Source organism: Amycolatopsis minnesotensis (assembly GCF_039529815.1).
GTDB lineage: Bacteria > Actinomycetota > Actinomycetes > Mycobacteriales > Pseudonocardiaceae > Amycolatopsis > Amycolatopsis minnesotensis.
In genome coordinates this window covers 1-115,343 of record NZ_BAAANN010000010.1, presented here as the reverse complement: position 1 = coordinate 115,343, position 115,343 = coordinate 1, and the positions used below count along the sequence as shown (strand labels likewise).

104 protein-coding genes and 1 pseudogene (1 of these 105 running past the window's edge) are annotated in these 115,343 nt (G+C 69.9%); 68 read left to right on the top strand and 37 right to left on the bottom strand.

What is annotated here, in order from left to right:
• Window positions 1-565, bottom strand: the 5' portion of a protein-coding gene (locus ABD256_RS14575) for an ABC transporter substrate-binding protein (protein WP_344417884.1). Its footprint begins 965 nt before the window's first position; only the first 565 of its 1,530 coding nucleotides appear in the window; the start codon lies at window positions 563-565; its stop codon lies beyond the left edge, outside the window.
• A gap of 313 nt (window positions 566-878) precedes the next feature.
• On the opposite strand from ABD256_RS14575, the gene ABD256_RS14570 reads away from it, so the two are divergent.
• The 4 genes from ABD256_RS14570 to ABD256_RS14555 all read left to right on the top strand — a co-directional run bounded on the left by ABD256_RS14570 (window position 879) and on the right by ABD256_RS14555 (window position 5,749).
• Entirely contained in the window at window positions 879-1,856 is a 978-nt protein-coding gene (locus ABD256_RS14570; RefSeq protein ID WP_344417882.1) for an ornithine cyclodeaminase, read from the top strand.
• Window positions 1,847-3,190, top strand: coding sequence for an alanine racemase (locus tag ABD256_RS14565; RefSeq protein ID WP_344417880.1), 1,344 nt, complete (start codon window positions 1,847-1,849; stop codon window positions 3,188-3,190). Before ABD256_RS14570 ends, ABD256_RS14565 begins: the two co-directional genes overlap by 10 nt.
• 76 nt (window positions 3,191-3,266) lie before the next feature.
• Complete coding sequence (locus tag ABD256_RS14560; RefSeq protein WP_344417878.1) at window positions 3,267-4,355, top strand: PLP-dependent cysteine synthase family protein; 1,089 nt, start codon at window positions 3,267-3,269, stop codon at window positions 4,353-4,355.
• Window positions 4,352-5,749 (top strand): MATE family efflux transporter, encoded by a 1,398-nt coding sequence (locus ABD256_RS14555; protein WP_344417876.1) that lies wholly within the window; start codon window positions 4,352-4,354, stop codon window positions 5,747-5,749. Before ABD256_RS14560 ends, ABD256_RS14555 begins: the two co-directional genes overlap by 4 nt.
• 7 nt (window positions 5,750-5,756) lie before the next feature.
• Here the strand turns inward: ABD256_RS14555 and ABD256_RS14550 are convergent, their stop codons facing one another.
• The 3 genes from ABD256_RS14550 to ABD256_RS14540 form a co-directional block, all read right to left on the bottom strand.
• Window positions 5,757-5,942: an ANTAR domain-containing protein gene (locus tag ABD256_RS14550; RefSeq protein WP_344417874.1), complete on the bottom strand. Its 186-nt coding sequence runs from the start codon at window positions 5,940-5,942 to the stop codon at window positions 5,757-5,759.
• Between the two features lie 156 nt (window positions 5,943-6,098).
• On the bottom strand, window positions 6,099-6,275 hold the full coding sequence (locus ABD256_RS14545) for a CsbD family protein (protein ID WP_344417872.1): 177 nt from the start codon (window positions 6,273-6,275) through the stop codon (window positions 6,099-6,101).
• A 41-nt stretch (window positions 6,276-6,316) separates the two neighbouring features.
• Entirely contained in the window at window positions 6,317-6,472 is a 156-nt protein-coding gene (locus ABD256_RS14540) for a hypothetical protein (protein WP_344417870.1), read from the bottom strand.
• Between the two features lie 222 nt (window positions 6,473-6,694).
• Here ABD256_RS14540 and ABD256_RS14535 point away from each other — a divergent pair, with 222 nt between their 5' ends.
• From ABD256_RS14535 to ABD256_RS14510, 6 genes are all read left to right on the top strand, one after another.
• Window positions 6,695-7,813 carry an AI-2E family transporter gene (locus ABD256_RS14535; protein ID WP_344417868.1) on the top strand — a complete coding sequence of 373 codons (1,119 nt, stop codon included), beginning with the start codon at window positions 6,695-6,697 and terminating at the stop codon, window positions 7,811-7,813.
• Between the two features lie 112 nt (window positions 7,814-7,925).
• Window positions 7,926-8,453, top strand: coding sequence for a MarR family winged helix-turn-helix transcriptional regulator (locus ABD256_RS14530; protein ID WP_344417866.1), 528 nt, complete (start codon window positions 7,926-7,928; stop codon window positions 8,451-8,453).
• Window positions 8,454-8,553: 100 nt separating this feature from the next.
• On the top strand, window positions 8,554-10,017 hold the full coding sequence (locus ABD256_RS14525; RefSeq protein ID WP_344417864.1) for an MFS transporter: 1,464 nt from the start codon (window positions 8,554-8,556) through the stop codon (window positions 10,015-10,017).
• Window positions 10,018-10,028: 11 nt separating this feature from the next.
• A complete protein-coding gene (locus ABD256_RS14520) occupies window positions 10,029-11,267 on the top strand; it encodes an FAD-dependent monooxygenase (RefSeq protein ID WP_344417862.1) in 1,239 nt (412 codons plus the stop codon).
• Between the two features lie 292 nt (window positions 11,268-11,559).
• Window positions 11,560-11,742: a hypothetical protein gene (locus tag ABD256_RS14515; protein ID WP_344417860.1), complete on the top strand. Its 183-nt coding sequence runs from the start codon at window positions 11,560-11,562 to the stop codon at window positions 11,740-11,742.
• Window positions 11,739-12,248 (top strand): hypothetical protein, encoded by a 510-nt coding sequence (locus tag ABD256_RS14510; RefSeq protein WP_344417858.1) that lies wholly within the window; start codon window positions 11,739-11,741, stop codon window positions 12,246-12,248. The genes ABD256_RS14515 and ABD256_RS14510 overlap by 4 nt, the downstream gene beginning before the upstream one ends.
• Before the next feature lie 24 nt (window positions 12,249-12,272).
• Here ABD256_RS14510 and ABD256_RS14505 read toward each other — a convergent pair whose 3' ends face one another.
• Both ABD256_RS14505 and ABD256_RS14500 read right to left on the bottom strand, forming a co-directional pair.
• Window positions 12,273-13,022 (bottom strand): GAF domain-containing protein, encoded by a 750-nt coding sequence (locus ABD256_RS14505; protein WP_344417856.1) that lies wholly within the window; start codon window positions 13,020-13,022, stop codon window positions 12,273-12,275.
• Between the two features lie 59 nt (window positions 13,023-13,081).
• Window positions 13,082-13,819 (bottom strand): GAF domain-containing protein, encoded by a 738-nt coding sequence (locus ABD256_RS14500; RefSeq protein WP_344417854.1) that lies wholly within the window; start codon window positions 13,817-13,819, stop codon window positions 13,082-13,084.
• 346 nt (window positions 13,820-14,165) lie between these two features.
• Here ABD256_RS14500 and ABD256_RS14495 point away from each other — a divergent pair, with 346 nt between their 5' ends.
• From ABD256_RS14495 to ABD256_RS14475, 5 genes are all read left to right on the top strand, one after another.
• On the top strand, window positions 14,166-14,810 hold the full coding sequence (locus tag ABD256_RS14495) for a sigma-70 family RNA polymerase sigma factor (RefSeq protein WP_344417852.1): 645 nt from the start codon (window positions 14,166-14,168) through the stop codon (window positions 14,808-14,810).
• Between the two features lie 13 nt (window positions 14,811-14,823).
• Window positions 14,824-15,978 (top strand): N(5)-(carboxyethyl)ornithine synthase, encoded by a 1,155-nt coding sequence (locus tag ABD256_RS14490; protein WP_344417850.1) that lies wholly within the window; start codon window positions 14,824-14,826, stop codon window positions 15,976-15,978.
• A 216-nt stretch (window positions 15,979-16,194) separates the two neighbouring features.
• Window positions 16,195-17,163, top strand: a complete 969-nt coding sequence (locus ABD256_RS14485; RefSeq protein ID WP_344417848.1) for a TIGR03557 family F420-dependent LLM class oxidoreductase — start codon at window positions 16,195-16,197, stop codon at window positions 17,161-17,163.
• A 284-nt stretch (window positions 17,164-17,447) separates the two neighbouring features.
• Window positions 17,448-17,858 carry an STAS domain-containing protein gene (locus tag ABD256_RS14480; RefSeq protein ID WP_344417846.1) on the top strand — a complete coding sequence of 137 codons (411 nt, stop codon included), beginning with the start codon at window positions 17,448-17,450 and terminating at the stop codon, window positions 17,856-17,858.
• A 250-nt stretch (window positions 17,859-18,108) separates the two neighbouring features.
• Complete coding sequence (locus ABD256_RS14475) at window positions 18,109-18,933, top strand: ANTAR domain-containing protein (RefSeq protein ID WP_344417844.1); 825 nt, start codon at window positions 18,109-18,111, stop codon at window positions 18,931-18,933.
• Between the two features lie 234 nt (window positions 18,934-19,167).
• Here ABD256_RS14475 and ABD256_RS14470 read toward each other — a convergent pair whose 3' ends face one another.
• Entirely contained in the window at window positions 19,168-20,022 is an 855-nt protein-coding gene (locus ABD256_RS14470; RefSeq protein ID WP_344417842.1) for an alpha/beta fold hydrolase, read from the bottom strand.
• 302 nt (window positions 20,023-20,324) lie between these two features.
• Here ABD256_RS14470 and ABD256_RS14465 point away from each other — a divergent pair, with 302 nt between their 5' ends.
• The 8 genes from ABD256_RS14465 (at window position 20,325) to ABD256_RS14430 (ending at window position 29,305) form a co-directional block, all read left to right on the top strand.
• Window positions 20,325-20,909, top strand: a complete 585-nt coding sequence (locus ABD256_RS14465; RefSeq protein ID WP_344417840.1) for a TetR/AcrR family transcriptional regulator — start codon at window positions 20,325-20,327, stop codon at window positions 20,907-20,909.
• Window positions 20,910-21,143: 234 nt separating this feature from the next.
• Entirely contained in the window at window positions 21,144-22,589 is a 1,446-nt protein-coding gene (locus tag ABD256_RS14460; protein ID WP_344417838.1) for an NAD-dependent succinate-semialdehyde dehydrogenase, read from the top strand.
• Between the two features lie 29 nt (window positions 22,590-22,618).
• Window positions 22,619-23,917 carry an aminotransferase family protein gene (locus tag ABD256_RS14455; protein ID WP_344417836.1) on the top strand — a complete coding sequence of 433 codons (1,299 nt, stop codon included), beginning with the start codon at window positions 22,619-22,621 and terminating at the stop codon, window positions 23,915-23,917.
• Window positions 23,918-23,929: 12 nt separating this feature from the next.
• Window positions 23,930-24,970 (top strand): extracellular solute-binding protein, encoded by a 1,041-nt coding sequence (locus ABD256_RS14450; RefSeq protein ID WP_344417834.1) that lies wholly within the window; start codon window positions 23,930-23,932, stop codon window positions 24,968-24,970.
• The gene (locus ABD256_RS14445; protein WP_344417832.1) at window positions 24,967-25,833 is read left to right on the top strand and encodes an ABC transporter permease; all 867 of its coding nucleotides are present in this window, start codon (window positions 24,967-24,969) and stop codon (window positions 25,831-25,833) included. The genes ABD256_RS14450 and ABD256_RS14445 overlap by 4 nt, the downstream gene beginning before the upstream one ends.
• A complete protein-coding gene (locus tag ABD256_RS14440) occupies window positions 25,826-26,644 on the top strand; it encodes an ABC transporter permease (protein ID WP_344417831.1) in 819 nt (272 codons plus the stop codon). Before ABD256_RS14445 ends, ABD256_RS14440 begins: the two co-directional genes overlap by 8 nt.
• Window positions 26,634-27,674 (top strand): ABC transporter ATP-binding protein, encoded by a 1,041-nt coding sequence (locus ABD256_RS14435; RefSeq protein WP_344417829.1) that lies wholly within the window; start codon window positions 26,634-26,636, stop codon window positions 27,672-27,674. Before ABD256_RS14440 ends, ABD256_RS14435 begins: the two co-directional genes overlap by 11 nt.
• On the top strand, window positions 27,671-29,305 hold the full coding sequence (locus tag ABD256_RS14430; RefSeq protein WP_344417827.1) for an amidohydrolase: 1,635 nt from the start codon (window positions 27,671-27,673) through the stop codon (window positions 29,303-29,305). The genes ABD256_RS14435 and ABD256_RS14430 overlap by 4 nt, the downstream gene beginning before the upstream one ends.
• Before the next feature lie 66 nt (window positions 29,306-29,371).
• Here ABD256_RS14430 and ABD256_RS14425 read toward each other — a convergent pair whose 3' ends face one another.
• On the bottom strand, window positions 29,372-30,730 hold the full coding sequence (locus tag ABD256_RS14425; RefSeq protein WP_344417825.1) for an MFS transporter: 1,359 nt from the start codon (window positions 30,728-30,730) through the stop codon (window positions 29,372-29,374).
• A gap of 123 nt (window positions 30,731-30,853) precedes the next feature.
• Here ABD256_RS14425 and ABD256_RS14420 point away from each other — a divergent pair, with 123 nt between their 5' ends.
• The 9 genes from ABD256_RS14420 (at window position 30,854) to ABD256_RS14380 (ending at window position 38,841) form a co-directional block, all read left to right on the top strand.
• The gene (locus ABD256_RS14420) at window positions 30,854-31,306 is read left to right on the top strand and encodes a MarR family winged helix-turn-helix transcriptional regulator (protein ID WP_344417823.1); all 453 of its coding nucleotides are present in this window, start codon (window positions 30,854-30,856) and stop codon (window positions 31,304-31,306) included.
• Between the two features lie 62 nt (window positions 31,307-31,368).
• Entirely contained in the window at window positions 31,369-32,295 is a 927-nt protein-coding gene (locus ABD256_RS14415) for a hydroxymethylglutaryl-CoA lyase (protein WP_344417821.1), read from the top strand.
• Entirely contained in the window at window positions 32,288-33,019 is a 732-nt protein-coding gene (locus tag ABD256_RS14410) for an enoyl-CoA hydratase/isomerase family protein (protein ID WP_344417819.1), read from the top strand. The genes ABD256_RS14415 and ABD256_RS14410 overlap by 8 nt, the downstream gene beginning before the upstream one ends.
• Entirely contained in the window at window positions 33,016-34,203 is a 1,188-nt protein-coding gene (locus ABD256_RS14405; RefSeq protein WP_344417817.1) for a CaiB/BaiF CoA transferase family protein, read from the top strand. Before ABD256_RS14410 ends, ABD256_RS14405 begins: the two co-directional genes overlap by 4 nt.
• Window position 34,204: 1 nt before the next feature.
• Window positions 34,205-34,954, top strand: a complete 750-nt coding sequence (locus ABD256_RS14400; protein WP_344417815.1) for an enoyl-CoA hydratase/isomerase family protein — start codon at window positions 34,205-34,207, stop codon at window positions 34,952-34,954.
• 5 nt (window positions 34,955-34,959) lie between these two features.
• Window positions 34,960-36,585 (top strand): AMP-binding protein, encoded by a 1,626-nt coding sequence (locus ABD256_RS14395; protein ID WP_344417813.1) that lies wholly within the window; start codon window positions 34,960-34,962, stop codon window positions 36,583-36,585.
• Window positions 36,582-37,571 carry an NAD(P)H-dependent flavin oxidoreductase gene (locus tag ABD256_RS14390; protein WP_344417811.1) on the top strand — a complete coding sequence of 330 codons (990 nt, stop codon included), beginning with the start codon at window positions 36,582-36,584 and terminating at the stop codon, window positions 37,569-37,571. The genes ABD256_RS14395 and ABD256_RS14390 overlap by 4 nt, the downstream gene beginning before the upstream one ends.
• Window positions 37,572-37,627: 56 nt before the next feature.
• On the top strand, window positions 37,628-38,254 hold the full coding sequence (locus ABD256_RS14385) for a ClpP family protease (protein WP_344417809.1): 627 nt from the start codon (window positions 37,628-37,630) through the stop codon (window positions 38,252-38,254).
• On the top strand, window positions 38,251-38,841 hold the full coding sequence (locus tag ABD256_RS14380) for a ClpP family protease (RefSeq protein ID WP_344417807.1): 591 nt from the start codon (window positions 38,251-38,253) through the stop codon (window positions 38,839-38,841). Before ABD256_RS14385 ends, ABD256_RS14380 begins: the two co-directional genes overlap by 4 nt.
• Window positions 38,842-38,845: 4 nt before the next feature.
• Here the strand turns inward: ABD256_RS14380 and ABD256_RS14375 are convergent, their stop codons facing one another.
• Window positions 38,846-39,211, bottom strand: coding sequence for a helix-turn-helix domain-containing protein (locus ABD256_RS14375; protein ID WP_344417805.1), 366 nt, complete (start codon window positions 39,209-39,211; stop codon window positions 38,846-38,848).
• A 144-nt stretch (window positions 39,212-39,355) separates the two neighbouring features.
• Here ABD256_RS14375 and ligA point away from each other — a divergent pair, with 144 nt between their 5' ends.
• A complete protein-coding gene (ligA, locus tag ABD256_RS14370) occupies window positions 39,356-41,347 on the top strand; it encodes an NAD-dependent DNA ligase LigA (RefSeq protein WP_344417803.1) in 1,992 nt (663 codons plus the stop codon).
• Window positions 41,348-41,469: 122 nt separating this feature from the next.
• Here ligA and ABD256_RS14365 read toward each other — a convergent pair whose 3' ends face one another.
• The 5 genes from ABD256_RS14365 to ABD256_RS14345 all read right to left on the bottom strand — a co-directional run bounded on the left by ABD256_RS14365 (window position 41,470) and on the right by ABD256_RS14345 (window position 46,498).
• Window positions 41,470-42,813, bottom strand: coding sequence for an MFS transporter (locus tag ABD256_RS14365; protein WP_344417801.1), 1,344 nt, complete (start codon window positions 42,811-42,813; stop codon window positions 41,470-41,472).
• Between the two features lie 64 nt (window positions 42,814-42,877).
• A complete protein-coding gene (locus tag ABD256_RS14360) occupies window positions 42,878-44,275 on the bottom strand; it encodes an aspartate ammonia-lyase (RefSeq protein WP_344417799.1) in 1,398 nt (465 codons plus the stop codon).
• Window positions 44,272-45,402: a M20 family metallopeptidase gene (locus ABD256_RS14355; protein ID WP_344417797.1), complete on the bottom strand. Its 1,131-nt coding sequence runs from the start codon at window positions 45,400-45,402 to the stop codon at window positions 44,272-44,274. Before ABD256_RS14355 ends, ABD256_RS14360 begins: the two co-directional genes overlap by 4 nt.
• On the bottom strand, window positions 45,399-46,079 hold the full coding sequence (locus ABD256_RS14350; RefSeq protein WP_344417795.1) for a DUF1028 domain-containing protein: 681 nt from the start codon (window positions 46,077-46,079) through the stop codon (window positions 45,399-45,401). The genes ABD256_RS14355 and ABD256_RS14350 overlap by 4 nt, the downstream gene beginning before the upstream one ends.
• Complete coding sequence (locus ABD256_RS14345; RefSeq protein ID WP_344417793.1) at window positions 46,076-46,498, bottom strand: RidA family protein; 423 nt, start codon at window positions 46,496-46,498, stop codon at window positions 46,076-46,078. Before ABD256_RS14345 ends, ABD256_RS14350 begins: the two co-directional genes overlap by 4 nt.
• Window positions 46,499-46,765: 267 nt before the next feature.
• Between ABD256_RS14345 and ABD256_RS14340 the strand changes: the two genes are divergently transcribed.
• Window positions 46,766-48,004 (top strand): flavin-containing monooxygenase, encoded by a 1,239-nt coding sequence (locus ABD256_RS14340; protein WP_344417791.1) that lies wholly within the window; start codon window positions 46,766-46,768, stop codon window positions 48,002-48,004.
• Between the two features lie 148 nt (window positions 48,005-48,152).
• Here the strand turns inward: ABD256_RS14340 and ABD256_RS14335 are convergent, their stop codons facing one another.
• Both ABD256_RS14335 and ABD256_RS14330 read right to left on the bottom strand, forming a co-directional pair.
• Window positions 48,153-49,064, bottom strand: a complete 912-nt coding sequence (locus ABD256_RS14335) for a LysR substrate-binding domain-containing protein (protein ID WP_344417789.1) — start codon at window positions 49,062-49,064, stop codon at window positions 48,153-48,155.
• 84 nt (window positions 49,065-49,148) lie between these two features.
• Window positions 49,149-50,111 carry a GlxA family transcriptional regulator gene (locus tag ABD256_RS14330; protein WP_344417787.1) on the bottom strand — a complete coding sequence of 321 codons (963 nt, stop codon included), beginning with the start codon at window positions 50,109-50,111 and terminating at the stop codon, window positions 49,149-49,151.
• A gap of 85 nt (window positions 50,112-50,196) precedes the next feature.
• On the opposite strand from ABD256_RS14330, the gene ABD256_RS14325 reads away from it, so the two are divergent.
• Window positions 50,197-50,976, top strand: a complete 780-nt coding sequence (locus ABD256_RS14325) for an MBL fold metallo-hydrolase (RefSeq protein WP_344417785.1) — start codon at window positions 50,197-50,199, stop codon at window positions 50,974-50,976.
• 220 nt (window positions 50,977-51,196) lie between these two features.
• Here the strand turns inward: ABD256_RS14325 and ABD256_RS14320 are convergent, their stop codons facing one another.
• Both ABD256_RS14320 and ABD256_RS14315 read right to left on the bottom strand, forming a co-directional pair.
• Window positions 51,197-51,562, bottom strand: coding sequence for a VOC family protein (locus tag ABD256_RS14320; protein WP_344417783.1), 366 nt, complete (start codon window positions 51,560-51,562; stop codon window positions 51,197-51,199).
• A 131-nt stretch (window positions 51,563-51,693) separates the two neighbouring features.
• A complete protein-coding gene (locus tag ABD256_RS14315; protein WP_344417781.1) occupies window positions 51,694-52,311 on the bottom strand; it encodes a stage II sporulation protein M in 618 nt (205 codons plus the stop codon).
• A 134-nt stretch (window positions 52,312-52,445) separates the two neighbouring features.
• Here ABD256_RS14315 and ABD256_RS14310 point away from each other — a divergent pair, with 134 nt between their 5' ends.
• Complete coding sequence (locus tag ABD256_RS14310; protein ID WP_344417779.1) at window positions 52,446-53,051, top strand: TetR/AcrR family transcriptional regulator; 606 nt, start codon at window positions 52,446-52,448, stop codon at window positions 53,049-53,051.
• A gap of 37 nt (window positions 53,052-53,088) precedes the next feature.
• Here the strand turns inward: ABD256_RS14310 and ABD256_RS14305 are convergent, their stop codons facing one another.
• The 3 genes from ABD256_RS14305 to ABD256_RS14295 all read right to left on the bottom strand — a co-directional run bounded on the left by ABD256_RS14305 (window position 53,089) and on the right by ABD256_RS14295 (window position 56,272).
• A complete protein-coding gene (locus ABD256_RS14305) occupies window positions 53,089-54,477 on the bottom strand; it encodes an amino acid permease (protein WP_425546455.1) in 1,389 nt (462 codons plus the stop codon).
• 64 nt (window positions 54,478-54,541) lie between these two features.
• Entirely contained in the window at window positions 54,542-55,684 is a 1,143-nt protein-coding gene (locus ABD256_RS14300; RefSeq protein WP_344417775.1) for an aminotransferase class V-fold PLP-dependent enzyme, read from the bottom strand.
• A 15-nt stretch (window positions 55,685-55,699) separates the two neighbouring features.
• Window positions 55,700-56,272: a cupin domain-containing protein gene (locus ABD256_RS14295; RefSeq protein ID WP_344417773.1), complete on the bottom strand. Its 573-nt coding sequence runs from the start codon at window positions 56,270-56,272 to the stop codon at window positions 55,700-55,702.
• 114 nt (window positions 56,273-56,386) lie between these two features.
• On the opposite strand from ABD256_RS14295, the gene ABD256_RS14290 reads away from it, so the two are divergent.
• Entirely contained in the window at window positions 56,387-57,190 is an 804-nt protein-coding gene (locus ABD256_RS14290) for a cyclase family protein (protein ID WP_344417771.1), read from the top strand.
• Window positions 57,187-58,821: a thiamine pyrophosphate-binding protein gene (locus ABD256_RS14285; RefSeq protein WP_344417769.1), complete on the top strand. Its 1,635-nt coding sequence runs from the start codon at window positions 57,187-57,189 to the stop codon at window positions 58,819-58,821. Before ABD256_RS14290 ends, ABD256_RS14285 begins: the two co-directional genes overlap by 4 nt.
• A 3-nt stretch (window positions 58,822-58,824) precedes the next feature.
• Here ABD256_RS14285 and ABD256_RS14280 read toward each other — a convergent pair whose 3' ends face one another.
• Complete coding sequence (locus ABD256_RS14280) at window positions 58,825-60,441, bottom strand: AMP-binding protein (RefSeq protein WP_344417767.1); 1,617 nt, start codon at window positions 60,439-60,441, stop codon at window positions 58,825-58,827.
• A gap of 100 nt (window positions 60,442-60,541) precedes the next feature.
• Between ABD256_RS14280 and ABD256_RS14275 the strand changes: the two genes are divergently transcribed.
• The 3 genes from ABD256_RS14275 to ABD256_RS14265 all read left to right on the top strand — a co-directional run bounded on the left by ABD256_RS14275 (window position 60,542) and on the right by ABD256_RS14265 (window position 63,350).
• A complete protein-coding gene (locus tag ABD256_RS14275) occupies window positions 60,542-61,402 on the top strand; it encodes a PaaX family transcriptional regulator (protein ID WP_344417765.1) in 861 nt (286 codons plus the stop codon).
• 621 nt (window positions 61,403-62,023) lie between these two features.
• Window positions 62,024-62,638: a TetR/AcrR family transcriptional regulator gene (locus ABD256_RS14270; protein WP_344417763.1), complete on the top strand. Its 615-nt coding sequence runs from the start codon at window positions 62,024-62,026 to the stop codon at window positions 62,636-62,638.
• Between the two features lie 250 nt (window positions 62,639-62,888).
• Window positions 62,889-63,350, top strand: a complete 462-nt coding sequence (locus tag ABD256_RS14265; RefSeq protein WP_344417761.1) for a nitroreductase/quinone reductase family protein — start codon at window positions 62,889-62,891, stop codon at window positions 63,348-63,350.
• A gap of 517 nt (window positions 63,351-63,867) precedes the next feature.
• Here the strand turns inward: ABD256_RS14265 and ABD256_RS14260 are convergent.
• From ABD256_RS14260 to ABD256_RS14235, 6 genes are all read right to left on the bottom strand, one after another.
• Complete coding sequence (locus tag ABD256_RS14260) at window positions 63,868-64,896, bottom strand: SDR family oxidoreductase (protein WP_344417759.1); 1,029 nt, start codon at window positions 64,894-64,896, stop codon at window positions 63,868-63,870.
• A 3-nt stretch (window positions 64,897-64,899) separates the two neighbouring features.
• Entirely contained in the window at window positions 64,900-66,237 is a 1,338-nt protein-coding gene (locus ABD256_RS14255) for a polyketide synthase dehydratase domain-containing protein (RefSeq protein WP_344417757.1), read from the bottom strand.
• Window positions 66,234-70,958 carry a type I polyketide synthase gene (locus ABD256_RS14250; RefSeq protein ID WP_344417755.1) on the bottom strand — a complete coding sequence of 1,575 codons (4,725 nt, stop codon included), beginning with the start codon at window positions 70,956-70,958 and terminating at the stop codon, window positions 66,234-66,236. The genes ABD256_RS14255 and ABD256_RS14250 overlap by 4 nt, the downstream gene beginning before the upstream one ends.
• Window positions 70,959-70,984: 26 nt before the next feature.
• Window positions 70,985-72,487: a PfaD family polyunsaturated fatty acid/polyketide biosynthesis protein gene (locus ABD256_RS14245; protein ID WP_344417753.1), complete on the bottom strand. Its 1,503-nt coding sequence runs from the start codon at window positions 72,485-72,487 to the stop codon at window positions 70,985-70,987.
• Between the two features lie 47 nt (window positions 72,488-72,534).
• The gene (locus tag ABD256_RS14240; protein WP_344417751.1) at window positions 72,535-73,167 is read right to left on the bottom strand and encodes an EF-hand domain-containing protein; all 633 of its coding nucleotides are present in this window, start codon (window positions 73,165-73,167) and stop codon (window positions 72,535-72,537) included.
• 375 nt (window positions 73,168-73,542) lie between these two features.
• On the bottom strand, window positions 73,543-74,667 hold the full coding sequence (locus ABD256_RS14235; protein WP_344417749.1) for a carboxylate-amine ligase: 1,125 nt from the start codon (window positions 74,665-74,667) through the stop codon (window positions 73,543-73,545).
• Between the two features lie 577 nt (window positions 74,668-75,244).
• Here ABD256_RS14235 and ABD256_RS14230 point away from each other — a divergent pair.
• From ABD256_RS14230 to ABD256_RS44390, 8 genes are all read left to right on the top strand, one after another.
• Complete coding sequence (locus tag ABD256_RS14230) at window positions 75,245-76,858, top strand: SMI1/KNR4 family protein (RefSeq protein ID WP_344418158.1); 1,614 nt, start codon at window positions 75,245-75,247, stop codon at window positions 76,856-76,858.
• Window positions 76,859-77,009: 151 nt separating this feature from the next.
• Window positions 77,010-77,231 carry a hypothetical protein gene (locus ABD256_RS14225; RefSeq protein ID WP_344417747.1) on the top strand — a complete coding sequence of 74 codons (222 nt, stop codon included), beginning with the start codon at window positions 77,010-77,012 and terminating at the stop codon, window positions 77,229-77,231.
• A 577-nt stretch (window positions 77,232-77,808) separates the two neighbouring features.
• A complete protein-coding gene (locus ABD256_RS14220) occupies window positions 77,809-78,525 on the top strand; it encodes a class I SAM-dependent methyltransferase (protein ID WP_344417745.1) in 717 nt (238 codons plus the stop codon).
• A 91-nt stretch (window positions 78,526-78,616) separates the two neighbouring features.
• Window positions 78,617-78,751, top strand: a complete 135-nt coding sequence (locus ABD256_RS14215; RefSeq protein ID WP_344417743.1) for a hypothetical protein — start codon at window positions 78,617-78,619, stop codon at window positions 78,749-78,751.
• 80 nt (window positions 78,752-78,831) lie between these two features.
• Window positions 78,832-80,016 carry a YcaO-like family protein gene (locus ABD256_RS14210; protein ID WP_344417741.1) on the top strand — a complete coding sequence of 395 codons (1,185 nt, stop codon included), beginning with the start codon at window positions 78,832-78,834 and terminating at the stop codon, window positions 80,014-80,016.
• Between the two features lie 42 nt (window positions 80,017-80,058).
• Window positions 80,059-81,453, top strand: a complete 1,395-nt coding sequence (locus ABD256_RS14205) for a TfuA-like protein (RefSeq protein WP_344417739.1) — start codon at window positions 80,059-80,061, stop codon at window positions 81,451-81,453.
• Window positions 81,454-81,697: 244 nt separating this feature from the next.
• The gene (locus tag ABD256_RS14200) at window positions 81,698-82,027 is read left to right on the top strand and encodes a hypothetical protein (RefSeq protein ID WP_344417737.1); all 330 of its coding nucleotides are present in this window, start codon (window positions 81,698-81,700) and stop codon (window positions 82,025-82,027) included.
• Window positions 81,936-82,295 carry an RHS repeat-associated core domain-containing protein gene (locus tag ABD256_RS44390; RefSeq protein WP_425546450.1) on the top strand — a complete coding sequence of 120 codons (360 nt, stop codon included), beginning with the start codon at window positions 81,936-81,938 and terminating at the stop codon, window positions 82,293-82,295. Before ABD256_RS14200 ends, ABD256_RS44390 begins: the two co-directional genes overlap by 92 nt.
• A gap of 72 nt (window positions 82,296-82,367) precedes the next feature.
• Here ABD256_RS44390 and ABD256_RS14195 read toward each other — a convergent pair.
• Window positions 82,368-83,054: pseudogene (locus ABD256_RS14195) on the bottom strand (transposase family protein).
• A gap of 539 nt (window positions 83,055-83,593) precedes the next feature.
• Here ABD256_RS14195 and ABD256_RS14190 point away from each other — a divergent pair.
• The 11 genes from ABD256_RS14190 to ABD256_RS14140 all read left to right on the top strand — a co-directional run bounded on the left by ABD256_RS14190 (window position 83,594) and on the right by ABD256_RS14140 (window position 96,765).
• Window positions 83,594-84,598, top strand: a complete 1,005-nt coding sequence (locus ABD256_RS14190) for a ParB N-terminal domain-containing protein (protein WP_344417735.1) — start codon at window positions 83,594-83,596, stop codon at window positions 84,596-84,598.
• Between the two features lie 22 nt (window positions 84,599-84,620).
• Window positions 84,621-85,217 carry an ATP-binding cassette domain-containing protein gene (locus ABD256_RS14185; protein WP_344417733.1) on the top strand — a complete coding sequence of 199 codons (597 nt, stop codon included), beginning with the start codon at window positions 84,621-84,623 and terminating at the stop codon, window positions 85,215-85,217.
• Window positions 85,196-85,573 carry a hypothetical protein gene (locus tag ABD256_RS14180; protein WP_344417731.1) on the top strand — a complete coding sequence of 126 codons (378 nt, stop codon included), beginning with the start codon at window positions 85,196-85,198 and terminating at the stop codon, window positions 85,571-85,573. The genes ABD256_RS14185 and ABD256_RS14180 overlap by 22 nt, the downstream gene beginning before the upstream one ends.
• Entirely contained in the window at window positions 85,570-86,238 is a 669-nt protein-coding gene (locus tag ABD256_RS14175) for a hypothetical protein (RefSeq protein WP_344417729.1), read from the top strand. Before ABD256_RS14180 ends, ABD256_RS14175 begins: the two co-directional genes overlap by 4 nt.
• On the top strand, window positions 86,235-87,071 hold the full coding sequence (locus ABD256_RS14170) for a hypothetical protein (protein WP_344417727.1): 837 nt from the start codon (window positions 86,235-86,237) through the stop codon (window positions 87,069-87,071). Before ABD256_RS14175 ends, ABD256_RS14170 begins: the two co-directional genes overlap by 4 nt.
• A 218-nt stretch (window positions 87,072-87,289) precedes the next feature.
• Window positions 87,290-87,454: a plantaricin C family lantibiotic gene (locus ABD256_RS14165; RefSeq protein ID WP_344417725.1), complete on the top strand. Its 165-nt coding sequence runs from the start codon at window positions 87,290-87,292 to the stop codon at window positions 87,452-87,454.
• A 32-nt stretch (window positions 87,455-87,486) separates the two neighbouring features.
• Window positions 87,487-87,651, top strand: a complete 165-nt coding sequence (locus ABD256_RS14160; RefSeq protein WP_344417723.1) for a class II lanthipeptide, LchA2/BrtA2 family — start codon at window positions 87,487-87,489, stop codon at window positions 87,649-87,651.
• A 108-nt stretch (window positions 87,652-87,759) separates the two neighbouring features.
• The gene (lanM, locus tag ABD256_RS14155; protein ID WP_344417721.1) at window positions 87,760-90,774 is read left to right on the top strand and encodes a type 2 lanthipeptide synthetase LanM; all 3,015 of its coding nucleotides are present in this window, start codon (window positions 87,760-87,762) and stop codon (window positions 90,772-90,774) included.
• The gene (locus ABD256_RS14150) at window positions 90,771-92,939 is read left to right on the top strand and encodes a peptidase domain-containing ABC transporter (protein ID WP_344417719.1); all 2,169 of its coding nucleotides are present in this window, start codon (window positions 90,771-90,773) and stop codon (window positions 92,937-92,939) included. Before lanM (ABD256_RS14155) ends, ABD256_RS14150 begins: the two co-directional genes overlap by 4 nt.
• 2 nt (window positions 92,940-92,941) lie before the next feature.
• A complete protein-coding gene (lanM, locus tag ABD256_RS14145) occupies window positions 92,942-95,758 on the top strand; it encodes a type 2 lanthipeptide synthetase LanM (RefSeq protein ID WP_344417717.1) in 2,817 nt (938 codons plus the stop codon).
• 20 nt (window positions 95,759-95,778) lie between these two features.
• Window positions 95,779-96,765, top strand: coding sequence for an LLM class flavin-dependent oxidoreductase (locus ABD256_RS14140; protein WP_344417715.1), 987 nt, complete (start codon window positions 95,779-95,781; stop codon window positions 96,763-96,765).
• 231 nt (window positions 96,766-96,996) lie between these two features.
• Here ABD256_RS14140 and ABD256_RS14135 read toward each other — a convergent pair whose 3' ends face one another.
• Window positions 96,997-98,226, bottom strand: coding sequence for an IS4 family transposase (locus ABD256_RS14135; protein ID WP_344417713.1), 1,230 nt, complete (start codon window positions 98,224-98,226; stop codon window positions 96,997-96,999).
• 358 nt (window positions 98,227-98,584) lie between these two features.
• Between ABD256_RS14135 and ABD256_RS14130 the strand changes: the two genes are divergently transcribed.
• The 6 genes from ABD256_RS14130 to ABD256_RS14105 all read left to right on the top strand — a co-directional run bounded on the left by ABD256_RS14130 (window position 98,585) and on the right by ABD256_RS14105 (window position 104,464).
• Window positions 98,585-100,141: a recombinase XerD gene (locus ABD256_RS14130; protein WP_344417711.1), complete on the top strand. Its 1,557-nt coding sequence runs from the start codon at window positions 98,585-98,587 to the stop codon at window positions 100,139-100,141.
• Between the two features lie 119 nt (window positions 100,142-100,260).
• Window positions 100,261-101,655 (top strand): hypothetical protein, encoded by a 1,395-nt coding sequence (locus ABD256_RS14125; RefSeq protein WP_344417709.1) that lies wholly within the window; start codon window positions 100,261-100,263, stop codon window positions 101,653-101,655.
• Between the two features lie 36 nt (window positions 101,656-101,691).
• Window positions 101,692-101,973, top strand: a complete 282-nt coding sequence (locus ABD256_RS14120; RefSeq protein WP_344417707.1) for a hypothetical protein — start codon at window positions 101,692-101,694, stop codon at window positions 101,971-101,973.
• Window positions 101,970-102,170: a hypothetical protein gene (locus tag ABD256_RS14115; RefSeq protein WP_344417705.1), complete on the top strand. Its 201-nt coding sequence runs from the start codon at window positions 101,970-101,972 to the stop codon at window positions 102,168-102,170. Before ABD256_RS14120 ends, ABD256_RS14115 begins: the two co-directional genes overlap by 4 nt.
• A gap of 102 nt (window positions 102,171-102,272) precedes the next feature.
• Window positions 102,273-104,054, top strand: a complete 1,782-nt coding sequence (locus ABD256_RS14110; protein WP_344417703.1) for a hypothetical protein — start codon at window positions 102,273-102,275, stop codon at window positions 104,052-104,054.
• Window positions 104,051-104,464: a hypothetical protein gene (locus tag ABD256_RS14105; RefSeq protein ID WP_344417701.1), complete on the top strand. Its 414-nt coding sequence runs from the start codon at window positions 104,051-104,053 to the stop codon at window positions 104,462-104,464. Before ABD256_RS14110 ends, ABD256_RS14105 begins: the two co-directional genes overlap by 4 nt.
• A 202-nt stretch (window positions 104,465-104,666) precedes the next feature.
• Here ABD256_RS14105 and ABD256_RS14100 read toward each other — a convergent pair whose 3' ends face one another.
• The 5 genes from ABD256_RS14100 to ABD256_RS14080 all read right to left on the bottom strand — a co-directional run bounded on the left by ABD256_RS14100 (window position 104,667) and on the right by ABD256_RS14080 (window position 109,938).
• On the bottom strand, window positions 104,667-106,049 hold the full coding sequence (locus ABD256_RS14100; RefSeq protein ID WP_344417699.1) for an FAD-binding oxidoreductase: 1,383 nt from the start codon (window positions 106,047-106,049) through the stop codon (window positions 104,667-104,669).
• Complete coding sequence (locus tag ABD256_RS14095; protein WP_344417697.1) at window positions 106,046-108,112, bottom strand: prolyl oligopeptidase family serine peptidase; 2,067 nt, start codon at window positions 108,110-108,112, stop codon at window positions 106,046-106,048. The genes ABD256_RS14100 and ABD256_RS14095 overlap by 4 nt, the downstream gene beginning before the upstream one ends.
• Before the next feature lie 130 nt (window positions 108,113-108,242).
• Entirely contained in the window at window positions 108,243-109,106 is an 864-nt protein-coding gene (locus ABD256_RS14090; RefSeq protein ID WP_344417695.1) for an alpha/beta fold hydrolase, read from the bottom strand.
• Window positions 109,103-109,330: a hypothetical protein gene (locus ABD256_RS14085; protein WP_344417693.1), complete on the bottom strand. Its 228-nt coding sequence runs from the start codon at window positions 109,328-109,330 to the stop codon at window positions 109,103-109,105. Before ABD256_RS14085 ends, ABD256_RS14090 begins: the two co-directional genes overlap by 4 nt.
• On the bottom strand, window positions 109,327-109,938 hold the full coding sequence (locus ABD256_RS14080; RefSeq protein ID WP_344417691.1) for a TetR/AcrR family transcriptional regulator: 612 nt from the start codon (window positions 109,936-109,938) through the stop codon (window positions 109,327-109,329). Before ABD256_RS14080 ends, ABD256_RS14085 begins: the two co-directional genes overlap by 4 nt.
• 147 nt (window positions 109,939-110,085) lie before the next feature.
• On the opposite strand from ABD256_RS14080, the gene ABD256_RS14075 reads away from it, so the two are divergent.
• A complete protein-coding gene (locus ABD256_RS14075) occupies window positions 110,086-111,315 on the top strand; it encodes a PucR family transcriptional regulator (RefSeq protein WP_344417689.1) in 1,230 nt (409 codons plus the stop codon).
• On the opposite strand, the gene ABD256_RS14070 is transcribed toward ABD256_RS14075, so the two are convergent.
• Complete coding sequence (locus ABD256_RS14070) at window positions 111,305-112,612, bottom strand: NAD(P)/FAD-dependent oxidoreductase (protein WP_344417687.1); 1,308 nt, start codon at window positions 112,610-112,612, stop codon at window positions 111,305-111,307. The genes ABD256_RS14075 and ABD256_RS14070 overlap by 11 nt on opposite strands.
• 96 nt (window positions 112,613-112,708) lie before the next feature.
• Here ABD256_RS14070 and ABD256_RS14065 point away from each other — a divergent pair, with 96 nt between their 5' ends.
• Window positions 112,709-114,049 (top strand): metal-dependent hydrolase family protein, encoded by a 1,341-nt coding sequence (locus ABD256_RS14065; protein ID WP_344417685.1) that lies wholly within the window; start codon window positions 112,709-112,711, stop codon window positions 114,047-114,049.
• 470 nt (window positions 114,050-114,519) lie between these two features.
• On the opposite strand, the gene ABD256_RS14060 is transcribed toward ABD256_RS14065, so the two are convergent.
• Entirely contained in the window at window positions 114,520-115,107 is a 588-nt protein-coding gene (locus tag ABD256_RS14060; protein ID WP_344417683.1) for a hypothetical protein, read from the bottom strand.
• Between the last annotated feature and the right edge of the window lie 236 nt (window positions 115,108-115,343).

The window sequence follows — 115,343 nt, the reverse complement described above, 5'->3', positions numbered from 1 at the left end:
CGCCCGCGGGATCCGTGGTGCCCTTCTTCTGCACGAACGTGGTCAGCCGGAGCAGCAACGGGATCCGGCTGTTCGGATACCGCGATTCGATCACGAGCGTGCGGGGGCCCTCGGCCCTGATCCCGGACACGTCGATGCCAGGAAGCCGCGAAGTTCCCGCCTCGGACTGCCGAAGCCGCCGCACCGACCAGGCCACGTCCTCGGCGGTGCACGGGCTGCCGTCGTGGAAGGCGACGTTTTCCGCGAGGGTGAACCGCCAGGTGCGCAGATCTTCGCCTGCTTCCCATCGGGTGGCGAGCCGGGGTGCCACGAGCGGGGATTTCGCGGGAATCGTGACGGTGTCATAAAGCAGGCTCAGAATGAGGTAGTCGCTGTCGTTGGGCTGGACGCCGAACGGATCGCGGACAATGGCGGCCGCTTTGCCGATGGCGCCCACCCGCAAGGTGCCGCCGTTGCGCGGCGGGCCGGTGGGGGCCGACGCCGGTGTGCCCTCCGGTGTGCAGCCACCGGCCGCCCACGCGGTGACGGCGGCCGCTCCGGCCTGCAGCATCCTGCGTCTGGTCAATGACGCCAACGGTCCTCCTTCGCGAGTTAGCCTGTCCTAACCTAGTCGGACGCCCCGGGGCAAGTGCTCAGTGGGGGTGATCACCGCGTCGCGGAGGGTGAACTCCGGGCACGGCTCCGTTTTCGCACGTGGGCGTCCATTTCTATGCGGTAATGCGCATATCGGGTTTTGCTACTACTGGAATTCGGTCTTGCCCGTAGTGCTCACCCGCGTTAGCGTATCGCCTGCCGGTTCAAATGAAATGCGTCCCGCCGCATTTCCGTCCCGCAATAACGATGTCCCGTCATCCTGGCCGAATTGTGAGAACTGAACGATGATCACACCGGAACTGCACATCCTGACCAGGACCGATCTGGCCGCGCTGGAGATCGGTCCAGGGGAAGTGATCGACGCGGTGCGCGACGCGTATGTGGCCTACGCCGAAGGCGCCTCGCGAAATCCGACGAAGATGATGATGACGGTGCCGACCGGCCGGGACGCGGTGTCCTACTCGATGCTCGGCTTCGACGGCGCGTTGCAGCAGGTGGGTTTCAAGACGTCCTACCGGCAGGGCACCGGCAATCCCGACAAGTACTACACGACCATCAGCCTCTACGACGACAAGACCGGCCTGCCCTTCGCGTTCATGGACTGCCACCGGGTCGGCGGGTCGCGCACCCCGGCGACCACCGCGCTGATCGCCGAGGCGTGCGCCAGTGAGGGCGCCAGGTCGGCGCTGATGATCGGCACCGGAAGGCAGGGGCTGAACACGCTGCCCTATCTGGCGACCCGCCTGCCCCACCTGGAAAAGCTGCGCTTCTTCGGCACGCACCCGGACGGGGTCAGGGCCACCGTGGAGACGTTCCACGAGTACTTCCCCGGCCGCGAGCTGGAACGGGTCCACGACGTGCCCGCCGCGGTGTCCGATTCGGACATCGTGGTCGCCGCCTCCGGCAGGGCGGCCCACCCGCCGGTGAAGACGAGCTGGCTCAAACCGGGCGGGGTGTTGATTTCGGTGTCCAGCAAGGGCGTCGACTCCAGCTCGCTCGCCGACGCCGACTACGCGATCGCGACCAACGAAGGCCAGCTCGGCGTCACCGGGTCGCGGTTCGACACCGCGGACGGCGCGGCCGGGATCGACGCCGAGTTCCCCGATGTCCTGATCGGCCGCAAACCGGCGAGGCGCGGGCAGGCCGACCGGGTCTTCGCGTTCTCCAGCGGCATGGTCATCACCGACATCCCGGTCGCGCACGCGTTGGCGCACAAGGCCATCGAGGCGGGGCTGGGGCAGAAGGTGCGGCTGTGGACCTGATCACCACCGACGCCTCGCCCGTCCTTCCCGCCCTCGAGGCGCCGTGGGCGGACGAGGTGCGCGCCCATCCCACGATGCTGGCCGATATCGCGCACGCCGTCGGCGGCCCGTTCCACGTCCTGTACCCGGAGCAGTTCGGGGACAACGTGCTCGCGCTGCGGGCCGCGTTGCGCGACGCCGGGGTCGGCGGCGGGGTCTACTTCGGGAAGAAGGCCAACAAGTCCGGGTGCTGGTTGCCCGAGTGCGCCCGGACCGGCGCCGGGGTCGACGTGGCGAGTGAACCGGAGCTGGTGCACGCGCTCGCCGGTGGCGTGCGCGGCGCCGACCTGGTCGTGACCGGGGCGGCGAAGAAGGATTCCCTGCTGTGGCTGGCCATCCGGCACCAGTGCCTGATCGCGGTGGACGCGCTCGACGAACTCGACCGCGTCATCGAGGCAGCCAAGCGGACCGGGGTGGCGCGGATCCAGCTCCGGGTGCTGCCGCCACCGGACCCCGCCAGCCGGTTCGGGCTGGACCCGGCGGAACTGGACGAGGCACTGCACCGCTGCGTGCGAGCGTCCGGGCACGTCGAGATGGAAGGGTTCTCGTTCCACCTCAACGGATACCGGGTGCCGCCGCGGGCAAGGCTCGCCGCGGAGCTGGTGGACCGGTGCGTCCGGGCTCGCGCGCTCGGTCTCGCCGCCGGCTCGGTCGACATCGGCGGCGGCTTCGCGGTGTCGTATGTGGACGAAGAGCACTGGCGCGCCTATGCGGACGGGCACCAAGACGGCTGGTTCCACGCGGGGAAGCGGTTCAGCCACTTCTACCCGTACCACCAGGCGCCGACGGGCGCCGCCATGCTGGCCGCGATCCTTCGGTCCGAAGTGGACGGCGGGGGCACGGTGGCCGAGAAGTTCGCCGCGACCGGCACCAGGATGCTGATGGAGCCGGGCAGGGCGCTGCTCGACCGCACCGGGTTCAGCGCCTTCCCGGTGCAGGGCTTGAAGAGACGCGGCGGCTACGCGATCGCCACGGTGGGCGGGCTGAGCATGAGCGTGTCGGAGCAGTGGAAGAACAGCGAGTTCCTACCCGATCCCGTGCTGTGGCCGAACACCGGACGGCACGAGCCGGTCGGCGTGTGCGTCGGCGGCGCGAGCTGCATGGAGTACGACATGCTGACCTGGCGGAAGGTGCCGATGCCGCGGCAGCCGGAACCCGGTGACCTGCTGGTCTACCCCAACACCTCGGGTTACCAGATGGACAAGAACGAGACGGAGTTCCACCAGCTGCCGCTGCCGAGCCGGGTCGTCGTGGACCGGGCCGACGGCACGCTCCGCTGGCGGCTCGACCGTTAGACCGCGCTGTTCCTGACTGGACAGCAGCACCACCACGGACCCTTTACACACAGCGCGGGAGAAGAGTGAGGTATCGATGATCGGCCGTGGGGAGAACATCGTGGCGAAGGTGTCCGATCTGGTGGGCAGGACACCGCTGCTCGAACTGTGCACCGCGGAGTCGGCGAGCAGGCTGCTGGTCAAGCTCGAGCAGTTCAACCCGACAGGATCGGCCAAGGCGAGGATGGCCGAGGAAATGGTGAACGCGGCCGAACGGTCCGGTGCGCTGCTGCCCGGCGGGCGCATCGTGGAACCGACCTCGGGCAACACCGGCCTCGGGCTGGCGTTGATCGCGGTGGAGCGGGGGTACCGCTTCACCGCCGTCGTGGATCACCACGCCTGCAAGGACAAACTGGGCGCGATTGCCGCGCTGGGCGCCGAGCTCGTCTACGTCGGCGATCCCGGCACGACCGGGCCGAGCACCGTGCGCCGCCGCGCCAAAGCGGCCGAACTCGTCGCGCAGGATCCGACCGCGTACTGGCCGGATCAGCACAACAACCCGGCCAACCGGGCCGGCTATCGCGGGCTGGCAAGGGAACTGCTCGCCGACATGTTCGGTGACGTCGACTACCTGGTCAGCGCGATCGGCACCGGCGGTTCGCTGTGCGGCACCGCGACCGAGTTGCGCCACCTCGGCTCGCGGGTGCGCACGATCGGCGTCGAACCGCGGGGATCGATCATCTTCGGGGCCGAGCCGGGGAAGTACTGGCAGACCGGCAGCGGCAGCCCCGCGGGTTTCCCGGTGGGCGGCAACGTCGATTACGCTCAGGTCGACGAAGGCGTGCAGGTCGACGACGTGCACGCGTTCGCGACCGCGCGGGTGCTGGCGCGCAGGACCGGATTGATGATGGGAGGATCGGCGGGGGCCGCCCTGTACGTCGCGCTGAAGCGGCTCGGCGCGCTTCCGGCAGGCAGCACGATGGTGACGCTGGTGTGCGACGCGGGGGAGAAGTACCTCGACAGCGTCTTCGACGACGAATGGCTGCGCGGCAAGGGATTGCTCGACACCGCGGTGCACGAGGAGGTCGAGCGGCTGCTCGCTTCCCACACCGGGCCGGTGCCCGAGCCGAGACACGAGGAGATCGCCCCGCTGGCTCCGCTCGACGATCTGGTGGCGCACCCGTGAACCTCGCCGGACTGACCAAGGGATATCGCCCGCTGGTCGCGGTGGCGGCACCGATCGCGGGCATCCAGCTCGCGCAGGTCGCGCTGACCACGACCGATCTCGCGATGATGGGCCTGCTCGGCGTGCGCGCCATCGCGGCGGGCGGGCTCGCGGTGACCCTGTACAACCAGCTGCGCACCATGTGCGTCGGCATGGTCACCTCGGTGGGCAACCAGGTCGCGGCCGCGGTGGGGCGCGGCGAGGCCCGCACCGGCGGCGAACTGGACGAGACCGGCCGTGAGGAGATCCGCCGGGTCGTGCGCGCCTCGTTCCTGGTGGCCACCGGTGTCGGCATCGCCGGTGCACTGGTCCTCATTGGACTGAGCTTCGCCTTGACGCTGTTCGGGCAGAAGCCCGAGGTGCTGGCCATGGCGCGGCCGATGATGATGGCGCTCGCGCCGGGGCTGATCCCCATGCTGTGGCTGAACGTGCTGCGCCAGTTCGCCGTCGGCATGCACCGGCCCGGTTCGCTGCTGGGCATCACGCTGGCGTCGATCGGCGTGAACGCGGGCTTGAACGCGGTGTTCATCTACGGCCTGCTCGGCGTTCCCGAGCTGGGGCTGACCGGGGTCGGGCTGGCGACGACCTCGGTGCAGGTGCTGACCTTCCTGGCCTTCCTCGCGCTGGTGCGGCGCGATCGCCAGCTCGCGCCGCTGCTGTCGGTGCGGGCGTGGCGAGCCGATCCGGGCACCGTGAAATCCGTGCTCGAGCTCGGTTTCCCGATCAGCCTCACCTACGGCTCGGAAGCGGGCATCACCTCGGTGGCCACCTTGATGATGGGCGCGTTCGGCCCAGCCGCACTGGCCGCGCACAACGTGGTCAACCAGTGCGCCTACATCGTCTACCAGCTCAACATCGGGCTCTCGCAAGGATCTTCGATCGCGGTCAGCAAGGCGGTCGGCAAGGGCGACCGCGCCGGGGCAGGCGAGATCGCGCGGCGGGCGCTGACGCTGAGCGCGGCCATCATGACCGTGCTCGGGCTCGTCTACCTGATCGTGCCGTCCTGGGTGCTGTCCCTGTTCCTCGATCCCGGCGCGGACCGCGCGGTCACGGCCTCGGCGAGCACCCTGCTGCTGTTCGCCATCCTGCAGCAGTACTGCAAGGGGACGCAGAACATCTGCGTCGGCCTGCTGCGCGGCCTCGGCAACACCAAGATCGGGTTCCGCATGACCCTGATCGGCTACTGGTGCGTCGGCACTCCGCTGATGGTGCTGTGCGGTTACCTGCTCGACCTGCGGGGCCCCGGTGTCTGGCTCGGTCTGTGCGCGGGCTTCGGGGCGACGGCCGTGCTGCTACTGCGCCGGTTCCGTAAGGACCTGCACGCCGTGGCCGAGGTGGCGGTGCGCCCCGGCTGAGCGCCGGCTAACGGGGTCCGCCGACGGCGAGGCCGGCCACTTCGGCCAACGGCAGGCCCGCGGCGGCCGACAAGCGCACCAGGTGCGTCCTGGCCTGCTCCGCTTCACACGACCAGCGTTCCATCAGAACGCCCACGGCTTGCTCGAGGACGATCTTGTCCTGTGCGGCACGATAGCGCCGGACAACCGCCAAGCACTCAGGGTCGCCATCAGCGACACCGAAGGGGCTGGTACCACCCACGGGTCCGGGGTACCACAACGAAGCTCAGCGCGAAACAGGATTCCTCGCGAGAACGGGCCTGCGCCGCGGCCGATCTTCCCGCCGCGGCGCAGGCCCGATGAGGCGGGGTCAGTCCTTGACGTTCTTGAAGGCGTCCTTGACCTTTTCGCCTGCCTGCTTCATCGCTCCCTTTGCCTGCTCGGCCTTGCCCTCGGCCTGCCATTGCTCGTTTCCGGTCGCTTTCCCGGTGGCTTCCTTGGCTTTTCCTTTGAGCTCTTCTGCCTTGTTGTCGAACTTCTCGGTCATTTCGCCGCCTGTCCTTGGTTTTCGAATGGTGCGGTGCCTGGTCAGAACCAGTGCGCTCGTCCGCCGACCTTGCGGCCCGCGGTGCCCAGGATCGCCAGCACTGCCCCGATGACGACGAGGGCGATGCCGATCGACCACAGCACGGCGATCTTGGCGAGGAAGCCGACTATCAGGAGTATCACTCCGAGCACGATCACGGGAACTCCTCGTTCGGCCCAGCCCGCCGAGCGTGGCGGCCGGACCCGATTGCCAGTGGGGACACCAGGGAGTACCCGGCTCGCCCCGTTCCAAACCGGATTGGCCACCGGCCGGATCCGGGGTTTCCTCCAGCACGGCGTCGCGGCGGTCGCGGGTGCATGCTGGAGTTCTGCTCGTATCGCGAAACCCCCGGACCACGGGGCCGGAAAGGCTGGTCTTTCATGGACAACGACGAACCGTCGGCTCGGCGGGGCCGGACCGCGGAGGACGTGCTCGCCGCGGTGCCCTACGGGCTGCGGGTCGGGGCCGCCGTCTTCGGGCGGCTGCTGGTGGTCGCCGGGGGACTGGCGGTGCTCGGGTTCGTCGCGGTCCAGCTGGCGACGGTGCTGGTTCCGGTGGCGGTGGCGCTGCTGCTGGCCGGGCTGCTGGCACCGTCGGTGTCGTGGCTGGTGCGCAAGAAGGTTCCCCGGGGGCTGGCCACCGCGGTGGTGCTCGTCGGCGGGCTCGCCGTGGTGGGCGGAGTGGTCACCTTCGTGGTGTTCACGGTGACCGCGGGCATGCCCGCGCTGGTCGAGCAGATCCTGCACAGCGTGGACGACTTGCGCGCGTGGCTGCGGACCGGGCCGTTCCACCTGAGCCAGGGGCAGCTCGACCAGTTGCTCGACCAGCTGACCGCCGCGCTGGACAACAACCGGGCTTCGATCGCGTCGGGCGCCCTCTCGACCGCGGTCACGGTGGGCGAGTTCTTCACCGAGTTCCTGCTGATGGTGTTCTGCCTGATCTTCTTTCTGGCACAGGGCAACCAGATCTGGACGTTCCTGCTGCGCGCCGCACCGGTCCGGTTCCGGCGCAGGGTGGATTTCGCCGGGCGCGCCGGGTTCACCACGCTGGCCCACTACATCCGCGGTACCGCCGCGGTCGCGGTCGTCGACGCGGTGGCGATCGGGGTGGGCCTGCTCATCGTCGGGGTGCCGCTGGCGGCGCCGCTGGCCACCTTGGTCTTCCTCGGCGCGTTCATCCCCGTGATCGGCTCGGTGGTCACCGGTGCGGTCGCGGTGCTCGTGGCGCTGGTGACCGGGGGCCTGGTCCCGGCGATCATCGTGCTCGCCATCGTCATCGGCGTGATGCAGGTGGAAAGCCATGTCCTGCAACCGTTCCTGCTCGGCCGGGTGGTGCGCCTGCATCCGCTGGCCGTCGTGCTCGCACTGGCCACCGGGCTGGTCGCGGCCGGGATCACCGGGGCGTTGCTCGCCGTGCCGCTGCTCGCGGTGCTCAGCTCGGCCCTGCGCGAACTCGCCACACCCCCGCCGGGGCCCGGCACCACTCCCGGCACGACCTGACCGCGCGGGCGGGAATTGTCCATTGTGGACGGCAGGGGAAAGGCCGGAGTGGTGTCGATCGCCACACTAATTCACTAACCTAGTTAGCGAGTTCTTTAGTAGTATCTCCGGCATGACTCCTCCGGCCCGTGCTCCCCGTCCCGCCGGCGCGTCGCCCGCTGCCCGGCGGGACGGCCGGTGGCAGGTCGATTCCCCCGGCGTGGGCAACGCGGTGATGGAGCGCCTGCAAGAGGTGGGGACGCTGACGCGGGTGATCGAGAAACGGCTGAGCGGGGCGCTGGGGATCAACCCCACGGACCTGTCGGCGATGGAACACCTCACCAGCGACGGCCCGTTGACCGCGAAGGAGCTCGCGGACCGGCTGCGGGTCTCGACCGCCGCGAGCACGCATATCGTGGACCGGCTCGAAAAGGCCGGGCACATCACCCGCAGACCGCACACCACCGATCGCCGCAAAGTGCTGGTGGAACCGGCGGGGGAGTCGATGACCCGGATCTTCGACCACCTCCACCCGCTGCTCAGCGGCGTGGAGGGCCTCGTCGGGGCGCTGAGCCCCGGCGACCGGGACGTCGTCGAGAGCTTCCTGACCGGAGTCGTGCGGATCTACACCGGCACCGCGGATTCCTTGCCCCGGAGCTGACCTCGTCCACACCCACCGGGACGCATCCGCCGCGGGCGCCGTCCCGCGATCCCGCGCGCCCTTCAGCGGCGCGCGCCACCGGAGTTTTGGAGCGAATGCCTTGTCCGTAACCGAAAAGAAGACGCCGCGGGCCGTGTGGTGGCTCCTGGCCACCGTTCTCGTGGTCGAGCTGATGGACCTGCTCGACTCGACGATCGTCAACGTCGCGGGCCCGTCGCTGGAACGGTCCTTGGGGACGAGCCAGGTCGGGCTGCAATGGGTGATCGGTGGCTACGCACTGACCCTCGGCGCCGGACTCGTGCTCGGCGGGCGCCTCGGCGACCGGTACGGCCGCAGGCCGATGTTCCTGGCCGGGCTCGTGGCCTTCACCGCCGCGTCCCTGTTGTGCGCCCTCGCGCCGAGCGCCGGCCTGCTGATCGCCTTCCGGCTGGTCCAGGGCGTTGCCGGGGCGATGATGCTGCCGCAGGGGCTGGGCATCCTGCGCGACAACCTCGCCCCGCGCGAGCTGACCAAGGCGCTCGCCGTCTTCGGCCCCGTACTCGGCCTCGGTGGTGTGGTGGGCCCGGTGCTGGGCGGCGCGCTGGTCGACTGGGACCTGTTCGGCCTGGGCTGGCGGCTGGTGTTCCTGGTCAACGTGCCGGTCGGCCTCGCCGCGCTCGCACTGGCCTGGCGTCTCGTGCCCCGCGGCGGCCGAACCCGGGCCCTGCGCGTCGACCTCGTCGGAGCGGTGTTCGTCGCGGGCGCTTCCGCGTTGCTGGTGCTCCCGCTCAACGAAGGGCAGTCCTCGGGATGGCCGCTCTGGACCTGGTTTTCCCTGTCCGCCGCCGCGATCGGTTACGTGGCGTTCGCGCTGTGGCAGCGCGGCGCCGTGCGCGGAGGCCGCACCCCGCTGGTCACGCCGAGCCTGTTCGGCAAGTCCGCGTTCACCGTCGGGCTGGCCGCGGTCGCGCTGTTCTTCGGTGGCCTGATCGGCACCGAGCTCGTGCTCACGTTCTTCCTGCAGATCGGAGCGGGCTTCACGGCAGGGGAGGCGGGGCTGGGCAATCTCCCGGTGGCGCTGGGCACCGCCGTCGGCGGCGGGATCAGCGGGGGGCTGCTCGCGGCCAGGCTCGGCCGGGCCGTCCTGCAGGCCGGAGCCGTCGTCCAGTTCGCCGGGGTGGCCTGGTTGTGGCTCGCGCTGGCCGACACCACCGGCTTCACGATCTGGCGGATCGTGCCCGGCGGTGTCGTCACCGGGATCGGGGCGGGGATCGTGATCGCCGCGGTGTTCAACACCGTGCTCGGTGCCGTCGCCGACGACGAAGTCGGCTCCGCCTCGGGGGTGCTCTCCGCGGTCCAGTCCCTCGGCGGCTCGGTCGGCGTGGCGGTGTTCAGCACCGTGTTCTTCGCCGGTGCCGTCACCGGTGAGGCCACCGAGAGCTTCCGCGGCGCCCTCGTGGTCCAGGCCGTGGTCATCGGGTTGTTCCTGCTCATCTCGCCGTTGTTCCCGCGCCGCGCCCGTCCCGACGAAACCGGTCCCGCCACCGCCGCGACACCCGCGGACGCACCGCACCTCGTCCACTGAGGAGGATCAGCATGTCCCGTACCGTCCTGGTTTCCGGTGCCAGCATCGCGGGCCCCGCCCTGGCCTACTGGCTTCGCCGGCACGGCATGACCCCGACCGTGGTCGAACGCGCACCGGAGCCGCGCCCCGGCGGGCAGACGGTGGACCTGCGCGGCGCCGGTCGCACCGTCATCGAGCGCATGGGCCTGGAACCGGCCGCCCGCGACCGCGTCACCCACGAGGAGGGACTGCGCTTCGTCGACGCCCGCGGCCGCGTCCGCGCGTCGTTCGCCGCCGACGCCCTCGGCGGCGACGGGTTCGTCACCGAACTGGAACTCCTGCGCGGCGAACTCGCCGATCTGCTCTACCAGCACACCCGCCACGACGCCGAGTACGTGTTCGGCGACGAGATCACCGCGCTGACCGACACCGGCGAAGGCGTGGATGTCCGCTTCCGCAACGGATCCAGCCGGAACTTCGATCTCGTCGTCCTCGCCGACGGCCTGCGATCGCGGACGAGGGACCTGGTCTTCGCCGACATCGCCCGCACCCGGTCGTTCGGCCTCTGCACCGCCTACTTCACCATTCCCCGCAGCACTTCCGACGGGCGGTGGGCCCGCTGGTACAACGCACCCGGCCGCCGAGTCGTGCTCCTGCGCCCCGACAACCAGGGCACCACCCGCGCCACGCTGTCGTTCCTCACCCCGCGACCCGGTCTCGAACGGCTCAACCGCCCGGCACAGCAGGAATTCCTGTGCCGCCACTATTCCGGCGCGGGCTGGGAAACACCGCGCGTGCTCGACGAAATGGTCCGCGCACCGGACTTCTACTTCGAATCCGTCGGGCAGATGCGCCTGGAGCGGTGGTCGCGCGGCCGGATCGCGGTCGTCGGCGACGCCGCCTACTGCGCCTCACCGCTCAGCGGCATGGGCACCAGCCTCGCCCTCGTCGGCGCCTACGTTCTCGCCGGCGAACTCGGCCGCCAGCACGACCACGACGACGCTTTCCACGCATACGAAACCCTCATGCGGCCCTACGTCGAACAGGCCCAGAAGGTCTCTTGGCTCGCGCCCCGCCTGGCCGCGCCGAAGACCCGTGCCGGTATCCGGCTCCTCACCGCCGCGGCCCGCGTCGCCACCCGTCCCGGTGCCGGCCGGATAGCCGCCCGGTTCACCAATCCGCCCTCGGACGCCATCGACCTGCCTGCCTACCCACCCGCCGGGCAGGGCGGTGCCCGCGGGGCGTGCGGTGGATCCAGCACGCCAGGGTGACCGCGCCGGACGATCATCCGCCTTCGACGGGACCACCTCGACGAAAATCGAACGCCGCGACCGCCCCGGTTTCGCGTGCGGGCCCGACAACGGCGCGCGAGCGGGCAGCGATCCGAGGCGTTTCCCGGACACCGGGGAATGAGCGATCGCACCGGGCCGGGCGACGACCGCGGGCCGCTTTCCTGCGGGCGGGCCGAGGACGGTTTAAACTGTGCCGACCGGGGCGCTCTTCGCTCCGGCGCACCCCGGACCCCGGTGGCCACGCACAGCGTCGTCAACCACCGGAGCGGACATGGGCACTGCCGGGCAGATGCGGGAACCAGGACCAGGGGGCGAGTTGTCCCGGCTGGTCGCGACCGCGTGGATCCGGGCGGCGGACGCCGGGATCATCGACGCCGACGAACTCGCTCGGCTGCTGACGCGCCGGTCACCCGGCGAATGGGGTCCGGCGCCCGGCGGGGACGCGGCTTCGTGACCGTCCGGCTGCGATCCCGGTCGCGGCGGCGGGTGCGCGTGCCCGGCGTGCCGTCGTGGGTGCGCGAAGGCCCCGATGTTCCCGAGCGGATGATGACGCTGGTCTACCGGGTAGGGGCCGGCCTCGGCCGGTCACCGCGCGGGTGCGCCCGGCTGTGCCTCCGCGTCCTCGTCCGTGCGGCGGTGGCGGGCGCGGAGTCGCCGATCCGGGACGAGCGGGGATGGGTCGATCCCGGCAGGCGCCTGCGCGCCCGCGTCGTCGCGGCGCTGCGGGTGGACCTGGGGCCGCGGATCGACCGGGCGCGCTTCGAGGCCGTGCTGCGCGACGCGATCCTCCTCGACGAGCTGGCCTTGCTGCCCCCGCGCCAGCGGCTGGTGCTGTGGACCACGGTGCTGGGACGCGGCACCCTCTCGGATCTCGTCGCCGAGACCGGGTGGACGCCGCACCAGACGGCCCGCCTGCTGCGGGCCGCGCTCCAGAGCGTCACCGCGCACAGTCCCGGATAGCCGTCCTGGCTGCTCCGGTGCTGGTCACCGCGATGGGCGCGTCGCCGTGGTGAACGCCAGCGCGACGGCGGGATCGAGTTCGCGTTCGACCAGCGCGCGGGCGACTTCGCTCAGCCGCAGCCGGTTGCCGCGCGAGTACCCGCGGAGCACCTGGAAGGCGTCGTCCATGCCGATGTCGCCCTGTGCCGAGAGGACGCCCTTGGCCTGTTCGATGATCACCCGGCTGTTCAACGCGGTCTGCAACTGCTCGGACAGCGTTTCCGCACGGCGGATCGCGCGCTCCTGCAGGATCCCGACCGTGGCGGTGTCGGCCAGCGCCTGACCGACGTCGAGATCGTCGCCCGACAGTTCGCCCGCGGTGTGGCCGAACAGGTTCAGCGCGCCGATGGTCTGCTTCCGCAGCCGCAACGGCAGCGCGTGCACCGAGGCGAAACCGTCACGCGCCGCCTCCTCGGCGAACCGCGGCCACCGGTGCGCTTCGGCGGCGATATCGGCCACGAGCACCGGGACCCCGGTGGTGACGCAGTCCACGCACGGTCCCTCGTCGGTGTCGAGCTGGAACAGTTCGAGGAGCCTCGCCTGTTCGGTCGACGAGGCCAGCACGAGCAGGTTGCCGCGCTCGTCGGACAGGGTCAGCCCCGCGGCGGCGACGTCGAGCAGGTCGACGCACTGCTCCACCATGGTGTGCAGCAGGTCCGCGACGTCGTAGTCGTCGACCAGTGTGTCGGCAAGGCCGACGAAAGCCTTGATCAGCCGTCGTTCACGCTCAACCATGCCTGTCAGCTCCTGCCGCCTCGCCCGTCACAGTGCACGCTGCAACCGTCATCTGGTCCTCAACTCCGGTCATGGTCGTCGTCCAGTCGCAGGCGGCGAGCCACGATGTCCGCGGCGACCTCGAGCAGGGGGCGGCCGTGGCTGAACGCATAAGCCCGCATGCGCGCCAGCGCGGCGGCAGCGGGCAGGTCCAGCTGCACGACCAGCATCCCGGTGGCCTGGTGCACCTCGCGGTACCGCATCGCCGATCCACCCAGTGTCCACCCGGCGCCGTCCAGCCAGGAACGCTCCCCGGTCAGCAGGCCGGACAACGCCAGCGCGGCGACGTCGGCCACCTGCAGCGCGATCGCCAGCTCACCCGCGCTGAGCTGGCCGGGAGACGTGCGGTAGGTGTCCAGCGTCGCCACCCTGACCGCGCCGATGCGCACCGGGAAGGTGAACAGCGCCGCCACTTCGTGCTCCGTGGCCTGTGCGGCGAACACCGGCCACCGCGGCCTCGGCGAGCCGGCGAGGAACGGCACGAGAATCGGCCCGCCGGTCTCGTCGGCTTCGAAACAGGGCCCCTCGCCGAGGGAGAACTGCAGTTCCGCCAGTGCGGCACTGATCGCGTCGCTGGCGTAGACGACTTCGCGCTGCCCGGCCCGTGCGATGACCGAAACCGCCGCGCCGCCCACCGGAAGCAGCCGTGCGCACGCCCGGCACACCTTGCCCACGATGTCGATGCCACTGCTCGCCGTGGGTTCCGCCTCGGCGAGAGCGGCCAGGATGTCGGCCCGCAGGTCGTCTATTTCAGCCACGGCGGGCCGATCGCGCCAGGGGCTCGGTGTGCGACCGCATCGGACCCCTTTTCGTCGCGCCTCTCCGGATACCGGCGTACCGGCCCGATCGAGCCGGTAGCTCGCCAGTTCCGTCAACGCGAGACTTCTTTCAAGACCTTACCCGTCATCACCGCCGGGGCACGCCCGACCGGAGCGGCTCCGCGCGTCGTCGCGGAACCGGGCGCCCGCCGGCGCGGTGGACAACCGGCTGGTCGTGGTGCACGCTGGGTGGGCGCGATCGTTGATCCCCGGACCCCGGACGGCCAAACGCGATCTTCTGCCGGAGCTTCCCGGCACCGATGATCGAAGCTGGGAGCCACCGGAAATGTTCGGAACCGCGCCACCGTCAACGCCGCTCGTTGTCGCCGAGGTGGGGCGGCCCACCACGGGCGAAACCTTCGCCGGGGTGGGCGCGGGTCTCGTCACCGATGCCGTCGGCGGCGATCCGGCCGCCACCGGCGAACTGGTGGGCTTGCTGCGGCCGGTGGTGTTCCGGTACTGCCTGCGGCGGCTCGGCGGGGACCAGCGGACGACCAGCGCCGAAGACTGCACGCAGGACGTACTCGTCGCGGTACTGGCGGCGCTACCGCGATATCGCTACCCGGCCGACCGGTTCCTCGCCTTCGTGTTCGGCATCGCCGGGCACAAGGTCATCGACGTGTACCGCGTCCGCGCGGGGGATCGCACCGAGCCGGTCCCCGGTTTCGACGACGGCTACGACGACCGTGGCCCACCGGGCACCGGTCACGACGAGGTCGACCTGGCCGACCAGCGGCTGGCGATGTCCTGCCTGCTGGAGCGGCTTTCCCCGCGCCACCGCGACGTGCTGGTCCGGCGCGTGCTGTTCGGCCAGTCCGCCGCGGAGACCGCCGTGGCGCTCGGCATGCCGAGCGCCGGTGCTGTCCGCGTGACGCAGCATCGCGCCTTGACGACCTTGCGGAAGGCGTTGGCCGCGCTACCGAATGCCTAGCAGAAGGACACCCGTGCACCAGCTCAGTCTCGGCGTTATTTCCCGGTCGCACAAGGAAAACGAGCGCCGGCTGCCGATCCACCCCCGGCACCTCGAGCGGATCGACGCCGATCTCCGCCGGCGCGTCTACCTCGAACGGGGTTACGCCGAGCACTTCGGCATCCCCGACGAGCAACTGGCGGGTTCGGTGGCCGGGATCCGCTCCCGCGAGCAGCTCATCGCCGAGTGCGACGTCATCCTGCTGGCGAAGCCGCTCGCGCAGGACCTCACGGAGCTTCGGCAGGGCCAGATCCTGTGGGGCTGGCCGCACTGCGTGCAGGACGACAAGCTCACCCAGGTCGCCATCGACCGCAAGCTGACCGTGATCGCCTTCGAGGCGATGCACCACTGGGGCCGCGACGGCGCGTTCAACCTGCACGTGTTCCACAAGAACAACGAGCTGGCCGGCTACTCCTCGGTGTTGCACGCGCTGGAGCTGATCGGCTCGACCGGTGATTACGGCAGGCGGCTGCGCGCAATCGTGATGGGGTTCGGCGCCACCGCGAGGGGCTCGGTGACGGCGCTGAACGCGCACGGGGTGCACGACGTGCACATCCTCACCCAGCGCGGCGTCACCGCGATCAGCTCGCCGATCCATTCCGCGACCATGGTCCACTACGACCACGACGTGAACAGTCCGGGCGATCCGCGGCGCAGCCACGCCATCACCGCCAAGGGCAGGGTGCCGCTGGCCGGATACCTCGCCGAGCACGACATCGTCGTCAACTGCGTCCTGCAGGACACGGCCGCCCCGCTGACGTTCCTGATCGAAGAGGACCTCGCCGCGTTCGAACCGGGCAGTCTCATCATCGACGTCTCGTGCGACGAAGCGATGGGCTTCAGCTGGGCGCGGCCGACGACGTTCACGCAGCCGAGTTTCGTGGTGGGGCCGAACGTCACCTACTACGCGGTGGACCACAGCCCGTCCCACCTGTGGAACTCGGCCACCTGGGAGATCAGCGAAGCGCTGCTGCCGCACCTGCGCCGGGTCCTCGACGGCCGCGGCGCGTGGGACGGTGACAAGACCATCCAGCGCGCCGTCGAGATCCGTGACGGGATCGTCCAGAACCCGGCGATCCTGTCGTTCCAGCACCGCGCACCGGACTACCCGCACCCGCAAGCGGTCTAGGAAGTGTTGTGGACGTGGTTCGCGTGGCGGTGCGGGTAGCCGAACCTGACGCGTCCCGCCCGCGGGCACGACCACCACCCCCGCGGAAGCGCTGACGGCCCACTGCAAACGGCTCCGCCACTGAAAAGACAGAACCTGACCGGGGCCGCTGGATTGGCCGCGCGGCGAGGTGGGTATCCCGCGGACGATCATCGGCGTCGACGTCCTGGAGGCAGGGTGCAGGTCGGGTACAAGCTGTTCGCGGAGGACCTTTCGCCAGCGGAGCTGGTGCGCCAGGCGGTGCGCGCCGAGCGGGCCGGATTCGATTTCGTCGAGATCAGCGACCATTTCCACCCGTGGCTGGAGAATCACCGGCATTCCTCGTTCGTGTGGACGGTGCTGGGCGCGATCGCGGCGAGTACCGAACGGATCGGCCTCGCCACCGGGGTCACCTGCCCGTTCCTGCGCTACCACCCCGCGATCGTGGCGCAGGCGGCCGCCACCACGGCGCTGCTGTCCGGCGGCCGGTTCACGCTCGGCGTCGGCGCGGGGGAGCGGCTCAACGAGCACGTCGTCGGCAAGGGCTGGCCGCCGGTGTCGGTGCGGCACGAGATGCTCGCCGAGGCGCTGGAGATCATCAGGCTGCTGTGGTCCGGCGGCTACCACAGCTACCGGGGACGGCATCTGACGCTCGAAGACGCCAGGGTGTTCGACCTGCCGCCCGAGCCGCCGCCGATCGCGGTCGCCGCCGGGGGACCGGCCGCGGCCGGGATCGCGGCGGAGCTGGGGGATGCGCTCTTTTCCACCGAGCCGGACCCCGGCCTGCTGACCGCGTACCGCGAGGCGGGCGGGACGGGTCCCGGCTACGCGGAAGTGCCGCTGGCGTGGGCGGCGGACGAGACGGCCGCGGCCGAATCCGCGCACCGGTTGTTCCGGTTCGGGCTGATGGGGTGGAAGGTGCAGGCGGAGCTGCCGAACCCGGTGAACTTCGAGGCCGCGACGGCGTTCACCACCCCGTCGGACCTGCGCGAGGCCTTCGGGTGCGGGCCGGATCCGAAGGCGCACTTGAAGGTGGTGGAGCAGTTCGCCGAAGCCGGGTTCGACCGCCTCGCGCTGATCAACGCGGGGCCCGACCCCGACGGGTTCTTCGCCTTCTTCGAAGACGAACTCGCCGGGCCGGTGCGCGAGCTGGCGCGGGGCCGCTGATGCCCGCGCGCGCAATCCGCGCCGGAGAAGGAAAAACCGCTGCTGCGGAAGGTGGTGCGATTCTATCCAATGAGGACAGTGCTGGTGCCGCGCCGCCCTTGCCCGGTTCCCCGCGCGCATGGACAGGCTTCTTCGGCTCTGGTACTAAGGAAAACATCGCGGTTGAGCCCACAGCCCCTGACGTTCGGCGGGCCGGGCGAGGTCAGTTCCCCCGCTGCCCCGGGTTCCAGCGTTCCCGGCACTCGGCCCCCAGGCGTCTCTCTGCCGCATGCCCGGAGGTTTTCGTGACCGAAGTTCCCGTACCCCGCACCCCCGACCAGCTCTCGCTCGCCGCCGCGACACCGGCCCCGCAGGCGGTGGTGCCGCCCGGCCGGTTCGGCGTCCGGGTCGTACGGCCCGCGCCGACGGCGACGGTCATCGAGGTGACCGGGGAGCTCGACGCCGCCACAGTGCGGCACTTCCTCGACGTCGTCGAGCCGAGGCTCGCCTCGGTGGTGCGGACGCTCGTGGTCGACCTGTCCGCGGTCACCTCGCTCGACTCCGCCGGGCTTCGGGCTCTCCGCCGGTGCGTGCGGCGTGCGGCGGCCACCGGACAGGGCTTCGTGCTGATCACCGGTCCGCGGCGTCTTTTCCGCGCGCTGGAGACCGGTGAGTTCGCGTACTGCCTCGCGCGCACCGCCGAAACCGTCGCCTGATCCGGCCCGCCCGCATCCGGAGTCCCCGTCGCTGCGCCGTTTTCCCGATCCGGGTCCGCCCTTCGGCCGTCGACGGCGCACCCGGTCCCAGTCCTCGATCCTCCGGCGTCCGCGCCGCGGATTGGTCGTGTGCCGGAGGGCCGCCGTGTGCAAAGCTTGTCGGCACGGTGCCATCGAATCCAGCCGCCCTGATGGCCCGCTCCGCGTCGGCGGGACGGCGCGGACAGCTTGAGGGAAGGGACGGGACGGGATGCACCCCGCCGGGGTCGTGGAGACGCCGTTGACCGTCCTGCTGGAGGGAGTTCTCTCCGGCGTGCGCCGCGATGTCGGGGGCGAAGTGGGGACCGCGATCAGCGTCGCGCATCCGACGCGGCGCCGTGGCGGCGGCCAGTTGCAGGTGCTGGCGGCGACCGGCGTCGGCCGCGTGCTGACCCCGATCACCACCGGGCACCTGTGGGGGCCGTCCCTGCTGGTGGCCGCGGGCGAGGAGCCGATCGTCACCGCCGATCTGTGGCACGACCGGCGCTGGCCGCACCTGACCGCGGCCGCCGTGCGCGAGCAGGTGCCGGAAGAACACCGCGGCGCGGTGTCGAACGTGCGGGGCGTCGCGGCGGTGCCCGGGGTGTGGGACGGCGACGGCGTGGTGGTCCTGTCGATCTACCTGGCTGGCCCCGCCGATCACGGCACGCTCGCGGTGCTGATCCGGCACGAGCGGCTGGTCGCCAGCGCGATCACGATCGCGAGCATCGCCACGCGCAGCGCGGACGAGGCCGAGCAGACCCTGGACGCGCTGGCCTCCCGCGCCATGATCGAGCAGGCGAAGGGCGCGATCATGGCGCGGCGGCGCGTGGACGCCGACGAAGCGTGGGCGATGCTGCGCCGGGCCAGCCAGGAGTTCAACGTCAAACTGCGCGAACTGGCGCTGGCACTGGTCGAGTACGTCGGGCAGGCGCCGGTCGAACAGGAAGGCGACACCCGCCACCACGTCCGCGCCGGTGAAGGCGCCCGGAACGCGGCCGCGCTGGTGTGGCAGGCGCTCTGCGTGCCGGAGGCGACCTTGTCGGAATCCCGTTAGCCCCTCGCGGAGAACCGGGCGGTTCAGCCGGGAACCGGTTCGCTTCCGGGCGCCGTTTCGACGAACGCCCCGGTGACTTGGGGGCCTCTCGAAACCACCGATTTCGCGATCGACACCGTCGCGAACGAAAGCGGGTCCGGCACGGCCGCCGGGCTTCGGGCCGCCTTCGCGAAGCACCTCCACATCTCGCCACGGGACTACCGCGCCACCCGGGCCGCCTGGCTCGCTTGCCGTTCACTGCCTCGGCGGGCAAGGAGAGCCGAGCCATTCCGCGAGCACCGCGGCGACCTCGGCGGGAGCGTCTTCGGTCAGGAAGTGCCCGGCGCCGGGGATGATGGTGCGCCGCGCGCCGGGGATCGCGCCGGCCAGTTCGGTGGCGGTGCGCCGCGGCAGCCATTGGTCGTGCTCGCCCCAGATCACGTGGGTGGGGACGGCGATTTCACCGAGGGCGCCGACCACGTCGGCGGTGTCGTCCTCGCTGAAATGCGCGACGTGGTCGAGCCAGCGCTGCTGGCCGTCGCGTCCCGCGAACCGGTCGAGGTAGGCGGCTCGGACGGGCTCGGGCAGTTCGAGGTGGGTCGCCGTGCGCACGTGCCCGGCGATGATTTCGCCGAAGACGTGCGACGGCATGCTCCGGTAGACCTCGAGGTGCCGCTGCATGTGCTGGACCACCGGTGTCACCCACGGGGACAGCACCGCGGCGTCGAGCACCGCGATCGAGCTCGCCGGAACCTTTTCGATCAGGTGCGCGCGCAGGACCGCGCCGCCGCCGATGTCGTGGCCCACCAGTGCCGGCGCGTCCAGCTCCCAGTAGGCGACCAGTTCGGCCAGAGTGCGCGCGTGCAGCGCGATCGACGCGCTCGCGCCGTCGGCGAGGCTGGAGTCGCCGTACCCGGGCAGATCCCACAGGTACACCGTGTGCGCTTCCGCGAGCGGCGCGGCGATCTCGCGCCACAGGTACGACCAGGACGGGGTGCCGTGCACGAGCACCACCGGTGGCCCGGCGCCGAACACGTCCGCGGCGATCTCGCCGGTACTGGTGCGGACTCGGTCCCGCAGACCCCACGGGCGCGTCACGTCGACGGTCATCGTCGTTACTCTCCTCGATATTAAGTAAGGCTCTAACGAAGCTTGCACCAGTTACCGTAGAGAAATTTGGTAAGGCTCGCAACTCTATTTAAGTCATTACAGAACGTTCGGGGACCGCGCTCTGCCCGGTGAACGACCCCGGAAGTGGCACGGGCTTCTCCGTATCCCGGTCGTGAGTGGATAGTCATGGGAGCCGTTGGTGCTCTTCGCCGCCGTCGCCGGCGCGAGGGTGTTGACGACCGGTCATTACATTTGTAATGTACGAGCGTCGAGAGCCTGGATGAAGCGTGTCGGGAGGTCGCGTGGCGAGTGGCAGGACGCAGCGGGCGCCCGCCGAGATGAAGCGCGCGTTGCAGCGCGCCACCGTCGAGGTCGTCGCGCGGGACGGGATCCGCGGGCTGACCTACCGGGCGGTCGCGCACGCGGCCGGTGTCACCACGGGCGCGGTCCAGCACCACTTCTCGTCGATCGACGACCTGTTGCGCTCCTCTTTGGACTGGGTGCTCGAGGAGAGCGCCGAGAACGGTCTGCTCGGTGCGCGGGCGGGGATCTTCGCGGAGGGCCCCGATGTGCGGAAGCGCTTCGCCGAAAGCGCCGACATCCAGATCTTCCAGTACCGGCTCGTGGTCGAGTCGGCGGGGCGGGAAGAGCTGCGGCCGGGGGTGCAACGGCTGTACGAGAGCTACTTCGGCGCGGTGGCGAAGGATCTTGCCGCCATCGGGGCGCCGCGGAGCGCGGGGCTCACCTCGCTCGTCTACTACGCGCTCGACGGGATGTTCCTGCACCAGGTCGCCGACCAGGAAGCCGATCCCGATGCCGCGCTGGAAGCCCTGCGGGCGCTGCTGAAGGCGGCCGAGCACGGGAAAGCGGTGAGCGACGAAGGCTGATTTTCGGCCGGTACCGGGCAATGACCCGCGCGTCTGATCCACTGTAGACACGCGGTCATTGCCCTTTTGCGTTCGTGGCAACGAAAACCCTGTGGGCATTCCTGAATTCTTGGTGTTGACTAAATCAACACAGGGGGTCAGACTCGGCGCATCGCGGTGCCACGCCGGAAGCGGCGGCACCCGATCGTGCTCCTCGGCCACCGGGCCGGAATCTGTGATGTGAAAGGCGTTTCGATGTCAGACACCACCGCCGCGACCTTGCTGATCGACGGGCGCTGGGCCGCCGCGCCCTCGTCGTTCGACGTCGTCGACCCCGCCAGCCTCGAAGTGATCGGCCGGGCGTCGGACGCCGCGGCCGACCACGCCCGTGCCGCTCTCGACTCGGCTTCGGCCGCCTTCCGCGGCTGGGCCGAAACGGATCCGGAGACCCGCGGTGCCTACCTGCGAGCGGGTGCGGCGGCCATCCGCGCCCGTCGTGACGACCTCGCCGGGCTGCTCAGCCGGGAGAACGGGAAGCCGCTGGGCGAAGCGGCGGGCGAGCTGACCGGTGCCGCGCGCATGCTGGAGTGGGCCGCGGAGGAGGGGCGCCGCGCCAACGGCAGGGTGACCCCGGCGAACGCGGCGGGCCCCGGCTTGGTGCTGCGGAGCCCGGTGGGGCCGGTGCTCGCGATCACGCCGTGGAACTTCCCGGCCAGCATGCTGATCCGCAAGGTGGGGCTCGCCCTGGCGGCGGGCTGCGCGGTGATCGCGAAACCCGCCGAGCAGACGCCGCTCATCGCCACGGCGCTGCTCGGGATCCTGCAGGACACCGGGCTTCCCGCTGGCGTGCTCCAGTCGCTGACCACGTCGCGGCCCGCGGAACTGGTGGACGCCCTGCTGGCCGACGGCCGGTTGCGCAAGGTGAGCTTCACCGGTTCCACCGAGGTCGGCCTCGGCCTGCTGCGCCGCACCGGTTCCGTGCTGCGCCGGACGTCGCTGGAGATGGGTGGCCATTCCCCGGCGATCGTGTTCGAAGACGCCGATATCGAGGCCGCCGCGTCCGGTGTGGTGATGGCGAAGTTCTTCAACGCCGGGCAGAGCTGCACCGCGGTGAACCGGCTCTACGTGCACGAGAGCGTCCGCGACGACCTGCTGGCGTTGATCGAGAAGAAGACGGCCGCGCTGCGGGTCGGGCGCGGGGACGCGGACGGGGTCGCGGTGGGGCCGTTGATCGACGAGGCCGGCCTGGCGAAGGTCGAGCGGCAGGTCGCCGACGCGGTCGGGAAGGGGGCGCGGGTGCTCGTCGGCGGAAGCCGCTGGGAGCCATCCGACCCGGGCCTGCGCGGGCACTTCTTCCAGCCGACCGTGCTCGTGGACGTGACCCCCGACATGCTGATCGCCCGTGAGGAGACGTTCGGCCCCGCGCTGGCCGTGTCGACGTTCGCCGACGACGATGAAGCCGTCGAACTCGCCAACGCGACGGAGTACGGGCTCGCCGCGTACGTGTTCGGTTCGGATCTCCGCCGCATCTGGCGCCTGCTCGAACGGCTCGACTTCGGCGTGATCGGCGTGAACGACCCCGCGCCGGTCCGCCCGGAACTCCCGTTCGGCGGGCAGAAGAACTCCGGCCAGGAACGCGAAGGCGGCAGCGAGGGGATCGAAGCCTACACCGAGACCAAGGCCGTCGCGCTGCGCTTCTGACCCGCCCCCACTGTCCGAAAGGGACCTCGATGACCAGCACCACCGAACAACTGTCCACAGCGGAGCTGTCCGAAGTGGACCGGCGCAGCCTGGTGCACCCGCACACCGTGCTCGGGTCGCCTGCCGAACCACTCGTCCTCGACCGCGGCGAGGGGGCGCTGCTCTGGGACACCGACGGCCGCCGCTACATCGACGGCACCTGCGGCCTGTGGCAGTGCCCGGTCGGCCACGGGCGCGCCGAGCTCGCGGCCGTGGCCGCCGAGCAGATCGGCAGGCTGGAGTTCTACTCGTCGTTCGGGGACTACTCCAACGCCCCGTCGATCCTGCTCGCCGACCGGCTGCTGTCGCTGGCACCCGCGGGGCTCGACCGCGTCTTCCTCACCAACGGCGGTTCCGAAGGCAACGAGACCGCGATCAAGCTCGCCCGCCTCGCGCACCACCACGCGGGATCGCCGGAGCGCACGGTGATCCTCGCCCGCACCGGCGGCTACCACGGCATGGGCGGCGGTTCGCTCGCGGCGACGGGCATCGAGGGCCTGCGCACGGGGTTCGGCCCGCTGCTGCCGGACGTCGAATGGCTCGGCAAGCCGCACGGCATCGAGCACGGCCCGGACGCCACCGACATCCTCGTCGCCGAGCTGGAGCGGCGCATCGACGAGATCGGCCCGCACCGCATCGCCGCGTTCATCGGGGAACCCGTCCTCGGTGTCGGCGGTATGGTGCCGCCGCCGGAGGGGTACTGGCCGCGCGTGCAGGAAGTGCTGCGGCGGCACGGGATCCTGCTCATCGTGGACGAGATCGTGACCGCGTTCGGCCGGACCGGGCACTGGTTCGGCAGCGAGCACTTCGGCATCGAGCCCGACATGATCGTGCTCGCCAAGGGCATCACGAGCGGCTACATCCCGATGGGCGCGGTGCTGATCGGCAGCAGGGTGCTGGCACTGGCCGACGGCGCCACGTTCCTGCACGGGTTCACCTACAACGGCCACCCGGTCGGTTCGGCCGTCGCGCTGGCCAACATCGACATCATCGAGCGGGAGAACCTGCTCGACCGCGCCCGCGTCCTCGGTGCGCGCCTCCGCGAGCGGCTCGACCCGCTCACGAAGCTCCCGCACGTGCGAGAGGTGCGCGGGGTCGGCCTGATGCTCGGCATCGAGTTCGACGGCGTGCCCACCGCGTCCGTGCAGTCCGGCTGCCGCGCGGACGGGGTCGTGGTGCGCGCGTCGGGCTCCAGCGTCGTGCTCTCACCACCGCTGGTGATCACCGAGGAGCAGATCGACACCCTCGCCGACGTCCTGTGCCGCCACGTCGCGGCCGCCGCGGGCTGAGGGGAGGAAATCGTGCCACGCCGGATACCAGCGCTGTTGTCCGCGGCGACGATCCTCCTGGCCGCCGGATGCGCCGTCTCCGAAGGCGGCGAGAACTCACTCGTGTTCGTGTCCTACGGCCAAGGCGCCTACCAGGCGGGCCAGCGATCGGCCGTGCTCAACCCGTACACGGAGAAGACCGGGACCACGGTCACGATCGACGGCCCGTCCAGCATGGCCAAGCTCAAGGCGATGGTCGAAGCGGGCAAGGTCGCGTGGGACGTCGTCGACACCGAGGCGTCGTCGGCGGCCCAGGCGTGCGGCACCCTGGTCGAGCCGGTCGACATGGGGCCGCTGGCGTCGGCGTTCCCGGACGGGACGCTGACGCCGTGCGGGGTCCCGGACGCGTTCTTCGGCCTGACGCTGATGTACAACGCGAACGTCTACGGTGACCACCCGCCTGCCACGCTGGCCGATTTCTTCGACCGCGGCCGGTTCCCCGGGCGGCGGATCGTCTACGGCAACGACCCGAGCGTCGGCACGCTGGAGGCGGCGCTGCTCGCCGACGGCGTGCCGAAGGACCGGCTCTACCCGCTCGACGTGCGGCGCGCGTTGTCGGTGTACGACCGGATCCGGCCCGAGCTGACGATCAGCGACACCTACGGCGACCAGCAGCAGCGCATGGCGGGCGCGCAGGCGGACCTGGCGCTCATCGTCAGTGCTCGCGCCTACTCGCTGCTGAAGGCCGGAGCCACCAACTGGAAGGTGGTTCCCGGCGTGCCGATCCCGGTCACCTGGGACGTTCTGGTGGTGCCAAAGGGTTCCCGCCGGTCCGAGCAGGCGAAGGACCTGATCCGGTTCGCCTCCGAACCGGCGCAGTCGGCGGCGTTCGCCGAGCGGGCCGGGGTGGGGCCCGCGAACTCCGCGGCGAAGCCCCGCTACCCGGAGATCGGCCGTGCGCTCGACATCTGGGGTGACGACAAGGAGGACCTGCGCGTGCTCAGCGATGTGAAGTGGTGGGCCGCCAACCGGGTCCGGGTCGTGAAGACCTGGTCGGACTGGAAGACCGGATGACCGCCGCGGTACCGGTCCGCCGCGCCGTCCTGCGGTCCCGAGCCTCCTGGCTGCTGTTCCCCGCGGCGGCGGTCCTGCTCGTGTTCTTCTGCTACCCGCTCGCCGTGATCCTCCTGCGCAGCTTCTCCGAGCCCGCCTTCGGGCTTTCCAACTACGTGTCCGTGCTCGGCGACGAGGTGCAGATCCGCGTCGTGCTCCGCACCCTCCGGACGGCGCTGATCATCACGGTCGCGACGCTGGTCGTCGCCTATCCCTACGCCTACGCGATGAGCCGCGTCGGCAGGCGCGCCCGCGGCCTGCTCACCCTGCTGGTGCTGATGCCGTTCTGGACCAGCGTGATGGCCCGCAACTTCGCCTGGTACGTCCTGGAACAACGCGGTGGCGTGCTCGAGAAGCTCTTCGACGCCATCGGGATCCACGGCGTGAGCCTGCTGGGCTCGGTCACGGGCGTGACCGTCGCGATGGTGCAGGTGATGCTGCCGTTCATGGTGCTGCCGCTGCAGAACACGATGCGGGGCATCGACCGGAGCCTGCTGCACGCCGCGGGCAGTCTCGGCGCCCGCGGGCCCGTCGCGTTCGTGCGGGTGTACCTGCCGCTGTCGATGCCGGGCGTCCTCGCGGGCGTCTCGGTGGTGTTCATCATGTCGCTTGGCTTCTACATCACCCCGGCCCTGCTCGGCACGCCGCAGCAGGCACTGGCCGCGCAGGTGATCGGCACCAGGGTCAACGACCTGCTCGACTTCGCCGGCGCGGGCGCGCTGGGCGCGGTCCTGCTCGTGCTCACCCTGATCGTGCTCGCGGTGCTCAGCAGGCTCGCCGCACCGCTCGGCACCAGTACGGCAGGAGGTGCGGACCGTGGCTGACTCCGTAACGCGGGTAGCCCGCAAGGAACGCACCCTCGGACCGGTGCTCCGGATCTGGGTCGTGCTCGTCGGGTTCGTACTGGTCGCGCCGACGCTGGTGGTCATCCCGATGAGCTTCGGCGCGGGATCGACCTTCCAGTTCCCGCCTGGGGGCTGGTCGCTGCGCTGGTACGGCGAGTTCTTCGGCAGCAAGCAGTGGCTGGCGTCGCTGGCCAACTCCGTCCAAGTGGGACTGCTGGCCGCCGCGCTGGCCACCGTGCTCGGGGTCGCCGCGGCGTTCGGGCTCGACCGCGCCCGGTTCCGCGGCCGCGGTGCCGTCCGGCAGCTCCTGATGGCGCCGATGATCCTGCCCGGCATCGTCGTCGCGGTCGCCGTCTACGGGGTTTTCCTGCGGTGGCAGCTCAACGGCACCATGCTCGGCTTCGTGCTGGCGCACACGGTGCTCGGCGTGCCGTTCGTGATCACCTCCGTGCAGACCAGCCTCGCCGGTTACGACCCCGCGATGGAGCGGGCCGCCGCCAGCCTCGGCGCGAGCCGGTTGACCACGCTGCGCAAGGTGGTCCTGCCGCTCATCGCGCCGGGGGTGACCTCCGGTTTCGTGTTCGCCTTCGCCACTTCGTTCGACGAGGTGGTCATCGCCCTGTTCCTGCAGACCCCTGATCTCAAGACGCTGCCGGTGAAGATGTACGAGTCGATCGTCCTCGAGATCGACCCGACCATCGCCGCGGCGTCCAGCCTGATCGTCGTGTGCACGACGATCCTGCTGCTCGTGCCCCAGATCCTTCGCCGGAGGAGCGATCATGACCGATGACCACCGCAGCGGTATCACCACCGCGCACGTGACCAAGGAGTACCCCGGAATCGGCCGCCCGGCGGTGGACGACGTGTCGCTGGACATCGCCGACGGCGAGTTCATGACCTTCCTGGGGCCGTCGGGTTCCGGGAAGACCACGATGCTGTCCATGATCGCCGGGTTCACCCCGCTCACCGCCGGCTCGATCACCGTCGACGGCCAGGAGATCTCGGGCCTCAAACCCCACCGGCGCGATCTCGGCGTGGTGTTCCAGCAGTACGCGCTGTTCCCGCACATGACCGTGGCGCGCAACGTCGCGTTCGGGCTCGCCCGGCGCGGACGGCCGCGCGCGGAGATCGAGCGGCGGGTCGCGGACGCGCTGGAAATGGTCGGCCTCGCCGCGCTCGGCGACCGCTTCCCCCGCCAGCTCTCCGGCGGGCAGCAGCAGCGGGTGGCGCTCGCCCGCGCCGTGGTCTACGAGCCGAGGGCGCTGCTCATGGACGAACCGCTCGGCGCGCTGGACAAGAAGCTCCGCGACCAGCTCCAGCGCGAGATCGCGCGGATGCACCGGCAGCTCGGCATGACCTTCCTGTTCGTCACCCACGACCAGCAGGAGGCGCTCACGCTGTCCGACCGGATCACGGTCTTCAACGACGGCCGCGTCGAACAGGTCGGCACCCCGGAGGATCTCTACGAGCGCCCGCGAACCCTCTTCGTCGCGCAGTTCGTCGGCGAGTCCAACGCGCTGCGCCTCAACCCCGGCGAGGTGACGATCGTGCGTCCCGAACGCGTGACCCTGCATTCGGGCACCGGGGCCCCCGCCGGTCATCAACGAGCGAGCGCGGTGGTCACCGACGTCGTCTACGTCGGCGACCACAGCCGGGTGTGGCTCCGCTACGGCGACGGCACCCGTGGCTGCGCGGTGCTGCCCGCGGGCGCGGTCCACGAACACCGGCCCGGCGCCGACGTCGTGGTGGCCTGGCACCCCGAGCACCAGGCCGTGGTCCCGGACTCGGAGCCGGACGTCGCCGAAAGGGTCGCGTCATGAGCGATCTGCTGCTGCGGGGCGGACTCGTCCGCACCTTCGACGGAGACCGCACCGCGTCCGCGGTGCTGATCCGCGACGGTCTCGTGCACGCCGTCGGCGACGATGCCACCGTGTCCTCGGCGGCGGAGGCGGGTGCCAGAGTGGTTGAGCTGCACGGGAAAACGGTCCTGCCCGGCCTCAACGACGCGCACCTGCACCTGGCCTGGCACGCGCTGAGCGGCCCGGAGTTCTGCGTGGACCTCGCGGGCGCGGGTGATCTGGCCGCCGTCCGCGCGGCGCTGGCCGGGGCACCGGACGGGGAGTGGATCGTCGGGCGCGGCTGGCGGGAGACCACCATCGCGGAGTTCGCGGCGGGCGGCGCGGTGCCGTCCCGCGCGTGGCTGGACGAGGTCACCGGTGACCGGCCCGCCGTGCTCCACCACGCCTCGTCGCATTCGGTGTGGGCCAACAGCGCCGCGTTGCGCCGGGCCGGGATCACCGCCGCCACACCGGATCCGCCCGCCGGGGAGATCGTGCGCGACGACGGCGGCGAGCCGACCGGGATGCTCGTGGAAAGCGCGCAGGACCTCGTGGCGCGGCTGATCCCGCGGCCGGGCAGGGAGGAGCGGCTCGACACCATCGTGCGGGGGATGCGGCGCCTCAACCGCCTCGGCGTCACCAGCGTGACGGATCCGATCGTGCCCCCCGACCTGTGGCGGGACTACCAGGACCTGCACGCGGCGGGCCGGATGACGGTGCGGGTCAACGCGCTCCTGCACTGGGACTGGCCCAATCCCACCACCTCGGCCGCGAGCCTGCGCCGCCATTTGGCCAGCGCGGCGTTCGGCGGTGACGCCATGCTGCGCGCGGGCGGGATCAAGCTGTTCGCCGACGGGGTGCCGACGCACTGCACGGCGTGGATGCACCGGCCGTACCCCGGCGGCGGCCACGGCGATCTCGTCACCATGGGGGAGAGCGCCGAGTCCAGAGTGGACGAACTGCGCCAGCTCATCCTTGCGGCGCAGGCGAAACGGGTCCAGGCTCAGGTGCACGTGACCGGCGACCGCGCGGCCGACGCCGTGGTGGACGCCATCGAGGCCGCGGCGTCCGCTGACCCGTGGCAGGCGGCGCGGCACGTGCTGATCCACGGGACGTTCCTGTCGCCCGCGGTCCACGAGCGGCTGGCGCGGCACGGGATCGGCGTGATCACCAGCTCGTTGATGCGGACCTTCAGCGGGCCGTCCATGGTGCGCACGGTCGGCGAAACCCAATGGGCACAAGCCTTTCCCGCGCGCGCACTGCTGGATCACGGCGTGGCCACCGCGGACAGCTCGGACGCGCCGGTCACCACCCCCGACTGGCGGCGCGGCGTCGCCACCTTCACCGGCGCACCCGGCCCGAACCCCTACGCGGCACCGGCACCCGCCGATCGGCTGAGCCGGGAGGAGGCGTTGCGGTTGTGGACCATCGGGCCCGCCTGGATGGAGAACGCCGAAGGGGTCAAGGGCGCGCTGGCCCCGGGGCGGCTCGCGGATCTGGCCGTGCTCGACGGCGACCCGGTCACCGCCCCCGGCCCGGAACTGCTGGGGCTGCGGTCCGTGCTGACCGTCGTCGGCGGGCGGGTGGTACACGAGTCCGAAGTGGACGGATGAGGTCGACGTCGATCGAGTCCCGCATGCCCTGAAGGCGCCCTCCGGGGCAGGCGCGGGCCGCGCCGCTCAGCCGGGCACCTGCGATCGGGCGACGTCGGCACCCGTGCTTTCCCGCAGCGCGCGGGCGGGAATGCCGACCAGCAGGATGATCCCGCCCAGCACGACGACCCCGGCGCTGATCCGCAGGCCGAGGTCGAGCGACCCGGTGGTCGTCTTGATCCAGCCGAGCAGCGCCGGGCTGGTGGCCGCGGCGAGGGAGCCCATCGTGGTCACCATCGCGATGCCGCTCGCCGCGGCGGGGCCGGACAGGTAGATCGACGGGATGGAGTAGAACACGGTGAGGCCGGAGTAGTGCGCCGCGGTCATCAGCGCCAGCAGCACGATCACGAGGTACGGGTTGCCGCTGGCGAAGGACAGGCCGACCAGGCAGGCGGCGGCGAAGAACTCGGCTCCGGCCGCGTGCCACCGCCGTTCCAGGGTGCGGTCGGAATGGCGGCCGGCGAGCAGCATCACACCCATGCCGAGCACCGGCGGGATCGCCGCGAGCAGCCCGATGTCCAGGACGTTGCCGACACCGGAGCTGTTGATCACGAGCGGGGTCCAGAACGAGACCGCGTTGGCGAGGGTGTAGCAGCCGCACGAGACGAGGCCGAGCACGTAGACCCGGGGATCTTTCAGCGCCCGCAGCATCCCGCCGTGCTTCGCCCCGGCCTGCTTGCGGTCCTGGTCGGCGGCGAGATCGGCGGCGATCGCCTGCCGCTCGGCCTCGTCGAGCCAGCGCGCTTCGGCGGGCTTGTCCTGGAAGAACCGCAGCACCAGCAGGCCGAGCAGGATGGGCGGCAGTGCCTCCAGCACGAACAGCCACTGCCAGTCCTTGAGCCCGAAGGCGCCGCCGAGGGTGTGCATGATCCAGCCCGACAGCGGCGGCCCGACGATTCCGGACAGCGGGACCCCGAGGAAGAACATCGCCGTCATCCTGGTCCGCCGCGCCGAGGGGAACCACTGCGCGAGGTAGAACAACGCGCCGGGGAAGAAGCCCGCCTCGGCGACGCCGAGCAGGAACCGGGCCACGTAGAACAGCGTGGACGTGGTCGCGAGCGCGGTCAGGAGCGTGATCACGCCCCACGACAGCATGATCCGCACGAGGGTCTTCCTGGCGCCGATCCGGGCGAGCAGCATGTTGCTCGGCACCTCGAAGAGGATGAAGCCGACGAAGAACAGCCCGACGGCGAGCCCGTAGACGCCCTCGCTGAACCCGAGGTCGGCCTTCAGCCGGACCTGGGCCACCCCGACGTTGGTCCGGTCGATGAAGCTGACCACGTAGCAGCCCAGCAGCAGCGGCATGATCCGCCAGGCGACCTTGCGGTAGAGCGGGTCGCGGGGAACGGCGGACCCGTCGGGGCCGCCGGGTGAAGTCGACGTCACTGTCTCACTCCGTGCTCGGTGGGATGGCACGTCCGGTGCCGGACCCGAGTCTCAGTCCGTCTGTTGTTAATGTCAACACCGGTGCTGGGATCGCCGGTGCGGCCGGTGGCCTAGAATCACGGGATGAGCACGCTGCTTCCCATCTCAGAGCTGCTGTCGTACCGGATGCACCGGGTCGCCAACGCGATCTCGCGCAGCGCGTCGACCCGGTACCGCCGCGACTTCGACGTCAGCCTCGGCGAGTGGCGGACGCTGGCACTGCTGGGCGAGGATCCGGCGCTCACGCTGAACAAGCTCGCCGCGCGCGCTGGCCTCGACAAGGCGCAGATGAGCAGGGTGGTGACCAAACTGGACGAACGCGGGCTGCTGGTCCGCGAGTCCGGTGCCGGACGCAGCACCCGGCTGTCGCTGAGCCGCAAGGGGAAATCGGTCTACCAGGGGCTGATCGAGGCGGCGAACGAGCGCAACGACGCGTTCCTGGTCTGTCTGACCCCCGCCGAGCGCGAAGCGCTGGACTCGGCGCTGGACAAGCTGGGCAAGCTCGCGAAGGCGTTGGAGAGTCAGCAGTCTCTCTAAGTGTTGACTTTATCAACACTATTCCGGTAGTCCTGGGGTGACTGATCCCCAGGAGGTGATCGATGGCAGACCGCGTGACGATCTGCGAGTGCTTCGCCCGCGACGGGTTGCAGCACGAGACCGGGTTCGTGCCGACGGAGACCAAGCTCGGGCTGCTCGCCGCGTTCACCGCGGCGGGGTTCCGCCGCGTCGAGGCCACGAGCTACAGCCACCCGCGCCACGTTCCCGCGTTCGCCGACGCCTCCGACGTGCTCGCCGGGCTTCCCCGTGCCGAAGGCGTCGCGTACAAGGCGACCTGCCCCAACCCGAGGGCCGTGCACCGCGCGATCGCCGACCTCGACGCCGGTCGCGGGGCCGAGGAACTGAGCTTCCTGGTCTCGGCGACCGAAGCGCACACCGAGCGCAACCTGCGCACCACCCGTGCCGCCCAGTGGGAGAACGTCGCGGAGATGGCCCGGCTGGCGCGAGGGAGGTTCACCCTGGTCGGCGTCGTGTCGGTCGCGTTCGGCTGCCCTTTCGAGGGCGCGGTCGACCCCGGCTCGGTCGTCGCCGACATCGTCCGGTTCGCCGAGCTCGGCGCGGGCCTGATCACCCTCGGCGACACCGTCGGCGCCGCCACCCCCAGGACCGTCGCCGACCTCTACCGGCGGATCGGCCTGGCCGGGGTCGAGATCCCGGTGGTGGCGCACATGCACAACACCCGGGGGACCGCGCTCGCCAACTGCGTGGCCGCGCTGGACGCGGGCTGCCGCCACTTCGACACGGCCTTCGGCGGCGTCGGCGGGCATCCCGCCCGGATCGCCTACGGGCAGGGGCTCACCGGGAACGCCTGCACCGAGGACCTGGTCGCGCTCTTCGAGGCGATGGGCGTCGAAACCGGGCTGGACGCCGATCGCGTCGCGGCGGCGTCCGAACTCTGCGAGCGGGCACTGGGCCGCGAGCTCTACAGCATGGTGGCCAAGGGCCGGAAGGAGAAACTCGATGCCTGAGGTCCTGCTCAGCGAGGACGACGGGGCGGTGCGCGTGCTGCGGCTCAACCGCCCCGAAAAGCTCAACGCGCTGAACACGGCGCTCACTCGCGCGCTGCACGACGCACTGCTCGAAGCCGACCGCGACCCGGGGGTCCACGCGCTGGTGCTGGCGGGCAGCGGACGCGGTTTCTGCGCGGGTGCCGATCTTTCCGAGTTCGGGCACCTGACGCCGGACAACCCGGCCGCCGTGCTGGAGCGGGCCGAGCTGACCAGCCGCACCCAGTCGTTGCTGCGCGAGCTGTCCACCCCGGTGGTTTCCGTGGTGCGGGGCGCGGCGGTCGGCGGGGGCGCCGGCCTGGCGATCGGCGCCGACATGACCGTGGTCGCGACCGACGTCAGGTTCGGGTACCCCGAGCTGAAGCATTCGATCGTGCCCGCGGTCGTGATGACCGGCCTGCAGCGGCAGCTCGGCCCCAAGCTGGCCTTCGAGCTGATCAGCCTCGGCCGGATGCTGACCGCGCGGGAGATGCTCGAGCTGGGACTGGCCAACCGCGTCGCCGGACCGGGGGACCTGCTGGACGAGGGCCTGCGGATCGCCCGCCGGTGGGCCGAGTCCAGCCCGCTGGCGATGGCCGCGACGAAGACCCTGTTCCACCGGGTCGCCGAGCTGCCCTACGCCGAGGCGATGCGGGCGGGCCGCGACGTCAACGTGATCATGCGCGGGTTCCGGGAGCGCCGATGAAACCGCTGTCCGGTATCACCGTCCTCGACTTCTCCCGCGTGCTGGCCGCCCCGCTGGCCACCCAGTGCCTCGCCGAACTCGGCGCCACCGTGCTCAAAGTGGAGCGTCCCGGCCGCGGTGACGAGTCCCGCGGCTGGGAGCCCCGCCTTCCCGAGGGCGAGAGCGCGTACTTCTTCGCGTTCAACCGCGGGAAGCGCTCGATCACGCTCGACCTGAAGTCCGGGCGCGGCAGGGGGATCGCCCGCGATCTCGCGGCCAAGGCCGACGTGGTGGTCGAGAACTTCCTCCCCGGCACGCTGGACAAGATGGGGCTCGGCTACCACGAACTGTCCACTGTGAACCCCGGGCTGGTCTACGTCTCCAACACCGGCTTCGGGCAGGATGGCCCCTACCGCGACCGCAAGGGCTACGACACGATCTTCCAGGCCCTGTCCGGGATCATGCACCTGACCGGGCACCCGGACACCCCGCCCGCGAAGGCGGGCATCCCGGTCTCCGATCTCGCGTCCGGGCTGTGGACGATGATCGCCGTCCTCACCGGGCTCGTCGGGCGCGGCGCCTCCGGCCGCGGCTCCCATGTGGACGTGGCGATGATGGACGTCCAGGTGAGCCTGCTGGCGCTCGCCGCGGCCAGGTTCTTCGCCTACGACGAGGACCCCGTCCGGCAGGGCACGCAGCACCCCGGCCGGGTGCCCTCGGCGGCGTTCCAGTGCCGGGACGGCCACTGGCTCCACCTGAGCGCGAGCGACCAGCACTGGGCGCCGCTGTGCGAGGTGCTCGGCCTCACCGAGCTCGCGGCCGATCCGGACCTGGCCGCCAACACCGGACGGCTCGCGCAGCGCGAGCGGGTCCTCGGCGCACTCCGGGCGGCCTTCGCGCAGCGGCCGCGGGCGGAGCTGGCTGGTGCACTGCGCGAGCGCGAGGTCCCGGTCGGCGAGGTCAACTCCGTCCGCGAGGCGCTGGCCGACCCGAACACCGTCGCGCGCGGCATGGTCGGGCACTTCGACCACCCCGCCGAGGGCCGCTTCCCGGCGTTGCGCACCCCGTTGCGCCTTGACGGCTACGAAGACCCGGAACCCGCCGTGCCGCCACGGCTCGGTGCCGACACCGGCGCGGTGCTGGCCGGCTACCTCGGGCTGTCCGAACGGGAAATCGAAGCGCTGCGCGAGGAAGAGGTGATCTGAAGTGGACCCGGTGCTGGTGCGCGCGGACGCCGGGGTCGCCGAGGTGACCCTGAACCGCCCCGAGGCGCGCAACGCGCTGAACCTCCCGATGTGCACGGCGTTGCGCGAGATCTTCGCCGACCTCGACGCCGACGGCGACGTGCGCGCCGTCGTGCTCAAGGCCGGCGGCCCGGTCTTCTGCGCGGGCGCGGACCTCAAGGAGCGCAAGGGAAAGGACGAGACCTGGGTGCGCCGCCGCAGGCTCGCCTCGTTCGCCGCCTACGAGACGATCGAACGCTGCGGGAAGCCGGTGCTCGCCGTGGTGGACGGCCCGGTGGTCGGCTCCGGCGGCGAGATCGCCATGAGCTGTGACTTCGTGCTCGCCTCCGGGGCCGCGACCTTCCGCTTCCCCGAACCGCACTGGGGCACGATCGGCGCGACCCAGCGGTTGCAGCGGGTCATCGGCAAGCGGCGGGCGAAGGAACTGCTGTTCACCGGCCGTGTCCTCGGCGCGGAGGAAGCCGCGCGCCTCGGACTGGTGACCCGGCTTGCGGCGGACGGTGAGCTGGGCACACTGGTGGCGGAGACGGTCGAGGCGATCGTGGCCGCCCCGCCGCTCGCGCTGAGCCTGACCAAGCAGTCGGTCGACCTCGGCGAGGAGATGGCGCTGAGCACCGGGATCCGCATCGAAATGGCCGCGATCGAGCGGAACCTCGCCGACGGCGGGTGGCGGCGGGGCGTCGCCGAGTTCGCGGACCGGATCGGGGAGTGAGCGGAATGGACCTGAGCGACGTGGACCTCGACCTCACCGGTGTCTGTCCACTCACGACCGACGCCGCGCTGCGCCGCGCCGCGATCGTGGTGCCCGACCTCGAAGCGGTCGTCAACGCGCACGAGCGCGTGACCTACGCCGAACTGGCCGGACAGGTGGCGACGCTGCGTTCCGCGCTGCGCTGCGCGGGTGTCGAGCGCGGTGACCACATCGGACTCTGCCTGGGCAACGGGCCACGCTGGGTCGCGCTGTTCCTCGCCATCACCTCGCTCGGCGCGGTGACCGTGCCGGTGAACACCCGCTTCAAGGCACCCGAGTTCGAGTACGCGCTGCGCCAGTCGGACGTCAAGCTGCTGTTCCTGGCGGAGAAGGTGCTCAGCTCCGAGTTCGTCGCGATGCTCCGGGAGATCTGCCCCGCGGTCGACGCGGAGCTGCCCGACCCGAACCTGCCCCGGCTGGCGCGGGTCGTGGTGATCGGCGCGGACGTACCCGCGGGAGCACTCGGCTGGGAGGAGTTCACCGCGGGCGCGGGCGAGCCCGTCGAGGCGTGCGGCGACCCCGATGACGTGGCGCTCGTCCAGTACACCTCGGGCACCACCTCGTTCCCCAAGGGCGTGCTGCTCACGCACCGGAGCATGTGCGCCGACGCGTTCTTCTCCGGCACCAGGCTCGGCCTGCACGCGGGCGACCGGTTCTACAGTGGACGGCCGTTCTTCCACGTGGCGGGGACGACGCTGTCGATACTGGCCTGCGTCCAGCAACTGTCCACTTTGGTCACCGCGGAGCGGTTCGTGCCGGAAACCGCGTTGCGGCTGCTCGCCGACGAGCGGTGCACGCACTTCGCGGGCAACGACACCATCGCGCTGATGCTGCTCAACCACCCCGGCCGCGACCGGTACCGCCTGCACCTGCGCGGTGCCTGGCTCGCCGCGTCGCCGACGGTGGTGCGGCGCGTGATCGACGAACTGGGCGCCACCGAGGCCGTGGTCGGCTACGGGTTGTCGGAGGCCGCGCCGAACGTCGCCCAGTCGGCGTGGTGGGAGGACGAGGACCAGCGGGTGGACGGCAGCATGCCGCCGGAGCCCGGTGTTTCCGTGCGCCTGCGGGATCCCGTCACCGGGAACGACGCCGCGCCGGGAGAGCAGGGTGAGATCCTGGTCCGCGGGTGGAACGTGATGCGCGGCTACTACGCGATGCCGGAGCAGACCGCGGCCGTCCTCGACGGCGACGGCTGGCTGGCCACCGGCGACCTCGGCGTCCTGCGCGCCGACGGGCGGCTGCTGTTCACCGGCAGGGCGAAGGACCTGATCAGGGTCGGCGGGGAGAACGTCGCCCCCACCGAGGTCGAGGCGGTGCTGCACCGCCATCCGGCGATCCGCCAGGCCGCGGTGGTCGGCGTGCCGGACGAACGGCTCGTGGAGGTCCCGTTCGCCTTCGTGGTCCTCAACGACAGCGCGGACCTTTCACCGGGCGAGCTGCTCGAATGGTGCCGTGGCGAGATGGCCGGGTTCAAGGTGCCGCGCCACCTGCGGATCGTCGACGGGTTCGAGGGGATCGGGATGACCGCGAGCGCGAAGGTCCAGAAGAAGCAGCTCGCCGAACACGCCGTGCGGCTCCTGGACGCCCGATGACCGCGATCGCCACGAACCTCACGCGGCTGCTCGGCATCGACCTGCCGATCGTGCAGGCCGGGATGTCCTGGGCCTCGTCCTCGCCGGAGCTGCCGCTGGCGGTGTCCCGCGCGGGCGGCCTCGGCGTGCTCGCCGCCGGGCCGATGCGGCTCGACGCCCTACGCGACGCGGTCAGGGCACTGCGCGCGGGCACCGACCGCCCGTTCGCGGTCAACCTCCCGCTCTACCGCAAGGGCGCCGACGAGGCGATGGACCTGTTACTGGCCGAGCGGATCCCGGTCCTGATCGCCTCGCAGGGAGGGCCTCGGCGCTACCTCGACCGGTTCCGGGCCGCGGGCACCGTCTGCCTGCACGTCGTGGCGAGCACCGAACACGCGCGCAAGGCAGCGGGTACCGGCGTCGACGGCCTGGTCGTGGTCGGCGCCGAGGCCGGCGGGCACCCGCCCCCTGACCTGGTCTCCACGCTGGTGATCGTCAGGGCGGTCGCCCGCGCGGTACCGGACCTGCCGCTCATCGCGTCGGGCGGCTTCGCCGACGGGGCAGGGCTGGCCGCCGCGCTCGCGCTCGGCGCCGGGGCCGCGCAGTTCGGCACCCGGTTCCTGCTGAGCGCCGAGGCGAACGTCCATCCCGCCTACCAGCGGGCGGTCCTGTCGGCGTCGGTGACCGACGCCCAGCCGGTCGGCCGCGACCTGGGCGTCATCCGCGCGCTGCCCAACGCCTTCACGCGCGACATGGCGAAGCTCGAACGCGACGGCGCGAGCGTGGAGGACCGCAGGGCCCGCTTCGCGCAGTCCACCCTGAAGATGGCCGCCTTCGACGGGGACGTCGACAACGGCAAGATCGAAGCGGGCCAAAGCGCGGGCCTGGTGGACGAAGTGCTTCCCGCCGGCGAGATCGTCCGCGCGCTCGCCGCCGAATACCTGGCCACCGTCCGGTCGCTGCCGGCCGGAAGTCCACAGTGGAGAGATCAGGCTGCTGAGAGCTGATCCGCTCACAGCAGAGAAAGCGGCGAACGGCCCCGTGCGGGCGGCATGGTCGGGGCATGACGAACGACGAGAAGCAGCCACTGTTCGACCGCCTGCTCCGGGAACGGTTCTACAGCCAGCGGGTGCTGGTGCTCGACGGTGCGCTCGACGACGACAACGGGACCGTGCTCGCCACCCAGCTCCTCGCCCTCGCGAGCGATGACCCCCGTAAGGACATCGCGCTGTGGATCCACTCGCCGGGCGGCTCGGTCCCGGCGATGCTGGCCATCCGCGACGTGATGCGGCTCGTGCCGTGCGACGTGGTCACGCTGACGCTGGGGCTGGCGTGCAGCGCGGGGCAGTTCCTGCTTTCCGCCGGCACGCCGGGGAAGCGCTTCGCACTCCCGCACGCCCGCGTCCTGATGCACCAGGGCTCGGCGGGGATCGGCGGCTCGGCGGTCGAGGTGGAGGTGCAGGCCGACGATCTGCGGCACACCAGGGATACCGTGCTGGGGCTCATCGCGGACGACACCGGCCAGCCGGTCGACCGGATCTACGCCGACTCGCTGCACGACCGCTGGTTCACCGCCGAACAGGCACGCGAGTACGGCTTCATCGACCACATCGTCGACGCACTGGACCAGGTGGTGCCGGTGCGCACGAACCGGCTGGGCCTCGGCACCAGGACGGCGGCCACGGCATGAGCACGTACACCATTCCCAACGTCATCACCCGCGACGCGCGCGGCGAGCGGGTCATGGACGTCTACTCGCACCTGCTGTCGTCGCGGATCGTCTACCTGGGCACCGCGATCGACTCCGGGGTGGCCAACGCCCTGATCGCCCAGCTCCTGCACCTGGAGTCAGACGACCCCGACCAGCAGATCAACCTGTACATCAACTCCGAGGGCGGTGACCCGTCGGCGATGCTCGCGCTGTACGACACCATGCGCTTCATCAAGGCGCCGGTGGCGACGACGTGCATCGGCCAGGCCGTCGCGGCCAGCGCGGTGCTGCTGGCGGCGGGGGAGCCGGGGCACCGCTGCGTGCTGCCGCACACCAGGGTGGTGCTGCACCAGCCCGCGGCGCAGGGCCGCGGCACCATCCCTGATCTCATCCTGCAGGCCGACGAGGTGGTGCGGGTCCGCACCCAGCTGGAGGAGATCCTTTCGGCGCACACCGGCCGGGCGATCGCCGACCTGCGGCACGACACCGACCGCGACCGCGTGTTCGACGCGGCCGCGGCGGTCGGCTACGGGCTGGCGGACACCATCATCGACCAGCGGCCGTGACGGATCAGGCCGCCATGAGCAGCGGCCCCGCCGGGCGACGCGCGGGACGCGGGTGACGGTGCCGCCCGACCTCGCCCGCGATCCCGGTGAGCAGGTCCGGCAGGCCGATCCCGAGCGCACCGGTGACCGCGGCGATCATCTCGCTCGACGGCTCCTTGCGACCGCGTTCGATCTCGGACAGGTACTGGGGCGAGATACCGGCCCGCTCCGCGATGTCGATGAGGCGCCCGCCTTGTTCTTCCCTGATCCCGCGCAGGCTCCGGCCGAGCGCCTCGCGCCACAGGGGTTCCGGGCCCTGTTCCGGCACTGGCTCCTGATCGCGATCCGCCGCCGGGGCGTGGTTCCGCTGGAACTGGAGAATGTCCGCCATACCGTCATCCTGACACCGGCCCGCCCGCCGCGGCCGCACTTACGCTCACGGCGGAACTCCCGGCGCGTGGCCGCGGTGCGCGCGGAGCGTCGTGCCGGTGTTGTGTCGGTGTTGTGTCGGTGGGCAGGGGTAGCGTGCTGTGCCGTGGACGCTGGAGAACGCATTCAGGAACTCGCCGATCAGGTCGTGGCGTTGCGCGACGCCTATTACCGGGGGTCGCCGAAGGTGGCCGACGCCGAGTACGACGGGGTCGAGGACGAGTTGCGCGGGCTGATCGAGGCGAACCCGGAGCTGGCGCCGGATCCGAACCCGCTGGAGCAGGTGGGCTCGCCGGTGGTGCTGCACGCGCCGGTCCGGCACTCGCGCCCGATGCTGTCGCTGGAGAAGGCGACGAAGTCCGAGCAGGTCGTGGCGTTCTTCGACCGCTTTCCCGGCCAGTCGGTGGTGGTCATGCCGAAGCTGGACGGGTTGTCGCTGGCCGTGGTCTACGAGGACGGGCGGCTGGCGCGCGCGGTCACTCGCGGCGATGGGACGACCGGTGACGACGTGACCCCGTTGGTGCGGGCGCTGACCGGCGGGATCCCCGAGCGCCTCGACGCGCCGGGCCGGGTGGAGGTGCGGGGCGAGGTGGTCATGCTGCGCTCCACCTTCGCCGCCTACAACGCCGCGCACCCGGACAAGCCGCTGATCAACCCGCGCAACGCCGCCGCGGGCACCCTGCGGGCCAAGGACCCGGCCACCGTCGCCGAGCGGCGCCTCCAGTTCCTCGCCTTCGACCTGCACACCGATCCCGACAGTGCGGAGTCCGATCTGGACGGTGCACTGCGGACGCTCGGGTTCACCGCCGCCGACATGCGCCACTGCGACGGTGCGGAGGCGGCGCAGGAGGTGATCTCCGAGATCGAGCGGCGGCGCAACGACCTGGACTACGACCTGGACGGCGCGGTGCTGCGGCTGGCCGACCGCGACGCGTACGCCGCCGCGGGAACGCGGTCGAGCTCGCCCCGTGGCGCACTGGCCTTCAAGTTCGCGGCCGAGGAGAAGACCACGGTGCTGTCCGATGTGGTCTGGGATGTCGGCAAGACGGGCAAGATCGCCCCGGTGGCGTGGCTGGAGCCGGTGTTCGTCGGCGGGACCACGGTCACCCGCGCGACGCTGGCCAACCAGGAGGTGATCCGCGCCCGCGGGATCCGCATCGGCGACACGGTGCTGGTCCGCCGCGCGGGCGACGTGATCCCGTTCGTCGCCGGGGTGCTCGACGCGGCGAAGCGCACGGGCGCGGAAACCGAGATCGTGCCGCCCGCCACCTGCCCGTCGTGCGCGCAGCCGCTGACCGAGCAGGGCAACAGCCGCGAGCTGTTCTGCACCAACGTTTCCTGCCCCGCCCAGACCGTGCGGCGGCTGATCCACTGGGCGTCGAGGGCGGCGGCGGACATCGACGCCGTCGGCGGGGTGTGGATCGAACGGCTGGCCGAGGCCGGGATCCTGGAACACCCCTCGGACTTCTACCGGCTGGACAGGGAGCGGTTGCTGGAGTTCGACCGCATCGGCGAGGTCTCGGCCACGCGCATGATCGACTCGATCGACGCCAGCCGCGGGGTCGGCCTGCGCCGGGCGCTGATCGGGCTCGCGATCCCGATGGCCTCCGACGGCACCGCGGCGCGGTTGTGCCGGGCGGGATTCGGTTCGCTGGAGGAGGTCGCCGACGCGGGGGAGGAGGCGCTGGTGGCGGTGGAGGACATCGGGCCGAAGGTCGCCGCTTCGCTGATCGAGCACCTCACCCGGTTGCGGCCCGAACTGGAACGGCTGCGCGAGCGCGGGGTTTCCCTGGACGTGCGCGAGGAGGACCTGCCGCCGGTGGTCGCCGCCGGTGCGCCGCTGGCCGGGAAGACGGTCGTGGTCACCGGCGCGATCAGCGACCCGCGCTCCGGGGAGAAGGTGCCCCGCCCGACTTTCCAGCGCCTGTGCGAGAAAGCGGGCGCGACCATCGCTTCGTCGGTCTCGGCGAGCACCGACCTGCTCGTCACCGGCGCCGACGTCGGCGCGAGCAAACTCACCAAGGCCGAAAAGCACGGCGTCGAAGTCGTCGACCAGGGCGAGATCTGGCAGCAGCTCATCGACGCCAACGTCGTCTGAGGGACCCGGGTCACCTGGCCGGGTCCGGCGGCCGTCCGGAACTGGCCGTCGTGCCGGTCCACCGTCAGCTCACCCCGGTCGGCCGCGCCGCGCTGCCCGACGGCGACGCCGGGTGGCCCCGGTCAGCGCTCGGTGTCACCGGTGGCCAGGTCTTCCTCGTGCAACAAGGGGTTTCCCGCGGTCTCGCGCAGCGAGAAGGCCGCGATCAGCCCGATCACCGCGGACACCATGAGGTAGGGGCCTGGCACCAGGGTGCTTCCGGTGGCGGAGATCAGGACGGTCATCAGGTAGGGCACGGTGCCCGCGAACAGGGCGGCGGTGAGGTTGTACGCGATCGACAGGCCGCCCTGGCGGGTGCGGGTCGGGAAGATCTCCGCGGACCACACCGCGTAGGTGCCCAGGATCGCGGCGAGCACGACGCCGAGCACGAGCCCGCCGATCCACGTTCCCGCCAGGCCCGTGCCCATCAGCAGGTACGCCGGGGTGGCGAGGACGAACAGCGCGATGCCCGCGCCGATCAGGACCGGGCGCCTGCCGACGCGGTCGGACAGGCGCCCGAAGGCGGGCACGAGCACCAGCCCGACGAGCGAGATCACCGTGGACAGCAGCGCGGCGCTGCCGGCGGAGTGGCCGAGGTAGTCGGTCTCGTAGGTGACCAGGTAGGTGAGCACCGCGTAGAACGGCACGTGCATCATGGTCATCAGACCGGCCGCCTGGAGAAGCTGCTTCTTGTTGTTGCGGAACAGTTCCCGCACCGGGCTGCGGGGCACGTTGTCGGTCGCCTCGAGCGCGCGGTACTCGGGGGTGTCCTCGATCTTGCTGCGGATGACGAACCCGATGATGCCCAGCGGGGCGGCGATCAGGAACGGGACGCGCCAGCCCCATGACGCGAGCTGCTCCTCCGACAGGCCGACCGAGAGCAGCAGGAACACGAACGACCCGGCGAGGAATCCCAGCAGGGAACCGACTTCGAGCCAGCTCACGCCGAAGCCGCGGCGGCGTCGTGGCGCGTACTCGGCGAGGAAGCTCGCCGCGCTGCCGAATTCGCCACCCGCCGCGAAGCCCTGCAGCAGCCGCAGGAAGACCAGCAGGAGCGGGGCCGCGATCCCGAGGGTGGAGTGGCCGGGAAGCAGGCCGATGACGAGCGTGGCGCCGGACATCACGAAGATGACGATGGACAGCGTGCGCTTGCGGCCGATCCGGTCGCCGAGCGGCCCGAACACGAGCGCGCCGATCGGCCGGATCCCGAACGAGACCGCGAAGACCCCGAACACGGCGAGCAGGCCCGCGGTGTCGTCGCCCGCGGGGAAGAAGACCGAGGCGATGGTGCTCGCGAGGTAGGCGTAGGCGGCCCAGTCGAACCAGTGCACGAACACCCCGACGGCACCGGCCGCGACGCTTCGGCGCAGAGTCGCCGGGTCGGCGACGGCGGTCAGTTCGTCGGGCGGTGTGTCCTGCGCGGTCATGGTGCCTCCTCGAACCAGATCTCGCGATCATGCTGTGCGGGACTGCGCTGTCCCGTGTGGACGGTCAGGTGGGCGGGGCGCCGGTGAGCGCCCTCGGGGTGGTGAGCGCGCCGAGCTGCTGATCGGTGAGCAGCCCGCGCTCGCGCACCAGATCGAGCGCGGGGCGGCCGGTGTGGTGCGCCTCGAGCGCGATCGCGCACGCCGTCTCGTACCCGAGTGCCGGGCTCAGCGCGGTCACCAGGCCGGTCGACGTCGCGACGATTCCCGCGAGGCGCTCGCGGTGGGCGGTGATCCCGCGGACGCAGTGCTCGGTGAGCACGCCGATCCCGGCGGTGAGGTGGTCGAGCCCCGCGGTCAGCGCGCGGGCGATGATCGGCTCGAAGGCGTTGAGCTGCAACTGCCCGCCTTCGGCGGCGAGCGTGACGGTGACGTCGTTGCCGATGACCTCGAAGGCGATCTGGTTGACCGCCTCGGGGATCACCGGGTTCACCTTGCCGGGCATGATCGAGGACCCCGCCTGCCGGGCGGGCAGGGTGATCTCGCCGAGGCCCGCTTGCGGGCCGGAGGAGAGCAGCCGGAGGTCGTTGCAGATCTTGGACAGCTTGACCGCGACCCGTTTCAGCACACCGGAGAGCTGGACGAACACGCCGACGTCCTGGGTCGCCTCGATGAGGTCGGGTGCGGAGACGAGCGTGCGGATCCCGGTCAGCTCGCGCAGGTGCGCCACGGCGCGCTCGCGGTAGCCGGGGCGGGCGTTGAGCCCGGTGCCGATCGCGGTGCCGCCGAGGTTGAGCTCGTGCAGCAGGAGCCGGGCCTCGGCGAGGCGCTGTTCGTCCTCGGCGAGCGTGGCGGCGAAGGCGCCGAACTCCTGGCCGAGGGTCATCGGGACGGCGTCCTGCAGCTGGGTGCGGCCCATCTTCAGCACGTCGGTGAACTCGAAAGCCTTGGCGGAGAACGCCTCCCGCAGCCCGGCGAGTGCGGCGAGCAGTTCTGCGAGGTGGCTGTCGAGCGCGAGCTTGACCGCGGTGGGGTAGACGTCGTTCGTGCTCTGCCCCAGGTTGACGTGATCGAGCGGGTGCAGTGCGGAGTAGCCACCGCGGTGGTGGCCGAGCAGTTCCAGCGCGCGGTTGGCGATGACCTCGTTGGCGTTCATGTTGGTCGAGGTCCCGGCGCCGCCCTGGATCAGGTCGACGACGAACTGGTCGTGCAGCCCGCCCGCCCTGATCTCGGCGCAGGCCGTCCCGATGGCGTCGGCCCTGCCGCGGTCGAGCGCGCCGATCTCGGCGTTGGCGGCGGCCGCGGCCTGTTTGATCGTCGCCAGCGCCACGACCAGGTGCGGCCGGTCGGCGAGGGTCTCGCGCGTGATCGGGAAGTTGACGAGCGCGCGTGCGGTGTGGGCGCCGTAGTAGGCCTCCGACGGCACGCTGATCTCGCCGAGCATGTCGTGCTCGGTGCGGTTCACGGCGTCGCCGCCCGGTCCACCCCGGTCCACGCCAGCGCGACCGCGCTGTCGAGCAGGGCCCGCTGTGCGGTGCCGCCGACGCAGTGCGCGGCGAACTCGCGCTGGTGGTTGATCGCGGGCAGGGAGCCGATCCCGACGTACGGGTGAATGGCGGGCACGACCTGCGAGACGTTGCCCATGTCGGTGGAAGCCCGGTTCATGCGCGACGCGGTGCCGCCGGTGGCGAACTCGCGGCCGAGTTCGAGCGCGTTGGCGCGGTAGGCGGCCAGTGCCGTCTCGTCGGCGCGGAATTCGGCGTACGGCTTGCTTTCCGGTTCCACCGCCAGCTCGCACCCGGTGGCCAGCGCGCCTGCTTCGAAGGCGCGCAGGACGCGGGGCTCCAGCTCCGCCAGCTCGGCGAGCGTCTCGGCGCGCACGTACCAGCGGCCGGTGGCGCGCTCCGGGATCGCGTTCGGCGCGTCGCCCGCGTGCGTCACCACGCCGTGCACCCGTGCCGACGCCGGGAGCTGCTGGCGCAGCAGCCCGATGGCGACCTGCGCGACGGTGAACGCGTCGGCCGCGTTGATCCCGGCCTCGGGGTAGGCGGCGGCGTGCGCGGACTTGCCGGTGTAGGAGATCTTCGAGTGGCTGACGGCGAACGGCCGCGCCTCGGCGACGTCCACCGGTGCCGGGTGCGCCAGCATCGCCAGGTCGGCACCGGCGAACGCGCCGCGGTCGAGCAGCTCGATCTTCCCGCCGCCGCCCTCCTCGGCCGGGGTGCCGTAGACCTCGACGGTGATCCCGGCTTCGTCGGCCACTTCGGACAGTCCGAGTGCCGCGCCGATCGAACCGGCGGCGATGAGGTTGTGCCCGCACGCGTGGCCGAGGCCGGGCAGCGCGTCGTATTCCGCGCACAGCGCGATCCGCACGGGACCGCTGCCGTAGCTCGCGTGGAACGCGGTGTCCAGGCCGAGGTAGCGGGCGGTGACGGCGAACCCGGCCCGGTCGAGCAGCTCCGGGACCGCGGCGGCGGCGCGGTGTTCCTCCCAGGCGGTCTCGGGGTCGGCGTGCAGCCGTTCCGACAGGAGGACCAGCGCGTCGGCATGCCGGTCGACCCTGGCGCGCGCCGCGTCCTTCAGCGCGGTCATCGGTCGTCTCCCGGCACGCCGTACGACGGTGCCGACGCGGGGTCGAGCCCGCGGGTGACGTAGTCGTCGCGCTGGGGGAGCCACACGTCGAGGAGTTCGGCCAGGCGGTCGACCGGGTCGTCGGCCCAGTCCACCCGGAGATCGGTGATCCGCCAGTCCACATCGGACACCACGGCCACACCGGCCGACCGGACCGGGCCCTCCTCGCCGCCCGCGGCGAGACCGGCCCCCAACGCGGTGACGAGCCGCTGCTCCAGCTCCCCGGTGGCGGCGCCGAACGCGTCCACAATGGCCTGCGGGATGTGGTCGCCCGCCAGCATGTTGCCCGCCGCCACGACACCGTCCGCGGTGGCGGAGCCGTGCCTGCCCAGCGTCCGCGACCCGCTGTAGGCGAACCCGGGGCCGTCCTGGCCGAGCACGGTGAGCTGCCGGTACTCGATGTCTTTCGCGGCGGCGGTCACCTCGGACAGGGCCCGCTCGGGGTCGCCGTGCTCGGCGAGCCGGTCGAGCAGGCGGCCACCGAGCCGCGGGTCGGTGATGTTCTGCGAGGCCGCCGCGCCGGCACCGGGGCGCAGGTGCGCGACGCGGGCGGCGACGGCGGGGCTGGACGAACTGGCCGCGATCCCGAAGCGCACGGTGCCGTTGACGACCGCGCGGGCCACGATCGAGAAGGTCACTTTTCCTCCTGCGGGATGACGGCGATGGCGTCGATCTCGCACAGCCACTCCGGCCTGGCGAGCGCGGAGACCACCAGGCCGGTCGAGATCGGGTGCACGCCCTTGGTCCAGCGGCCGACCACGCGGTAGACGTCCTCGCGGTAGCGCGGGTCGATCAGGTAGATGGTGAGCTTGACCAGGTGCTCCATCCTGCTGCCCGCCTCGTCGAGCAGCAGGGCGATATTGGCCATCGCCTGCTCGGCCTGCGCGGCGGCGTCGCCGATCCCGACGGATTCGCTGGTGTCGAGGTCCTGGCCGATCTGACCGCGGACGTAGACCGTGCCCCCCGCGACGACGGCCTGGCAGAGGTCGTTGTCGAGGTTCTGCTCGGGGTAGGTGTCGCGCGTGTTGAACGGGCGGATGCGACGGTGGACGGTCACTTCACTCCCCTTCCCTGCGGAGGTTGCCGGACGGATCGGCGGCGTTGTCGCCCCAGCCTGAACGCAGCCCCTGAGTTCTGTCCAGTAGATGTTTTTGGACCAGTGAATCGGAAATACTGATGCAGTCTGTATCGCCAAAACAGATCTTGTGGTCCAAAAACATCTGTTGGACACGGGAAGTGCCTGCCACGAGGATCCGGTGAGACGCACAGAGGCGTGGAGACGAACCGGGTCGGTTCGCCCGCCGGTCCGGAGTGGAGGTTGGGGATGTCGAGCCAAGAGGTTGAAGCCCTCGTCGTGGGCGGGGGGCAGGCCGGGCTGGCGATGAGCGAGCACCTGAGTGCCTGCGGTGTGCCGCACCTGGTCGTGGAACGGAACCGGATCGCCGAGCGCTGGCGCTCGGAGCGGTGGGACTCGCTGGTCGCGAACGGGCCAGCCTGGCACGATCGCTTCCCCGGTCTGGAGTTCGCCGGCCTGGCGCCCGGCGCGTTCGCTTCGAAGGACCAGATCGCGGCGTACTTCGAGGCGTACGCGGAGAAGATCGCCGCGCCGATCCGCACCGGTATCGAGGTGAAATCGGTCCGGAGGAACGAGGGACGCCCCGGCTTCCACGCGGAGACCTCGGACGGGACCATCGAGGCCCGCTACGTCATCGCGGCGACCGGGCCGTTCCAGCGGCCCGTGATTCCGCCGATCGTGCCCGGTGACGCCGGGCCCGCGCAGCTCCACTCCAGCGCTTACCGGAATCCGGCGCAGTTGCCCGAGGGTGCGGTGCTGGTGGTCGGGGCCGGGTCCTCGGGGGTGCAGATCGCCGAGGAGCTCCGCCGGTCGGGGCGGCGCGTGTACCTCTCCGTCGGTCCGCACGACCGCCCTCCCCGCCAGTACCGCGGGCGCGACTTCTGCTGGTGGCTCGGCGTCCTCGGCAAGTGGGACGCCGAGACGCCGCCATCGGGCGCGGAGCACGTCACCATCGCGGTCAGCGGCGCGCGCGGCGGGTCCACAGTGGACTTCCGCGCGCTCGCCGGGCTCGGCATCGAACTCGTCGGCCTGACCGCTTCGTTCGACAGCGGCACCCTCCGCTTCGCCCCCGACCTCGGGGCCAACATCGCCGGAGGCGACGCGAACTACCTGGCGCTGCTCGACGAAGCCGACGCTTACGTCGAACGCAACGGCCTCGACCTCCCGGAGGAGCCGGGCGCCCGCGTGCTGGGCCCGGATCCGGCCGGTGTGACCGACCCCGTCCTCGAACTCGACCTCGCGGGTGTCGGCTCGATCGTCTGGGCGACCGGCTTCGCCGTCGACTACGGCTGGCTGCAGGTCGACGCGTTCGACGAGAGCGGCAAGCCGAAGCACCGGCGCGGTGTGTCCGCCGAGCCCGGCGTCTACTTCCTCGGCCTGCCGTGGCTGGCGCGGCGCGGATCGAGCTTCATCTGGGGGGTGTGGCACGACGCCAAGTTCGTCGCCGACCACATCGCGACCCAGCGCGGTTACCTGCGGCAAGCCTGACTCACCCCGGATGACCGGGAGGGGCGGCCGCCCGGTTCGAGGAGAAGCAGCGGTCCGCGATCATCCTGAACATCGCGATGACCAACCTCTTCAACCGGGTCAACCACGCGGTCCGGGAGCAGGCGGGAAGACGTGGTGAACCGGGGCGTCACTTCGAGTACCGGGCGCGGCAGAGCTCCCGGAACTCCTGTGCCCGGCGGGTGAGCCGGGCTCCGCGCATCGAGGCGACGACGATCTTCAGCGACGGGACGTCGTCGGTCAAGGTGAGCGGTACGGCCCGGGCGCCCGAATAAGTGGTTTCGGCGGGCGGGCGCTGGTTGAGCAGCGCGAAACCGTGGCCGTAGGCGACGAGGGCGCGGACGGTCTCGTACCCGCTGCTGCGATGGCGGACACGGGGTTCCACGCCCGCGTCGCTCAGGATCGACTGCAGGTACTCGCGGCTGTGCGGCAGGTCGAGCAGCACCATGGGCTCGTCGGCAAGGTCCCGCAGTGACACCTTGCGGCTCTTCCGGCGCGCGAGCCGGTGGTCCTCGGCGACGAGGGCGTACGGGGCCGCGGTGCCCACGACCTCGCGGTCGATGTCGTCGTCGAGGTCGTAGCCGTACAGCAGGGCGAGTTCGGTTTCACCCGAGCGCAGGGCCGTTTTGAGCGCGTGGTGCTCGCCTTCGCGCAGGGACACGTGGACGCGCGGGTGCCGGGTTTCGAACTCGGCCAGCAGGAGGGGGAGCCGGAACGGCGCGAGCGTGGCGAAGCAGCCGACCGTCAGCGTCCCGACGAGCTCGGTGCCGGACTGCCGCGCGGTCTCGACCAGTTCGGCACCGTGGGCGAGGAAGTCCAGCACCCGCTTGTAGAACGCCTCGCCCGCCGTGGTCAGGCTGAGCCCGCGGGCGTGGTGGCGCAACAGGAACTGCACGCCCATTTCCTTCTCCAGCTGCGCGATCGCGGTCGACACGGCCGACTGGGAGACCACGAGCTCCTTCGCGGCGGCGGTCATGCTGAGGTGCCGGGCCGCCGCCTCGAAGTAGCGCAGCTGCACGAGGGTGAAGGAAGGCTCGCTCATGCGGACATCCTGCCTCGTGCGCGGGCCGTCGGGGAGCAGCGCGGTGATGCGCGCGGCTTCGTCCTCGACTGGCGGCTCCCTTGCCTAGCGGGAATCGGTGAGGTGGAAGTCGTGCCGGTACCGGCTCGGCGAGACGCCGACGTGCCGGGTGAAGTGCTGGCGGAAGGTGACCGACGAGCCGAAACCGCACCGGCCCGCGACGGCGTCGACGGTCAGGTCGGTCCGTTCCAGCAGCTGCTGGGCGCGGGCGATGCGCTGTTCGAGCAGCCAGCGCAGGGGGCTGGTGCCGGTCTCGGCGGTGAAGCGGCGGGCGAAGGTGCGGGCCGACATGCCGCCCCAGCCTGCCAGTTCCGCGACCGTCAGCGGCCGGTGCAGCTCCCGCAGGGCCCGCTCGCGGACCGCGCCGAGGGCGTCGCCGGTCCGGTCGCGGGTCGTGGTGGGCGCGGTGATGAACTGCGCCTGCCCGCCGGTGCGGAAGGGCGCGGTCACCATGGCCCTGGCGATGGTGGCGGCCACTTCGGCACCGTGGGCGGTGCGCACCAGGTGCAGGCACAGATCGATGCCCGCCGCGACCCCGGCCGAGGACCACACGCCGTCCGCGCCGGTGAACAGCGCCTTGGGGTCGACCGCGGCGCGCGGGTGGCGCTGGGCGAGCCGGTCCGCGTACGCCCAGTGCGTCACGGCAGGGCGCCCGTCCAGCAGTCCGGCGGCGCCGAGCACGAACGCGCCGAGGCACAGGCTGGCGACGGTGGTGCCTGCCCGGTGCGCGGATCGCAGCGCCGCCGGGAGCTCCGGCGCGATCGCGGCGTCCGGATCGGCCATGCCCGGCACGACGATCAGGTCCGCGGTGCGCAGCCAGGCCAGGGTGCGTTCCGGTGCCGCGGTCGCCCCGCCGGTCAGTTCCACCGGCCTCCTGGTCACCGCGCAGCGACGCAGTTCGAAGCCAGGCAGCCCCACCGAGCGCTGGTCGGGCTGCCAGACCTCGGTGACCACCGCGGTGTCGAACAGGCGGGCACCGTCGAAGAGCACGAGAGCGATCTTGCGCATGGCAGCACCCTACTGGCGGCATCCCATCGGTGTACGACATTGCTGCCACTCACGGTCACCGTCCCCGCGCGGGCAGGATGACGGTATGACGAACACGATCCGTTATCTGGGCGGCCCGACGGCGGTGCTCGAACTCGGCGGGATCCGGCTGCTGACCGACCCGACCTTCGACCAGCCGGGGGAGTACCCGATCGGCGACCGCAGCCTGGTCAAGACCGCCGGCCCCGCGGTGGCACCCGCCGGGCTGGGCCAGTTCGACGTCACGCTGCTTTCCCACGACCAGCACCCGGACAACCTCGACCAGCTCGGCCGCGAGAGCCTCGCCGCGGTTCCGCTGGTGCTGACCACCGAGGAGGCCGCGGAGCGCCTCGGCGGTGCCGCGCGGGCGCTGCCGAACTGGACCGGAGTGGAGCTGCCCCGCCCAGGAGGGGGCACGCTGCGGATCACCGGGCTGCCCGCGCTGCACGGCCCGCCGGGATCCGAGCCGATGGTCGGCACGGTCACCGGGTTCCTGCTTTCCGGCGACGGCCTGCCGACGGTGTACGTCAGTGGTGACAACGCTTCGCTCGGCGTGGTCCGCTCGATCGCCGAACGCGGTGGCCGGGTCGACGTCGCGGTGCTGTTCGCGGGTGCCGCGAAGACGCCCCTGACCGGGGACGACCCGCTCACGCTCACCAGCGAGTCCGCGGTCGAGGCCGCCCGCGTTCTCGGTGCACGCCAGGTCGTCCCGTTGCACTTCGAGCACTGGGCGCACTTCACCCAGGGCCCCGGGACCCTGCGGGAGGCGTTCGAGGCGGCGGGGATGGCCGACCGGCTGTGGCTGCCGCGGCCCGGTGAGACCGTCGCACTCGTGGACGCGGCCTGAGCACGGTTCCGGCGCGGGTCAGAACCCCCGGTTTTCGGCCCCAGCAAGGGATCCGTCAACGCGGCGAAGGCGTGGCCCATGCGATCGCGCTTCGTCCGGAGGTAGCTCAGGTTCTGCGGGGTCTCGACCGCGCGGAGCGCGACCCGCTCCACCACCTCGAGTCCGCGGTACTCCGCCGGGTTGTTGCCGAAATCGCGCTGAAGGGTCCGGCGTCGTGGTGCTACCGCGGCCCGTAGACGACGATGGTGTTGCCCCATGGGTCGCGCGCCACGGCCCTGACCTCGTGCGGGCCGCGTTCCGGTTGCCGGACAACGGATCCGCCGCCTGCCACCAGCGCGGCCAGCGCGGCGGCCACGTCGGGCACCTTGAACGACGCCGCGGGCACGCCGCCGGTGACGTCCTCCGCCGGGCCGGCGAGGGCCAGCGTGGTCCCGCCCGCGTCGAGGGCCGCGTAGCGGTCGCCGTCAACGAATTTCGCGGTCAGCCCGAGGGCGGTGGCGTAGAACCGCACGGCCGACTCGACATCGGAAACCGGGTGCAGCACGTTCCCGATCTTGACCGGGCCGGGCTTCGCGGAGTCGTTCACCGGGCGAGCGTAGCCGGTTTCCTTTCCCCAGGCCGCGTCTGGTGGACAGCCGCCCGGCGCCGAGCGCCAGCCGGGAGACGAAGGCCCGGTGGCATCATCGGCGGGAATCGATCCGGTGTGGACGGAAGTCGTCAGGAGCCGAGCACCAGCGGCACCAGGAAGTAGATCTCGATGGCCTCGTACACCGCGCCGACGAAGAAGAGCGCGAGTGCCGGGAGCCAGAGCCAGCCCGCACGGCTCAGCCCGCGCAGGTATCCCTGCCGGCGGGTGGGGGCGCCGGCCGTCGCGGGCCGGAGCCAGGACCTGCCCAGCAGGTACGCGCCGAACAGCACGAGCGCGTAGGCCTGGAACTCGATGAGGAGCGTGAGGGAGTGCGGGATGAGGGTCCGTGCCGAGGTCCCGGTGACGGGGGCCAGCACGATACCCAGGTCGATCGTCTTGAGCGCGAACACCGCGAGTCCGGCGAAGGGGACCACGAGCGACGGGAGGGTGATGAGCAGCAACGCGGTCGGGAACACGTTGACGAGGAAGATGACCGCGCCGAACACCCACCCGTTGCCGACCACCGCGTTGACGAGCGCCCCCTGGCCGCCTTCCGCGAACGATGCGGTCCGGGCGGCGTACAGGCCGGGGAAGAGCGCCCCCAGCGCCATGCCGAGGAGCAGCGCTCCGATGACGAACGCGTTGATGAGGAGGTACGCACGGAGGTCGGCGCGGATGAGCTGGAACGGCTTGCTCAGGCGGTTCATGGGTTTCACGTCCGTTTCGTTCGCCGGGCACCCGGTGACGGCCGATTCGGCCCGGCTCCTAATACACTGTGTTAGTGCGGTCGGGACGCGACAGTAGCACAGTGTGCTAGTACGGTGTGTTAACGGAGGTGGCGATGGTGGAGCAGGAGACGGGTGCCGGTAGCCGGGACAGGGTCCTTCGGGCGGCCATGGCGATGTTCGGGGAGGACCCTGGCGCGCGGCTGAGCGTGCGTGCGGTCGCGGCACGGGCCGGGGTGAGCACCGGCTCGCTCAGGTACCACTTCCCGACGCAGCGCGCGCTGCAGGACGCCGTGCTCGCCGGCGTCTACGACGTGGTCGCCCCCGGCGACCGGATCCACGACAAGTCGGCACCGGCGCGGGACCGGCTGATCGATTGCCTCCGGCAGGTGCTCGCCCCCGCCGGTGTCGGCGAACAGGCGCGAGCGGGCTGGAGCGAGATCTTCAAGACCTACATCGAGCCCGAGCCGACCGACGAGAACCGCGCGGCGTATCTCGCCATCGAGCGGGAAGCGCAACGCCGTGTCGAGTACTGGCTGACCGTCCTGGGCGACGAAGGCGCGCTCGCCGATGGCGACAACGCCCGGCGTGCCCGATTCCTCGTGACCGTCCTCAACGGACTTTCGATCGCGAGGGCACTGCCCGCCGGTGACTCGATTCTGGCCACCGAAACCGAGACGCTGCACGCGGCCGTCGACCACGTCCTCGGTTCACGGGCCTGACGGCCGGGCCTGCCCGGCGACGAGTTCCGCGTCGTGCTCAGGCGGATTCTCCGCCCTGTCCGCGGCCCGCGGTGAGCGTGGAGTCCTCGAGATCCGCCTCCCGCGCCTGCCTGGTCCGCCCGGTCCTGCGCAGCACCTGGTAGACCACCACCAGCAGGACGAAGAACGGGATGCCGAACTGCCACGCCGGGCCGAGCCCTTCGACCCAGAACGTGGAGACCAGCACCGTGGCGAGGAACGCGATGACGACCGCGTTGACCACCGGCGCGCCCCACAGCCGGACCGGGGACGGGGGCAGGCCGGCCCGGCGCCGCCGGATCCGGAACGCCAGGTGCGTGACCAGGATGATCATCCACACCACCAGCGCGGCGAAGATCGAGATCCCGAACAGCACGAGGTAGGCGCCGGAATCGGAGTTCTTCGACAGGACCGTCGCGATGACCAGCCCGGCGGTGGAGAGCACGAGCGCGTTGCGCGGCACCCCGGCACCGGTCAGCCTGCCGGCCCAGGCCGGGGCGAACCGGTGCTCGGCGAGGGAGTGCAGCATCCGCGTGGTGAGGTAGAGGTTCGTGTTCGCGCTGGAGAGCGCGGCCGTGAGGACCACGAAGTTCATCACGGTCGCCGCGGCGGGCACCCCGGCCGCGGCGAACACGCGCACGAACGGGCTCGCGGTGATCGAACCGCCCTCGCTGGTCACCGTCCACGGCACCACGAGGACGACCACGAGCATCGCCGCGACGTAGAACAGGCCCAGCCGCAGCACCATCGCCCTGGCCGCGCGCGGGATGTCGCGGGCGGGGTTCTCCGATTCGGCCGCGGTGACCGAGACGACCTCCGTGCCGATGTAGCTGAACAGCACGAAGACCATCGCCAGCAGCAGGCCGGACACGCCGTTCGGCAGGAAGCCGCCGTCCGCGGTCAGGTTCGCCGCGCCGGTCGCGGGGGCCTGCGGCAGCCCGAAGAACACCAGCACCAGCCCGAGCACGACGAACACCAGGATCGCGCACACCTTGATCATCGAGAACCAGTACTCGAACTCGCCGAAGATGTGCACCGCCGCGGCGTTGACCACGATCACCAGCAGCGAGAACACCGCGACCGGGAGCCAGAGGGGAATCCGCGGCCACCAGTACTGGACGTAGACGCCCGCCGCGATCGTCTCACCGCCGATCGCGATCACCTGCATCGCCCAGTAGGCCCAGCGCACCACGAATCCGCTGCCGACGCCGAGGTACTTCTGGGCGATGCTGCCGAACGCGCCCGCCGCCGGGTGCACCACCACCATCTCGGCGAGCGCCCACGCGATCACCAGCGCCACAAGTCCACAAAGGACATAGGCGAGCACGACGGCCGGCCCGGCGTGCGAGATCGCCAGGCTCGAACCGAGGAACAGGCCGGTGCCGATGGCCCCGCCGATTCCGATCATCGTCAGCTGTCTGCTCCGCAGCCTTCGCTGCAGCCGGTGCGGCGTCTGCGCCACGTCGGGCTCCCTACTGGCTCGCGCGGTACTCGGCGATCGCCTGTACGACGGCGTCGAGATCGGACTCGTCGTTGTGGTAGTGGAAGGACATCCGCAGCACGTCGCCGCGGGCACTGCACACGATCCGCCGCGCGGCGAGGAACGCCGCCAGCGCATCGGGATCGGAGTCGGCCATGGCGACGAGCGGGCCGCGCCGCTCCTCGGCCAGCGGTGACCGGAGCCGTTCTCCGGCGTCGAGCAACCGCTGCTGCAGTTTCCCCGTGAGCGCGCGGAGGTGATCGCGCACGTGGTGCGCGTCCAGCCGGTGCACCAGCGACAACCCGGCGGCCGCACCGTATGCCGACGGAATCGACGGCGTCCCGGTCTCGAACCGGCGGGCGTGCTCGGGGTAGTCGAGGTGGCGCGGGTCGAACTCGAACGGATTCGTCCGGCCGAACCAGCCCGTCAGCGGTGGGGAAACGGCGTCGCGCAGCCCGGGCCGGACGTAGAGGAACGCGATCCCGGAAATGCCGAGCAGGTACTTCAGGCTGCCGCTCACCAGGTAGTCGCACCCGAGTTCGGCGGCGTCGACCGGCTCGACGCCGAGCCCCTGGTAGGCATCGACGAACGTCCGCGCGCCGTGTTCGCGCGCCAGCGCCACGACGTCGGACACCGGGAACCGCAACCCGTTGGCGTAGCTGATCAACGGGACCGACACCAGCCGGGTATCGCCGGTGATCAGCGCGGCGTAGTCCTCGGCGTCGACGAGCCCGTCGTGGTGCGGGACGAACCGGACGTCGGCGCCCCTGCCCTGTTGCGCGAGCCAGACATGGGCCAGCGACGGGAATTCCAGGTCGGTCGTGACCAGTCCGGGCCGCTGGGCCCACGACTGCGTGGAAGCGACCTGGTAGGCACCCTCGGAGGCCGAGGGCACCACCGCGATGTCGTCCGGGGCCGCGCCGATCAGCCGGGCGAACGACGCCCTCGCCTCGGCGACCTTGGTCATCCACCTGTCCCACGGCGCCCCGTGTTCGCGGATCGTGTGCTGGAACTCGAAGAGCTCGGCCGTCAGCGCGTCCGAAAGGGCGCCCTGGCTGCAGCTGGCGAGGTGCACCGTGTCGGCGAGGGCGGGGAAGTGCGCCCGGAATGCGGCCGGGCTCGGGTGGGCGGTCAAGACGCTCCGTTCGGGTCAGTAGCTGGGCGGGGTGATCGCCACGAAGAACGTGACGGGGACGGCATCGTCGTTGCGGTAGCGGTGCGGCAGCCGCGAGTCGAAGTAGCACGAATCGCCGGTGGACAGCCGGTGTTCGGCACCGTCGACCTCGACCACGAGCGTCCCCCGCGTGACGACCACGCACTCCTGCGAAGGATGCGTCCACGGCTCGCCGGACGACACGCCACCCGGTTTCAGCGTCCCTTCGAGCATTTCGAGCCGCCCGGAACCGGGGGACACGCGTTCGTAGGAGATCTCGCCGTGCGGTGACTGCTGCCGGAGCCTGCGGTCCTTGCGCACCACGGCGACCTCGGACCGGTCCGGCTCGGCGAACAGGTCGAACAGCGGCGTCCGCAGTGCTTTCGCCAGCGCGCGAGCGGTCTGCAGGCTGGGATCGGTGATCCCGCGTTCAACCTGACTGATCAACCCCGTCGACACCTCGGCTCGCTCGGCCAGCTCGCGGATCGACAGCGATTTCGCAGTGCGGATGCGCCGAATGCGTTCGCCAAGCCCCTCCGAGCCGTCCGGTTCGGTCTCCGCCATGGCCATGTTCGCACCGCTCCAGTTGACTGTTCCATCAGTACGACTGAACACGGTACCGTAGGGCTGGCCTACCGTCCTGTCAACGACCGTCGTGGACCCGCGAGATGAGAGGACGCACCCATGAAGACCTCCGCCGAGACCGCGGCCGAGAAGTTCCTGACCCACCTGGCCGACGGCGGGCTGCGGGTCGTCGACCTCACCGCGAAGCTCAGCGCGGACACGCCTACGCTCCGGCTGCCCGCGCCGTACGCGAACCTCGTCGACTTCAGCCTCGAAGGCGTCAGCGAGTTCGACGACGCCGGTCCGCTGTGGCGGCACAACAACATCCACACCGGTGAGCACATCGGCACCCACCTCGACGCGCCGCGGCACTGGATCTCCAACCGCGACGGCGCCGACGTGTCCGAGGTGCCGGTCGCCAGGCTGATCGGGCCCGCGCACGTCCTCGACATTTCCGCGCGCGTGGCCGAGGACCCGGACTTCCTGCTGGAGATCGACGACATCCGCGCGTGGGAAGCCGGGCACGGGCCGTTGCGCGACGGCGGCTGGCTGCTGGTCCGGTCCGGCTGGGACCGCTACGGCGAGGACCGGGAGGCGTTCCTGAACACCACGGACGGGGTCAGCCACACTCCCGGCATCTCGGCCGCCGCGGCCCGCTGGCTCGCCGAAGAGACGCCGATCGCGGGCTACGGCGTGGAAACCGTCGGGATCGACGCGGGCAACGGGTTCGCGCTGGACCCGCCGATGCCCGCGCACCACCACCTCCTCGGCGCCGACAAGTACGGCATCACCTCGCTGCGGAACCTCGGTTCGCTGCCGCCGGTCGGCGCGCTCGTCGTGGTCTGCCCGCTGCCGATCGTCGGCGGGACCGGCAGCCCGGCGCGCGTGCTCGCGGTGGTGCCCGGCGGGGAGGGCGAGTCGTGAACGTGGCGCAGGCCGTCGGCGTCGCGTTGGCCCGCTTCGGCGTCCGGAAGGCGTTCGGCGTGGTCGGGAGCGGGAACTTCCACTTCACCAACGGACTCGTCCGCGGCGGCAGCGACTTCGTCGCGGCCCGCCACGAGGGCGGCGCGACCACGATGGCGGACGCCTACGCGCGGTGCAGTGGTGAGGTCGCCGTCGTCTCGGTGCACCAGGGTTGCGGGCTCGCCAACGCGACCACCGGGCTCGGCGAGGCCGCGAAGAGCAGGACGCCGCTGATCGTGGTCACCGGCGAGGTCACCGATCCGCTGTCCAACTTCCACCTCGACTCCGGCGCACTCGCGCACGCCGTCGGCGCGGTCAGCGTCGTGGTCCGCTCGGCGGAGAGCGCGCTCGCGGACGTGCGGCGCGCGTTCGCACTGGCGCGGCGGGACCGGCGGACCGTCCTTTTGCGACTCCCGCTCGACGTGCAGGAGGAGCCGTTCGACGAACACCTGCTCGATGGGCTGACCGCCATCGAGCCGCTGCCGCACCCGCGCGCCGCCGGCCAGGACGTCGAAGCGCTCGCCGCCGCGTTGCGGCGGGCGGAACGCCCGGTGTTCTTGTGCGGCCGTGGCGCGCGCTCGGCGCGGAAAGCGCTGGTGGAACTGGCGGATCTCAGCGGGGCACTGCTCGCCGAGGGCGCTGTCGCGAAAGGACTGTTCACCGGCGAACCGTGGGGGATCGGCGTGTCCGGCGGGTTTTCCTCGCCGCTGACGGCCGAACTCATCCGCGGCGCCGATCTCGTGGTCGGCTGGGGTTGCGCGCTCAACGACTGGACGACCGCGCACGGGCGGCTGCTCGGGCCGGAAACCGTGCTCGTGCAGGTCGATCTGGACGCTGCCGCGCTCGGCCGCAACCGGCCGGTGGCACTGGGCATCGTCGGCGACGTCGCGGGCACCGCCGAGGCCGTCGCCGAGCGGCTGGACGGTCATCGCGGCGGGGGATACCGCAGCGCCGGGCTGCGGACGCGGATCGCGAAGGAGATCCGCTGGCGCGACCACGCGCACGAGGACGCGGGCACCGCCGGCACGATCGACCCCCGCACGCTGTCGGCCGCCCTGGACGAGATCGTGCCGGGCAACCGCGTCGTCGGCGTGGACTCGGGGAACTTCATGGGGTATCCGACGATGTACCTCGACGTGCCGGACGAGAACGGGTTCTGCTTCACCCAGGCGTTCCAGTCGATCGGCCTCGGGCTGGCGACCGCGACCGGTGCGGCGCTGGCCCTGCCGGACCGCTTCCCGGTCGCGGCCTGCGGCGACGGCGGGTTCCTGATGGGCATCGCCGAACTCGAAACCGTGGTGCGGCTGAACCTGCCGATGCTGATCGTCGTCTACAACGACCACGCCTACGGCGCCGAGGTCTACTTCTTCGAGCCCGGTGGGGAACCGACCGGCACCGTGACGTTCCCGGACACGGACCTGGCCGCGATCGCGCGGGGTTACGGCTGCGACGCGGTCACCGTCCGCACGAGAACCGACCTGGACGAGGTGGCGACGCGAGTCGCCGCGGGCCTCGATCGGCCGCTGGTGGTCGATGCCAAGATCAGCGGCTTCGGCGCGTGGTGGCTCAAGGCGGCGATGGCGCACCACTGATCGTCAGCTCTCCGCCTTCGGCGCTAGTTCCCGGAGCCGGTAGCGCTGCAGCTTTCCGGTGGTGGTCTTGGGCAGTGCGCCGACGAAGACCACGCGGCGGGGGTACTTGTACGGCGCGATGCGCTCTTTGACGAAGTTCTGCAGTCGCGTGACGGTCTCCTGTGCGCCGCCTGCTCCTTCGCGCAGCACCACGAACGCGGTGACGAGCTGGCCGCGCGCCTCGTCCGGGAGGCCGGTGACACCGCACTCCAGCACATCGGGATGCGCGAGCAACGCCTCCTCGACCTCGGGGGCGGCGATGTTGTAGCCCGACGACACGATCATGTCGTCGTTTCGGGCCTGGTACCAGAAGTAGCCGTCGGCGTCCTGGACGAAGGTGTCGCCGGTGATGTTCCACCCGTTCCGCACGTAGGCGCGCTGCCGCGCGTCGGCCAGGTACCGGCAGCCGGTGGGCCCCTTGACCGCGAGCCGTCCCGCCGTCCCGGCTGGTTGCGGGTTTCCGCGCTCGTCGACCACCGCCGCGACGTATCCGGGTACCGCGCGACCGGTGGCGCCGGGCCGGATGTCGTCGTCGGCGGAGGCGACGAAGATGTGCAGCATCTCGGTGGCCCCGAGGCCGTTGATGAGCCGGATACCGGTCGCGTCGAAGACGGACTGCCACGTACTGGCGGGAAGGTGCTCGCCCGCGGAAACCGCGCGGCGCAACGTCGAGAGCCGGTCGGCCTTTCCGGACGCGAGCATGGCCCGGTACGCCGTCGGCGCGGTGAAGCAGACCGACACGGCGTGCTGGGCGATCAGCTCGGCGAGCCGATCGGGCGTCGCCTTCTCGATCAGCAACGTCGAGGCACCGGCCCGCAGCGGGAAGACGACCAGGCCGCCGAGACCGAACGTGAACGCCAGCGGCGCGGTGCCCGTGAAGACATCGGCGGCTTCGGGCTTGAGCACGTGCGCGGAGAACGTGTCGGTGATCGCCAGAACGTCGCGATGGAAGTGCGCTGTCGCTTTGGGACGGCCGGTCGTCCCGGAGGTGAAGGCGAGCAGGGCCACATCGTCAGCCGCGGTGTCGACCGGGGTGAACTCCGCGGGCTTGGTCCCGATCGCCGGGATCAGGTCGCCGCCGTCGCCGTACTCGACGACGCGGAGCCCCGGAATCCCCGACGACCTGAGCGCGCCGGTGAACCGGGCGTCGCACAGCGCGAAGTCGACCGCCGCGATCCCGGCGATGGTGGCCAGTTCGGACTCGCGGAGCATCGGCATCGTGGTGACCGCGACGGCACCCGCCTTCAGCACGCCGAACCAGCACGCGACCAGCCAGGGGTTGTTCGGGCCGCGGAGCAGGACGCGGTTGCCGGGCACGATCCCGTGGTCTTCGACCAGCACACGGGCGATCTGGTTCGAGACACGGCGCAGCTCGCCGTAGGTCCACGGATCGGAGCCGGGCGCGAGCAGGCAGGTCCGGCAGGCACCGACCCGGTCGGTGACCCTGTCGAGCAGCTCGACCGCGCAGTTGAGGCGACGGGGATACCGCAGATCGCCGAAAGGCAGCTCGGGCCATTCCTCCTCGGCTGGCAGGTTGTCCCGGCAGAAGGTGTCGACGTGTGCGGAGGCTGAAGGCGGCATGGCGTCCTTCCCGGCGACGGGGGCGTCCAGGGAGACTATGCATCGCCGATGACGGCAGTCAACGCCGCGGCATAGCCGGACCCGGCTAGACTCCCGTCGCGTGCTCGAAATCCGGCAAGGCGGGACCGCTGGCCAGGTGAAGCCGATCCAGCCGCGCGCCCTCATCGTCACCATCTACGGCCTGTACGCGCGCGAAGTGGGCGGGGCGCTCAGCGTCAGCGCCCTGATCAGGCTCATGGCCACGGCCGGGGTCGACGAGCCCGCGGTCCGCTCGTCGATCTCGCGGCTCAAGCGCCGCGGCGTCCTGGTCGCCCAGAAGGTCCGCGGAGCCGCCGGATACGCGCTCTCCGACCGGGGCCGGGCGATCCTCCTGGAAGGCGACCGGCGCATCTTCGAGCGGCACCGCGCCGGCACGGGTGACGGCTGGCTGGTCGCGGTGTTCAGCGTCCCCGAGGCAGAGCGCGAGAAGCGGCACCAGCTTCGGTCGCGGCTGTCCTGGCTGGGTTTCGGGACGGTCGCCGCCGGCGTGTGGATCGCGCCGGTCCACCTCGAACAGGAGGCGCGCGACGCGCTGGCCGGCGGCGGACTGGCCGACTACGTCGATCTGTTCCGCGCCGGGTACGTCGCGTTTCGCCCGGAGCCGGAGCGGGTGGCCCGGTGGTGGGACCTCGACGGGCTGGAGCGGATGTACGACGAGTTCGTCGCGGAGTACCGCCCGACTTCGGCGCGATGGCGCCGAAAACGACGCGACGACGACGAGGCGGCCTTCGCGGACTACGTGCAGGTCCTCACGCACTGGCGGCGACTGCCGTACCTGGACCCGGGGTTGCCGATCGAGCTGCTTCCCGGTAACTGGCGAGGATCTCAGGCGGCCGACCTCTTTTTCGCGCTGCACGAACGCCTTGGCCCTCCGGCGCACCGGCACGTCGAGACGCTGACCCGGCCGGGCGGAACGGCTTGAAGGTTCTAACGCCGGGCTTGGTCACGAACACCCGGCGTGGTGTTGGTGGTGAACACGGCGTCGAACTGCTCCTCGGTGCTCTCGCCCAGGGGGCCTGCGATCCCGATCCGGCGACGGTCGCGTAGAGCCCGTCGAGGTCTTCGAGCCGACCTACGTCGCAGCGAATCCCGGTGACCTCCGGGCCGAGTTCGGCCTCGACCTCGTCGAGCTGCGCCTGGCCACGCGCGACGCTTCACATTGAGCGACACCGACATGGGATCCGAAGGTGCTTTGTCTCGCGAAGTCGGCTTACGCGGATTGGCCGAGAGCGAGCATCGAGGAGACGCGAACCGGCCAGGATGCTCGGCACTGCTCTGGGTGGCGGCACCGGTTGAGACCACACTGGCCGGCCTGGCCATCGACCTTGATCGCCTCTTCTCCTGAAGCCTGCCCGCATTTCGAGGCGCGAGCATCGGGGTCCAGCGGCAGCGCTCCCGCCGTCCTCTGCGGACAGCGCCTCCAGGCCCGGGAAGTACCAGGGATCTTGTGGGCGGCGGCGTGATCACGCTTGTCAGTGCTGCACGTCGAGTCGGTCGCTTACGGTTAGACTGCCGGGATGGCTCTGTGGAACGTGGCTCCCCTGTGACCGAGTCTGGCGTGACGGGGTCTCGTGGCCGCTATCACCATGGCGATCTGCGGTCGGCCGTTCTGCGCCGAGCCGAGGAGAAGTTGCGCGAGACGGGCGTTGACGGGTTGTCGCTGCGGGAGATCGCGCGTGATGTGGGGGTCAGCAACGGTGCTCCCCGCCGGCACTTCAGCGGCAAGCAGGCGCTGCTGGACGCGTTGGCCGTGGAAGGCTTCCACCGGCTCGGGGCCGAGTTCCAGGCCGCTGATCTGCCGGACGGATCATTGCGCGACCGGCTGCACGCCCTGGCGCAGGCCTACATGCGGTTCGCCGTGGCGAACTCCTCGCTGCTGACGTTGATGTTCGCGCGCAAGCACAGCTCCGGCTCAGGGGCGGATTTCACCGGCGCCGTGGCGGGCGCCTTCGCGTTGCCGCTCGGCGTCATCGCCGACGCGCAGCAGCGCGGCGAGGTCGTCGCCGGTGCGCCGGAACGCATCGGCTTGTCGGCGGCCGCGGCGCTGCAGGGGCTGATCACGTTCGTCGGCACCGGTTTCGTGAGCCGCGAGAACGCCGAGGAGTTGCTGCGCGAGACGATCGACCTCCTCATCCAGGGCTTGAAACCCCGGGACTGACCACCAGCCGCGATCAGCACCCGAGCACCGCACCACCAAAGTAACCGTTGACTACATTGTATTCAGTGGTTACATTCTCAGTGGTCATGTCGCGGACGGGTCCCGAGCCCCCAGCCTGGGTGCACCCGCCGCGCCGCGCTGGCGGCGGGCGCATCCCGGGCCGCCGGATGCCGTCTCGCGGCATGGCCCGAGCCCTTCGCGCCGAAACCGCCCCAGGTGCGGCGCCAGTCCCGGAATCCAGGAGGCCGCGGTGAACCTGTATCACGCCCTGCTGCGCACCCATCAAGCGACATATGTCCACACCGATGGCCTGCTCGGCCACAAGTTGTTGCTGGGCCGTCCCACACTCCTGCTGCGGACCACAGGAAAACGGACCGGTATCGAACGCACCACCGCGCTGATCTACGCCCGCGACGGCGACCGCTACCTCGTCGTGGCCTCCAACGGTGGATCCCCCCTGGCGCCGTCGTGGCTGGTCAACCTGAAAGCCCATCCTGACTGCGAAATCCAAGTCGCCCGGCACCGCATCCCGGCAACCGCCCGTGTCATCCCGCCCGCCGACGACCACTACCCGCGCTACTGGGGCATCGTCAACGCCGTGAACAACGACCGCTACACCGCATACCAGAACGCAACCTCCCGCAGAATCCCCGTCGTCGAACTGACCCGCCTTTCCCGGAACACAGCCGGCAACGCCCCGGGAGGCTTTTAGCACTCCAGTCCTAGTTCGTGACGGTGATGGTGTCGCGGGTGGATTGCCGCTGGTAGTGGCACTGCCGGGAGCGGTATTGGCGGCCTCGTCGCCGTGGCGGGCATCGGAATCCGTGTGCGGCATCCTGTACTGGACGGTGGATGACGGCGATGGGGAGATGGTGGATTTCGTTGCAGGCCAACACTCCCAAAGATACCGCCGCTTTTCGCGGCGACACGCTACTGGAAGACCGGCGGCTACCGGGCACGAGGCCACACCGACAGTGCGCGAGTCCCGCTCGACGAGGTGGCCGCGGAAGGCGCGATCGCGTAGTCGCCATCGCTATGTCATCACGCCATCTGTGGCGCTCACTCGTCCCACGGGAAGATGAGGGCGTGTGAAGGGACCAGCAGACGGATCTCGGCCTGGCGCGGCTGCCGCACGATTCCGGGACGCGGGCACAGAACGGTTGTCGCCGCCCGCCACTCGCTGAAACCCACGCCTGCCGCCCGGGTTCGTGCCGGCCCTGTCTGCCCGGTTAGACCCAGTGCCAGGTTTCGTGCGGCAGTGCGAGCAGGTGGCGGCACAGCGCCTCGACCGCTTTCTCTTGTGCCGCCCGGTTGGGCGCGGGTGGCCCGCCGGGGATGGTGCCGAGGGAGGTGGGGAGTTCGGGGGCGTTGTTGTAGGTGGCCATCAGGCCGACGATGTGCTGGATGACGCTGGGTGCGGCATCGGGTTTGGTGTGGCTGAGTGCCATGTCGATGACCTGGTCGCAGACGGCCGGGTCGATGATGCGGGGCCGGAACACGGTGGGGTCGATGTCCCGGCGGCGTGGGTGGTCGCGAAGTTTGCCGGCGGCGAGGGGGAAGCCGATGTCGATGATGCGGCTCAACGGCGTCGCGGCGGGTCCTGCGGTGAGCCAGTAGTCGCCGTTCGCTTGATCGTTGGTCGCCAGAGCCGCGAGGGCGTGGGCGAGGGTGTCGGTGGGGAGAAGGTCGATATGCGTTGCGGTGCTGGCGGGCAGGAAGGGTAGTTGTCCGGACAGGGCGGCGCCGAGCAGGTAGTGGAACGCCTGGAGCCGGGCGATGCGGCCGTTGCTGGAGTCACCGACGACGGTGGAGATCCGGGCGATCGCGGCGGACAGACCGGACTCGCGGACCAGGGTTTCGCCGGAGGCTTTGGAGTGGGCGTAGGCGCTGAGCGTGATGCCGTCGGCCGCTCGGGTGACGTAGGCGGTGGAGCCGTGGACGATCCGGGCCCCGGCGTCCTCGGCGAAGCACAGGATGTGGCCGACACCGCGGACGTTGACGTCGTGGAGACGGTCGGCGGGCGCGTTGAAGTGGACGAGGCCGGCGCAGTGTACGACGACATCGACGGTACCGGCTAGCCGCCGGTATTCGCCGGGGTGCAGGCCCAGCCAGGGGCGGGTGATATCGCCGTGAACCGCTTGTCCGTCAACGGGTTTGCGATGGGCAAGGCTGATCACGTGGTGTCCGTCGAGCGCGCGTGCCAGTGCGGAGCCGACCAGTCCGGATGCGCCGGTGAGCAGGATCGTCCGTGCGGGCATTGGTCAGTTCCTGTCGTGAACGCGAGCGTGGTCGTGATCGTGTGTGACGGAGATGGGCCAGGCGCGCCCGTCGCAGCGGGCGTGGCGGAGATCGTTGTCGACGGTGATGCGGCTGGGGTGTGCGCGGATCAGGCGCGCCAGGTGTTCCTTCGCGGCGATCTGCGGCAGCGTGTCCCCCTGCCCCAGCGCGTAGATCGAGGTGGCCGCGCCGGGCATGCGATCGAACGGCTCGATCGCGTCGCGGTGCACGACCGTCGACGTCCCCTCTTGCGTGGAGAGCAGGAGGCTGGGCACGAACTCGCGGTCACGCAGGTAGGCACGGCGGGTCAACCCCGGCACGTCGGCGAAGGGCCCTGCCGGCAGGGTGATGAGGACGACGTGGAAGGCAACCAGCACGGTGTCGTCGCTACACAGTTGCAGGTCGAGGCTGAACAGTCGCGGATCGGTGCTGTCCGCGCCCGCGAACCGGGCTTCCGCGTCGATGGTCCCGGCGTGCGGCAGGTGGTCGTGGAATTCCAACGCGGTGATGCGGTGCGGGAACGCGAACGAGTCGGTGGTGCGCTCCGGCATCCATCGGCGAAGCGTGGCCGGGGTGATCACGTGCAGGGCGGAGTCCAGCAGGCCGGGGTGGAGGAGGCCGTGGGGAACGGTTCCGCGGAAGGCGTCGAGGGTTGCCGTGGCGCCCACGGAGCCGATCCGTGCGGAGGTCAGGTACTGGAAACTGGGCCCGTGGAACACTTCGGCGGTCGAGTACGGGTCGGGCAGGGGCTCGGCGTCGGTGAGTGGTGCGAATCGAGCTGGCCGCGGTGAGGGGGTTTCGCCGACGGTGCCGGTGGCGACGGTGGCGTATCGTGACATCCCCGGCGTGGCGGCCTCCCACCAGACCTCGATGCCGACGGCTGGTCCGTCACAGGTGAGCCGGATCGGCGTGGGCCCGGGCACGGGTAGCCAGCGGCGCATCTGGATGTCGCGCAGCACGCGCACCGGGTGCTGTCCCGCGGCACGGGCGAGCTGCTCGGCGACACAGGTGATGGGCAGCACCGGAATTGTCCACAGCGGACTGTGGTCGGCCAGCCACGGCTCCGCGGCGGGGTCGAGAATGGTCTCGGTGGCGGTCGGCACATTGTCTTCGACCGGTGGTGTGGCTCCGTGCTGGGAAAGCAGGGCCACGATCTCGCGTTGCAGCTCGAGGTAGCGCGTGTGCAGGGTCGTCACGTCGTGATGGCAGGCGGCCACCGGGTGGGCCTGGGTGCGCTCACCGGCTCCGGCTGGCCCCGGCAGCGGAATCCGCGGGGGCCGTGGCATGACCTCCGCATCCGGGCTTTCAACGTGGTTCGTCATCGCGTTTCCGCCTCGCCAAGGGAGTCGGCCGAGAGGATCACGCGGGGGTCGGTCGCGGTGGTGCCCAGCTCGGCGAGGAAGGACCGCACACCCTCCTCTATCGACATGGTGCGCACCCCGGCCATGGCCAGGGTCTCCTGGATCGCTGGAGTGACCATGCCGCCGTGCCATGGCCCCCAGATCATCGACCGCACGATCGCGTCCGGGCGCCGGGCCCGCTCGGCGGCCAGGACGTGGTTGAGGGTCTCGTTCGCCATGGCGTAGTCGCTCTGCCCCGGGTTTCCGACGGTGCCCGAGACCGAGGAGAACACGACGACGAGGCGGAGCGGATCGTCCCGGGTCTCGGCCAGCACTGCTCGCAGTCCGGCGGTTTTGGTGGAGAACACCTGGTGGAACTGCTCGTCGGTCTTGTGTTCGATGCGCCCGTCGGCGAGTACGCCCGCTCCGTGCACAAGGCCGGTGACCGGCCCCCAGTCACTGCGGACGCCCGCCAGCTCGTCGTGCAGCCGTTCCCGATCGCGGGCGTCGACGGCCAGGTACCGCACGCGTGATCCGGTGGCCTCGAGTGTGCTGATCGTGTCCTGCGGCGGGTCGGCGGAAGACCCGCAGAGCACGAAACCCGCCGGTTGGTGCTGGGCGAGCGCGATGACGGCGGCGGCGGTGATACCGCGTCCCCCTCCGGTGACGAGCAGGACCGGATCGTGGTCGAGCGGAAGGAATGCTGGTTCCGCTGGTTCGGCCTCGATGATGGCAGGTGTCCACCGGTTGCCGTCGCCGTCGAGGTAGACGTCGCGGTTGTGGTCGATGCGGAGCAGCTCGTCGGCGATCATGGTCGCGATCTCGGAGTTCGACCGGCCTTCGGTGCGGCAATCGATCGCCCGGGTCGTCGCTTTCGGCCATTCCCATCGCGCGGTGCGGGGTAGTGCGGCCAGACCACCCAGCCAGGACCGCAGGGGATCGCAGTGGCGGAGGCCGAAGCCGCCGGTGTCCTGAACGGTCACGAACAGCCCGCCCGCGGCGGTCATGCGCGGCGCGACGGTGCGGGCGGTGTGGAACGCGGCGGTGTGGATCTCCCATGCCTGCTCGGGTGTGCGGACCGGAGCCAGCCCGCCGAGGAACACCACGCCACCGGCATCCGGCGGCGCGGTGTCGTGAACGACGGCGGGGACGCCGCGGGCCGTGAGCTGGTGTGCCAGGTTCTCCGCGATGCCGGAGCTGTCGCGGAGAATGGCCAGTGTGCCCTCCGGTGGTGTCGCGGCTTTCCCGTCCGGTCGCGCCGGAACGAGCTCGAGGATCTGCCGTCGTGGCCGGGTGGAGACCACGGTCGTGACCGGTGGGCCGGTGCCGATCACCGCACGCAGCCGGATAGCGATCTCGCCGACGGTGCGCAGGGTGGCCAGCTCGCTCAGGGCCGTCCTGCCGATGGCCTCCAGGCCCGGCAACATCGGCCGTACGGTGGCGAACACCTGGGCGCGGGTGATCGAGTCCAGCCCGAGGTCGGCTTCGAGTTCCATGTCCGGGCTCAGTACTTCCAGCGGGTAGCCGGTCGTGTCCGACACCGCGGACAGCAGGGTCGCTTCCAGATCCGTGGTGACCAGCTCACCGGTCGGCGGGTCGGCGTGCGGGCCGGGACCGCCGGGCAGATCGGGCTCGACGGGCGGGGCCGTCGGTGTGTGGGCCGGATGCGGTGGTGCGGGCTCGGGAGCGCGAGCCCGCGCGGTCGCGGGGTCGGTCATGGCGCCGATCGCGTGGACGGACTGGGCCGCCATCGCGAGGTAGGCCGAGTGGGCCTGGGAGGTCTGTCGTTGCACTTCGAGCAGCGCCTCGACCGCGGTGCCGCCGCCTGGATCCGGCATCGGTGCGGGAGCGGGCGGCAGGACCGGGGCCGGTGGGCTGGACGCCGGCGGTGGGACGGCGGGTGGCGTTGGCCCCGCCGGCGCTGGATAGCGGCTGCCGTGGTTCGCGCCACCGATCATGATCGGCATCCGACCGTGCTCGCCTGCGTCCCGCGCACGGGGAAGATCGGCGCCCTGCCACAGGCCGCCGAACGACATCGGCACACCGAGCACCGCCAACTGGGCGAGCGCTTCGTGCAGCGCCGTCACCCCGTCTCGGTTTGGGTGATCGGTCGCGATCGCGTGGTGTTCGCGGCCGTCCAGGGTTTGCCGGACCAGTCCGGTGAGCACGCGGCCGGGACCGACCTCGACGAACGTCCGCACCCCGTCGGCATACATCGCCGAGATCATGTCGGCGAACCGCACCGGCGCGGCGACCTGGTCGGCGATCGAGTGCCGGATGTCGTCGGGTGCGAGTGGGTGCCGGGTGGCGTGGGTGTTGCTGTAGACGTCGAGCAGCGGAGACCGTACCGGTTGCGTGGCAAGGTATTCCGCGAGCGGTTCGGCCACGGGGGCGACCAGCGGGCAGTGGAACGCCGCGGAGGTGCCGAGCCTGCGGGCGCCCGCGGTGGGCGGTAAGAGCTTTTCGACTTCGCTCAGTGCGTCCGCGGTGCCGGAGAGCACGAGCTGGCGCGGCGTGTTGTGGTTGGCGATCCAGACCTGGCGCCCGGCGAGCTGGTCGGCGATCTCCTCCGGGACCGCCTCGACCGCGAGCATTCCACCGGGCCCGGCCGGGACATCGCGGAACAGCTCGCCGCGGCGGCGCGCGAGTCGCAGCAGGGTGCTCGCGTCGATCGCCCGCGCCGCGTGCAGGGCGGTCAGTTCGCCGAAGCTGTGCCCGGCGACGCCGTCCGGCCGTATCCCGGCGGAGTCGAGCACGGTCAGCAGTGCGACGGAGGCGGCCGCGATGGCGGGCTGCGCCCACTCGGTCGCCCTCAGCCGGTCCCGCTGGCGCGCGCGGTCTTCCTCGGTGAACACCGGGATCGGGAACACCCGCTCCGCCAGCCCGGGAAGGGCGGCGGCGGACTCGCTCCACACTTCGTGGGCGTGCGGGAAGTGCACGGCCAGGTCGGCACCCATGCCGACGTACTGCGACCCCTGGCCGGGGAAGAGGAATCCGATCCGCCCAGCCTGCCGCGGGCCGTTCGCGTAGTGCGCCCCGGCGGGGGTGTGGAAGCCGCCGGGCCGTGCGGTGATCTGCTGTGCCGCTTGGTCGAGTTTCGCGGCCAGGTCACCGGAATCCGCTGCGACCAGGCCAAGCCTGCACGTGCTCCTGGCGTCGAACTCGTGCTGGGCTCGCTGCGCCAGAAGGGGCAGCGAGCCGGTGCTGGCAGCCAGTTCCCGGCAGCGGGCGATGAGTGTGTCCGGTGAGTCGGCCGAGGCCAGAACGAGTTCGGTCGGACGTGACGTGCAGGCGGGTGCCATCCGTCCGCGGTGGCGCGGACGGTACTCCTCGAGCGTGACGTGGAAGTTCGTGCCGCCGAAGCCGAAGCTCGATACCGAGGCGCGCCGCGGGTGCCGATCGTCGCGCAGCCAGGGGCGCGTGGCGGTGTTGACGTAGAAGGGGCTGTCGTCGACGGCCAACTCGGGGTGGGGGCGGTCGACCTTGATCGTGGGCGGCAGCACGCGGTGCCGCAACGCCAGCACGGCCTTGAGCAGCCCAGCGGCGCCCGCGGCCGCTTTGGCGTGCCCGATCTGCGACTTCACCGATCCCAAGGCGCACCAGCGTGCCCGGGTCTGATCGGCGAACACCGTGCGCAGGGCGGCGATCTCCGCGGCGTCCCCCGTCTGCGTCGCGGTGCCGTGCGCCTCCACCAGCTCCACCGTTTCCGGGCCGTACCCGGCCGCGGCGTAGGCGCGGCGCAGCGCGCGTTCCTGCCCCGATCGCGCCGGTGCGTAGATGGAGGTGCCAGCCCCATCCGAGGACGACCCGATACCGGTGATCACCGCGTGGATCGCATCACCGCCGGCTTCGGCATCGGCCAGCCGCTTGAGCGCGAACAACGCGAGCCCCTCGCCCAGCATCATGCCGTCGGCCTGGTCGGAGAACGGACGGCAGTCCCCGGTGGGCGACAGCGCGGGCGTCTTGCTGAACGCGATGAAGGTCATCGGATTGTTCAGCGTGTCCACCCCGCCGGTGAGCACCAGATCCGCGCGGCCCAAGGCGAGTTCGTCGGCCGCGACCGACAGCGCCGCCAGCGAACTCGCGCACGCGGCGTCCACGGTGAAGTTCGCGCCGTGGAAGTCGAATCGGTTGGCCACCCGGCCGGCGATGACGTTGGTGAGCATCCCGGGGAAGGTCGCTTCCTGCCAGGGAGCGGCATGTCCGAGGATCTCCTCGCAGACGCGGGCGGCCTGCTCGTCGCCAATCCCGTTGTCCCGCAGCACTTTCTCCCACACCGGACGCCCCATGCGCCCGGCCATCTCACCGAGGAGCTGGGATGCGGCCGCGCCGAGGAACACACTGACCCGCTCACCCGCCACGCCCTCGAGCGAGGCCAGGACCCGGTCCGCGGCGAGCACGGCCAGCAGCTGGGCGGTATCGGTCGCGGCGAGCTTGTTCGGAGAGATCCCGAACCGCATCGGATCGAACTCGACCTCCGGCAGGAACGCGCCCCGCCTGCAGTAGGTCTTGTCCACCGCCCGCGGGTCGGGATCGTAGAAATCCTCCAGCGACCACCGTGTCGCGGGCACCTCGGTCAGCAGATCGCGCCCGGACACGACATTGCGCCAGAACGCGGCCACGTCGGTGGCACCAGGCATGATCGCGGTGAGCCCGACGATCGCGATCGGCACGGGACGGGGAAGTCCGGACTCGGATGGCATAGCGCTCCCTCGATGTTCGAGCTGGTTCACCGCAACCGGCGTGGCCGGAACACGAAAGCCTGCTGCGGCAGGCGCACGCCCAGCGTGCGCAACTGGTGGGCGCGGGTGAGCACCGCCGCACCTTGCAGGAGATTCAGCGCGATCTGCGCGACCGTGCGCTGGCGTCCATCGGACAGGAAGCTCCCGGCCACCCAGGCGTTGAACGCGCCCGCCGCCGGACCGCACCACAGCTGATAGTCGACGGTTCTGTCGCTCCCGCTGATCGCCCACCGGTTCGACAGCCCCAGGTACCAGCGAAAGATCAAGGCCATCCGGTGCTTCGGGTCTGATTCCGCGCGGTCGAGGGCCGCGGGATTGCGGTCGGACCAGTACGCCCGCGTCTGTTCCCACACCTGCTCCACCGGGGCACCCCACAACTCACGCTCGACCCGGGCGAGTTCGGCCGCGGGAATCGCCTCGACCGACGGATACGTGTCGTACAACGCGCGCAGCCGCCCCGCGCGCGCGGCGAACAGCGTGCCCCGCCGCAACACCTGTACCTGGGCGCCGAGTTCGAACATGGCCGCGCTGGGTGCCATGGCCGTGTCGGCGACCGTGGCTCTGGCGAGCATGTCCTTCGCCCGCGCCGAAATCCCGGCTTCCACCGACATCTGGTTGACCGTGCCGGTCAGCACGTAGTCCGCGCCGAGCGCGAACGCGGCCGCCACACCCGCCGGGTCACCCAGCCCGCCGGCCGCACCGACACGGACTCGCCCGCCCAGTGGGGCGGTGTCCCGCAACGCCAGCACCGTCGGCAACAGCGCTACCAGCGGTCGGCCGTCGGTGTGCCCACCGCTGTCGGCCTCCACCGTGACGTCCTCGGCCAGCGGCACGTGCCGCGCCAGCCGCGCCTCGTCCTCGGTGAGCTGACCGCGCTCGACGAGATACCGCAACACCCCGGCCGGGGCGGGGGAGAAGAACATCTTCGCCAATTCCGGGCGGGAGACTTTCGCGAACACTGAAACCGGACGAGTCACCTCTCCCGAGCGGTCCTGCCGCAACCCTTTCGCCGCACACCGCGCGAGCGCGGGGGTGACATCCAGGAACGCCGACGCCGAGATCCGTGGAACCCGCTTGCGCAGCAGCACATCGGCGACCTGGTCTTCCCCCGCCGGATCCTCCGGCATGTGCAGCAGGTTCACACCCCAGTTCCGGCGCCCGGACAACCGATCCGCCAATGTGTCCACACCTCGGCCGAGGTCGTCCATGCCGAGTCCCGCCGCGCCGTAGAACGCCAGCATCTCCGCCCGCGCCATCGCCACGACAAGGTCCGGTGTAGCGATACCCTGCGCCATTTCCCCGGCGACGTAAGGAAACCGGACGTCGTGCGCGGCGAGGAACCCGCGATCACCCAGCCATTCCGGATACGACGGCGGCACGGTTCCCACCGTCCGCGCGCCCTCGGCGCCACGATCGTCGGCGAGCCCCAGCAAGCCGTCATCACGGGCGACCACGTGAACCCGCCGGCTGACGGCGTGTGCGAGCTTCACCAGAGGACCGCCCTCGAACGCCGGCGCCGGTGCTGTGGTGGGCAAGATCAGAATCGACCGAAGATCCAGTTGCCCGGTGCGACCGGATTCACGCTGGTCATGAACTCCGTCACCGCCGTCAGGTACTGCGGATAGTCGAGGTAGCCGCGGTTGAGCACGTCGATCTTCGACCACGCCGTCTCGGCCTCGGCTTTCGTCACCGACCAGACCATCGGGGTCAGCCGGACGGACTCCTCCTTGTCGATCTTGCCGTCACCGTCCTGATCGGACATCGCGAACAAGATGTTGCTCAGCTGGCCGATGAACGTGATGAGCCGGTCGGGCCGTCGCTCCCCGTAGTCGATCAAGATCCGCACGACGTCATCGCGGCTCAGCCGCTCACGACCGTCCACCAAGCTCCGGTCGTACTCCGCCCAGATCTCGCGCAGCGTCGACGACAGCTCGCGCGCCCTCGCCGAATCCTCGCCATGCCCTGTCGCCTCGGCCATCTTCCGCCCGAGCGCGGTGAGATCGTCCTCGGTGATGGAACCATTGCGGTCGGCATCCAGAACCTCGAAGAACCGTGCGTGCTTTCTCTTCAGAAGACCGCCAGTGGTGGTGTCCACGGCGTCCTTCGCGTCCTTCGCCACATCTCCCGCGGCGGAAACTCCTTTACCGAGCGCGCCCAACCCGTCGACCATCGAGCCCTCCCTTGAACCAGACGATGACACCGCATGCCAGTGTTGATCACGTCAGCGATCGGCACAAAACAAGCCACTACGTCGACTGACACTCGAACGAGGCTCACCCCGTCGTCCGCGGCTTTCGCTTCGGAACTCGCCTTGGGCGCGCCGTGTTCGCGGAAAGCCGGAGGTCATTCCGGAGTGGTGGTTCGCGAGCCAGCCGATCAGGCGGCGTGGGCCTTGATCTCCGGCGACACCGCGGACTGCCTGGGAATTCCGGCCAGCGGCCCACCCACTTCGCCCAAAGGCTTCGGCGTCGTCGAGGTCCCCCGTGATCTGTGGTGAAGGCTCACGCACCAGGTCGCAACCGCCAGGGTGTCCATAGTGGACTGTCTATGCCGAGGTCCTCTCCGTTGGGGCGGTCGCGGTGAGTGTGAGGTGGTCGACGACGTCGGTGAGTTGGCCACGCCTGCGGAAGACGGTTCGCTGGCGGTCTGCGCCGGTGCCGTGCCTGCCGAGCCGGCGCCATTCCCGTTCGACGAGGTCGGTGTCACCGTGGTGGCGTATCGCGGCTTTGACGTGGGTCAGCAGCGCATCGGCCCGGGCGGTGGCAGGCACCAGGTGTCCGGTGCCGGGGTCGACGGCGTGCCCGGTGAGGCCGTCGCGGGCGGCCCGCCAGTAGGCCGCGCGCAACAGTTCCGGGGTCGGGTCGGGGATGTGCCGGTGCTCGTCGATGGCCGTCAGTGCGGTGGCGACCAGCGCACGGACCAGGGCGGCGTACAGCAGGGTTTCGCCCGCGGTGGTGGCGGCGTCGGTCGCTCGGATTTCCACGGTGGGGGCGCGGGTGGAGGGGCGCACGTCCCAGTACACCCCGGCCGGGTCCATGATCGCGCCGGCCTCGGACAGTCGTCCGACCAGGTCGTCGAAGTGGCCGGGCGAGTGGAACACCGGTGGTGGCCCCGCCGCTGGCCAGCGCATCCAGGCCAGCGTGCGCCAGCTCGCGTAGCCGGTGTCGCGGCCGGCCCAGTACGGCGAGTTGGCCGAGATCGCCACCAAGGTGGGTAACCACGGCCGGAGATGGTTGCTGACCTGCAACGCCACCGCCCGGTCGGCCAGCCCGATGTGGACGTGGCAGGAGCAGGCGGACTGTTCGTCGTCCAGCGCTCGGAAGGTCTCGACGCTGCTGGCATAGCGCTGGCCGGTACTGATCGGCGGCGGAACCAGTTCGCCGAGCACCGCGGTCCCGGACGAGATCGCCCGAACCTCCCGCGTGGCCGCGGCGCCCGCGACCGTCGAGCGCATGTGCCGTATTTGGTCACCGAGGTCCGCCAGCTCGGTACGCGGGTCGGTCCTGGCCTCGACCTGGAACTGGGTGATCTCGGTGCCGACCCGGTGGCCGAGCTCGGTCGCCGCGTCGGCGATGACGGTGTCCGCGACCGGGCGCACCAGCCGGCTGTCCGGATCGGCCAGGAGGTACTCCTCCTCCACACCCACGGTCAGCCGAGCGCCAGACACCATGCTGCTGATAGTGCCCGACCTCGAACGCCACGGCCACGGAAGGCACGGCATTCGAAACGAACCCCAAGGTCAGCGCGACCCGAAATGTCGTGAGGTGCCTGGTGGCCGCCGGTCGGGATCTTCAACGGGTACGTGGAGATCGAGAAGTGGGGCTCGGAGTTGCACGACGACCATGCCGAGTCGACGATCTTTGCGGCGTTCTCCACCGAAGCATTCTCAATGGATTCAGCTTCTAGATTGGGAACACCTTGCCCTTCGTCGGCGGCCGACGTCCGGGAAGGCTTTTCGATCGAGGGTGAAGTCTGCCGTCCGACCTGCGGTCGAGGACGATTCGTAGTTGAGCGGCGGCGATTTGCTCGGGCGTGGGGCGCCGTGGCTCATTCATCTCCGCACTCCTATCCTCTTCGTGAAAATCAGTCGCTTTAGGTCGTTCTATTTCTCTGAACGATGGCTTCATGCGCCAGGATCTCGAATCCGGCGCTCGGCCGCTGAGCCGAACGCCGCCGATCGGAGCGTCACCACGCTGTAGGACCTACCCGGCCGCTCGTCATCGCGGCGCTATGCTGACCGCGTGGACATGGGGGAGATGGGGAAGAACCTGGCGGGGCGGCTGTGGGATTGGGCGGGGGAGGGCTGGACGGAAGCGGTCCTGCACGTATCCGCCACCGATCGATGGCGTTCGTTCGACGCGTGGACCGATGCGCCCGATCCGGAGCACCCGAGTTCATTGATGGACCGGTTGCACGGCATCATCCCGAGGGATGCCCCGTTGGCGGTGTACGAGGTTGTGCTCCGCGCCGACGGGACCTACCGGTTCGCGAGCAGCTCCGAGGTCTCCACCTTGTCGCCGGCTCGGCTCGTGATCGACCCTGCTGTCCGCTGTCCGAACCATCCCGTGCCGGGCATGCCCCGGCCGGCGGCGGCCGAGCCGACCGGGCAGCCTACGGATCCGGGGGTTCTGCGCGAGGTCGGCGCGCTGGTCACCGAGTTCGCCGATCGGTACACCGCGATCACCGGGCACGCCCCGGAGTGGGAACCAGGCCGCACCGAAGAGGAAATCGCCGCCGCCGAGGCCCGTATCCGGGCCCGGCTTCCCGAAGACCTGCGGGCGCTGTACCGCTTGGTTGGGCGGGACACGCCGGAGAGTGGCCTGCTGGGGTACTACGCGCACGACTCGCTCGAGGAACTGGTCGAGAGGTACTGCGATGGACCACCGGGGTCCTACGGCGGGGTTGCGGAGGAGCGTCCTCTCGATGACGCGGATGTGGTGTTCGATGCCGCACCGCCAGGGCGGATCAAACGCCTGTTGCGCAACGACTGGTGGGTGACCTTCGGCGGCAACCACAGCGGGGAAATGATCGCGGTCGACCTCGACCCGGCCGAGCATGGCCGACACGGCCAAGTGCTCGAGGTCGGCGACATCCTCGGCGTCCCGCGCTACCTCGCGGGATCGGTCACCGCGATGCTCACCGAGATCGTCACCGAACTGCGCGCGAACCGGGTCACCCACCAGGAAGGCGACCCCCGGCTCGACGTCGCGGCCGCCTTCCATCAGTACCCGTACCGGGAACACCGGCACATCCTCCACGGCGTCGCGGACCTGAACCTGGCCGCCATAGTGACCGACCTCGAGCAACCGGACCTGGTCCAGGCGTTCTATCTCAACGACGGGAACCACATCGACCTGGCGGTGCTCGAATCGCTCACCTCGCTGCGCGAGATCGGCGTGCACCGCACGGACACCGTCACGCCGACGGTATCGAACCTGCCCGAGCTGGAATCCCTGACCATGGACGCCGCGACCGTCGACCTCGCCCCGCTCACCGGACACCCCACGCTGTGGGACCTCAAGCTCGCCAACCTCACTCACCCGGTCGAGCTCGACGTCCTGGCCACCCTGCCGCGCCTCACCCGCTTGTGCATCGCGGGCCTCGACGTCCCGGATATCGAGGACCTCGGTCGCTTGAGCGCCCTGCGGGTGGTGACTGTCGACGCCACACAACTCGACCGGCTCCTCTCATCCGGCTGCCCGCTGCCCAAGCTCGCCGCAGTGAGGATCAACGGCCGGGTGCTCCTGCGCGAGGCCGTCGAGTTCCGACGCAACCTGACCGGCACTCGGGTACAGCTGGGGGAAACAGCAGGAACTCTGCCCGCCCCGGCCCCCGACAACGAACGTCAAGACGGCAGGTGAAACGCCGTACGATCGGCTCCGTCGCGTCGATGCTGCCAACGGTGTAGCGGCGGGAGTCGCGCGCGACACGGCGTCGACCGTCCCGGTACTTGCCATTCGGCGAAGGGCCGGACAAGACGCTGGTGAGGCGGCGGTGCGGGAGATCCACAGCGTGAGCGTGGCGAGGTGCTCGTGGTTGATCTCGCTGCCGGACGTGCTCAGCGTCGCCGGCAGTTCCACCGCGGGCCTGTCCCGCGGCCACCCGAGCGGCGAGCGCGGACGCTCGGCGGCCACCAGGACCTCGGCCAGGGGCCGCAACGCGGGCGGGACCGTGCCGTCAGGGGCCCGTACCTGCTCGGTCGCCACGCACCGCCCGCACCGGCGGCGGAGGTAGAGATCGCCCGAGCGATCGCAGGTGCCGCGGGCGAAGAGCAAATCGGCGCGCCCGGAGCAGGGCCCGCAAGTGCCGGCGCCGCGGGTGAAGCTGTGGTGGCTCCACCGCGTCGAGACCACCGAGGGCTTTCAGCGCCGATGCTGCCAAGCCGTCGACCGGCGTCGCGCCCAGCAACGGTCCACCTCGTGTGGCAGCGGAGCGTGCGGATGGCCGCCGCGCGCATCGAGGAGCAGTATGCGGAACCGCTCCTGCGGTTCCGCCGGCAGGAGCTCGCGCGGACCGGTGCAATCGGCGCGCAGACAGTCTACAGTGGACTGCGCGGCCGAGTGCCGGACGGGCATTCGGCTGAACGGCTTGATCCGGGTCGTGGGGGGCGGGTGTCCGTTCGGGCAACGAAAAGGCGCTCTTCGGGTAATCGCCTGGTGGGAAAGGAATCTTTCGGACAAGTGCGTTGACGTTCCACCGGCGGCGCTGGAAGGTGGAAGTCCGGGTTCCGTTCCGGCGGATGCTCCGCTCGGGGTTCGAACTGCTGGTCCGTAGCGGACTATTCCTGCGTTGACGATTCGGGGTGGCGATAGTGGGGGACGACCTTCTTGAGCAGGCATTGCGGAGCGCGAATCGGCAGTGCGCGCTCTCCGTCGAAATCGAACACAGCACCTTGCCGGTCATGCCGCAGCCGCTGGAATGGTGGCGGCGAGAGCCGGGAGCGAGTGAACCGGTCGATATCGACGCCCTCGACTGGGTGCGGGACGGGTCGGTCATCGACGCGGGGTGCGGGACCGGCCGTCACCTGGAAGTTCTCGCGCGGCGCGGTGTTCACGGGTACGGGGTCGAGATGACCCCGGCCGCGGTGTCGCTGGCGAAAGCGGCAGGCGTTCGGTGCGTTGAAGCGGATGTGTTCTCCCATGTTCCCCCGCACACCGTGGACACGGTGCTCGCCATCGGCGGCAATGGCGGAATGGCGGGCACCGTCGAGGAGCTTCCCGCTTTTCTGCTTCGCCTGTCCTCCTGGTTGAACGAAAAGGGCCGCATCGTCCTCACCAGTACCGACTGGCGCAGACTACCCGCCGGGAAACTCAACGGCGGTGACCGGCCGCCCGGTGCCTATCCGGGAAACCGGCGTATGCGGTTCCTGCTGGACGATCGGGCCGGGCCGTGGTTTCCCTGGTTGTTCGTCGACGCCGAGACCCTTGAGCGCACCTGTTCGGCCGTCGGATTGCGGGTCGTCGACCGAAAGGAATGGCAGGGCGGCGTGGTCCACGGGGCGCTGCTGGAACGTTCTCCTTCCGCCTGACGGCCCGCCGGGAAGTGGTCCCGGCTCCTCAGTTTCCCCGGATCCCCGGGGAAAAACCGCAGAAGGTGTGAAACAGGAAGGAAGTGTTTGCATGAAGAACCTCGTGTTGCCCACGGCAGCCGAGCTGGCAGCGGACATCACCGACAGCAGGCCAGGGCAGGTCTCCGTCTACTTGGTGCTGACGACTGAGTCGACGGCCGCGGACAGCGAACTCTCCGGCCGCTGAGCCAGGTCGGGCTGGTGGTGCCGTGGGCACGGCGCCACCAGCCCGATCGCCACGGGAACGAGACGAAGACGAGGTGACGGATGACTCGCATCGCGGGACCGGCGGTCGATCGAAGAGACCCGAGCCCGGCCAAAATAGTGTTCGAGGGAACGCACCGAAGCCGCGAGCCAGAGGAGACGTGGCAGTGGATCAGGCCGAAGCTGCCGCAGGTCGGCATCACCCGCGTCGCGGATGTCACCTGGCTCGACGAGATCGGGATTCCGGTTTTCCAGGCGATCCGGCCGAATGCCCGCACCCTGTCCGTTTCGCAGGGCAAGGGCGTCAGCAACGCGCTCGCCAAGGTTTCCGCGGCGATGGAGGCGATCGAGCTGTGGCACGCGGAAAACCCGCTGGCCGCCCCGGCGCGGGTGGGCACGGTGGAGGAAATGGAACGCGTGGTCGACTACGGAGTTCGCGAACTCCCCTTGGCCGAGCGGAACCACCTCAACCCGGACGCGATCTTGCCGTGGCGGCCGGTGCGCCTGATCGACGGCGGCGGTGAATCCTTCGTACCCGCGGACCTGCTCAGGCTGGACTACCGGTTCGACCGACGATGGGCTCCGCCGCTGTTCCGGGCCAGCAGCAACGGACTGGCCAGCGGGAACACCCTGGACGAGGCGCTGCTGCACGGGATGTACGAGGTCGTCGAGCGCGATGCGATGGCACGCGCGGCGCGCGGGGGAGTGCCGCCCCTGGTGGATCCGGAAACCATCGGAAACGCCGGCCTGGTGGACCTCCTGGAACGATTTCGCGTGACGAAGGTGCACGTCCAAATCCGGTTCCTGGACAATCCCTACCGCATTCCGGCTTTCGACGCGCGGATCTGGAGCGATGCCTTCCCTGCGACGTTCGGCGGCGCCGGTGCCCACCTGGACGCAGCGGTCGCCCTGTCGCGCGCACTCACCGAAGCGGCGCAGTCCCGCGCGACAGCCATCGCGGGGGCACGGGACGACATCGGCCATGGCCCGTACCGGGAAGCTCGTGTCTTCGGTGTCCGGCGGTCGTCGGAATCTCCGCCCTTCGCGGACCAGGACGGTCCGGTGATTCCGTTCGACGCCATCGAATCGGTGCGGGTGCCCGCCCTCGACGTGGAAAAGCGGGGGCTCACGGAGAGAATCAAGGGTGTGACCGGTCATGCTCCGCTGTACGCGGATCTGACCCGCCCCGAAATCGCGATACCGGTGGCGCACGTGGTGTGCCCTGGGAATTCCCTGCACGACCACTGAGCACGACCAAGGACGAGTTCTTCTTCCCGCGAGCGGAGGATCATGCCCCGTTGTTTTCTCTTCGTCGGTCCCAGCCTGCCGGACGCGGTCGATCTCGCGCGGGATTCGCCGATCGAGGTGCTGCCGCCGGTTGCCGCGGGTGATCTGATCCGGTTACCCGCGCGCGCCGGTGATGTGGTCGGTATCGTGGACGGTTACTTCCACCAGATCGGCACGGTCCGGCACAAGGAAGTCCTGGCCTTGTTGAGCGACGGCGTCCGGGTTCTCGGCGCCTCCAGCATGGGCGCGCTCCGCGCGGCCGAATTGGATTCGTTCGGGATGGAAGGGATCGGTGGGATCTACGCCGACTACCGCGACGGGCGACTGGAAGCGGATGACGAGGTCACGTTGTTGCACAGCACTCCGGAAGAGGACTACCGGGCGCTGTCGGAACCGCTGGTGTGCATGCGGGCCACGCTTTCCCGAGCGGTGGAAGACGGTGTTTGCGACCGCGCGACCGCATCGCGCCTGGTCGCCGTGCTGGCCGGCTGGCCGTTCGGGCGACGCTCCTACGACGGCCTCGCCGCAGCCGGTCGGGAAGCGGGCATCGGCGTGGAGGCCGCTCGCGAGATACGCCAGTACTGCGTCACCCATCGTGTCGATCCCAAGCGCGAAGATGCCTTGCTGTTGCTGGACGTTCTGCGCCGGGCAAGTCGCGGCGAGGACGGCCCGCCGCGCGACACACCCCAGGTGAACCGGACCTCCTTCCTCTACCTGTGGCAGACCGGCGCTTCCGGCCTCGGCATCGGCGACTCGCCGCACCAGGGCGACCTCGGGGTTCTGCGCGCCTGCCAGTTGTTCGCCGACGAGTCCCCGCGGTTCCACCGCCAGTTCGTTCTCGATGCGCTGGCGACGGCGTGCGCCGAGGAATGCGGAGCGGGCTCACCGGCCCCGGATGACACGGCGCTGGCGGAAACCGCGGTGCGCCACGGCGAACACCGGGGTCTCTACCGGCTCCCGGCCGATCCCGCCCGGGCCGGGTTCCTCGCGCCGTGGTTGACCCCGGCCGAGCGCGACACCCTGGCCCCGGGCGATCAGCTCCTCGCGTTCCTCCTCCGCAGCTTCCGGGTGAGACCTGGCCTGCCTTGGGATGAACTCGCGATCCACCGGCTGCGCGACCGGCCGTTGTGGACTGGTGCGCGACGCATCGTCCAGCTCGCCTGGGAGGTCAACGATCGCGTGCTCGCCGAGCACCAGGACTTCGACTTGAACGACCTGGATCCCGAGAAGATCCTCGGCCTGTTCGCGCGACGGTGGGGGGTGCCCCGCGCCGATCTCGAACTGGCGGCGATGGATCGCGGCCTCGAATCGCTGGACAGCTTGACCATGGCGGGTCGCGCCTTCTACCTGTTGGCGCGGTACAACCCAGGGCTCGTTCAGTTCGAGGTCGCTGCGTAGCGATGTCTCGCTGTGCGGATCAGTCCACGGCGGCTTCTCCAGCCGGAGTCCTCAGCACCACCGGCAGCGAAGGTGCTGTCGCCTGCCGCACAGACCGAGGCGAACGGCATCCCGCCCGCGTTCCGGCACCTGCACGCACGCGCCGTCGACGCGACCGCCCAGACGTTGCTCGAGGACAACGCGAGCTCCGCAAGTCTCACCAGGGCTCTCGGGCGTCGTGGCAGGCGTTCGGGGTGCGGACGGTGTGCTCGACCGCGAGTGGGGTGCCCAGCAGGGACAGGATTCCGGCGCTCGCGGCGAGCACGATCCGTTCGCGCAGCGTTGGCAAACTGGGCTACACATTGAGGTTATGATGCAGTCACCTGACAACGAATCGCGACGCCATAAGCACTACTACTTCGTGGTGGTCGCGATGCTTGTCATCACGATCGCGCTGGGCATCGTTTTCATCAACCAGGCCCCTTGGGTCCTGATCCTCGCCGGTGTCCTGCTCGGCGGGTTCCTTGTCACCGCCATCGCGGAGTGGATCAAGCAGCGGCGCCCCTCAGGACACGGTCCAGATCACGCGCCCTGAGGTTGCTCGCGAGCTGCCCAAGACCGGGACCACCGCGCCGCTGGGCTTCCAGTCCGACTACACCGACCCCGACACCGGTGCCGTCGACATGGGCGCCCGCTGGTACACGCCGGGCACCGGCACCTTCACCCGGCGCGACGACATCGCCCTCCCGGACACACCATCGGCCGCCAGCAAACCGCTACACCTACGGCGGGGGCTGAACCGCTCAACCAAATTGACGACAATGGTCATTGCGCAGTTTGTGTACCTGCTGCGGGGGCAATAGGTGCAGGACCACCCGGGTGGATTGCTGCAGGCGTCGTCGGCTTTAGGGGCTGTTGGGTACATAGAGTGCTTTTCATCCTGTGGTGATCTCGTAGTTTTGTAGGACGTGGATGGCTTTGGTGAGTTGGCCGGTGCGTCGGGGGCAGCAGCGGAGTTTGCGTAGGATGTGCCAGGTTTGAGTTGGGCGTTGGCGCGTTCGCCGGGACCGCGCGGCCGTGCGTGAGCCCGGTTGGCATCCCTTTGGGACTCGGGCTTGTTCTTGCCCTTGTACGGGGTGATCACGTGTTGTCCGGCTTCGTCGTAGCCGTGGTAGCCCTTGTCGTCCAGCGCGATGAGCCCGGCGTCACGCAGGGCGGCGAGAATCTGCCAGATCCGGGCAGCGGCGGTGTCGTGGGTGCTGCCGGGCAGGTCACCTGAGACCCACAGGATGGTGCCGTCCGGCGAGGCGATGACTTGCAGGTTCATGCCGTGCTTCTTGTGCTTGCCGGAGTAGCTCGGGCGGTTTCGGGGCTCGCGCTGCCAGCAGTTCCACGGTCTCGTTGACTTAGCGCCAGCAGGTTGTGGTGGAGACGTCGAACCCGGCGCCGAGTTCGGCGAACGGTTCGCCTTTGCGCAGGTACACCAGCACCGCCAGGGCCTGCTGACCTGAGTTGAGCTTGCGCCACACCGAGCTGAGCTGCTTGCGGTGGGCGCGGATGAGACCGGACACGACGGTGAGGGTCTGATGTGGCAACGGCAGCGCGGCACGGTAGAACAGCATGTGAGGCCCCTGGGGTCCTGCGGAACGATCTTGGTCGAAATTCCTGCTACCAGGGGCTTTGCCATGCCAGGACCTCGACACGCCGATGATCATCTACCTGTGATCAGCGATAAGCCTTGCCCGCCAACACATCCAGCCAAGGATGAAAATGGCTCATTGAAGTAACAGACGACGGGTTCGCTTTCGCCATCGAGGTCGAACAGGGCGTCGCCGTGTGTGAGGAATCCACATTGGCGAGTGGGCTCGGCGAAGCCGTGCGAGAGTGCCGGTGGTTGTGTCCTCCAGTGTGCTGGATTGCTCGCTGGCTTCGGGGTTGGCAGCGTGCTCGGGAAACGATTACTTGCCAGGCGTGCCGCCCGTCCGACGATTATCGCTCACTCTGATCAGGGCGAAACCCGACATGGCTTCGCGTTTTCACCATCGCGGTGAGGGTTGATTGACCGCTAGCTCGGTGGTCAGAGTCCGTCTACATTCACGTTCGGAGACGGTACCCGCGCAAGGCGCTGGATGGTCTGATCACAGCAGAGGGGGTCTGCGCGATGACGGTCGATCGACATGAGCCGGGGTCGGACGGGGTGGGGGCGGGTGAGGTGCTGCGGGTGGCGCTCAGCGAGTTGCGTCCCGCTTACTCGCTGCGGTCCGCTTCGTGGAATGAAGAGCACCTCAAGCTACTGGCGAGCCTCGAGTCGCCGTGGCCGCCGATCGCGGTGCAGCGCGTCACGATGCGGGTGATCGACGGGATGTACCGCGTTCGCGCGGCGACTCTCCGCGGGGAGCGCGAGATCGAGGCGGTACTGCACGAGGTGGACGACGACGCGGCGTTCGCGCTCGCGGTCGAACTGAACGTCCGGCACGGACTATCACTGTCTACTGCGGACAGAGTCGCGGCGGCGGGCCGTCTGCTGCGCACGCATCCGCAGTGGTCCGACCGCAGGATCGCCGAGGTCGCCGGGCTCAGTGCCAGTACCGTCGCGGCGGCGCGAGCGCGTTCGACCGATCGGATCGGACGGTCGAACGCGAGGATCGGACGCGACGGCAAGATCCGAGCGCTCAATTCTTCGACGGGCCGGATGATGGCGAGCGAATTGTTCGCGAGCCGTCCCGACGCGCCGGTACGCGAAATCGCGGCGGCGGCGGGGATCGCGCCGTCGACGGCGCTGGACGTCCGAAGACGCCTGCGGGCGGGAGAACACCCCGTCCCGGCCCAGCAGCGGCAGGGCGGCGTGAGTCAGCCGGGTCCGCGGGCGTCCGGCCCACCCGGAGTGCGGCCCGAGTCGTTGTTGCCGGTGTTGGCGAAGGACCCGATGCTGCGGTTCACCGACACCGGGCGAACGCTGTTGAGATGGCTCAGTGCGCACACCTGCGGGCTGAGCGACTGGAAGACCATCACCACGCACACACCACCTCACTGCGCGAGAGCGGTCGCCGATCTCGCGCGCCGCAACGGAGAGCTGTGGTACCGCATCGCGGAACAGGTGGAGCGGGATGCCAAGACCGTGCCGACATCGCCGGGTGAACCGCTGAGGACAGCGGGCACGGCGTGACCGGCTGGACCGGAACGGACCCATGATCGAAGTCGCCCAGCTGACCAAGCGGTACGGCGATGTCCGCGCGGTGGACTCCGTCTCGTTCACCGTCGAACCGGGTGTCGTCACCGGGTTCCTCGGCCCCAACGGGGCGGGGAAATCCACCACGATCCGCATCATGCTCGGCCTGGAGCGGCCGAGCGGGGGAAGCGTCCTCATCGACGGCCGGCCGTATCGGACCCTGCGCGAACCGTTGCGCCATGTCGGCGCGCTTCTCGATCCGAGCTGGGTCAACCGCAAGCAGTCCGGCCGCGCGCACCTGCGCTGGCTCGCGGCATCGAACGGCATCCCGGACAGCCGCGTCGACGAGGTGCTCGACCTGGTGGGGCTCACCTCGGCCGCGTCGAGGCGCACCGGCGGCTACTCGCTGGGTATGCTCCAGCGGCTCGGGGTGGCGAACGCGCTGCTGGGCGATCCCCGTTACCTCCTGCTGGACGAGCCGAGCAACGGGCTCGACCCCGAGGGCATTGCCTGGATCAGGGACCTGCTCACCGTGCTCGCCCGTGACGGCAAGGGCGTGCTCGTGTCGAGTCACCTGCTGAGCGAGGTTTCCCGGTGGCGGACCACCTCGTGGTGATCGCGCGGGGCAAGGTCAAGGCGAGGACGACGGTCGCCGAGTTCGTCGAAGCACACTCGGCTGGGGGAGGAGCCGTGTACGTGCGGGTCGCCGACGGACCGGCGTTCGCGCGCGTGCTCGACGGCGCCGGGATGGCCGATTACACGTTCGAAGAAAGCGACGGGAGGTGCGGTGCGGGTTTCGTGGTCGCCGGTGCCGACTCCAGAACGATGATGGAACTGGCCGTCGCGAACGATGTCGAGATTCACGAACTGACCTCGCGCGGTTCCTCGCTCGAACGGGCGTTCATAGCGGTGGTGGCGGACGAGTCCGACCACCGGGCGCGTGCCGTGGGAGGGGAAGGACGCCCCGAATGACCGCGGTGATCCGTTCCGAGTGCGCGAAACTGCGCGCGAACCCGGTCGCGCTGGGGATCGGCGCACTCGCCGCGCTGGTACTGGTCGGAGGCTCCGCCGCGGCAGTCCTTTTCGGACACGTCGAGCCGGGGAGCGTGCTCGCGGCCGTGGTGCCGTTCGAGATGATGCCGATGGTGGCGCTCATGGTGACCGAGGAATACCGGACTGGGACAGCGTGGCTGAGTTTCGTGGCGACGCCGCGGCGCTGGAAAGTGCTGCTGGCGAAAGGGGCGCTGGCCGCGCCCGTCGCGTTCGCGGCCGCGGTGGTGGCATCCCTCGTCGCGACGGCGGGTGCTGCCGGGTTGGCGGTGCGCTGCGGGCTGTCGGGCGTGCTCGTGGCGGTGCTGGGACTCGGGGTCGGCGCCATCACCAGGCACGGCGCGACCGCCGTGGCTTTGTCGCTGGCCTGGGGCGCGGTGCTCGAACGGCTCTTGTCCGGGCTCCCCGAGATCGGCCCGGTGCTCGCGCCGTTCCTGCCGCTGGCCAACCTCCGCTACTTCTGTACCGGTGACGAACTGGGCATCGCGTTCCACTGGCCGTCCGGCGTCGGCGCGGTGTACGTGCTCGTCGTCGCTGCGGCGCTGTCGGGTTGGGGCGCGTGGAAGACCGAGAGGACGAGCCCATGATCGAGCGCACCCCACCTGCCACCGGGCCGGGACTCGCCACGGTCCTCTGGCGCGTCGCGCGCGCGGAGTGGCGGAAGGTCGTCCTGCAGCCGAAGGGGACCTGGTTCCATGTCGTGTTCGCCGCGCTCGCATTGGCGGGCGCGGTGTTGATGGGGGTCATCGCCAGACAGGCCGTGCACTATCGGGGTGCCGGCGCGGACCAGAAGTTCCTCGACCCGCACCTGCCCGCGATCGGGATGGTGCTCCCCGGCCTGCTGGTCGCGATGGTGGCCTGCGGCTACCGGGTCATTTCCGAGTATGAGAACGGGATCGCGGCGGAGACGTTGCGCGCCGTACCGCATCGCCCGTTCGCCTTCGTGGTCAAGGCGGCGCTGTCTTCGGTGAGCTTCGCTCTGCTCGCGATCGTGCTCATGCCGGTGCTCTTCCTCGTCACCGAATCGATCGCGACGGGCGATTTCGCCTACCCGGCCACGATCCTTTCCCACGGCGGTGTCCGTACGATGTTCACTTTCCCCGTGATGCTGGGGTTTCTGTGCCTGATGTCCGCGGCGATCGCCGCGGCGCTGCGGAATTCCGCGCTCGCCGTGGCGGCGCTCATCGCGTGGTACGCCGTCGTGGAGGAACTGCTGCCGACGGTGCCCGGCGTGGGGACCGCGATCGCCACAGTGCTGCCCATAGCGAATGGATGGGTGTTCACCGGGTACACCGCCGGCGGGTCGTCGATATCGTGGCCGCCCGCGGTGTCCTTTTTGGTCCTGTTCGCTTGGGTCGCGGTCGCCGTGTCCGGTGCCTCGGCGCTCGTCGTGCGCCGCGACGTTCGTCGCCGTTCGTGATTCTTCGGGCTCAGCGCGTATTTTCACTCCCCGTGTACTCGATTCCAGCTCGAACACCGTTGTGGTGCCCGCGATAGCCCAATAGTGTGCTGAACCGTCACTGGGGGAGCAGAGACCGTCTTTGACCGACGTAGCCTGTTCTGAAAGGCATGTCGGGGTCATCGCACTCATCGGTGTTGCTTGATGGGACAGAATCATTTTCTCGAAAGGGATCCGACATGTATCAGGGCGATATCGCGCTCGTCGACGAGATCGAAGAGCAGGACTTCGACGGCGTCGCGTACGGCGCGTGCACCACGAACACCTTCTCGCTGAGCGACCACCTCACCAACCACGGCGGCTGGTGCACGCTCACCAGGGAATGCCAGCCCAACTGCAACTGACCGCGAAAAACAGTCAAGAAAAGAGGAATGTGATGCCGGAAAAGAACGATGACATCCTGGGGCGCTACGACGAGCTGGAGCTCGTGGAGCTCGGCGACACGGACGCGCACGGTGGTTCGTGGACGGTGACCATCCCGATCTCGGTCGCCGCGTCCATCGCGTTCTGCCCGACCACGAAGTGCACCAGCAAGTGCTGAACCCGGCACTGACGGCATAACGCGCGGCAGCGGAATGGGGACTCCTCTGGGGTGGTTCCCATTCCGCTGCCGGTCAGCCGTCGGGCGGAAAGAGGAGGGAGCTGCGCCGTGAATTCTCCAGTCAGGTACTACCCCGAATTCGACAGCAGTGAGGTCGAGGAAACCATTGCGCCGCTGGGGAGGTTCGATGACCAGATCATCGGCGTGCTCAGGCGGGGCGAGCCGGCGGTGGCGCGTCCCGTGCCCGGTGGCGAGATCGCGTCCGCGGTGCGGGCGTGGTGCGAGGAGCGCGAGCGGTACCCGTTCCAACGCGTGATCAGGTCGGTCGCGGCCGCGGTGGCCGAGGCCGATCCGATCGGGGCGCACGCGGAACTCTTCGACGACGTGCGCGGTGCGGTGATCCAGATGCTCGATCGCGCCGAGTCCCGGCTCCGCGAGGTGTGGACGAGGCCGCTGGTCGCCGCGGTCAACCACGCGCGGGAGCAGGGGCGGCTCGACGGCGACGATCCGGCCGCGCGGTACGAGCATTTCGTCGACGCATCACTGCGCACGTCCTTCGAGGAAGTCAGCGGGCTCGTTTTCCCGGTGCTGCACGAGGTTTCCCACACGCTGCTGCGGCACGAGATCGCGAACGCACGCGAGTTCTGCGGACGGCTGCTCGGCGATCGCCAGGCCATCGCGGCCGTGTTCGGTATCGAGGTCACCGATCCGCTCGTGTCGTTCGGGCTCGCCGACGGCGACTCCCACCACCACGGCCACACCGTGTCCGTGCTCCGGTTCCGGTCGGGAAAGAAACTGGCGTACAAACCCCGCGATGTCTCGTGTGAAGCGGCGTACGAGGTAATCGCGCACGCGCTCAACGACCGGTTCGGCACCTCGCTCGCTTCGGCGGCCGTACTCGAGCGCGACGGCTACGGCTACGTCGAATACGTTGGCACCGAGGACGTCTCCGACCTGTCCGCGGAGTTCATGGCGGCCAGCGGTGAACTCGCGGCCGTGCTGTACCTGCTCAACGCCAGGGACATGCACTTCGAGAACATCGTGGCCACCCGGCGCGGCCCGGTGCCCATCGACCTCGAGACCTTCCTGCACCCGGCACGGATCCACGTCGGTCCGACGCCGGAGGCCGACGGGAACGCCTACGACACGATCGGGCAGTCGATCTACGGGATCGGGATCCTGCCGCTGGTCATGATGGGCAAGGGCGACGACAGCGGGCACGTCGACCTCGGCTTCCTCGGGGCCCAGGGCCGTGGCTCCTCCCCGTTCAAGTCGATGCGGTTCGAAGATCCGTACACCGACCGGGTCCGGCTCGCGCTCGCCGCACAGGGCGCGCAGGAGCGGTGGACCGTCGTCGACGAGCTGACCGAGGAGCAGACCCGCGTGCTCGGCGCCAGGATGGCGGACGGGTTCGCGAGGGTGTTTCGCGCGGTTGCGGCCGACCGTGCGTTCTTCGACGCACTGGTGCGCAAGGTCGCCATCGGCGTGCGGGTCCGCTACGTGCACAACCCGACCGCGCAGTACGCCCAAACGCTCCGACTGGCGTCGGGCGCCGCCGCGATGGACGGTTTCGAACCGTATTTGGCCCTGCTGAAGCGAATCGCGATCGCGAGCAAAACCTCCTCGCGCGCCATCGTGCTGTCCGAACTGCGCCAGCTCGCCGAACGGGACGTGCCGTACTTCACGGTCGCGGCCACCGGCGTCGCCCTCGAAGACGGCGACGGGATCGAGGTCGGCGCGTGCTTCGAACAGTCTCCGGTCGAGCGCGCACTGGCGAAGACCGCCGCACTGTCCGAGTTCGAACTCACCGAACAGCTCAAGCTCATCTATTCCGCCTTCTCCTCGCGCTTTCCGGACAATCACCTGGCGGCAGGCCCGGCGGCGAGCCCGCCGCCCGCGCCGGAGCGGCCGGGCGGCGAGTTGACGGACCTCGTGACGCGGCTCGCGGACACCCTGGTCGCGACCTCGCTGCCGGACCGGTTCGCGCACCTGCCCCGCACCTGGATCGGCCCGCTCGCCTCCGCGCAGACCAACCGGCCGTGGCCGGCCGGTGTGCTCGGGTACGACCTCTACACCGGCAGGGTCGGTATCGCGCTCGCGCTCGCCGCCGCGGGACGGGCACTCGGCGAGGACCGGTACCGCGACCTCGCCGCGCAGATCTTCTCCACCACCGCGGAAATCCTTTCTGGGCAGAGGTACGAGGCGCGCAGCGTCGAGCAGGCAGGGTTCGGCGGTTATCGCGGGCTTTCCGGCACGCTTTTCGCGTTGTCGGCGGCGGGCAGGCTGCTCGGGCACGAATCCTGGGTCACCGCCGCGCAGGAAGCGGTGCCTCTCGTACTCGCGCAGGTGCGCTCCCAGCCGACGAACGCGTTGCCGCTCGACACGATCGGCGGCCTCGCCGGAGTGCTCGGGTGCGTGATGGCGATCGGCGGGCCCCACGCCGAGGAAGCGACCGCGGTGCTGACCGCGTCGCTCGTGGACGGGCTCCGGCACGGAGAGGGGAGGGCGGACGTGGTCGCCCAATCCGGTTTCGCGCACGGGCTCAGCGGCGTCGTCCACGCATTGAGCCGCGCGCATCCGTGGGTTCCCGCTGGGCAGCGCGACGTCGTGGAGGCCACGCTCGCCGCACTGGTCGCCCGACTCGGTTCGTTCTACGACCAGGAAGCGGGGAACTGGTTCTCGAACGCGGCGGCACCGCGGAAGTTCTCGACGGGGTGGTGCCACGGTTCGACCGGCATCGCCCTCGCGCTCTCGTCGTACCGTCGAGTGTCCGAAAACGACGTGGTGACCGCGCTGCGGGACAGGGCGGTGGACAACATCCTCCGGCTCGGTTTCGGACGCAACCTCACGTGGTGCCACGGCGATCTCGGCAACCACGACACGCTGGTCGGGATCGCGCGGGGCGGTGACGACTCGGTGCGCGAGAAGCTCGCGAAGATCGAGTCGGACTGGCTCCGCCCCGACGTGTTCGCGCGCAAGATCGAAGACACCACGAGCAGGTACGCGCACACCAGCAGCGTGATGGTCGGCACCGCGGGCGTGCTGCTGCACCTGGTCAACCGCCTGGACCCGGCCGCGCGGGTGTCCCCGATCGCACTCACCGTGGAAGGGCGTTCAGCATGAAACCGAACACCGGCAGGCGGCGGGTGCCGACCGCGACCCAGGTCACCCAGACCGAATGCGGCCTGTGCTGCTGCGTGGCGCTGCTCAGGTACTACGGCCGGGCCGAGGACATCTCGAGCGTGCGCACGGACATGGACGCCGGGCGCGACGGACTGAGCGCGGGCCAGCTGGCCCGGTTCCTGCGCGGCCGTGGGATGGATGCGAAGCTGTTCCGCGTCAGGGACGTTTCCGCGCTCACGAAGTTCACGTCGCCGACGATCCTGCACTGGGAGGACTACCACTTCGTGGTCCTCGAGAAGTTCGACGGCAAGTGCGCGGTGGTGATGGATCCCGCGGTCGGCAGGCGCAGGCTCAGCAGGGAGGAACTGGAGGCGGGCTTCAGCGGTGTCGCGCTGTCGGCCGAGCCCGGCCCGGAATTCGAGCGGACGCGGCAGAAGCCGTTCGCCGAATGGCGCGGCATGCCGCTGTTCGCCGAAGGGTCGCGCAAGCGGATCGCGCTGGTCGGCCTGCTCTCGTTCAGCGGATACGGCGCTGTGCTCGGGATCCCGGTGCTCACGAGCTGGGCGGTCGACCAGTTCTCGCGATGGCAGGGCTTCGGTGACCTCGCCTGGCTGATCACCGTCGTGCTCGGTGTCGCCGTGGTGCACTTCGGGGTGCAGCTGACCAGGATCGTCATACTGTCCACTGTGGTCTCCCTGCTCGGCGACCACTTGATGACGAACACCTTCACCAAACTGCTGTCGCTGCCGTACCGGTTCTTCACCACCCGCCAGCCAGGTGAGCTGCTGTTCCGGCTCAACAGTGTGAACACGATCAGGGACCTGTTGTCCTCCCGTGTGGCCCAAGGTGTTCTCGACGCCGGGACCCTGGTGTGCGTGACGGTGTACCTGCTGGCCGTCGAAAGGCGGCTCGGGTTGCTGGCTATCGGGCTGTTCCTGCTCAACGCGGTGTACCTGATGAAGACGCGCGTGCGGGTGCTCGAGGTCGTCGATGCGGAGATCAGCCAGATGAGCAAGAGCCAGTCCGCGCAGCTCGACGCGATCGTGTCCATCCCGACCATCAAAATGGGTGGGTACGCCGACGAGTTCGTCGAGAGCTGGAGCAAGGTCTACACCGCGTCGCTGGACGCGATGAAGGCGAGAATGCGGCTGCAGCAGGGCAAGATCGCGGGTGTCACGGGCACGACCCAGATGTTCGGGCCGCTCGTCCTCTTGCTGTCGAGCCTGTACTTCGTGGCGCACAACGACATCACGCTCGGCGCGGCGATAGCGGTGCAGGCGGTTTCCGCGACCTACTTCTCACTGTCCACTTCGGTCTTCCAGACCTTCACCGAGTTCACCGAGGCCTCCCGGTACATGGCGCGCCTGAGCGATATCGCGAAGTCGCCGTCGGAAACCCCGGGCGGGACGCGCACGAGCCTCGCCTCGACTTCGATCCGCCTCGACGGCGTCAGCTTTCGATACACCAAGCACAGCGACTTCGTGGTACGCGACGTTTCGATGACCATCGAGGCGGGCTCGAAGGTCGCACTGGTCGGAGCATCGGGTTCGGGGAAGAGCACGCTGGGCAGGATCATTTGCGGGCTCTACGAACCGTCGAGGGGAGCGGTGCGCTACGGCGGGCACGAAATGACCGAGTACGACCGGGACTCGTTGCGGCGCGCGATCGGCTACATCCCGCAGGAGGTTCACCTGCACAACCGCACGATCCTGGAGAACCTCACGATGGGCCAGGACATCTCGCCGGAAAAGGTGCGCGAGTACTGCGAAAGCGTGGGAATCCTCGACTTCGTCGAGGAGCTCCCGATGGGCCTCAATACCCTGGTTTCGGAGATGGGGGCCAATTTCTCCGGCGGCCAGCGCCAGCGGCTCGCGATCGTGCGCGCCCTGCTGCAACGCCCTTCCGTGATCGTGTTCGACGAGGCGACCGCGTCACTCGACACGATCAACGAACGACGGGTCACCACGATCATCCAGGAGCTCGGCGCGACGCAGGTGATCATCGCGCACCGGCTGGAGACCATCAAGTCCGCCGACGACATCTACGTGCTCGACCACGGCCGCGTCGTCGAACGCGGGAACCACACACGCCTGCTCGCCGACGGGTCCGTCTACTCGGAACTCTACGGCGACAAGCAGGACGAGCTCTCCGTCGGAGGGAACTGACGATGGCACAGCCAACCCGGCCAGGCGAGTCCGCGGTGACCGTACCGGCCTTCCTCCCGTTCTACCGGCACGTGGTCCCGCGCGAGCTGGTCACGGCCGCGTTGCGCGGCCCCGTCGCCGCGGTCACCGCGCCCGAGCACGTCGGCGAGGTACTGGACGAGATCCGGGAAGGACTGATCGCGCTCGTCGAAGGCCACGCGTACCGCGCCCTGATCGGCGAGTTCCATGCGTTCCGCGCCGGTATCGGCCTGCCGATGAGCACGGACTCCGACGAGGCGCTGCGGGCGTTCGGTGCCCGGCTGACGCAGCACGGTATCGCGGAAGGCATGCTCGACAAGTACCCCGTGCTCAGGGCGCGCGTGGAAACCATGCGCCGCAACTCGCTCGAAGCCTTCGCCGACGTCTTCACCGCCTACGCCGAGGACAAACCCGCGCTGCGAAACGCGGAGCTGATCGGGCCCTCGCCGCAGGACGAGCCCATCGTGCGGATCTTCGGCACCGGATCGGACCCGCACAACGACAACCGCCAGGTGATCGGACTGCGGCTCGCCGATGGCGCGAGGGTGATGTACAAGCCCCGCGCGCTGGATTCCGACCGGTTCGTGCGCGACATCTACGCCGCGGCCGAGCCGTTCCTGCGGTTCCCGTTGCGCCACTGCGTCCCGGACTCGATCACCGTCGGATCGCACGGCTGGCAGCGGTTCGTGCGGACCGAGCCGATGATCGCGCCGGAGGAGCCGTCCCGGTACTTCTACCGGTTCGGCGCGCTCGCGTCGATCTTCGGCGCCATCGGCGCTTCGGACCTGCACGAGGAAAACCTGCTCGCAGCGGGGGAGTACCCGTGCGTGGTGGACACGGAAACCGTCATCCGGTCCGACGCCGGGCTCGACGACGACACGCTGCCGCACGCGCTGGTGAACCAACTGCGGCTGTCGGTGGTCTCCACGATGCTCGTCCCGGTGCTGGATCCGTCCTCGCCGATCGACGTGGTGCTGGCCGGTGTCGGCGTCGCCGGCGACCAGAGCTCGACCATGACCAGGGCCGCGATCCGCGACGCGCGCACCGATGCGGTCGCGGTGGGGTTCGAACCCATCCAGTTCGCGCACGAGGACAACGTCCCGCATCTCGCGAATCGCCCGCTGTCGGCGACAGAACATTTCACGGACGTACTCGCCGGGTACTTCGACGGCCTGCGGTTCCTCCGCTCCGGCGCTATCACGGCTGTGTTCGACGAGCACGCCGGTATGGCCGCGAGGACCGTGCTGCGCGCGACGATGATCTACGGCAGGTTCATCGACGCGTCGACGCACCCGGACTACCTGGCCGAACCGGCGGAGGCGGAGCGGCTGTTCCGGCTGCTCACCCGCGTGTCGGAAGGATTCTCACCCGAAGCGGCCGAATTCGTCAGCGAACAGGAACGGGCATCATTGCGCACCGGGAACGTCCCGTACTTCGTGCTGCGCGGCGGATCCACCGAACTGAGCACGCTGGCGAAACGCTGCCACGGGGTGTTCAAGACGACACCGCTCGACGTCGCGCGCCGCGGCGTCGAGCTCAACGCGGCCCGCGCCGACGTCTACCACCAGTTCCTGCTCGAAGAGTGCTTCGGCGAGGTCATCGGACCGGACGAACCCGCGGGGCTGTCCGCGGTGAGCGTGTTCGGCGGGACGGCCTCGTGCACTCCGGGCACCTGGTGGCGGGCGATCGCGGACCGCATCACCGAGATCGGCGTGTCGTTCGACGGCGAGCGCGGCCGGGAGATCGGCTGGGTCTGCGGCATCGGGCCGGGTCGCGATGCCACCACCATCACGCCGGGCAACTGCGTTTCCTTCCACGACACCGGCGGCATCGTCGCGTTCCTGGAGCGCGCGGCACGGTACGACGACGAGGTCCGGGAAACCTACCTCGGCGCGGATCGCGGGCTGGACTCCCTGCTCGCGGACTACCGCGAGTCGCTCGCGCGGATGCCGGAGTCGGTGTTCTCCGGAACCGCGTCACTCCTGCTCACCAGTCCGTCCAAAATGGATGAAATCGGTCTACTCGCGATGCTCGACGCGGTCGACGCACGGGTTGCCGCCGGCACCGTCGAAGACGACCTGGCCAACGGCCCACCCGGTTTGCTGATGGCCCTGCTGGCGCGGCCGGGCGGCGCGATGTGCGGCGACGATCGGCTGGCGCGGCTGCACCACGTCGTCCTGAGCCAGCTCGCCGCACCGAGGTCGGTGGACTGGTTCGACCTCGCCCACGGCGAGCTCGGGCTGCGCTGGGCGTGTGCCAGGGCGGGCGCGGTCTTCGCCGACGAGGACATGGTGACGGCGACGGCGGACTGGCTGGCCGCGCGCCTGGCAGCACCGGTGCGGTCACCGCACACCGGCTGGTGCAACGGCGCGGCCGGCCTGCTGCTGGCCTCGGCGGAGATCCTGTCGTCGGCGGGCAGGGCGGACTGGCTCACCCGCGGACGGCTCGCTGCGATGGCCGACGACGCGACGAGGCTCGAAGAGGATGTTCCAGTCGATCTCTCGGTCTGTCACGGTAGCAGCGGCGTGGTGCAGTCCCTGCTCGCCACGGCGAGGATCCTCGGCGACGACTCGCTGACGACGCGAGCACACGAATATCAGGAGCGGGTGCTGAAGACCGTCCGCGCCAACGGGTTCCGCACCGGGATCCCCGGCCGCACTTCGCTTATCGGGTACATGCTCGGCTGGGCGGGGATCGGCGACACCGATGTGCTGCTGCACGACTCGCCTCACGTGCCCGTGCCCATCCCGGTGGCGCTGACCGGCGGTGCCTTCGACCGCACACTCGACCGCGTCGGCTGACGCAGCCAGGAGGCTTGACCATGCGGTACTCACTGCTGTTCCCGCTCGCGCCCGCCCGGCCGGAGCAGGCCGTCCCGTTCGCGAACCTGGTTCGCTGGACCGGCGCGCACCGGCTGTGGCAGGGACAGACCATGACGATCGAAGCGCATCAGCTGATCACCTGGCTCGCCGGGATCGGCATCAGGGTGCCCGCCGGGTTCGGCGTATCGCTGATGCCCTTCCGATCGCCGTACCAAGCAGCGCTCGACGCCCGCTCCGTGGCCATCTCGACCGGGCAACCCGTGCTCGCCGGATTCGGCCCCGGCGAACCCGTGGTACAGGAAAGCATGCTGGGCAGCCGGTACAGCAGCCCGCTGCGAGCCAGCGAGGAGTACGTCCGCATCGTCCGCGGCCTGCTTTCCGGACAGCCGACGGAAGTTGGTGGTGAGCACTACTCGACCTACGCCAGGCTCGGCCCCTGCCCATCGGCGCCGGTATCGGTGGGGCTCGGCGTACTGCGGGAGAAGATGGCCGTGCTCGCCGGCGAGGTTGCCGACGCCGCGATCACCTGGCTCGGCTCGGCGTCCTATTTGGACAGAATTCTGCTGCCCGCGATGCGCGCTGCGCCGGACCGCGCGCTCCCGGAGCCGGTCCGGGTCACCGCGTTCGTACCGGTCGCGCTGGCCGGGGTCGATCGCGACGTCACCGACCTCGCCGCCGCGTCCTGCGGCGCACACCTGCGCGCGCCGCACTACCAGGATGCGTTGCGACGATCCGGTATCGAGCTTTCCGGTGACGGCTCGGATTTCGGAAAGCTCGTAGACGCTGGTGTCTTCCTGTACGGGACGGCAGCCGACATCCACGAACGGCTCGACGAATACCGCACCATCGGAGTCGACGAAATCGTGCTGAACGTATCGGGTGTCGCCAAGACATTGGGCTTCCGCGCAGCAATCGGCGACCTCGAAGAAATCCTCGCCGAATGTCCGAACACCCACCTGCACCCAATGCCGCGTAGCTTAAGATGATCATGTTGTTTGTGGTGTGAGAGCGCGGATGCGAATCGTGGCTGGGCCGGGGTGGCGAACGCTGCTGGCATCACTGGGTTTTTTGACTCGGTAGCTGTTGTGGCGAGCGCGTTTCACTGCGCGGGGGCAGGTTCGATGACGACGTACTACCGGTGTCCAGTGCGCCATGTGAAGAGTCAAACCTGGTAGCGCGGTGTCCCAGTTGTCAGGGGGAAAAACCCGCCTTACCAGTCACGGTACGGCGGATGAGACGGAGGTTTTGGTGAACGACACCTGATCCGGATCACGATCGGCGGCCTCTGCTGCCCTGGCTATCAACGCCGTCATGGTGTGATGAACGATCAACCAGGCCCAGATCTCTTGGTACACCAGGTCGGGTAGCCGTGAACGCAGCACTTTGCCTGGCCTTCGCATATGCGTTTTGAGCTGATCGTGCGCCGTTTCTTGCTCCCAGCGCTGGTGGTAGGCGTCAGCTAGTTCCTCGGCGCTTGCCTCGGCTGGGTCGGTGATCGTGCTCAGCAGCGCGATCACCTCACCGGTGCCGCCACCCACTCGGTCCGGCACGTCGTACTCCACGACTCGCACCACAGAACCCTCCGTGGGATCGATGTCCTCGCCGGCGCCGACTTTGGCGAGTATTCGTTCTCGTCGGGCATCGCGCATTCCCGGTTTCATTACCACCGATAGAAAGGTCCCATCATCTAGCACTTTCACCACTGGCAATCGCAGGCGGGTCGGTGCCCGCCACACCAACGCCGCGCCCGTTCCCGCCGCCAGTCCCCATGCCTGAAAACTGTAAAAGCCACGATCGGCGGTCAGCAACTCGTCATCACGCAGCCGCGGATACAGTCCCAGCGCCATGGTCTGTTCCCCCACCGCGCGAGAGCCGATCTCCGCGGCGACCAGCGTGTGCGTGCCGCACTCCGACATCGCCACCACACGCGCCTTCGGATACGCCGAACGCGTGTCACCTGAGCCCGCGTATCCGAACTCCGCGGCATTCTCCTGAGTGTCTGGTATGTCGACGTCGAACCCATCGATAGCCATCAGTCGCCAGTTCCGCAACCAGGATCCCCGTGCACGCCCGGTCGCCACCATGGCCGCCACCGGCGACGACTCACCGCCCACCGGACCACATACCCGCTCAAAGATCTCCGGGAAAACGTTACGACCCATCCGTTTCCGCGCTTGGGTGACCGCGCTCGAAGTCGGCACCCGCCAGGCCGCGTTCCAGCATCCCCACTGATCCAATGACCCAGTGACCTTGGTGACCACCTCGGTATAGTCGTCCTCGGGAAAAAGGCACAATGCCATCGTCAGATACGCCACCACATGTGGAGGCAACTTCCCATCCGATCGCTTCGCGCCCACCCCGCACACCACGATCGCATCGTCAACCGCATCCCGCGGCACCGCCGTCACCAACACACCCAGTGACACCTGATCCGGCGTTGCCACCACACTTCGCGTCCATAACCGGATACCTTGCCACCCCGAGAAAACACAAGCACGTCACCACGCCGGATCACCAAAACCCATGCACACCAACATGATCATCTTAAGCTACGCGGCATTGCATCAGGGCGGGCATGGACGCTTTCGATCCGGCGAACGGACAGAATGAACACGCTGACTTTTTCCACGTGATCCGGTATTTCTGTTTCAGGAGGCGCAGGCAGCGTTCGCGCGACCACCCCCAGTCGATCAGGTGGTGAACAGGTTGACGGGTCTGGGTCGCGTAGACGTCGTCGTTGTCGGCGCGCGCTCGCTCCTCGGCGTATGTATGGGTGGACACTGTCCACGTTGGTACGGTCGCCTGGTGTTGATCAAGCGTTGGCGGGTCCAGTTCACCGAGCGAGGACGCCGTTGGCCGAGTGAGCCACGACCCTTGCTGGCGGAGTTGGGGCATGTGGACGGTTGGCTTGCGGCTGAGGACATCGTGGAGCGGAGTCCGTTTCTGCTGGCTCCGGATGGTTCGTACGACGTTGTGCTGAACGGGTACTTCGACTCGTATCGCATGGCTACCGCTTCACGGCACACTCACGACGCCTCGACGCGGGATTTGGCTCGATTTCTGGATTTCCTGTGGTTTCATCGTCCCTTGGTCGCCGATGCTGCAGCGAGTGATGGGGATCGGCCGCGCATGTGGCGAGACGCTACGGAGGACGATCGGCGGGCGTTCGAGTATTGGCGTTGTCGCGACGAGTCGGGGCCGCTGGTGGCCGCGTCCACTTGGGATCGTGAGGTGTCGTCGGTCAACGGGTTCTACCGGTGGGCTGTCCGTAGCGGACACATCGAGCACTCGCCGATTGTTCAGCGCCGGGCGCGGACGCATTCACGGAATCGGGGTCTGCAACGGGAGTTGGAGACGGCGGCGGAGCGACGGCCGGATGTTGGCCGGGATCGGGTGGAGTGGTTGCCGCCACGGATGTACCGGGCATGGCGGGACGTCGGGCTCCGCGGTTATCGACCGGATGGATTGCCGGACCCGACGTTTCGCGGCGCACGAGTCGCGCGCAACGCTGCCTACGCCGACACGATGGTTCGCACCGGGCTTCGGCTGGAGGAGCAGTCCAGCCTGACGATCTACGAACTGCCAGACAGGGACGGCTTCCACGGCTACTATCGGTCGTGGTTGCCTGCGTCGATAGCGAAGCTAGGGTCGGCCCGCAACATCTACTTCCCCGACAGTGTGCTTCGGGATCTGTGGACCTACGTTGAGGTCGACCGGGCCGAGGCGGTCACGCGGGCCCGTGCAGCGGGTCGCTACGACCGGCTCGCCGACGCCCTGATCGTGGACCATCCGACACGAGCAGCCGTGCGACTGGACGCTCGTTGGATCGGTGTCGACCGGCTCGGTCCCGAGCAGCGGAGCCGGCTGCTGCGACGCACTGCCGAGGGGTTGGAACCGGCGGCGCTATGGCTGGGCGGGGATGGCCTGCCGTTGACGTTGCACGCGTGGAAGTCGGTGTTTCGTGCCGCCAGCGACCGATGCGTGCGGTCGGGGCTGATGATTTACTGCCATCCGCACATGCTTCGGCACAGCTTCGCGGTGACTACCTTGGAACACCTGCAACGCGGTCACCTCAGGGTGTTGGACTCGATGAATCCCGAGCAGCGTCGCCATTACCACATGGTCTTCGGCGACCCGCTGGACTGGGTCCGCCGTCGGCTGGGTCATCGCTCCGTCGAAACGACGCAGATCTACCCGCACACCTTGGCAGAGCTGGAGATGGAGACCCGCATGGCGCTGGTCGGCGACGCGTGGGAAGACCCACGCCTGCTGCGCGCGGCCGACCTTGCTCTGGAGACCGAGGACACGCAGAACGAGCTCGTCGTCGCCGGTGGCTCTGAACTCGGCGAGCGTAGCGCGTGAGGCCGTCTGAACCGAGCCGCGGATCACGCCGCGCGACCACGCGCCGTGGCCGAACCTCGACCCAGCCCGCGGGGATCTATCAAGCCCCGGCTGTGGTCGAGCTAGCGGGCGAGGGTTTGGTGGTTAGGTTCGAGGGCCGGGATGGTCGCGCGCGCGGTTACGACTTCGCCGAGCTTCCGGTGCCGGGTATGCGTGCGGAGCTGGCGGCGGCGTTCGCGGTGCGGACCGGGTACACCGGCACGTTGCACACGTTGTCCAGCGCCAACAACGCGTGGCAGTCGCTGCGACGGTTCGCGGTGTTCCTGGCCAAGCTGCCGGGGCAACGGCCGGACACGATCGGCGAGATCACGCAGGAGCACCTGCGGCGCTTCCGGCTCGACCGACTGGCCACCATGAGCGAGGTCGCCGTGATGGCGGAGATGCGGCGGATCTGCCGCGTGCTGATGGAGGTGCCCGCCGAGCAGCTGCGTCCGGACACTCGCGCCTGGTTGGCCACAAGTCAGCTGATGGTCAACCAGGCAGGACCGCGGGGCGTGCCCGGCTACAGCGACGAGGTGTTCGCGCAGATTGTGCGGGCCGCACGTTCGGACGTCGCCCGGATACGCGACCGCATCCGCGCGGGCGAACGCTTGCTGGCTGCGGCGTTGTCGGGTAGGGGCGGGCTCAGCCCGCAGCAGCGCCGTGAGGCGGCCGAGCTGGTGGAGCTGGCGGCGACGGGTGAGGTCCCGAGGTTTCGGTTTCCGACGGGGGCGCCGCATCCGTGGGCGCGCATGGACTACGCCAGCCGCTTGTTCCTGGTGAGCTTGGACCTGGCCCCGTTGCTGGTGCTCGGCGTGGCGGTCTCGGGACGCAACGGCGAGACCATCAAGGAACTCCCCGCCGAACACCGGCGGCTGGACGACCAGGCGGTTCAGGTGCAGGCGGTGAAGCGGCGCCGCGGGGCCGGGCACTGGTTCGCCGACGTGGTGTGGGAGATCGGGTCGCCAAGCCGGCAACTGCACACGCCGGGCGGGCTCTACCTTCTGTTGCTGGAATTGACCGCGCGGTCGCGCGCCTTCAGCGGCTCGGCGACGGCGTGGTCGGTGTGGTTCAACGGCGGCGTGCGCGACGCCTTCGCGGGTGGCGGGCACGCCGACCCGTTCGCCGCCAACCTCTCGCGAGGGTTGGCGTTGGGCCGGTGGGCCCGGCGACACGAACTGACTGAGAACGGTGCATCGGTGCAGCTGACGTTGAACCGGCTCAAGACCACCGTGGAGCGGCGCACGACCCGCGCCGTCGGCGGGCACCTTCCCCCGGCGATACGTACCAACACCCAGGACGTGCTGTTCTCCAGCTACCTCGCCGGTGATCCCACGGTTCGTGACTGGGCCGAGGACGTCGTCGCCGATGCGGTATCCGACGCGGAGGCCGCCGCGCGAGCCGCCCACCAGCGAGTCCTGGACGGCAGCGGCGGACCGCTGCCGGTGGTGGAGGCCGATGCCGACCGGCGCGCGGCGACGACCGTGTTCACGTAGTGCACCGGCATCCGGGACAGCCCATTCAACGACGGCGTGTGCCGCGCGTCGTTCCTGGCCTGCTTCGCCTGCCGCAACGCAGTCGTCACCGCCGAGCACCTGCCGAGCCTGCTTGACCTGCTCGCCGAGCTCGAACACCGGTGGAGCGGCACCAAACGCGACCAGTGGTGGCACCGATACGGCCACGTCTGGCTGTCGATCACCGAGGACATCCTGCCCACGTTCACCCCCGCCGAAGTAGACCAGGCCCGGTCGGGCGCCGATGGCAGTGCCGCGACGCTGCTGGACTTGCTGGAAGGACCAGGGGAAACCGCATGACCACGGCACACGACCGCACCGACGCCGCGCCGATCAGCGCGGATGCCCTGATCTTCGCGCGGACTCCGCTGCGCGACGGCGCTGCTTTGGCGTCCACCGCGCGGTTCGGCGAGGAGGTGTGGGATTTGTCCCCGGCGCTGCTGCAAAAACAGCAACGCAGCCTGAAGCTGGACTTCACCACTCTGCCCAACCGATAACGGTCGGTAGCCAAGGAGTTCTTCTTCGCCCAGCTGGCCGGGGAGCTTCCGGAAGGGCAGCGCCGACCGCGCATCGTCACGATCCGGGTCGAGTTCACCCGGTTGAAGATCTTTCTCGAATGGCTCGCTGATCGAGACGCCCCGCCGCTGGCCAAGGTAGGGCCGGAAACGGTGGACGCCTACCGCAAGCACCTGATCAGCCTGGGCGTCTCCGCTACATGGCGAGCCGGGCTCCGAGCAACCGTCCGCAGGCTGTGGATCTACCGCGATCAGCTGGTAAGCGACCGGCTCGACTTCGACCCGGCGTCGCTGGAACGCTGGTACGAAGGCGACAGCAAACGTGTCAGCGAGAACACCACCGACCGCATCCCCGAAGCTGTCCTCGGTCCGCTGCTCGGCTGGGCCCTGCGATACGTGCAGGAGTTCGCAGGTGACATCCTGCGCGCCCGCGCCGAGTGGGCTCACCTCTACTCCTGCAGCTGGCGACGTCGGCACGGACACCGCGCGGCGGGAAGCAAGACCGCCCAGCCTCACCTGATCGCCGTGCTGGAGCGCTACCGCCAGGCTGGCCGACCGCTGCCGGGCGGCCCGGTCGGGCTGAGCATCTCGCACCTGGCCCGCGAGGTCGACATCGCCCGCAACTCGTTGAAGTGCGCCAGCAACTGGGTGCTCATCGAGCAGGCGATCGCCGAGCTCGACATCGCCGACGACGCTTACCTGTGGTGCCCGATGACCGCGGAGGTCGACGGACGACCGTGGCTGAAGCGCATGCCCTACAGCGCCTATCCACGCTACGAACAGCGATTGAACGCGGCCTGCTACATCGTGATCGCCTACTTGTCAGGTATGCGCGACAGCGAGGTGAAACACCTGCGCCGCGGATGCGTGACCGTCGACGCCGACCCGCAGGGACGCTTGGCCCGGTATAGGGTCACCAGCCGGGCGTTTAAGGGCGAGGGCACCCCGCTGGGTGTGGAAGCCACCTGGGTCGTCGGCGCTCCAGTTGCGCAGGCTGTGCGAGTACTGGAACAGCTCCAGCCTGCCGAGCAAGACTGGCTGTTCGCCTCGCTGCCGACCAGCCACCATCACCGTGGTCAGCGGGAGGGCAAGTTGCACACCAACGAGGTGCTCAGTGTCCGGGCCTCGACCGACGACATCGCCGGGTTCATCACATGGATCAACGACTACTGCGCCGCCCGAGGGCTGCCGGACCGTGTTCCCGAGGTGGGCGGCAAGCCGGCGCGGGTGACCACGATGCAGTTCCGGCGCACCCTCGCGTGGTTCATCGCCCGCCGCCCAGGCGGATCCATCGCGGGCGCCATTGCCTATCGGCACCACAGCGTGCAGATGTTCGAGGGCTACGCGGGCACCTCGAACTCCGGGTTCCGTGCCGAAGTGGAAGCGGAGCAATCACTGGTCCGCGGCGAAGGCCTCGCGATGATGGTCGAACGCCACGAGCACGAACGGCTGGCCGGTCCGGCCGCCGAGGAGGCCCTTGCCCGGCTCAGCGAGTACGGTCGGCACGTCCGGTTCCCCGGCATACTGCCCCGCGACCGACGGCAGTTCGCCGCGCTCGTCGCCCGGCACGACCCGCACGTCTATCCCGGCCGTTTCGTCACCTGCGTTCATAACCCCGACCGGGCCCTGTGCCACAACGGCACCCAGCACGGCCCCTCGCTCGGTGACTGCCAGCCCCTGGCCTGCCGCAACGTCGCGCTCACCGCCGACAACCACGACGCCTGGCGGCAGCATCTGGCCACAGTGGACGCCATGCTGGCGGCCAGGGACGCGCTCGCACCCTACGCGCGCGAGCGTCTGCGCGTGCGACGCGAACAGATCAGTCAGCTTCTGGAATCCACCGACTCACCGCAGGACACCCGTTGAACCGTGCTACGTCCACCGAAGCCCAGATCCAAGCGGTCGCTGACACTCTGCTCGCCGAAGCGCGCGCCGGAACGACCCGCCCTAGCATCAGCGCTCTGGCCGAACGGGCCGGTATCTCCCGGCCCACGCTCTACCGCAACCACCCCGTCCTCGTCGAACGATTCCGCGCCGCGTCCGCCGACAGCCGAATCCTCGCAGCGCCGTTGGCATCAACCCCGACGCAGGAGTTGCGCGAGCGGATCACCACGCTGCGGCGCGAGAACGAACAACTGCGTCTGCACGTGGAGCTCTACGAGGAACACATCCGGCGGCTCACCGTCGAGAACACCCGTCTCGCCAGCGAGCTCGCTGCCCGCAGCGGCGTCAGTGACCTCACCGTGCACCAGCCCCGAAACGTCGCTGGACAATGATCACCCGCGCGGCTGCGGTCAGACGCCCGGCCAAGCCCTGGCAGGAACCGGTCGGCGCGGGCAATGTAGTCGGCGAACCTCGCGCCGTGGATGCGACACCGGTACGTCTCCTCGATCACCCGGGCACGTGTCTCGCTGCGGATTAACCCGACGAGGTTCGGGGCGGCGAGCGCAAGGGATGACGCCGGTCGCTTTACTGTTGTCACTCGCGATGTCCCGGAGGAAGGGACGCAGCGCTGGCTCGGATGACCGCTCCTGGGTTGAGCAGCCCCAGCGGATCAAGTGTCTGCTTGATGTTGCGCTGGATGTCCAGGGCTACTTCGCCGAGTTCGGTCTCGAGCCAGTGTCGTTTGAGGCGCCCGATGCCGTGCTCACCGGACACGGTCCCGCCGAGGGCTTGGGCTTGGCGGAAGATGGCGTCCGCAGCTGCCTCCTCGGCTCGCGTGTGGCCATCTCGGACGATCACGGGGTGCAGGTTTCCGTCGGCGGCGTGTGCCACGGTGCAGGTGCGCACGCCGTGCGCTGCCCCGATCTCGGCCACCGCCGAGACCATCGCGGCCAGGTGTGTGACGGGCACGCAGACGTCCTCCAGCAGTAGGGGCCCGAGGCGCTGGAGGGCCGCGAAGGTTGCTCGACGGATGTTCAGCAGCTCTGCGGCCTCCCCCTGGTCACTGGTGACCGCGACGTCTATCGCATTTCCCACGGCCATGGCCGTGCTTATTGAGGCCTGTGCGGCGGGGGCGTCGTCGACCTGCAGCACGAGGACGGATCCGACGCTGGGTCCGAAGCCGGTGCCGCGGGCCTGATCGAGCGCGCTGACCACCAGTTCGTCCATCAGCTCCACCAGGGTGGGGGACGTTGTGGCGACCAAGGCGGCCGCTGCGAGGGCAGCACTTTTCACGTCCGGGAAGGTGGCCAGCGCGGTCAGCTGCGGAGGTGGGAGCGGCAGCAGCCTCAGCGTGGCACCCACCACGACGCCCAGCGTTCCCTCCGAGCCGATGAACAGCTGCGTCAGGTCGTACCCGGCGCTGCGTTTGACAGTCCGGCCGCCTGTGCTCAGGAGTCGGCCGTCGGAGAGCACTACGTCCAGGCCGAGGACGGACGCCCGGGTCGCGCCGTAGCGGGCGCAGCGCAGCCCTCCGGCGTTGGTCGCGATGTTGCCGCCGATGGTGGAGCTCTCCCAGCTCGAGGGGTCGGGTGCGTACATGAGCCCGTACTGGGCAGCGGCGGTCGATACATCGGCGTTCACGACGCCAGCCTCGACGACCGCGAGCCGGGCCTGTGGGTCCAGCTCGGTGATGGTGGTCATCCGTGACAGGTCGAGCAGGACACTGCCGGAAACGGCACAGGCTCCGCCGGACAGGCCGGTGCCGGCTCCGCGAGGCACCACCGGCAGCCGGTGCTCGGTCGCCACGCGCATGGCCTGCTGGACTTCGGGCACGGTCCGTGGGGAGACGACGACAAGGGGCGGATCGCCGACGAGACTGGACTCGTCGGAGACGAACGCGGCTATCTCATCGGGCGTTGTCCGCAACCGCAGTCCTGTGAACGCGCGGCTGAGGTCCCCAGGCAGTACCGGGTTCATCGGGCGAGGTCCGCTGGTGATCCGCCGCTGCCGGGCGCGACGGCTGAGCGGCTAGGCAGTAGTTGCAGGTGGTGCATGGCGAAGGACAGCCATTCCGCCGCTTCGCTGAGCGCGGTGTCTCGTGGGGTCGCCCAACCGTGTCCGACGTTCTCCCAGATCCGCATCAGGACGGGGGACGGGCCGGCCTGGGCTGCCTGCAGCCGCGCGGTGAGTTTTCGGGCGTGCCATGGTGGGCATCGTGGGTCGGTGTCGCCGGCCTCGATGAACACCGGCGGGTATGTGACCCCATCTCGGACCAGGTGGTACGGGCTGAACCCCAGCATCCGGCGGACGTCCGCCGGGTCGTCGGCGTGCCCGTAGTCGATGTCGATGACCATCCGGCCGTAGGGCTCGCGTAGCGCACCGACGATGTCGCACAGCGGTACCAGCGGAATGACCGCGCTCCACAGCTCGGGGCGCTGGGTGAGCGCGACGCTGGCGAGCAGCCCGCCGTTGCTGGCACCCGCTATCCCGAGCCGGCTGGCTCGCCCCTGATCCAGAAGTTCCTGCGCGACGGCGTACAGGTCGGCGTAGCAGTTCTGTTTGGTCTGCATCCGGCCGCCGTGCCACCAGTCTCGCCCGAGTTCGCCGCCGCCGCGCAGGTGCGCCAGCACCAGCCGTCCCCCGGCGGCGACGAACGCCGCCATGCCCTTCGGGGGGTATTGCGGCAGGAATGGCGCGTTGAACCCGCCGTAGGCGTAGATCAGGGTCGGCAGCGCCTCATCGGCTCCCGGCGGGGAGATGACGTGGTACGGGATGCGGGTGCCGTCAGCGGAGGTGGCCCACAGGTCGGTGACGGTGGCGTCCGGCAGCCCGGTCTCCGGAGGCCTCAGGACCTCGACGCTGTCAGCTCCCGGGATGTGCCGCAGAACCGACCAGCTGCGGGTGGGAGTGCTGAAGGACAGCAACATCTGCTCGTCGTGGCCGCGCCGGACGAGGCTCATGCCCGGGAATGGTCCCTCGCTGATCGCGCCCCGCGCCGGCAGCGGAACCTCACCGACCCTTCTGCCCGCGGAGTCGACGATGCTGATCTGAGCGTAGGTGTCGACGAACTGGGACAGGTAGAGCAGGTCCGCCACCGGCGTGACCGTGCGCAGGACCGCGTCGGACTCGGGCACCAGCTCGGTCCAGGTGCTCGGATCGTTCGGGGTGTCCGAGTCCAGGTCGATGGCGACCAGCCGCCCGCGCGGGGCGTCCAGGTCCGTCACCGCGACGTAGCGGTCCCCGACGATGTGCCCGGCGATGGTCGCGGAGACATCGGTGATGAACGGCCGCCAGCTCCTCCCGTCGTGGACCGCGTACGGCACCGGTGTCGCCAGGCCGTGGGCGATCACCGTCCACCGGCCCCCGGCCTGCGGGATGACGTAGTCCATCGTCCCCGCGGGTAGCGGGATCGGCTCGGGATCGGTGGTCACCGCGCCGAGGCGGTGCAGGAAAACTCCCTTAGTGACCTCGAAGACGCTGCCGGTGACAGCCGTGAACCAGAAGCCGGTGGAGTCCGGCAGCCAGATCGCCCCGCCGGTCCATCCGTCGAACAGCACCTGCGACGGGGCGTCGTCCCGGACGACACCGGTCGCGGTATCGATGAGCCGGATGGTGTTCTGCTCGCTGCCGTCAGTGCACACCCCGATCGCGAGTACAGCGCCGTCCGGAGACGGCGACAGCCAGCTCAGGAACGGCTCGGTCTCGCGGTCAGCGAACTGGCCGATGTCCACCACGGTCGCGCCATCACCAAAGGGTTCGTCCGACCTGACGACCGTGCTGCCCTTGGCGTGGAACCAGCGACCGCCGGCGAAACGGGGCAGAGAGGGTGCGCGGTCGACCATCAACCCGTCCACGAGGTCGCGGACTCTCGCCGGTAGGTCACCGAGCACCTCAGTGGTCAGGGCGTTCTGCCACCTCTGCCACCGCAGAACCTCCTCGTCCTCACCCTCGAGCCAGCGGTAGGGGTCCGGGACCGGCGGGTCGCCCGCTGTGGTCTCCACATCTTCGGTCTTGCGCGTCACGGGGTATGGCGGCGTCATGCGATCCTCACAGAAGGTCAGCCCGCACTGTCGCGGTGGTCCCGAAGGCGCGGAACCGAGAACAGCGCGAGTGGCAGGTCCAGGTCGCCGCCGATCGGCAGCTCGACCGCCTGCCGAATAGGCGGTTCGGTCACCAGCTCCCGCGGAGCAGTTCGGTGACCCGTCGTGCGACAGCGGGCGCGAAGATCCCCATGTGCCCGCCGGGGACGAGGGACAGGTGGCCCTGCGGCAACTCTCCCGCCCATACCTTTGCGTAGCCCAGTCCCGAATCCTTTTCGCCGCACAGCAGAAAAACGGGAGTCGTGACCGCTCGGTGGTCGAAACCCCAGTCACCGACGCCCAGCGCGAGTTCCTGTGCTAGCCCGCCGCTATGAGGTTGGCGCGCGGCCTCGCTTCTGAGGGCGGCCAGCATGGCCGCTCGTTCGGGATCGGCAAAGAGATGAGCGTCAGGGTTGCCGAAGCGACTCAGTGTCGCTATCAGCCAGCCCCGCGAGGACGGCTGTTCGACGGCTCGGACAAAGCGTTGAGGGTTGCGCTCCAAGACTCCGTAGATCATCCGCGTCTTACGCGACAGAGCGGCGCGTGCCGCCGTGTCCGCCACGGGGATGGCAGGATTGACCGGAACGACACGGTGGACGCGATCGGGCAACTGGCTCGCAACGGCCATCGCGTACATGCCGCCATTGCTGAGCCCACCGACGGATGCTCGCTCGATGGAGAGTTCGTCGAGGATCTCGGCGATGTCGGTCGCGTATCCGCGCACCGATCTGTTCGGGTGCGGGTCTGACCCGCCGACGCCGGGGCGATCCAACGCGATAAGTCGCAGGCCATGGTGGTTCGCCGGGACGTGCAAGATCGCTCCCTCGAGCCGGCTGGAGCCTCCACCGTGGAACCACAAGACCGGGGAGCCGGCGGGATCGCCATAGACCTCGTACTGGACCTTGCGGCCATCTCGCAACGAGATGATCAGCGGACCCGCCGAACCGGTTGTCACGAGGCGGCCTGAATCGGACTGACGGAGCTGTAACCGGCTACGCCGTCCGTTCGGCGCGTCACGGCGGTCCGGAAAATGTCTGCGGGCATGAAAGCCTTCCCGATGTCCTCGAACGATTGATATCCGATGCCCGCCGCGTACTTCGGCTGGTCCGGAGGTGCGGTGATCGCCAGCGGCCGCGCCAGAGCGCGACGCGGGCTGTCGGCAGCAGGGCCGGCGGTCATGCGAGTTCCTCGAGGACGGCGCGGGCCATCACGACTACGCGCGACAGAATGGCGTCGACCTTGTTGGCGGGGATCAAGTGGCGCAGGCCGGCGACGCCCGCCAGCGCGGCGAGTACCGCGCTGAGCGACGCCCGCACTTCGGGCGTGTCACAGCCGAAGGCCGCACTGAGGATCTCCCCCGGTACGACGTGCTGCTCCACCAGAGCCACGAGCTGCGCGCTCAGCTCGGGATCGTCGACTGCCCGGCTCTCCAGCGCCAGCTGGAAGGAGACCCGCTCCTGTGAGTAGCCCTCCCACAGCCGCTCCACCAGTGCGCGCGCGCTGTCGGACTCACCCGCGAGCGACCCCAGGACCGCGTCGATCCGGGCCCGCTCCTCGGCGACCTGCTCGGCGTAGACCGCGAGCAGCAGACCGTTCTTGGTACCGAAATGAAGCTGGATCGCCCCGACCGACGACCCAGCGGCCGACGCGACGGCGTGCAGGCTGATGTTCTCGATCCCCTTGCGTCGCAGCAGATCCCGGGCCGCCGTGACCAGCGTGGCACGCGTCACGCGGCCCTTCTCGATGCGTGCGAGATCCGCCGGGCGGGGCACTGTGGTCGAAGTCACGGGCAAGAAAGTATGTCATACTTTCTTCTTTGTCCAGTACCAGTCCGCACGATCAGTTCGCCGTCGGGCCAGGTCGGTTCGCGCCGCCCCCGACGGTCGACGGCGCGGCGACACTGGTAGTGGCCGACCGGATGGAGGCATCTGCTGATGCAGGACGAGCTTCGCGCTGTGGCCGAGGGTCTTGCCGCCCGCCTCCACCGCGCTGTCGCGATAGATGACCCGCATATCCGCCTGCTCGTGCACACCTCGCACGACGAGAACGTCGACGAGCACCGCGTGCACTCCGTACTGCGACGGCAGGGCTCGCCCGATCTCGTCGAGTACGTCTTGTCGCACGGCATCGCCGCCGCCGAGGCGCCCGTGCGGATCCCCGCTCTGAAGGCCCGGCGCATGCTCGGGCGAGTATGTGTGCCGGTGCGCTGTGACCTGCGGCTGTTCGGCTACCTGTGGCTGATCGACGACGGCGATCCGGTCACCGATGACGAGCTGCGGCTTGCCGTCGAAGCCGCCGCGGCGGCCGGCCAGGTGCTGCACCGGCAGCAGCTGATCGGAGATCTGCGCGAAAGCCGGGGCCGGGAACTGCTGCGCGACCTGGTGTCCGAGGACGCGTCCATCCGCACCCACGCGGCTGCCGAGCTGGCGAGAAAGGACACCCTGCCTGCCGACGGGGATGTCGTGGTGGTCGGGGTGCGCGTCGGCGAGGCGGCGCTGGCTGGGCTCGATGGCGCCGCCACCGAGCTGGATTTCGCCTTGCAGCGCGCCGTCCGGCACGTGACGCCCGTCCCGGCGCTCGCGATGACCCGGTCCGGCGGGCACGGAACGCTGCTGCTCGCCGGTACGAAGCTGCCCTCGCCGCAGGCGCTGCGTGCGCAGGCACAGGATCTGCAGTCCTCGCTCGCCAAAGCGCTTGGCAGTAACGAGGTCCGGGTAGGCGTCGGCCCGGCGGTGCGCGGTCTGCTGGCGGCGCACCGGTCTCACGTCGGAGCGCAGGACGTGCTGCGGGTGACGGAGGTCGTTCCCGGATTCGGCCCGGTCGTCGGGTACGAGGAGCTGGGCATCTACCGGCTGCTCGTGCACCTGCCGATCGAGCAGCTGCCGGTGGATGCCGTTCCCGCAGGCCTGCGTGCGCTCATCGACGGGGACGGCGACGGTCCGCTCGTCGAGACCCTCGAGACCTACCTCGACGAAGCCGGTGACGCCCGTGCGAGCGTCGCCCGCCTGCACGTGCACCGGGGCAGCCTCTACTACCGGATCTCCCGCATCGAGGAGATCACCGGCATGAGCCTGGGCAACGGCGGGGACCGGCTGGTGCTACACCTCGGGCTGAAGCTCGCCCGCCTGCTCGGGCTGCTGGTCTCCCCACCGGCTAGCCCATGACCGTCCCGCTGGAGTCCGCGTTGACGGGCCGCCGCCGGGAGAACGCCGCCAGGTCGACGGTGAGCCCGGTGTGCTCGCCGCGGTACCGCACCGGGCGGGTGTCGTGGTCGTGACCGTTCTCGACGGCCGTGATGATCGCGGCCAGGAAGCGCCCGGCCACCGGGGCGTTCTTGAACTGGTTGCCGCTGGTGCCGATCGCGACGTAGAAGCCATCGAGCGCGGTGCGGTCGTAGATCGGCGTCCAGTCGTCTGCGACGTCGTATACGCCGGCCGTGCCACGCGGTGCCGTCGGGACACCGAGGTCGGTGAGGCGCCGGGCGGCGCGGGTGACCTGTGCCTCGAACACGGCCCCGGTCGGGTGGGGGTTCGCCTCGTCCGGGTCGTCCAGCCACTGCATCAGGTCGCACGCGGGTTCCGTGCCGCCGACATACAGCCCGTTCCCGGGTGCGCCGCGCAGATAGGTGCCGAGGTCGAGGTCCGCGATGACCGGGCCGAGCCGGTTGCCTTCGCTGTACCCGGCAGGCGCCGCCACGAAATGCACTTCCTGACGCATCGGGCGCACTGTGATTGTGAAGTCGTCGCCCACCCCGGCCAGCCGGTTCAGTGCCGAGGACCACGGCCCGGCCACGTTGACCACGATCGGCGCGTCGATCCGCTCGCCGTCGGCCAGTTCGACGCCGGCGACCCGGCCACCCGACCGGCGCACGGCGGTGACCTGCCGCTTGAACAGGAACTGGGCGCCCGCCTGGCGGGCGGCGTTGGCGAGGTTGACCGCAGCGAGCAAGGGGTCGTCCACAAAACCCGCGTCCGGAGTCCACAGTGCGCCGAGCTGTTCGGTCGGCTCCGCCCAGAACGCCTCGTCGTCGAGCCGTTTCGGCGGCCAGTACCGCCCGGTGTCGATTCCGGCCAGCCGCGTCGCGAGCGTCGCCGGGCCCCACACCTCGTACGGGATGCCGGCTCGGTCGAACAGCGGCATGACCCGCTCCTTCGGCGCGACGTCGACGTCGAGGAAGACCATTCCGGTGCGATGGAACCGGGCCATGCCGGCCCGATCGACCGCACCGAGGTACTCGTCCCACGTCTCCCAGCAGTGCTTCGCCTCCCACGCCGCGGCGACGCCGGCGAAGGTCGAGTAGTTGAACCGGACGACAGCGCTCGACGCGCTCGTCGATCCCTGCCCCGGCCCGCCGAGGCGATCGACGACCACGACATTGAAGCCGGCGCGGGCAAGCTCGAGCGCGGTCGACGACCCGATCACACCGGCGCCGACCACGACGACATCTGCGGTAACAGTCACGATCACATCGTCACCGCGCGCGGCTGCGCGCCGATATCGCCATCTGTCGAAGAAAACGCGAGACGATTTCGACACTCGCCCGCCAACGATCCGACGATGGCGATTCCATCCGTGTTCAAACACGAGCATGGATCTTTCGACAGTTGTCTCATCACCGGCGAGCGCGGTCGGCATACATTCGCCGCAGCGATCGAATGGAGCGTGCGGATGTCGGACTATTGGATCGTCGGGGCGCGGATCGTCGACGGCACGGGCCGGGACCCGCTCGATGGGCAGGCCATCAACGTGATGAACGGCCGGATCGCGGCCATCGGCGATACGCCAGCCGGTGCCGACACGATTGACGCGGCAGGGATGACCATCACGCCCGGCTTGATCGACGCGCACGTCCATCTCGGTCTGTCGAGCGATATCAACCCGAGCCTGCGCAGACAGCTTTCGGTCGCCGAGCTCGCCGCGGACATGTTCACCAACTGCGGCCAGACGCTCGACGGCGGGTTCACGACGGTGCGGGACACCGGCGGTATCGACGCCGGCCTGGCGCAGGCGGTCGCCTGCGGAAAGGTGCGCGGGCCGCGGATCCTGCAGTGCGGCCCTGTCCAGTGTCAGACCGGCGGTCACGGTCATTTCGCGGCCGACTGGGAACCGACTGCTGATTGGTACGACCACAGCATCCCAGGACTGCGGGCGATGTCGCTGCTGTCCGACGGCCCGGACGAGATGCGGAAGAACGTGCGCGAGACGTTCCGCCGCGGCGCGGACTTCCTCAAGCTGTGTGTGACGGGCGGCGTGATGTCGACGCACGACTTGATCAGCGACACGCAGTTCGCGGTCGAGGAGATCGAGGTGGCGGTGGCCGAGGCGAATGCCCGCGGCAGCTACGTCACCGTCCACGCTCACAACAACGCCGGTATCCGCAACGCGGTCCGTGCGGGCGTCACGTGCGTCGAGCACGGTTCGGAGATCGACGAGGAGACGGCGGCGCTGATGGCCGCCAATCGGGTGGCGCACGTACCGACGCTCCTGATCACGCACGCGCTGCTCGAGGACCCGGCGCAGGCCGGGCTGCCTGCGTCGATGGTCGAGCGGGTCGGTGGCGTGCTGCAGGGGCAGATCGACGGACTGCTGGCCTCGCGGGCCGCCGGCGTCAAGGTCGGCTCCGGCTCTGACCTCATCGGCTTTAACCAGCGTGGCCGCGGACGGGAACTGACTCTGCGAGCCGCGATAGAGACCCCCATGCTCGCGCTGGTGGCCGCAACGAAGATCAACGCCGAGATTCTGGGCATCGCCGACCGAGTCGGCACCATCGAGGTCGGAAAGCTCGCCGATCTCACCGGGTGGACACGCGACCCGCTGCAAAACCCCGACCTGTTCGGAGATCCCGAGTCGGTCGCACTAGTCATCCAGGACGGCCGCGTCGTCAAAGACGCCCGGTGACCTACGCCTCGGCGTCCAGGCCGCATCCCATAGGCGTGCGCGACGACGACGTACTGGACACGAAATATGGCTCTCGCGCGGGTTTCGCGGTCCAGCGACTGGCCGTGTGCGCCATAGTTGATCGTGTCGGCAGTTGTTCTCTTGATCTCGATAATTTGCTGCCGCATTTACGCGAGCTGGTCGTTGAGCAAGTGGAGAGCGACGGCGACTGGGTGACGATCTTCGCACGGTCGGGCACCAAGGGCCGAACGCGTCGGGTGTGCGCGTCGTGTTCGGAGCGTGTGCACTGCAACTACCTGCGACGCGTGTACACCACCCGTCGCCATCACCACAAGCAAGACGATCGACCTAACGGGCTGATCGCACACAGTCGTACTCCTCGCAATGGTCGCCGTCTGATGCACCGTCGGTCGGTTCTTCGCCACCCGACCGATCATCGCCCGCGTGATCCCCGGCCAGGATCGAGCTGCTCATCCTCGTCGAAGCCGACGCATCGAACTCTGACGCCGGGACGATCCACCGAAGAGCGTGGACACTGGACAGATAACAAACCCACAACATAAGTCCCGGTTGTAGCAGATCGTGTGCGTGTAGTTCCGGCCGGGAAACTCGGTGAGTATGAACTTGTCGAGAACGAAGCCTTTGAAATTCAACGAGCAGCGGCGGTCGGACAGCTGGGGACTGATGCCGTTCATTTCGTTGTGCTGTGCCAGGGTCCACGGCCCCTTGCGGTGCATGATGCGAGGAGTGGTGGTGTCATACAGGATCTTGATGCCGTGGTGCTGTCGTGGACCACGGCGAGACAGCTGAACGAGGCGAATCCCGTGATCGCGCAACAAGGGGAAGATATGGTTCTGGCAGTCCCTGATTGTGTCGTCGTACTCGGACCCGACCACGGCGTGCAGGACCACCAGGTTGGCCGGGTCTACGGTGTGTTTTTCCGGGTTGGTGAGTGTCTCGGTGAGGTAGGCGGCACTTTCGACTCCGCCACCGAACGCAACGATGTGCAGGAGCGGATGGGCGTCGGTTGTCGACGAGAACAGGGCGGGCGTGGTCACGGCGAGTGAGGGTTGCCGCTGGCTTGTCGACGCGACGGCGCAGACGTGATCGGTCGTGGCGTCTGCGGAGGTGGCTCGCTGTCAACTGGACCCGGCGCTGCGGTGGACGTTGCATAGTCGTGTGGTGGAGTTTGCGGAGTGTCAACGGTCATCGGGAACTCCGGGTGGGCGGACAGATGGTCTCCAGGTTGGCGGACGGTACTTTTCCGGGTGGGTGGACAGCGGTTCTCCGGGAT

Bases quoted from the DNA above. Each gene is read 5' to 3' on its own strand.
- ABD256_RS14390 (WP_344417811.1), top strand. From the start codon at position 36,582: ATGACCGCGATCGCCACGAACCTCACGCGGCTGCTCGGCATCGACCTG.
- ABD256_RS14520 (WP_344417862.1), top strand. From the start codon at position 10,029: ATGTCCCGTACCGTCCTGGTTTCCGGTGCCAGCATCGCGGGCCCCGCC.
- ABD256_RS14570 (WP_344417882.1), top strand. From the start codon at position 879: ATGATCACACCGGAACTGCACATCCTGACCAGGACCGATCTGGCCGCG.
- ABD256_RS14460 (WP_344417838.1), top strand. From the start codon at position 21,144: ATGTCAGACACCACCGCCGCGACCTTGCTGATCGACGGGCGCTGGGCC.
- lanM (WP_344417717.1), top strand. From the start codon at position 92,942: ATGGCACAGCCAACCCGGCCAGGCGAGTCCGCGGTGACCGTACCGGCC.
- ABD256_RS14435 (WP_344417829.1), top strand. From the start codon at position 26,634: ATGACCGATGACCACCGCAGCGGTATCACCACCGCGCACGTGACCAAG.
- ABD256_RS14315 (WP_344417781.1), bottom strand. From the start codon at position 52,311: ATGAACCGCCTGAGCAAGCCGTTCCAGCTCATCCGCGCCGACCTCCGT.
- ABD256_RS14470 (WP_344417842.1), bottom strand. From the start codon at position 20,022: ATGACCGTCGACGTGACGCGCCCGTGGGGTCTGCGGGACCGAGTCCGC.
- ABD256_RS14065 (WP_344417685.1), top strand. From the start codon at position 112,709: ATGGCGATTCCATCCGTGTTCAAACACGAGCATGGATCTTTCGACAGT.
- ABD256_RS14280 (WP_344417767.1), bottom strand. From the start codon at position 60,441: ATGCCGCCTTCAGCCTCCGCACACGTCGACACCTTCTGCCGGGACAAC.
- ABD256_RS14250 (WP_344417755.1), bottom strand. From the start codon at position 70,958: ATGCCATCCGAGTCCGGACTTCCCCGTCCCGTGCCGATCGCGATCGTC.
- ABD256_RS14405 (WP_344417817.1), top strand. From the start codon at position 33,016: ATGAAACCGCTGTCCGGTATCACCGTCCTCGACTTCTCCCGCGTGCTG.
- ABD256_RS14545 (WP_344417872.1), bottom strand. From the start codon at position 6,275: ATGACCGAGAAGTTCGACAACAAGGCAGAAGAGCTCAAAGGAAAAGCC.
- ABD256_RS14355 (WP_344417797.1), bottom strand. From the start codon at position 45,402: ATGACCGCGCTGAAGGACGCGGCGCGCGCCAGGGTCGACCGGCATGCC.
- ABD256_RS14505 (WP_344417856.1), bottom strand. From the start codon at position 13,022: ATGGTTGAGCGTGAACGACGGCTGATCAAGGCTTTCGTCGGCCTTGCC.
- ABD256_RS14335 (WP_344417789.1), bottom strand. From the start codon at position 49,064: ATGAGCGAGCCTTCCTTCACCCTCGTGCAGCTGCGCTACTTCGAGGCG.
- ABD256_RS14215 (WP_344417743.1), top strand. From the start codon at position 78,617: ATGAAGAACCTCGTGTTGCCCACGGCAGCCGAGCTGGCAGCGGACATC.
- ABD256_RS14415 (WP_344417821.1), top strand. From the start codon at position 31,369: ATGGCAGACCGCGTGACGATCTGCGAGTGCTTCGCCCGCGACGGGTTG.
- ABD256_RS14140 (WP_344417715.1), top strand. From the start codon at position 95,779: ATGCGGTACTCACTGCTGTTCCCGCTCGCGCCCGCCCGGCCGGAGCAG.
- ABD256_RS14410 (WP_344417819.1), top strand. From the start codon at position 32,288: ATGCCTGAGGTCCTGCTCAGCGAGGACGACGGGGCGGTGCGCGTGCTG.
- ABD256_RS14445 (WP_344417832.1), top strand. From the start codon at position 24,967: ATGACCGCCGCGGTACCGGTCCGCCGCGCCGTCCTGCGGTCCCGAGCC.
- ABD256_RS14095 (WP_344417697.1), bottom strand. From the start codon at position 108,112: ATGACGCCGCCATACCCCGTGACGCGCAAGACCGAAGATGTGGAGACC.
- ABD256_RS14160 (WP_344417723.1), top strand. From the start codon at position 87,487: ATGCCGGAAAAGAACGATGACATCCTGGGGCGCTACGACGAGCTGGAG.
- ABD256_RS14560 (WP_344417878.1), top strand. From the start codon at position 3,267: ATGATCGGCCGTGGGGAGAACATCGTGGCGAAGGTGTCCGATCTGGTG.
- ABD256_RS14205 (WP_344417739.1), top strand. From the start codon at position 80,059: ATGCCCCGTTGTTTTCTCTTCGTCGGTCCCAGCCTGCCGGACGCGGTC.
- ABD256_RS14085 (WP_344417693.1), bottom strand. From the start codon at position 109,330: ATGACCGCCGGCCCTGCTGCCGACAGCCCGCGTCGCGCTCTGGCGCGG.
- ABD256_RS14330 (WP_344417787.1), bottom strand. From the start codon at position 50,111: ATGCGCAAGATCGCTCTCGTGCTCTTCGACGGTGCCCGCCTGTTCGAC.
- ABD256_RS14185 (WP_344417733.1), top strand. From the start codon at position 84,621: ATGATCGAAGTCGCCCAGCTGACCAAGCGGTACGGCGATGTCCGCGCG.
- ABD256_RS14230 (WP_344418158.1), top strand. From the start codon at position 75,245: ATGGGGGAGATGGGGAAGAACCTGGCGGGGCGGCTGTGGGATTGGGCG.
- ABD256_RS14295 (WP_344417773.1), bottom strand. From the start codon at position 56,272: ATGGCCATGGCGGAGACCGAACCGGACGGCTCGGAGGGGCTTGGCGAA.
- ABD256_RS14190 (WP_344417735.1), top strand. From the start codon at position 83,594: ATGACGGTCGATCGACATGAGCCGGGGTCGGACGGGGTGGGGGCGGGT.
- ABD256_RS14240 (WP_344417751.1), bottom strand. From the start codon at position 73,167: ATGGTCGACGGGTTGGGCGCGCTCGGTAAAGGAGTTTCCGCCGCGGGA.
- ABD256_RS14175 (WP_344417729.1), top strand. From the start codon at position 85,570: ATGACCGCGGTGATCCGTTCCGAGTGCGCGAAACTGCGCGCGAACCCG.
- ABD256_RS14530 (WP_344417866.1), top strand. From the start codon at position 7,926: ATGACTCCTCCGGCCCGTGCTCCCCGTCCCGCCGGCGCGTCGCCCGCT.
- ABD256_RS14515 (WP_344417860.1), top strand. From the start codon at position 11,560: ATGGGCACTGCCGGGCAGATGCGGGAACCAGGACCAGGGGGCGAGTTG.
- ABD256_RS14170 (WP_344417727.1), top strand. From the start codon at position 86,235: ATGATCGAGCGCACCCCACCTGCCACCGGGCCGGGACTCGCCACGGTC.
- ABD256_RS14325 (WP_344417785.1), top strand. From the start codon at position 50,197: ATGACGAACACGATCCGTTATCTGGGCGGCCCGACGGCGGTGCTCGAA.
- ABD256_RS14375 (WP_344417805.1), bottom strand. From the start codon at position 39,211: ATGGCGGACATTCTCCAGTTCCAGCGGAACCACGCCCCGGCGGCGGAT.
- ABD256_RS14255 (WP_344417757.1), bottom strand. From the start codon at position 66,237: ATGACGAACCACGTTGAAAGCCCGGATGCGGAGGTCATGCCACGGCCC.
- ABD256_RS14210 (WP_344417741.1), top strand. From the start codon at position 78,832: ATGACTCGCATCGCGGGACCGGCGGTCGATCGAAGAGACCCGAGCCCG.
- ABD256_RS14420 (WP_344417823.1), top strand. From the start codon at position 30,854: ATGAGCACGCTGCTTCCCATCTCAGAGCTGCTGTCGTACCGGATGCAC.
- ABD256_RS14075 (WP_344417689.1), top strand. From the start codon at position 110,086: ATGCAGGACGAGCTTCGCGCTGTGGCCGAGGGTCTTGCCGCCCGCCTC.
- ABD256_RS14150 (WP_344417719.1), top strand. From the start codon at position 90,771: ATGAAACCGAACACCGGCAGGCGGCGGGTGCCGACCGCGACCCAGGTC.
- ABD256_RS14365 (WP_344417801.1), bottom strand. From the start codon at position 42,813: ATGACCGCGCAGGACACACCGCCCGACGAACTGACCGCCGTCGCCGAC.
- ABD256_RS14395 (WP_344417813.1), top strand. From the start codon at position 34,960: ATGGACCTGAGCGACGTGGACCTCGACCTCACCGGTGTCTGTCCACTC.
- ABD256_RS14235 (WP_344417749.1), bottom strand. From the start codon at position 74,667: ATGGTGTCTGGCGCTCGGCTGACCGTGGGTGTGGAGGAGGAGTACCTC.
- ABD256_RS14430 (WP_344417827.1), top strand. From the start codon at position 27,671: ATGAGCGATCTGCTGCTGCGGGGCGGACTCGTCCGCACCTTCGACGGA.
- ABD256_RS14535 (WP_344417868.1), top strand. From the start codon at position 6,695: ATGGACAACGACGAACCGTCGGCTCGGCGGGGCCGGACCGCGGAGGAC.
- ABD256_RS14495 (WP_344417852.1), top strand. From the start codon at position 14,166: ATGTTCGGAACCGCGCCACCGTCAACGCCGCTCGTTGTCGCCGAGGTG.
- ABD256_RS14290 (WP_344417771.1), top strand. From the start codon at position 56,387: ATGAAGACCTCCGCCGAGACCGCGGCCGAGAAGTTCCTGACCCACCTG.
- ABD256_RS14115 (WP_344417705.1), top strand. From the start codon at position 101,970: ATGACCACGGCACACGACCGCACCGACGCCGCGCCGATCAGCGCGGAT.
- ABD256_RS14340 (WP_344417791.1), top strand. From the start codon at position 46,766: ATGTCGAGCCAAGAGGTTGAAGCCCTCGTCGTGGGCGGGGGGCAGGCC.
- ABD256_RS14475 (WP_344417844.1), top strand. From the start codon at position 18,109: ATGCACCCCGCCGGGGTCGTGGAGACGCCGTTGACCGTCCTGCTGGAG.
- ABD256_RS14305 (WP_425546455.1), bottom strand. From the start codon at position 54,477: ATGATCGGAATCGGCGGGGCCATCGGCACCGGCCTGTTCCTCGGTTCG.
- ABD256_RS14310 (WP_344417779.1), top strand. From the start codon at position 52,446: ATGGTGGAGCAGGAGACGGGTGCCGGTAGCCGGGACAGGGTCCTTCGG.
- ABD256_RS14260 (WP_344417759.1), bottom strand. From the start codon at position 64,896: ATGCCCGCACGGACGATCCTGCTCACCGGCGCATCCGGACTGGTCGGC.
- ABD256_RS14165 (WP_344417725.1), top strand. From the start codon at position 87,290: ATGTATCAGGGCGATATCGCGCTCGTCGACGAGATCGAAGAGCAGGAC.
- ABD256_RS14385 (WP_344417809.1), top strand. From the start codon at position 37,628: ATGACGAACGACGAGAAGCAGCCACTGTTCGACCGCCTGCTCCGGGAA.
- ABD256_RS14380 (WP_344417807.1), top strand. From the start codon at position 38,251: ATGAGCACGTACACCATTCCCAACGTCATCACCCGCGACGCGCGCGGC.
- ABD256_RS14455 (WP_344417836.1), top strand. From the start codon at position 22,619: ATGACCAGCACCACCGAACAACTGTCCACAGCGGAGCTGTCCGAAGTG.
- ABD256_RS14100 (WP_344417699.1), bottom strand. From the start codon at position 106,049: ATGAACCCGGTACTGCCTGGGGACCTCAGCCGCGCGTTCACAGGACTG.